The organism is Sphingopyxis sp. CCNWLW2 (assembly GCF_037095755.1).
Taxonomy (GTDB): Bacteria; Pseudomonadota; Alphaproteobacteria; order Sphingomonadales; family Sphingomonadaceae; genus Sphingopyxis.
On record NZ_JBAWKJ010000002.1, the window covers coordinates 626261 to 738089 of the forward strand.

Sequence of the window (111829 nt, forward strand, 5' to 3'; positions counted from 1 at the left end):
CGTGTCGCAAGCGCTGCGGGCAGGATTTTCGTATCGCGTGTGACCAAAAGCATAAAGGCCGCTGGTGACAGCCCCTATCGCTGTGATACCCCACGCAAAAAGGGTCGGAGTACCGCGCTTTCGGGGCGCAACTTGGATAAAGGGAGCTTCCATGGGACCAATTACCACTCGCGCCGCACTGGCCTTGGGCGTTGCCGCACTTTTCTCGGCGACTCCAGCCCAGGCAGAACTGATCAACGCGTCGAATCCGGCAACGATCAAGGCGATCCTCGAGTCGCAGGGCTGGCCCGCGACGCTGGTCAGCAAGGCGGGCGACGATCCCTATCTGGAAAGCAATCGCAACGGCCTGAAATTCCTCGTCCTCTTCATGAACTGCGAAGAGGGCAAGAAGTGCAAGACACTGCAATATTATATGGGGTTCAGCGACGCGAAGGGCGTCTCGCTCGACAAGCTCAACAAGTGGAACAAGGACAAGCGCTTCGCCCGCGCCTATAAGGACGACGAGGGCGATCCGGTGCTCGAAATGGACGTCGACCTTGATTTCGCGGGCATCCCGCGCGAGAATGTCGGCGAGACGTTCAACACCTGGGCGTCGCTGATGGACAGCTTTCGCGAGTATGTTTTCGAGAAGTGATGTTGCGGCCCTCCCCTTCGCGGGGAGGGCGCAAGATTATCAGGCGTTGCGAAGCGCGCCCGCGACGAGCTTTTGCAGCTTCGAATGCACCGCGGCGCTGCCGGCGATGAATTCGCTGCGCTCGATCGCGCGGTCGCCGCCGCGGAAATCGCTGACGAAGCCGCCGGCTTCGCGCACGAGCAACATGCCCGCAGCAACGTCCCAGACCTTGAGGTCGCTTTCCCAGAAACCGTCGTAGCGGCCCGCAGCGACCCACGCGAGGTCGAGGCTGGCGGCGCCGAAGCGGCGGATGCCGGCGACTTCAGGCGCGACGGCGCCGAAAATGCGGCTCCACTGGGCCATATTGCCGTGGCCCATGTACGGGATGCCCGTCGAGATCAGGCATTCGTTGAGGTGGCGGCGCGATGCGACGCGCAGGCGGCGGTCGTGCAGCCACGCGCCGCGCCCGCGTTCGGCCCAATAGCTTTCGTCGGTGACGGGCTGGTAGACGAGCGCCGCGGTGACGTCGCCCCAGCCGCCGCCGGGCTTCGGTTCCTGTACCGCGATCGAGATCGCGAAATGCGGGATCGCGTGGAGGAAGTTCGAGGTGCCGTCGAGCGGATCGATGATGAAGCGCGGCTTGCCGGGCTCACCTTCGATGATTCCGCCTTCTTCGAGCACAAAGCCCCAGCCCGGACGATCGCGGCCGAGTTCGTCATACAGCGTACGCTCGGCCGCCTGATCGGCTTTCGACACGAAGTCGGCGGGGCCCTTCTGCGAGACCTGCAGATGCTCGATCTCGCCGAAGTCGCGGCGCAGCTTCGTGCCGGCCTTGCGCGCGGCGCGTTCCATGACGGTGATGATGCCCGATACGGCCACTATACGGATCCCTTACGTTCTACGACCAAAATGCGGGCCTCGCCCACCGGATGCGCGACATGTTCGTCGCCGACATCGGCTACAAACATGTCGCCGGCGGCGAGGCGCACAACATGCTCCTCGCCCGCCTCTCGATAATGCATGTCGACCGTCCCGGCGATGACGCAAAACAGTTCGGCGCCGTCGTTGACATGCCATTTATAAGGCTGGTCCGTCCAATGCAGACGGACGCTGGCGCCTTCGACCTCGACGAGATCGCGCGCCCCCCACGCGCGGTCGGCCCGAAAGCTCCGCGCGTCGGTGACGATCTTAGCCATCAGTCGGCGCGGCGGACATATTCGCGGTCGTACACATGCACGACGATCTTCGTGCCGCTCGTGATGTGCGGCGGCACCATCACGCGCACGCCATTGTCGAGGATCGCGGGCTTGTACGACGACGAGGCGGTCTGCCCCTTCACCACCGCGTCGGCCTCGACGATCGTCGCTTCGATCGTTTCGGGGAGCTCGACCGAGATCGGGCGCTCTTCCCAAAGCTCGAGCACGACGTCCATGCCGTCCTGCAGGAATTCATGCGCCTCGCCGACAACATCCTTCGAAATGTTGATCTGCTCGAAGCTGTCCTTGTCCATGAACACCAGGTCGTCGCCCTCGGCGTAAAGGAACTGGAAATCCTTGGTGTCGAGGCGGACCTTTTCGACCGTGTCGGCGCTGCGGAAACGGTTGTTGAGCTTGCGGCCGTCGATCAGGTTCTTGGCTTCGACCTGCATATAGGCGCCGCCCTTGCCCGGCTGGGTGTGCTGGATCTTGGTGACCTTCCAGATCCCCTTTTCAAATTCGATAATATTGCCGGGACGGATTTCAACGCCGGTGATTTTCATCGCGCACACTCACAGTTCAAGGATGGAAAGAGCAAAGCGGCGCCCGCCGGGCACAGCTATCAGGTGCGCGCCTTTAGCCGCGCCAGCGCCGAAGGGCAAGTCGCCGCGTCAGGGCGTCGCGACGACCATCGCGCGCGTGCGCTTGTAGCTGAGCCAGACAAGCCCGACGAACAGTAGCAGGCCAACCCATGGCGCGAAGGGCGCATAGCCCTCGCCGACGACCGCCAGCGGCGCATCGCTGCCGCTGCCCGCAACAATCCCCGCATAGAGCACCCCGAACAGGCTTTCGCCGACGATCATGCCCGTTGCCGTCAGCACCCCCATGCGGTGCGCAAAGCTCGCGTTCGGGCGCTTCGCCGCCCAGCGATCGTAGAGCCAGCCGCCGACCGCACCGATCACGACGGGCAGGATCACCGCCATCGGGAGGTAGATGCCGATACCGATCGCGAGCGGCGGGAGGCGCAGCTTACCCGCGCGGCCGAGCAGCGCATCGACGATGATGAAGCCGACGCCCGCGAGCGCACCATAGCCCAGCATCGTCCAGTTCAGGTTGCCGCCGAGCACCCCCTGCGCCAGCGACGAGATCAGCCCCGCCTGCGGCGCCGCAAGCGCATTCGGCCCTGCCCCCGGTGCGCCGACGAAGCCCAGCGTCTCGTTGAGCACGTTGAGCACCGGCGGGACGACGAGCGAGCCGAAGATCACGCCGATGATCAGCGCGACCTGCTGTTTCCACGGCGTCGCACCGACGAGCTGGCCGGTCTTGAGATCCTGGAGATTGTCGTTCGAGATCGTCGCGATGCCGAAGACGAGCCCGGTGACGATCAATGCATAGGCGACCATCGCATTCACTTCGGCCTCGCCCCCGCCGCGGCCGAGCAGGCCGAGAAGGAGCAGCGACGATGCGATGATCGCAAGGATGCCGATCCCCGACACCGGCGAGTTCGACGCGCCGATCAGGCCCGCCATATAACCGGTAACCGAAGCGATCATCAGTCCGACGATGATGATGAACAGGATCGCGCCCGCGATCAGCGCGAACGACGCGCCCGCGAGCGGCCCACTCGCGAGTTCGGACCAGAGCAGCCAGCCGATCGGCAGCATCAGCGCGAGCGAGCCGCCGAACACCCAGTTGATCGACATATCCTGTTCTTCGATGGCGAGCGCCGTCCCGCCCTGCCGCGCGCGGCTCGCCGCCATCGCCGAACGGATTCCGCCGAGCACAGGCCCCGCGATCTTGACGAGCGTCCAGATCGCGGCGACCGCGATCACGCCCGCGCCGAAAAAGCGCACGTCGGCGCGGAACACGGTGTTTGCCAGGGTCTCGGGATCGCCCGCGCCGCCCTGCGTGAGGATCGGCAGCAGCACCCACCAGCCGGTGACCAGCCCGACGAGTTGCGCCATGCCGACCGACAGGCCGACGAGATGGCCGACGCCGAACAGCGCAAAGGCAAGCCCGCCCGCGACGCCGGTTGCGCCGCTGCCGACCGCAAACCAGCGCGCGACTTCGGCGCCCGCGAGCTTCATCTGGGTGAGCAGCGTGAATCCCGCCGCGACGATGCTATTCCACATCAAGGCCGAAAGTCCGGCGCGATTCTCCTCGGCGCCCTCGGCACTCGCAGCGCCAACCTGCAGAACTTCGGCGGCGGCGCGACCTTCGGGATAGGGAAGATCCGAATCGACGACCAGCGCGCGGCGCAACGGCACCGAAAACAGCACGCCCAATATGCCGCCGAACATCGTGATCGCGGTGGTTTCGAGCAGCGGGAAGCCCTGCCAATATCCGACCATGACGAGCCCCGGCAGCACGAAGATGATCGCAGCCAGCGTTCCCGCGGCGCTTGCGATCGTCTGGACGATATTATTCTCAAGAATCGTCGATCCGGCCATATAGCGCAGCAGCGCCATCGAGATCACCGCCGCGGGGATCGACGTCGCGAAGGTCAGCCCGACTTTCAGCCCCAGATACACGTTCGCCGCCGTGAACGCCAAAGTCAGCAGGCCGCCGAGCAGGATCGCGCGGATCGTGAGTTCGCGCCCGCGCGAGGTCGGCGTGGTTATTTCGGTCATCAATAATCTCCCCGTCCGCTGTCTTGCGGGGCACCGCGCCCAGCGCAAGCAAAAAGCCACGAATCGAGGTCAGTTGGACCGAAACGCCAAAAGCGACGGACCGATATTCTTTTGACGCATCGATCCAATATGAAGCGCCCCGCCCCTGCCATATCGGCGGCCATGATGAGTATCGATCTTTCGGGCCTTACCCCGCCGCCCCCACGCGGCAACGCAGCAACTTCGTCGCGCGGGGCTCCCTGCGCCGGCCTTTTTGGCTGGCGCAAGGACGCGGCGGCGCCGCCTGCGTCCAAGGACAGCCCGAAGACTCCGGGGCGCGATTACCCGGCGGGCTGATTTTCGAGGAGCGCACCGAACGCCCGCACCGCCGCTCCCGGGCCTTCGGGATACGCCCAGACACCACCCGATACCGCAAGGAAATCGGCGCCGGCGTCGATCAGCACCGGCGCATTGTCGACCGTGATCCCACCGATCGCGACGCAGGGCAATTCGAACATGCCCTGCCACCATTCGAGAATCTCGGGGTCGGCGTGATGCTCGACCATCTTGGTGGTCGTCGGGAAAAATGCGCCGAAAGCGACATAATCGGCTCCCGCCTCGCCCGCTTCCATCGCCAGATGGCGGCTCGCATGACAGGTGACACCGATCTGCGCCTGCGGACCGAGTAGCTGGCGCGCCTCGCGCGGGTCGCCGTCATCCTGCCCCAGATGCACGCCATCGGCATCCAGCCGCTTCGCGAGCGCTACATCGTCGTTGACGATAAACGCCACGTCGTGCGCGGCGCAGATCGCCTGCAACGGTTCGGCGAGCCGCGCCGCCTCGTGCTGGTCGATGTCCTTGACGCGAAACTGGAACGCTGCGACGGGTCCGGCGCCCAACGCTTCGGTTAACCGATCGGGAAAATCGCCGCCGACATCTAGCGGCGAAATGAGGTAAAGTTGGCAGGTTGGTGCTTTCATGGCGCGTTCATAGCGGCGAGGTAACAGACGGGCAAATGCAGAACTTACACCGCCTCGCGATCCTCGCTCTCCCCGCCGCGCTCGCCCTTTCCGCCTGCGCCACGACGCGCGGCGCGCCGCTGCCCGATGGGAGCGACGTCGCGCTTGGTCAGAAGGCCTATGTCGACGGCCCGATCGTCCAGCCGATCGAGGTGCTGGAGGACAGCCGCTGCCCGATGAACGCACTCTGCGTCTGGGCGGGCCGCGTGCGGGTGAAGATGGTCTGGATCCGCGGCAATGGTGAGAAACAGCCGTTCGAGGCGACACTGGGCGAACCGACCCATATTGCCGACGGTCAGTTCACGCTCGAATCGGTCCGCCCCGAAAAGCGCACCGACAGGGCGATCAGACCGGGCGACTATCGCTTCTCGCTCCGCTTCGCGGGCGGCCTCTAAAGCACTCGCGCCAGCACGAACCCGTCCCATTTTTTCGCGCCGACGGTCTGGATCGCGGTCGCATCGAGGCGGGGGTCGGCGGCGAGCATGTCAAACAGCGCGCGGGTGCCGATGATCCGCTCGTCGTCGCTGTCCGACTCCAGCACCCCGCCTTCGCGGACGACATTGTCGACGATGATCGTGGTGCCCGGGCGCCCGAGCCGGATCGCTTCGGCGACATAGAGCGCGTTGCTCTGCTTGTCGGCATCGATGAAGACAAAATCGAACGGCCCTTCGCCGGTCATCGCCGCAAGGCTCTCCGCCGCCGGGCCGACGCGGATATCGACCTTGTCCGACACCCCGGCGCGTTCCAGATTCTGACGAGCGACCTTCGCGTGATCGCCTTCGAGTTCCAGCGTCACCAGCTCGCCGCCATTAGGCAGCGCGCGGGCAAGCCAGATCGTCGAATAACCGCCGAGCGTTCCGACTTCGAGGATGCGTTTCGCACCCGCCATCTGCGCCAGCAGAAAGAGCATCTTGCCCTGCGCCGCCGACACGTCGATCAGCGGCAGACCTTGCTCGGCATTGTTCGCAAGTGCCGCAGCCAGCGGTTCGTCGCCGCCGAGAAGTTTCTCCGCGATATAGCTGTCGACGGCCTTCCATTGCGCTTCGGTCATGCATCTTCTCCCGGATCGATCTCGCGCAGCGGATTGCCGCCATCGATGAACAACCGCCCGCCAGGTTTCAGCGCCGCGCGCAGCCGGGCAAGCGCCTTGACGCCTGCCGCGGGGTGGCGCCCATCGAGTGCGCCGACGCGAACGGCAAAGGCCATGTCGAAACGCCGCTCGCCCGGCGGTAGCTCGAAATCCTCAATGGAAATGGCACGATAGGCCAGTCGGCCGCCCGCCATCTCGGTTGCCGAAAGCGATACGGCTTGTGCGATCGCTGTCGGCGACCGGTCGATTGCGAGGATATGGCCGTCGCCGATCCGGGCGGCGACGGCGCGGGCCGCGGCACCGGGGCCGCAGCCGATCTCGATCACGCGAAGCCCCGGCGCAAGCGGCAAGGCATCGACGATTTCCCGCAGCCGGGGCGAAAGCGCCGCGGCCACCGCTGATCAGGCCACGGAGGCCGCGTGAATTTCCTTGATCGCGCCGCCGAGTGACGCGTTGAATTCCTCGTCGCTCATCTGATGGCGCAAATCCTCGAGCAGCGCGCGGCTGAAGCTCGCGATGATGCCAGGATTTTTCGCCAGCTCGACGCACGCTTCGGGGCGGGCGAAGCCGCCCGACAGCGCGACGACGCGCAGCACCTTCGGATGATCAACGAGCGGCTGGAACAGGCCGGCCTCGGTCGGCAGCGACAGCTTGAGCATCACCGGCGCGCCGGTCCAGGCGTCGAGTGCCGCGAGCGTTTCCTTTAGCAGCAGGCGATCGGCAGCGTCGCGTTCGGCGCTCTTGATGTTCACTTCAGGCTCGATGATCGGGACGAGGCCGTGCGCCGCGATGCGCGCGGCTTCGGCGAACTGCTGCTCGACAATCGCCTTGATGCCGACCGGATTGGCGAGATTGACGACGCTGCGCATCTTGGTGCCGAATACGCCCTTCGCGACCGCACGCTCGCAAAGCGCATCGAGACCCGGGTTGGCCTTCATCAGCTGGACACCGTCGGCTTCGTCTTCGAGCCCCTTGTCGACCTTCAGGAACGGCACCACGCCGCGCTCCCAGAGCAGCGCCGGAACCGGCTTGCCGCCCGCTTCGCCGTCCATCGTGCGCTCGAACAGGATCGCGCCGATCACCTTCTCGCCGTTGAAGCAGGGCGCGGTGACGATGCGGCTGCGCATGTCGTGGATCAGGCCGAACATTTCCTCGTCGTTCGAGAAGGCGTCGGCTTCGATGCCATAGCCCTTCAATGCCTTGGGCGTCGAACCGCCGCTCTGGTCGAGTGCGGCGATGAAGCCCTGCCCCGATTTGATCTGGTCGAGCATGGCGGCATTGGCGGTGGTCATAGGATCTCCGGTTGTTTGCATACGTATGTGGCGCTGCGCATAGCTGCCCCTTGGGCGCGATGCAATGCGACGGGGAAGTCTATGCCTTCAGCGCGTCGACGCCCGGCAACGGCTTGCCTTCCATCCATTCGAGGAAGGCGCCGCCGGCGGTCGAAACGAAGGTGAAGTCGCCGGCCACGCCGGCATGGTTGAGCGCGGCGACGGTATCGCCGCCGCCCGCGACCGAAATCAGCGAGCCTTCGCGGGTCAGCGCGGCAGCGGTCTTCGCGAGCGCGACGGTCGCGGTGTCGAACGGCGGCGTCTCGAACGCGCCGAGCGGGCCGTTCCACACGAGCGTGCGGCAGTTTTTGAGCACGTCCGCCAACGCCTCGACCGCAGCCGGGCCGACGTCGAGGATCATCTCGTCGGCGGCAACCTCGTGGACGTTGACCGTGCGCGTCGGCGGATTCGGGGCGAACTCCTTCGACACCACGACGTCATAGGGCAGATGGATCGTGCAGCCCGCAGCATCGGCCGCGTCGAAGATCGCATTGGCGGTATCGACGAGGTCATGCTCGCACAGTGACTTGCCGACATCGACCCCGCGTGCGGCAAGGAAGGTATTCGCCATGCCGCCGCCGATGATCAGATGATCGACCTTGCTGACGAGGTTGCGCAGCACGTCGATCTTCGACGACACCTTGGCGCCGCCGACGACCGCGGCGACCGGATGCTCGGGGTTGCCGAGTGCGGCGTCGAGCGCCTTGAGTTCGGCTTCCATCGCGCGCCCCGCATAGGCGGGCAGCCGCCGCGCGATACCTTCGGTCGAGCCATGCGCGCGGTGTGCGGCCGAAAAGGCGTCGTTGACGTAAATATCGCCAATCTCGGCCAGCGCGTCGGCAAAGGCCGGATCGTTCTTTTCCTCGCCGGGGTAAAAGCGCGTGTTTTCGAGCACCGCGACGTCGCCCGCGGCGAGCACCGCGATGCCCGCCTTCGCGCCCTCGCCCACGGCTTCGGGGATGAACATCACCGAATGGCCGAGGACATCTTCGACACCGCCCATAACGAGCGACAGCGACTGGGTCGGGTTCTTCGCGCCCTTCGGCCGCCCGAAGTGCGCGAGAAGCAGGACGATCGCGCCCTTGTCCGACAGTTCGCGGATCGTCGGCATTGCCGCCTGGATTCGGGTCGCGTCGCTGACCGCGCCTTCGAACAGCGGGACGTTCAGGTCGACGCGCACGAGCACGCGCTTGCCGGTGACGTCACCGATATCGTCGAGGGTCTTGAAAGCGGTCATCGACGTTTCCTTTTGGATCAGAGGAACTTGGCGACCACACCTGCGGTGTCGATCATGCGGTTCGAGAAGCCCCATTCATTGTCGTACCAGCTGAGCACGCGCACCAGCTTGCCGTCGATCACCGCGGTTTCGAGGCTGTCGATCGTCGAGCTGTGCGCATCGTGGTTGAAATCGATCGAAACCAGCGGCTCCTCGGTAAAGCCGAGCACGCCCTTCAGCGGGCCTTCGGCCGCAGCCTTGAGCACCGCGTTGACCTCTTCCTTGGTGGTTTCACGCAGCGGCGTGAAGGTCAGGTCGACGACCGAGACATTCGGGGTCGGAACGCGGATCGACGAACCGTCGAGCTTGCCCTTGAGTTCGGGCAGGACCAGGCCGACGGCAACCGCGGCGCCGGTCGAGGTCGGGATCATCGACATCGCGGCGGCGCGGGCGCGGCGCGGGTCGTCGTGGATCTGGTCGAGGATCTTCTGGTCATTGGTATAGGCGTGGATCGTGGTCATCAGACCGCGCTCGATCCCGATCGCCTCGTGCAGTACCTTGGCAAAGGGCGCGAGGCAGTTGGTGGTGCAGGACGCGTTCGAGATGATCAGGTGATCGGCGGTGATCTTGTCGTCGTTGACGCCGTAAACGACGGTCAGGTCGACTTCCTTGGCGGGGGCCGAGATCAATACGCGCTTGGCACCGGCGTCGAGATGCTTCTGGCCGCCGGCCTTGTTGGTGAAGAAGCCGGTGCATTCCATCACGATGTCGATGCCGTTTGCGGCATGCGGCAGCGCCGCGGGGTCGCGCTCGGCGGTGACCTGGATACGCTTGCCGTTGACGATCAGATCGCTGCCGTCGATTTCGACGCTGCCGTTGAAGGCGCCATGGACCGAGTCATGACGAAGCAGGCGGGCATTGGCCTTGGCATCGCCCAAGTCATTGATCGACACGAGTTCGAGATCGTGGTCGGTCCGCTCCAGAATCGCGCGAGCTACATTGCGGCCGATGCGTCCGAAACCGTTGATTGCGACTTTCACTGCCATGTCGAAATAACCTTTCTGCGTGTGGGAGAACCGGCTTTCTTAGTTGCCGAGCCGTGCCAGGATCTGGGGGGTAATAGCATCGGCGGTAAGGCCGAAATGCTTGAATAGGTCTTCAATCGGTGCCGAGGCGCCGAAGCTGTCGATGCCGAAGCGCAGGCCGTGACGGCCGGTATAGCGTTCCCAGCCGAAGGTCGTGCCCGCCTCGATCGACACGATCAGCGCGTCGTCAGGCAGGGTATCGGCCTGATAGGCGGCACTCTGCTCGTCGAAGAGTTCGGTCGAGACCATCGAGACGACGTCGGCGCCGTGGCCGGCGGCCTCGAGCTTATCGGCGACTTCGATTGCCAGCGATACTTCGGAGCCGGTTGCGACGAGCACGACCTTGCGCGCCGCAGCAGCATCGCGAAGGCGGTAACCGCCTTTGAGACAAAGATTTTCGCTGACGTCATGACGCAGCGGCGGGAGGTTCTGGCGGGTCAGCGCGAGCAGCGACGGCCGGCTTTCCTGTGCCAGCGCCAGCGCCCAGCATTCGGCGGTTTCGACCGCGTCGGCGGGGCGGAGGACGAGCAGGTTCGGCATCGCGCGAAGCGACTGGAGATGCTCGATCGGCTGGTGTGTCGGGCCGTCTTCGCCAAGCCCGATGCTGTCGTGCGTCATCACATAGACGACGCGCTGCTGCTGGAGCGCCGACAGGCGGATCGCGGCGCGGCAATAGTCGGCGAACACGAGGAAGGTGCCGCCATAAGGAACGACGCCGCCGTGCAGCGCCATGCCGTTCATCGCCGCCGCCATGCCGAATTCGCGGATGCCATAATAGATATAACGACCCGAATAATCGTCCTTTGTCAGCGGCTTGGTCGACGATGTTTTGGTGTTGTTCGAACCGGTCAGGTCGGCGCTGCCGCCGACGAGCGATGCGATATCGGCGGTCAGCGCGCCGAGCGTGTTCTCCGACGCCTTGCGCGTCGCGACCTTCGGCGGTTCGGCAACGAGGCCGTCGAGATAGGCTTTGAACGCGTCGCCCAGAACGATCTTGCCGCTCAGACGATCTTCAAATTCCTTTTTCTTTTCGTTGCTTGCAACGCGATCATTCCATGTAGCATGAAGCGTCTTGCCCTTCTCGCCAAACGCCGCCCACGCCGAAGCGATATCGGCGGGAATGACGAACGGTTCGGCGGTCCAGCCGAGTTCCTTGCGCGCCGCGGCGATCTCGTCGGCGCCGAGCGGGGCGCCGTGCGTTGCCGAGGTGCCCTGCTTGTTGGGGGCGCCGAAACCGATGATCGTGCGGCACGCGATCAGCGACGGGCGCGGATCGGCGAGCGCGGCGTCGATCGCGCGGCGGATGTCGGCGGGATCGTGGCCGTCGCAGCTTTCGACATGCCAGCCGGTCGCCGCATAGCGCGCCGGAATGTCCTCGCTGGTCGACAGGTCGGTCGACCCGTCGATAGTGATCTTGTTATCGTCCCACAGCACCGTCAGGCGGCCGAGGCCGAGATGGCCGGCAAGCCCGATCGCTTCGTGGTTGATGCCTTCCATCAGGCAGCCGTCGCCCGCGATCACCCAGGTGCGGTGGTCGACGAGGTCATCGCCATAGAGTGCGTTCAGATGCCGCTCGGCGATCGCCATGCCGACCGAGGTCGCGAGTCCCTGCCCGAGCGGCCCGGTGGTCGTTTCAACGCCGGCAAGCTCGAAATTCTCGGGATGCCCCGCGCAAGGGCTGTGGAGCTGACGGAAATTGCGGATGTCGCCGATGGTCGGGCGCGCATAGCCGGCGAGATGCAGCGTCGCATAGGCAAGCATCGAGCCGTGCCCGGCCGACAGAACGAATCGGTCGCGGTCGGCCCATTTGGGGTCGGCCGGATCGAACTTCAGATAGTCCGAATAAAGGACGGTGGCGACGTCGGCCATGCCCATCGGCATCCCCGGATGACCGCTGTTTGCGGCCTGTACGGCATCCATCGCAAGCGCGCGGATTGCGTTGGCGAGCTGACGTTCGGACAGTGTCATTGGTCCCCCGGAAAATGGCTGGGCTGGCACCGGACGCTACGTCCGGTTTGATGCGGACAGCCCTTTGCGGCGGCGGGGGCAGGAGTCAACCGCCCGTGACGGAAAATCGGCGCATTTTCGACCGACAGGGCAATTGCACGGCCTCCCCGGCACTGCTAACCCTTCGTCATGGAACTCGATCTCGACGAATCCAGCCTGGCCATCGGCCGTATCGAACGCGCATTGAGCCGGATCGAAAAGGCGCTCGCCGACCGAGCGAACCGGCCCGAATCGGCCGCTGCCGCACCGTCCGCCGACCAATCGGCGCTGAAGGCCGAGGTCGCCGCCGTCATCGGCGAGCTCGACCGGCTGATCGCGGAGGCCGACCGTGGCTGACGTCAAACTCACGATCGCGGGACGCCCCTACGACCTCCATTGCGAGGACGGGCAGGAATCGCAGCTTCTTCAGCTTGCCGCCGTCGTCGACGAAAAAGCGCGCGCGATGCCGGGTGGGACGGAGGTTCGCCAGCTCCTTTTCGCGGCGCTGATGCTGGCCGACGATGCACAGGATGCGAAGGGCAAGATCGAAAAGTCCGAACCGCAGTCCGATTCGCTTCGTGCCGCGGTGGCGCTCGCCGAAAGCCGCGAAGCGGCTGCGCGTGAGGAACTTCGCGCGGCGGTTGCGCGCGAGCAGGCGGCGTTCAAGGAGCTGGAAGCAGCGCGGCAGACTGTCCCGGCCGCGCCGGCGCCGACCAACCCGTCGAACAACCGGGCATTGCTCCAAATCGCCGACCGGATCGAAGCGCTGGCCGCGAAAGTCGAGCAACTCCCCTAAGCGCGCGCGCCGCGCGCTCAAGCCAAACCCCTTGAGCAAGCGGGCCCGCGCTCCTACATAGGGGGCGGCGGGCACTGCCCGGCACGAGCTTTTGCGAAAATCCCTGAGGCGATACATCATCCTAGGGGGCTGTCCCTGCCCGGACCCTGGTCCGACGTACATGGTCCCCACCTGACGTTACTGGCGTCAGAGGACTTTCCAGCAAACGACCTCGGCGGTCCCGCCAACCACCCAGCAAGTCCCAGAGGAGGCGATGACCGACTTGTCCGCCAATCTGGTCCAGCAAAAACAGAAACTGCGCGAAAAGCTGCGTTTTCGCCGCAAGCATTTCGCGGCGAATCTCGACGGGATGGCGCAGCTCGCGGCGTTTCGCGCGCTGCCCGCGCCGCTGTCCGATCTTCTCGCCGATCACGCCGTCGTTGGCGCCTATGCCGCGTCGGGCGACGAGCCCGATATCATGCCGATATTCGCCAGCGTGGCGGAAGCGGGCGCGCTCGCCCTGCCCCACCATGCCGGGCGGATCGCCGAAATGACCTTTCGCCTTTGGCAACCCAATGAGCCGCTGATGAAGGGGCCTTGGGGCACGCGCCAGCCTGCGGACGACGCTTCTTTGGCCACACCCGACCTCATCTTCTGTCCGCTCGTCGGGTTTGATCGCCAGGGCGGCCGGATCGGCCAGGGTGGCGGGCATTATGACCGCTATTTCGCCGCGCATCCCGATGCCTTGCGGATCGGAATCGGCTGGTCTGTGCAGGAAATCGACGCCACCCCGCGCGAATCGACCGACATCGCGCTCGACGCGATCCTGACCGAACAAGAATTCATCCTTTGTGGAGACCGTTTGTGAGCCAAATACCACCCGGGCCCCAGCCGAGCTGGCGCAAGCCCGCGGGCATGTTCCTGATCCTCGCACTGATCGCGGGGTGGACGGGGATCGTCGTCAGCCTGTCGCCTTGGGTCGGTACATGGCCGGTGCTGGTGCAGGCAGTCTTCTACCTCACCGCAGGGATCGTCTGGATCCTGCCGCTGAAGCCGCTGCTGCGCTGGATGGAATTGGGGAAATGGCGCGACTGAAACGTCGCGCCATTTTTCCCTATTTCCTATGATGGAATGGTCCCAAGACGCGGTGGCCATTCCGTCCGAAAATGGAAGGAATGGCGCGAGTGACGGGGCTCGAACCCGCGACCTCCGGCGTGACAGGCCGGCACTCTAACCAACTGAGCTACACCCGCGTGTGCTTGGGAGCCGCGCCAATATGGCCCTCGCCCCGACCTGTCAACCGTCGCTTTCGTCATGCGTGCGATTTAATCGATCGCGCACATCGTCGGTCGTCGTCAAAGTGCCATGTTCGAACAGGAAACCCGCCAAATCGGGGGTCCCCGTCGATGCGAGCACCGTCTGCAGGATCAGCAGCAACGGCACCGCCAGCAACGCACCCGGCGTGCCCCACACCCATCCCCAGAAGCTGAGCGACACGAGAATCAGCAGCGGGTTGATCGTCAGCCGCTTGCCGAGCACCAGCGGGGTGATCAGATTCGCCTCGACCAGATGAACGCCGATGAAGATCAGCGCGGGCAATAGCGCGAGCCCGACGGCGTCGAAGGTCATCAACCCGCCAAGCCCGAGCAGCACCGCGGCGACGATCGGCCCCAGATAAGGCACGAAATTGCAGATGCTGACGATCCCGCCCCACATGAAGGGCGACGGCATCCCCAGCGCCCAGAGTAGCAGGGAAACGGTTAGCCCCAGAATCGCGTTGATCATCGTGATCGTCGCCAGATAGTCGGCGGTGGCATCGACGACATTCTGGATCACCCGCGCCGTCTGCATCGCGCCATCGAAGCTGCCGCGCCTGCGAATCGTGCCTTTGCGCAGCCGCGTCCAGCCCGACAGGAAGAAGAAGATCACGAGCACCGCGAAAAAGAGCTGGATCGCGGCCGAGGGCGCCGACGAAATGAAATAGTCGACGACCGACGTCGGCGCCGTCGCGGCCACCGCCTGCGCCGTCGCTTCGGTCCCGCTGGCGACCGACATCAGCGTGCGATCGACGAAGCGTTGCAGCGTCGAATAGAAATCGATCAGCGGTGCCAGATTGCTCTGAATGCGCGGGATCGATTCAGGAATGCGCGCAAACCAGCCGGTGGCGGGTACGACGATGATCGCGAGCGCCGCGTTGATAATCGCCAGAAAGACAGCAAGCGCGAAGAAAGCCGCGAGCGCCGACGGCAGGCCGCGCCGTTCGAGCCATTCGAGCAGCGGGACGAGCGCGATCGCGATGACGATCGCGGCGGTCAGCGGCAGGAAGAATTCGGCGCCCGCCTGCAATGCGAAAGGCAGCCCGAGACAAAAGCTGGCGCCAAAAAGGAGCGCGAGCGCGGCGAGCAGCCGGTCGCGGCGGAAATCGTCGATCTCGATCTGGTGCAGCGGATTGATGCGCGGCGGACGCCCATCCTTGCTGCCCCGGTCCTCCGCCACCCCTGCTCTCCTCATTATTTGCCTCATCTTACGCGCGCTTGGCGTGTCGCGCCAGTCGCCCCATTTTGCGACGAACCAGCCCCCTTCCCTGTCCCCATTTGGAGCAAAATGCGTCTTTCTACCTGCTTTTTAACCAGAAATTACCCTTTATCGGCGACTGAAGGCTCCAAGGACCAACCTATTCGGAGTCAAAGTGATGATGATAGCGCCTGTGGGGGGCGCGAAGCATCGGCTTCTTCCCTCTTGTTCACTCATTGCCTTGCTGGCAGCGCTCGCGTTGCCGGTGCAGGCCGAGGCCGCCGGCACACGCGCCGGCTCCACCATCAGCAATACCGCGAGCGCGAGCTTCGATACGGGGGGCGGCACGACGACGGTCGATTCGAACCGCGTCGACCTGCTCGTCGACGAACTGCTCGACGTCACGGTCGATTCGAGCAATCCCGCCGACGTTCCGACGACGCCGGGCGCGACGGGGCAACTGCTGACCTTTTCGGTCACCAACAATGGCAACGGCCTCGAAGCGTTCGGACTGACGACGATCGCGAACGCCGGCGGCGACAATTACGACCCTGCCGTCACGCAAATCTATCTCGATAACGGCGACGGCCTTTTCGACGCCAGCACCGACACACTCTATACGCCGGGCGCGAATGATCCGTCGCTGGGTCCCGACCAGAGCATCACCGTCTTCGTCCTCGCGACGACGCCGGGCACCGTGGTCGACGGCAATCGCGGCATCGTCAGCCTGGTTGCCGCGGCGAAGACGGGCACCGGCGACCCCGGGGACAGCTTTGCCGGCCAGGGCGAAGGCGGCGGCAACGCCGTGGTCGGCTCGACCGGCGCCGACGGGCAGGATGCGGGCGCATTCATCGTGTCGGCCGCGACCGTCACATTGGTCAAATCGGCAGTCGTGACCAATTCGCTCGGCACGACCGACCCGGTCCCGGGCGCGACGATCACCTATACGATCGTCGCCACGGTCGCGGGCAGCGGTTCGGTCAGCGGGCTTGCGATCACCGACAATATACCCGCGGACACCAGCTATGTGACCGGCTCGATCACCCTCGGCGGCAGCGGGCTGTCCGACGCGGCCGACGCCGATGCGGGCGATTATAACGGCACGCGGATCAACGTCGCACTCGGCACCGTCGCCGGCGGCCAGACCCGCACCGTCACCTTCCGTACCACGATCGATTGATGGAGATGCGTATGCGCACCGTCCTTTTCCTTTTGTTTGCCGCGCTGATGCCCGGCCAAGCGCTCGCCGCGAATCAGGTCGCGCTCGACAATGCCGTGTTCGTCGAACGCGTATCGACCGACGCGCAGGGCAAGCAGAGGATCCTGCTCGAAGAATCGAAGGTCGTCGTTCCCGGCGACCGGTTGGTCTTCGTGCTCAACTATCGCAACGCCGGCGCGCAGCCCGCCGACAAGTTCGTGATCACCAATCCGATGCCATCGGCGGTCCGCTTTGCGGACGCCGGCGACACGCGGCCGTTCGTCTCGGTCGATGGCGGCAAGCAGTGGGGACTGCTTTCCGACCTCAGCATAACGATGTCCGACGGCGCGCGCCGTGCGGCACAGCCGGCCGACGTCACCCACGTCCGCTGGGCCTTCCAGAAGCCGATTCCGGTCGGTGGGACGGGCAAGCTCATGTTTCGGGGGATTGTCAAATAAACAAATAAAACAAACCGCTTAATGGTTGCCAGCGGTGGGGAAACGGCAACCAACATAAAGCCCAGGAGCTCAGCTATGACCAGCAAGCTGACTTATATGGGTGCCATCGGTCTGGCGGCGCTTTCGAGCGCCGCCGCCACGCCGGCGTTTGCCGCCGGAACGACCGCGGGCACCACGATCACCAATACCGCCACCGTCGATTTTCAGGTCGGAGGCGTCAGCCAAACTCAGCAAAGCGCGTCGAACAATTTCACCGTCGACCGCAAGATCAACCTGCTCGTCGAAGAAGTCGGCACGGCCACGACCAATGTCGTGCCCGGACAGACGAATGCCGTCACGACGTTCCAGCTGACCAACAGCTCGAACGAAATACTCGACTTCGCACTCGTCGCGTCGCAGATCGTCGGCGGGACCGCCGCGCATGGTGGAACCGACACGTTCAACGCCAATAACGTCCGGATTTACCGCGACAATACGTCGACGGGTACGATCGGCAGCTGGGATGTCGGCGATGCGCTCGTCACCGCCTATATCGACGAGATCGTCACCGACACGGCGATTCGCCTGTTCGTCGTCTCCGACATTCCGGCGGGGCTCACGAACAATGCGGTCGCCGGGGTGACGTTGCGAGCGACCGCGCGCGAGGGCGGGCTTGCCGGCACCCAGGGTGCGGCGATCACCGAAACTACCGGCGCAAACACCGCGGGCAAGGATACGGTCTTTGCCGACATCGCCGGGGTCACGGGCGACGCGGCGCGCGACGCATCGCATAGCGACAACGACGACTATACCGTGGTCACTGCGACGCTGGGGGTCACCAAGACCAGCCGCGTCATTTCGGATCCGTTCAACAACACGACGAATCCGAAGCTGATCCCGGGTGCGGTCGTCGAATATTGCATCGCGGTCGCCAACACCGGCAGCGCCGACGCGACGTCGGTCCTCATCAACGATCCGGTCCCCGGCCAGTTGACGTTCAGCGCAGGCACGATCCTGCTGAACGGCACGGTCACCGCGGGAACCTGCAACGCCGATGGCGCTGCGGGCGGCAGCTATGCCGCACCGAACGTTTCGGGGACCATCGCGACCGTTGCCGCGGGCGCCACGCGCACGCTCGTCTTCCGCGCGACGGTCAACTGATCGGGTAACGGACGGGACAGCGGAGGCACTGGCGAAAGCCGGGCTCCGCTGCCCCCTTCGGGGCTTATGGCACTCGGAACAAAATATTTCGGCCTTGTGACCGCCTTGGTCGCGGCAGCGCTGCTGCCCGCGATCCCGGCGGCGCGCGCGCAGGTCATTTCCAACACCGCTTCGGCGCAGTGGACGCACGACGGGCAGCCTGGACAGGCGCTGTCGAACCGCGTCGATGTGACGGTCACGCCGCGTCCGGCGCCACCGCCGGCGATTGCGACATATCGCCTGACGAGCGGCAGCGGCACCAAATCGGTGCAGTTGGCCCCGACCCAGTGCAGCCGTGCGGGCGCGCGCAACGCGGCGGCGCGCGGCGCCAGCAGCACCATCCCGCTTGGCGGCGTCTATGAAGGCATATCGACCGCACCCGCCGCGCTGCAAAGCACCGACAATTTCCGCGCCGGCGAAGTGCTGGTCGTCGGTGTCACACTCGCGTCGGCCAATGCCGATCCGCAGCAGCGCGACACCCTGCCCGTTGCCCTCGATCTCGAGAATGGCGATCGCGAGCAGATCGTCCTGACCGAGACCGCCAACAACAGCGGCGAATTCGTCGGTTTCATCAACACGGTCGGCGTTCCGCCCGCGGTGGTTCAGGGCGATTGCCGCCTGTCGGTTAACCCCGGCGCGCCGTTGGCGCTCCGCGTTACCGATCAGGCGAATGCCAGTCTCGTCGCACTGGCGACGATCAACTTCCTCGTCGATCCCTTCGGCATCGTGTTCGACAGCGGCGACGGCGCCCCCGTCGCGGGAAGCCGTCTGACGCTCGTCGACGCCGTGACCGGCCAGCCCGCGCAAGTGTTCGGCGACGATGGCGTCTCGGCCTATCCGTCGAGCGTGGTCACCGGCCAGAGCGTCACCGACGCGGGCGGCACGACGTATAATTTCCCGCCGGGCGACTATCGCTTTCCCTTTGTCGCGCCGGGCACCTACCGTCTGATCGTCGCGCCGCCCGTGCCCTACACCGCGCCGTCGCGGTCGAGCCCCGCCGACCTCGCCGGTCTGCGGCGTCCCGACGACGGCCAGCCGTTCACGATCACAGGTGCGAGCTATGGCAATGTGTTCACGCTGAATAGTCCGGCGCCGGTGCGCGTCGACATTCCGGTCGACCAGCCCGGACTGCCGCTGATCCTGCGTAAGACGACCTCGACGCAGGTCGCGGTGCCCGGCGACGTGATCCAGTATCGCATCGAGGTCGCGAACCGCGACGCGCGCCGCAGCACCGGCGCGGTGACCGTGCGCGACATGCTGCCCGCGGGAATGCGCCTGCGCGCCGATACCGTTCGCGCCGATGGTGTCCGCGTCACAGCCAACGTCGCGGCGAACGGCCGCGAGTTCGCGGTTACGCTGCCCGGCATTGCGGCATCGCGCTCGACGCTGCTCACCTATCTGGCCGAAGTCATCGTGTCGGCGCAGCCGGGCAATGCGCTCAACCGCGCCACCGCAACCGACAACCGCGGATCGACGAGCAACATCGCCGAAGCGACGATATCGATCAAACGCGACCAGCTCGGCGACCGGATGACGATCATCGGCCGCATCACCGACGGCGGCTGCCGTGTCGATCCGGGCAAGGCGGGCGGGATCATGGGTGTGCGCGTGATGCTTCAGGACGGCAGCTATACCGTCACCGACGCGGACGGCCGCTATCATTTCGAAGGCGTGCGCCCCGGCCTGCATGTCGTCCAGATCGATCCGTCGACGCTCCCGCTCGACCGCGAGGCGATCGACTGCGCGCGCTCGACGCAGAGCGCGGGCAGCCCGATCTCGCGCTTCGTCGAAGGCCGCGGCGGCGCCCTGAAGCGCGCCGACTTCCGCGCCGTCGCCAGCACGCCGCGCGCCGCGCCGAACCATGTCGCCATCGAAGCGCCCAAGGTGCTGAGCGATCCCGAAGCCGCCGGCGCGGGCCGCGACTGGCTCGCGGGTCAGGCACCAGGCATCGGCTGGCTTTTCCCCGACGCAGACCACAATCCGCGCGCCAAGGCGATCCGCGCGGCGATCAAGCACGCCCCGGGGCAAACGGTGTCGCTCCACATCAACGGCAAGCCTGCCGACGCGCTGACGTTCGAGGGCGTGAGCAAGTCGGCCGACGGCAGCATCGCGATCAGCCTGTGGCGCGGGCTCGAAATCCGCGAAGGCGAAAACCGCCTCGTCGCCGAGGTGAGGGATGCGAACGGGGTCACGATCGAAACGCTCGAACGCGGCGTCCATTATTCGATCACCCCGATGCGCGCGTCGCTGATCCGCGAAAAGTCGGTGCTGGTCGCCGACGGTGTAACGCGCCCGGTGATCGCGGTGCGCCTGATCGACCGCAACGGCAAGCCGATCCGCGCCGGCCTGACGGGCGATTTCAGCGTCCCCGCGCCCTATTATCCCGCGGTCGAAGCCGATGCGCAGCAGGCGCGCCAGCTCGCCGGCCTTGAGCGCGCACAACCGGTGTGGAAGATCGATGGCGACGACGGCATCGCCACTATCGAACTCGAACCGACGACTGCATCGGGAACGCTCGCGATGGATTTCACCTTCCGCGACGACAAGGTGACACGCAAGCAGACGATCGAAACCTGGCTCGATCCGGGCGATCGCCCGTGGACCGTCGTCGGCTTTGCCGCGGGTACGCTCGGTTACAACACGCTCGATGACCGGATGGAGCCGATGGCAGAGACGCTCGACGATCTCAACGCCGATGCTCGTCTCGCGCTGTACGCAAAAGGCCGCGTCCGCGGAAAGTGGCTGATGACGCTGGCGTATGACAGCGACAAGGACAAGGATGACGCCCGGTTCGGCGGCGTGATCGATCCGCGCGCCTATTACACCATCTACGCCGACCGCAACGAGACGCGCTACGACGCCGCCTCGGTGCGCAAGCTCTACCTGCGCCTCGAGCGCCCGCAATTCTACGCGATGTTCGGCGATATCGAGACGGGGATTTCGGAACCCGAACTCGCCCGCTACCAGCGCGCGCTGAACGGCGGCAAAGCCGAATATCGGGGCCGCAACGTCGCCGCGACCGCCTTCGTCGCCGACACGCCGTACCGTTTCCGCCGCGACGAGATTCAGGGCAATGGCCTGACGGGCCCGTACCAGCTCGGCGCCAAGGATATCCTGCCAAACAGCGAGCGGATTGTCATCGAAACGCGCGACCGGCTGCACAGCGAACGCATTGTCGAGACGATCAGCCTGACGCGCCATGTCGATTATGACATCGACTATCTGTCGGGCACGCTTCGCTTTCGCGAACCCGTGCTTAGCCGTTCGTCGGACCTCGACCCGCAATTCATCGTCGCCGAATATGAAGTCGATGGCGTCGGCCAGCGCGTGCTCAACGCCGGCGGCCGCGTCAGCTATCAGTCGAATGACGAGAAGCTGCGCGTCGGTGCGACCTTCATCCACGACGAAGATGGCAACGCCAAGACCAACCTCGGCGGTGTGGACGCGCGTTATCGCCCGACGATCGAAACAGAAGTCCGCGCCGAACTCGCGGTCAGCGATGCCAAGGCAACCAATGGCAGCGCCGCCGCCAATGGCACCGCGAAGGCGTGGCTGATCGAGGCCGAGCATCACAGCAGCAACGCCGATTTCCTCGCTTACGTCCGTGAGCGCGAGACCGGTTTCGGCACCGGTCAGCTCAACAGCAGCGAGAACGGCACGCGCAAATTCGGCTTCGACGCGCGCGTAAAAGTCAGCCAAACGTTGTCGGTCACCGGCAGCGCATGGCAGGAGGATTATCTCGAAACGAGCGCGCGTCGTCGCGCCGCCCGAGCGCTCGTCGAATATGACAATGGCACCAGCGTCGCGCGCGCCGGATTGACGCACGCCGACGACCGTTTGACCGACGGCACGCGCAATCGGTCGAACATCGTCCAGCTCGGCGCGACGCAGCGATTGATGGGCAAACGCCTCGAACTCGACGCACAGACCGAATTTGCCCTCGGCGGCAAAGACGCGAGCATCGATTTCCCGACGAGGCATCGCGTGGGCGCGCGCTACGCGATCAATCGCGACGTCAACCTCGTCGGCAGCTACGAGATCGCCGACGGGGACACGATCAAGGCGCGCACCGCGCGGGTCGGTTTCGACCTGACGCCTTGGTCCGGCGGGCGCCTGCTCGCGACCGCGAACAGCCAAGAAATTGGCGAATATGGTCCGCGCAGCTTTGCCGCTTATGGCCTGTCGCAGTCGCTGAAGCTTGGCGAGCGCTGGTCGGTCGACCTGTCGGTTGACGGCAACCGCACGATCAGCGGCATCCGCGCCAAGGACGTGCTCAATGTCGACCATCCCGTCGCATCGGGCGGGTTCCTTGGCGGCAATGGCACACTCACCGAGGATTTTCTCGCGATCAGCACCGGCGCGACCTATCGCGCCGATCGCTGGACGCTGACCGGCCGCGCCGAATATCGCGATGGCGAGATCGCCAATCGTTACGGCCTGACGCTCGGCGGGCTCCGCCAGCTCGGCGAAGGCCGCGCGCTGGGTGCGCTCTTTACCTACGCCAAGGCGAGCGGCAGCGGTCCGACCCCGACGACCGAAGTGATCCAGTTCGAAATGAGCTGGGCGCATCGCCCCGCCGATTCGCGGATTGCGTGGCTCAACAAGAGCGAATTCCGTTCGGATAAGGTCCGCGACGCGGTCGCGGGTCAGGCCGGGCCGATTGGCGGCACCCTGACGATCGATGGCGACGCGACGAGCCGCCGCCTGCTCAACAGCCTGTCGGTCAACTGGACCCCGCTCGGCGATCGCGGCGACCGGCGCGACAATGACCGCATGTGGTACGAGCGCGCCGAAATCGGTTTCTTCTGGGGCACGCGCTATAATTTCGACCGCTTCGGCGTCGATGATGTGAAGGGCTGGTCGAACCTGATCGGTGCCGACTTCCGCTTCAACCTTGGCGAAGATGTCGGTGTGGGTGCGTCGGGAACCGTACGCGTCGGGACCGATGCCGATACCGTCAGCTGGGCGGGCGGCCCGACGGTGACGCTGGCGCCGATGAAAAATGCGAACATCACCTTCGGCTATAATTTCACGGGCTTCCACGACCGCGATTTCGAAGACACGCGTTTCTCGCGCTCGGGCGCCTATGTGACCTTCAAGCTGAAGTTCGACCAGACGAGTTTCGCGGGGCTGGGGCTATAGACCGACCGCGGGAGGAACGAAGCAATCCGGGGCGATGTCCACCGCCCCGGATTGTTTCGTTGTCATCGCTTCGCGATCAGTCTGCGAACAGCAGGACGGGCGTCTCGATCAACTTCTTGAGCGCCTGCACATAGCTTGCGGCATCCCAGCCATCGACGACACGGTGGTCGCAGCTGATCGACAGGTTCATCAGCTTCGCGCGGCGGATTTCGTCGCCGTCGAAGACCGGGCGTTCGACGATCTTGTTCGGGCCGATGATCGCGACTTCGGGCCGGTTGATCACCGGGGTCGTCGCGATGCCGCCGAGCGGGCCCAAGGAGGTGACGGTCAGCGTGCCGCCGGTCAGTTCCTCGACCTTTGCCTTGCCGGTGCGTGCGGCTTCGGCAAGGCGGGTGATCTCGCTCGCGAGCTGCCAGACATTTTTGTCCTGCGCATCGCGGATGACGGGAACCATCAGCCCGGCGTCGGTCTGCGTCGCCATGCCGAGATGCACCGCGCCGTAACGCGTCACCACGCCGCCTTCGTCATCGTAGCGCGCGTTGATCATGGGGAACTGCGGGATCGTGCGGCAGATCGCGACGATCAGGAAGGGCAGCATCGTCAGCTTCGGACGGCCGCCGCGGTTGGCGTTGAGGTCGGCGCGCATCTCTTCGAGCGCGGTGACGTCCATTTCCTCGACATAGGTGAAATGCGGGATCGCGCGCTTCGACGCCGCCATATTCTCGGCGATCTTGCGGCGCATGCCGATGACCTTGATCGGTTCATCGGTGCGGGCGCGGCTGGCGCCGGGGGCATGATAGCCCTGCCCGCCGCTGTAGCGGAGGAAGGCGTCGAGATCGGCGTGACGAATGCGGTCGCCTTCGGCCTGAACCTGGCCAAGATCGACGCCGAGGTCCTTGGCGCGGGCGCGAACGGCGGGCGACGCCAGCACGGCGCGGCTGTGGTCTGCGGTCACGACCGGCGCGGGTGCCGGGACCGGGGCCGGGGCCGGAGCTGCGACGGGCGCAGGCGCAGAAACCTCGGCGACCGAAACCTCTTCGGCCCCCGGCGTCTCGGCTTCGATCTGCTTCTCGACCGGCGTGTCCGCAGGCGGCGCCTCGACATCGCCATCGTCGTCGGTTTCGATCACCGCGAGCGTCGAGCCGATCGGGATCAGGTCGCCGACCTCGCCCGCCAGTTCGACGACGATCCCCGAAACGGGCGATTCCATTTCGACGGTCGCCTTGTCGGTCATCATATCGGCGAGCTGCGCGTCTTCCTCGACGCGCTCGCCGATCTTGACGTGCCAGGCGACGATTTCGGCCTCGGCGATGCCTTCGCCGATGTCGGGCAGACGGAATGAATAACGGGCCATGGCGTCAGTCCTTCAAAATCTTGGTCAGCGCGGTCGCGATGCGCACCGGGCCGGGGAAATAGGCCCATTCGAGGCTATGCGGATAAGGCGTGTCGAAGCCGGTGACGCGTTCGACCGGCGCCTCGAGGTGATAGAAGCAGCGTTCCTGCACCAACGCGGCAAGTTCGGCGCCGAAGCCCGAGGTGCGCGTCGCTTCGTGGATGATCAGGCAGCGGCCGGTTTTCTTCACCGAGGTTTCGATCGCGTCGATATCGAGCGGCAGCAAGGTGCGCAGGTCGATGATTTCGGCGTCGATGCCCATTTCCTCGACGATCGTCTTGGTCACATGGACCATCGTGCCATAGACGAGGATGGTAAGCGCCTCGCCAGCGCGCACCGTCGCGGCCTTGCCGAGTTCGATACGATAATAATCTTCGGGCACCGCGCTCGCGTCATGCTTCGACCAGGGTTCGACCGGACGGTCGTAATAGCCGCTGAACGGGCCGTTGTAGATACGCTTGGGTTCGAGGAAAACGACGGGGTCGTTGTCCTCGATCGCCGCGATCAGCAGGCCCTTGGCGTCATAGGGGTTCGACGGGATCACCGTCTTCACACCGCAGATGTGCGTCATGATGCTTTCGGGCGACTGGCTGTGGGTCTGGCCGCCGAAGATGCCTCCCCCAAAAGGAGTACGCACCGTCATCGGACAGATGAAGTCGGCCGCCGAACGATAACGCAAGCGCGCCGCTTCGCTGACGAGCTGGTCGAGCCCCGGGTAGATATAGTCGGCGAACTGGATTTCGGGGACCGGGCGCAGCCCATAAGCGCCCATGCCGACCGCGACGCCGATGATGCCGCATTCGTTGATCGGCGTGTCGAACACGCGGGTCTTGCCATGTTTCTTCTGCAGGCCCGCGGTCGCGCGGAACACGCCGCCGAAGAAGCCGACGTCCTCGCCCATCACGACCATGTTCGGGTCGCGTTCGAGCATGACGTCCATGGCGCTGTTGATCGCCTCGATCATGTTCATGGTCTTGGTGGCGGTTTGGGTCTCGGCGCTCATCATTCGGGCTTCCAGTTGGGGCCGAACTTGGCCTCTTGCTCGGCGAGCATCTGTGCGCATTGTTCCTTGAGGTGCCAGGGCAGCTCCTCGAACACATCGTCGAACATCGTCTCGAACGGCTGGTGCATGCCGTGGCCGAGGATGCCGAGCTTTTCCGACTGTTTCTGGGTCGTCTTGACCAGGTCGTCGAGTTCCCTCGCCTGCGCCTCGTGGCGTTCGGCATCCCATTCGCCGAGCGCCTCGAGATGCTGGCGCAGCCGCGCGATCGGATCGCCGAGCGGCCAGGCGGTCGCCTCGTCGGCGGCGCGATAGGCGCTCGGATCGTCCGAGGTGCTGTGGCCTTCGCTCCGATAGGTGAAATGCTCGATCAAAGTCGGGCCGTTGTTCGTCCGCGCACGATCCGCGGCCCACTGCGTCGCGGCATAAACCGCGAGCGGATCATTGCCGTCGATGCGCAGCCCCGCGATGCCATAACCCACCGCGCGTGCCGCGAAGGTCGTGCGCTCGCCGCCGGCGAAGCCCGAGAAGCTGGAGATCGCCCACTGATTGTTCACGACGTTGAAGATGACCGGGGCGTTATAAACGGTCGCAAAGGTCAACGCCGAGTGGAAATCGCCCTCGGCCGACGAGCCCTCGCCGCACCAGACGGTCGCGATGCGGCTGTCGCCTTTCGACGCCGAGGCCATCGCCCAGCCCACCGCCTGCGGATATTGCGTCGCGAGGTTGCCCGACACGCTGAAGAAACCATGCTCGGGCGCCGAGTACATGATCGGCAGCTGGCGTCCCATCAGGTGATCGCCGCGGTTCGAGTAGATCTGGTTCATCATCTGGATCAGCGGATAGTCGCGCGCGATCAGAATGCCCTGCTGGCGATAGCTGGGGAAACACATGTCGCCGCGATCGATCGCCATCGTCGAGGCGACCGAGGTCGCTTCTTCGCCGGTACACTTCATATAGAAGCTGGTCTTGCCCTGCCGCTGCGCACGGAACATGCGGTCGTCGAAAGCGCGGGTGAGCATCATGTAGCGCAGCATCGTGCGCAGCCGCTCGGGCGACAGCTTCGGATCCCACTGCCCCTTCGCCTGCCCGTCGAAATCGAGGACGCGGACGAGGCCATAGCTCAGCTCGCGCATCGCATCGGGCTTGGTCGCTTCGCTCGGGCGCGGGGTCGCTTCGACCGCGGGAACTTCGATATCGCCAAAGTCCGGGGTATCGCCGGGGCGATAGCGCGGTTCGGGGATATGAAGCGACAGCGGCGGCAAATTGCTCGCCGGGCGCTGAGGCGTCTCAGGCATATCTTCTTCCCTTTGAAGGCGCGAATCGGCGCCTAGTTATATTTCAACGTGGCGACATATTATTACGGTCGCCATACGAATGCAACGGCGGCCATCAGACCGCGACGGGCGCGGAAATATGCGCTTGCGGCGCATAATCCTCGACCGCGAAATCCTCGAACCGATAGTCGAAAATGCTCGAAGGCTGCCGAAGGATGCGGAGCTTGGGCGCGCCATCCGGAACGCGCGACAGCTGTTGTTCGACCAGCTCGGCGTGGTTCAGGTAGAGATGCACGTCGCCGCCGGTCCAGACGAGTTCGTGGGCGTGAAGCCCCGCTTGCTCGGCAACCATCCGCGTGAGGAGCGCCGCTTCGAAGACATTGAAGGCTTTTCCGGTCAGTAGGTATTTAGCCCGAATCGCTATTCTAGGTTTATGAGGCTGGGGGAGGCGCTGTGCCCTCACCATAGCTCGGCGCCTCCCCCAGCCCTTCACATCGTTAGCGAAAGCATGCCAACGGACCCAGCGCCCCGCGCTGGGCCCGGTCAACTCTAGGGAGCCACCGCAGTTCGTTTTCGTCGCCACAACCATGATCAATTGATACGGCCCGGGAATATTCAAGTCTACGGCTGAGACTAGCTCGGATAGGCTCCGAAGGCGAAGGCAAACAAATACGATCAAAATGCATAGGGGACGGTGTCAGCTCGCCGAGGCCATCGCGCTTTTATCAACCTATGCGGCTCTTGAGGACCAGCAAGGCATGAGCGGCATTTGCTAGTTGGGCGCTTTGACGGACTTGCAGTCCTTGAGAGTGACCTCCACTAAAAGTTCACTTGGCTGAATGACGTCACCGCCAAATTGCTCGACTATGCGAGGGTCATTGACCATGATGATGACGTGCCACCTCGCTCGAGTACGAGGGTTGCCCCAATCGATGACAATCTGCTCGGCGCATGGATCGGCGACGATCATTTGACCGAACTGCCCAATCACGCGAGCCGCGGCCATATGGAAAGCGATCTGTCAAGATATGCTTTTGCTGCGGCGTTTGCCGAAATTTTCGGCCAGTCGCCAAAGGCGGATCAATTCCCTGCGGGCCTCGCGCCCAACCACAAGAATTGGGACAGCGGCAAATTCGCTGATCGCTTTCGGGTACAGGGCTGGGGATCGCCATCCACGACCGTCACGAGCCATATCTCCAAGGACGGTCATTATTTTATCCACCCTGATCCCAGGCAATGCCGCAGCCTCACGGTAAGGGAAGCTGCGAGATTGCAGACCTTTCCCGACAATTACTTCTTCGAGGGGAACCGGACGCAGCAATATGTGCAGGTCGGCAATGCCGTTCCCCCGTTGCTGGCCAACCAGATTGCGGAGGTGATCGCCGAAATGCTTGGCGCGATCTGATTGCCTCGACATACCGCCAAGTCATCCATTATCTGTCGGTCAGGCACGACATTTTTCATGAGATCGACAGTTCCTGATCCAGCGGCGCAGTTCGGCACGACTGACGCAGCAAGGCCCTCCCCCTGCAGCGATCAGGATGAGGGGTCCGACGTCAGCAGACGCACTGCCGGGTATGAGCGGCATCTCCGTGGAATGACCAAAGGAGAAATCGGACACGCAGCGGAAAGCGCGTTTCGCTTGACGGCTCCCGTCAGGACCTGATTTCCGGAATCCTGTTCTCCGATGGAGGGAAGTCGGCATTCTGCACGGCTTTCCAGGTGTCGCCACGCTTGGCGACTTCGGAAAACTGCCGCCCCGGAGCGATCCGGTCAAATGTGGCATTCACTACCTTGGCCCATTCCCAGAGCAGCTTGCTGAAGCTTTCGGAAATGCCCTGCTGTTGCCATACCAGTTCGAAATCGATCTGATCCGGCATTTTCTGGGCAAGAATGGCAACCGTATAGGTTGCAATATTGACCCAGCCCTGACGAAAGGTTTCTTTCGCATCCCTCTTCTTGATCATGCCTTCGATGGTCCGAAAGATGATGACCTTCGCAATGAGCGCCCGATACCATTCCGGCGTAAGCGGATTCGGCACCAGATCGGGCGCCTCGTCCAGAGCTGCCATGAATGCGGCGAAATTCTTTTCACCCGCCAGCGCGACTTGAGACGGCTTGCCACGCCACGCCTCGTGAAACTTGGCGACGTCATTCTTTGAAAGCTTGTGCTTCGTGGGCACGATCTTCTGGAATTCGCGTCGTTTGGCATCGGTGCGCTCGCGAAGCAGCCTGACCTGATAAGCACCGGCAGCACGTTCGTAGAACCACCGGCTGGCTCCGTCAGCGCACCAGATTTCCTCTGACAATTTCTCGAGCTGGACATGGAAAGGCCGGTTTGCCGAGAGATCGGACGTCTTCACGGCATTCTGGCTGTTCGCAAACTTCGAAATGCTTGAAATCAGACGCTCGCGAGCATCGTCATCGTCGCCTTTCAGGATGATGACCTTAGCGGGCACCATCACGTGACTCAGATCGATCTCCTTCCGATCACGCGATGCAAAGAAGATGGATGACGTGGTCTGCCCACCGTTGACGATCTGCAGGCCCTTGATCAGCGAGAACCCCAGACCGCCATCCTCGCACCGGCTGAGTTCGGCACTGTCGCACACGATGACGAGGCCGTTGTTGAAGGCCATGAAATGCTCGGGCTCTTTCAACAGCGTTTCCGCAATCCCGGAATTCACTCTGCTGCGGTAACCTAGGAAAGTCCGCACATTGGCTTCGAGCAATCGGGAGTTGTACCGCAGGTAAAGTTCGCGGATCACTTCACCGGGAATGGCCGTGAGCGCATATTCATAATCAGCATCGGGATCCGGCACATGTATACAGGGGAGAGGTCGCCCCAATGTCTGTTCAAAGCTGATGGAGACTTCGTCACGAGGCTTGCCGGTCGTGTGCCGGTAGAGCCGCTCGATGTCCATTGCCTCGATCGAGACGATCTTCCCCTGAACCTCCCTGGGAGCAAACCGCTTGGATTTAGTCTGGCCATCGGTAACGACGAAAACGCGCAATTGCTCGAGGCTCGACCAGCGCTCCTTGATAAACAGGACGAAGTCGTAGATTTCGCCGCTCGCCTCCATCCGGGATGCAAGGCGGCCACTCGCCGATTCAAAAAGGAACTTGATGCCTTCCTTTGCCGTGGAGGCTGCCTCGGAGTCGCGGAGATTCTCTATTTCATCGGTTCCGAAGTAGCGGGTGACGAACAGGTCGAGGCATGTCTCGTCAACCGATAACGCATAACCGGTGATCCTGAGACGCGCGTTTCCGATGGAGCCAGTCCAGTGGCAGATCGTCGGTGAATCGCAAATGTTGGCATTTGCGACCTGTTCCATTGCAAGCTCTGCGTAGACCAGTTCCTCCGAGGGAAAGTTGCCCTCATCACTCAATATTCGCTCGGCCACGATTCCCTGAATTTCCGAACGGATTCCCCGGTGAAATTCCTCGATGCTCATTCGTTGATTCCCAGTTCCGAAAATGCGCCGTCCATTCCCATGTCGGGTTGTGAAATCGCACTCAAATCAAGCGTGTAGGTCGCGGCAGTAATTTGTGCAGGCAGATATGCACGGCGCAGGATCGGAAATTCGTCATCAATCCTGAAAATTCTGAATTCATCAACAGACAGAGGCCGCTCGTAGTGAGAGGCATGCTCGTCATAATAGCCGGCCATGATGAGGAGTGCGTCGAATCCTCGCCTGCGACCGCGCTCGTCAGCGAGATCGCGAAGCTGTCCGACCAAGTCATTGAGACTCGAACCGCCAAGATCCTCCTTCAGGCGCAGGGCACCCAGAAACATGGGTTGACGCTCTGAATCGAGCTGCTCAATGCTGTTTATGCGCGCCTTGAAGGCATCGGAGGTGGTGGTGCTTTTCACCTCGAGGGCGCCCGATCCGAGCAGGAAATCCTGCGCTGCGTGCATCGGCCCCTTCCACGCGTCGAAAGCCGATCCGCCGGGCATCGCCTCGATAAGCCTGCGGAGGGCGGCAAGTTCTCCATAGAGTCCAGCCTGGGCTTCCTGCGAGAGCGGCCTGATTCCTCGAGACATGAAGCTCTGCCATTCTCTCACGCGCTCGAGAAACCCGGCTACCAGTGCTTTCGCATCCCTTGATCGGCTTTCTTCGAGAAAGCGCAGCAGGTCGAAGACCATGATGGCGAAGATGTCGAATGCACCTTCGAACCTCCGGATCAGGGCAATGACGTCCTTTCCGGCGAAGGACGAGCTTCCTTCGATCAGCGTCGCCTCGAAGCCCCTGCCATCGGGAAGGCCCGAGACCTTGCCCAGCCATCCCGCCGGAAACGCCACGACCAAGGCTTCCCTGCTGTCCGGGAAATGCCGCCCTGCCTGGACCGTCACGAGATCGATGACGGCCAGATTCACAAGTCGCCATTCCTCGTCGCCCTGCCGCGTGGCAAGCGCGCGCCACGAACCGATCAGGCCTTCCTCAGTCCACCCAGTCATTCAACGCCCCCCACATCACACTGTTGGCCATATAGGCCGCGTTGCTGACGCGCCGCTCGGACGTACTCCCGGGGAAGCTGATCGCAAAGGCAACGATCGGGTCGGCGTCCTGCAATTCAGCAATCTCGCTTGCCTGGGGATCGAGGAGGTAGATCAGCAACAAGCCTCGCTGTGGAACAGCAGGCACCGCCAATCTGGGCCACCCTTCGCCAAGCACTTTGCGGATGGCAGGGCCACGAGGCTCCGCAGGCGGCTCCTTGCCCTCGTTTCGTTCCGTATCCCGCCGCCAGGTCTCCCTGCTGAGTTCGAGAGCGGCTGTCCATTGAGCTTCGGTAAGGTCGATGGCCTGATCGCGGGGAGAGATCAGAGTCTTGATCGAATAGCGGTCATCGTGATCAACGGTCTTGCGGCGGGTCGGGCTACCCGACCCTGTCGGTTGAGCTGGACGCCCGCGCCATCCATATCATTCTGGAGAATCTCGCCAAGCTCAACATTGAGGCGATCGATCGCAGGACCTCGCCGTCCGTAGCCCGCGGCGAAGCGTATCGCCGGTGAAACGGGCTCAGTTTCTATTGCGATGTCCGATGGAGCTTCCACACTTTCGCACGCCATTTCGGTTGGCTAGACAGCTACTTCACCGTGAATTGGCGGGTGCGGATCGTATTCGCTCACTTCGAAATCTTCGATACGATAATCATCAATCGACGCAGGATATCGCGTGAGCCGCATAGTCGGAAACGGTCGAGGGTCGCGCGAGATTTGTTCCCGAACTTGGTCGACGTGATTCGAATAGACGTGGGCATCGCCCACGACCCAAATTAGCTCTCCCGGCGTAAGATTCGCCTGCTGCGCTAGGATCAGTAAGAGAGCGGAAGCGGCGGCGAGGTTGAAGGCGCCCCCTAAGAAGAGGTCACACGACCTTTGGAAAAGTAGGCAATTTACCTCACCCCGAGAGTTCACATGATACTGATAGACCATGTGACACGGCGGCAAAGCCATCCGGTCCAATTCGCCGACGTTCCATGCATGAAATAGCATTCTTCGACTTGAAGGATTACTCTTCAGCGTGTCCACCAGCGTGGAAATTTGATCATGCTCCCTCCCCTGCGCATCAACCCAGCGCCGCCATTGCTTGCCGTACACGGGCCCCAACTCACCCCATCGTTTCGCAAACACTTCGTCTGCGACAATCCGAGATTCAAAATCGCTCTGAGAGATTTGTTCGCCGGTTTCTTGTCGGTAGTGCGCAAGCGGCCAGTCGCTCCATATACGAACGTTTTGGAGCAGAAGTTCACGAATGTTGGTGCCGCCGGTAAGAAACCAGAGCATCTCCTTGATCGCAGTTTTCCAGTATACGCGTTTGGTCGTGATGATTGGCACTTCGCCACGGCTGAGATCGAACCTCAGCAACTCGCCGAAAAGAGATTTCGTGCCAACGCCCGTTCGGTCGACGCGCTCGTCACCTTTTTCGAGAACGCGTCTGAGAAGCTCTAAAAATTGATACTCAGGATGAACCACGTGCTGTCGCGCCCTTCGAAGCTACCGCCATCACCCCCGGCTGGGGCGTCTTTCGAATTAGGACACTAACCGCCGGTGAGCATCGCAACAAGGCACCCCCACAACAAGGCACCCCCACATCATAGCGCTATCTCAGTTCAAATGCGGTCAAACGGCGTGTTTCTCAGTGGATTGACACGCCGCCCCTGGCCTCTATGCCGGAAAAATATGGAAAGCCCAGGCCAAGATCGCACGAGCGCTGGAACAACAGGCACGACAGGCCGCCATCGCTGCGGACATGGAACTGATAGGTCATATGGCACGGCGGCAGCGCCATGCGGTCGAGGTCGGCGACGTTCCAGCCGGTGAAGATGTGCCGCCGCGACCCGGGATTGTTCTTCAGCGAATCGATCAGCGCCGCGATCTGGTTGTGCCCTTGGCTTGCACGGCGGAAGAGCCCCTCGCCTGCCGGCTCATACCGCGGCCAGTTCACCCATTGATGGCCGTAAACTGGCCCGAGATCGCCCCACTTCACGGCGAAGCCCTCATCCGCGATGATTCGCGCCTCGAAATCCTCGGCGCTGATCGCCTCGCCGGTCGCGCGGCGATATTTGTCGAGCGGCCAGTCGGTCCAGATCTTCACACCCTGCGAAACGAGCGAGCGGATATTGGTGTCGCCGGTCAGGAACCACAGCAGTTCACGCAGCCCCGTCTTCCAATAGACACGCTTGGTCGTGAGCAACGGGATCGCATCGTCCTTGAGCGAGAATCGCATCGTCTCGCCGAACAGCGAGCGCGTGCCCACGCCGGTGCGGTCGACGCGCTCGTCGCCTTCGACCCAGATGCGGCGCATCAGGTCCAGATATTGAAGTTCATAATGGATGGAATCAGGCAAGACTCGGCTCCCGGCTTTGTCCCTCGGTGCTAGGCTTCGCGCCGCGAGCGGACAAGGGAGCAACATGGGGCGCAACAGGGCAGGCGGCACAAAGCCTCCGATGCGGGGCAGTCGGCCGTTGGGAATCGCGCTGCCTGAGCGCATGGGGACGGCGATGACCCTGTTCGAACCCCTCGGCAAAGCGCCGGACCCGTCGGCGCTGGCCGGCTTCGTGCCGTGCCCGCTTGAGGATGATGTCGCGCGCCTGTTGCTGCGCCCGATGTTCGATGACGAGCGCGAAACCCTGCTCCTCGCCGCATTCGACGCCTTCGAACGCCTTGTCCGGCTCGAACGCATCGATGGCGATATGACGGGCCGCTGCGTCATCCCGCCGCGCGCTTGGCGCACGCTCGTCGACGGCAGCATTGCGGCGGTCGTCATGGCGCACAACCATCCCTCCGGCACGCCCTGGCCGAGCGATGCCGACATCGGCGCGACGCACGACGCCGCACTTTTCCTGCGGACCATGGGCATCGATCTGGCCGATCATCTGATTTTCGTTGCGGGTGGTCATTTCAGTTTTCGAACTGCCGAAATGCTCTAGTTCGGGCAATCATCTTCAATGTGCCGATTGGCGCTTGAAGTTCACAGATTGCGCGTCTAGAGGACCGCCCTGCCTTCGCGGCGACCCCGGTCGGCGCGCAGATCGGTCGGGGAGTAGCTCAGCCTGGTAGAGCACTGTCTTCGGGAGGCAGGGGCCGGAGGTTCGAATCCTCTCTCCCCGACCAATTTCTTGCATATTGCAGATTCTGCACCGTCTCTTCTTGTAAGTCGGCGCACAACATCCTAACTTAACTCTACGCCGCCATGGTTTTCCCCCTTTCCATCGCGGCGAGTGTCCCGTCATCACTGACGCGGACGCGTCCTCCCTGGACCCTGGCCACCTCGTACTTCGGTACGAGGTGGTTTTTTATTCAGCGGCTTGCGCGAATATTTCGCCGTCGGGCCGGCCATATCCCGCTTCAGCGACAAGGTTCGAAAACCAGCGCGCCAGCCGAGCAATACCGGCCGTGTCGGGCAAATGCTCCGGCGTGAGGTACAGGCTGCGGTCGATTTCGATCTGCACCGCATGGATGGCCTCCGCCGGGCGGCCGTGCGTCCGGATGATATGGCCGCCAGCATAAGGCTTGTTGCGCGCGACAGGCTCGTTCAATCGCTCGGCCGACGCCACGGCGAGGTCGATCAGCCAATCCCCCGCGGTTTCGCCAAAACGATCGCCAACGATGATTCGCGCGCCGTGCCCCGGCTGGCCCGCCGGAATCGACGGCATCGAATGGAGATCGATCAGGATCGCATGGCCATATTCATCACGCGCCGCGGACAAAGCGTCGGCGAGCGCCGCGTGGTACGGTCGGTGGAAGGATTCGAGGCGCCACTCGAGCGCGGCGCCGTCGATCGGCCGCTTCCACAGCGGACCGCAATCGGCGAGCCGCGTCGGCACGACGCCAAGCCCCGCGCGTTCCTTGCGCCCCGGCGCCGAAAATTGCGCCCGGAGCTGCATGGCAACCTCGCCCGGCGCCATCTGCCCTTCGCCGCGGTTGAGGTCCGCGACTGCGCGCGCCCACAGCGCGTGGACGACCGTTGCCCCAGCATCGACGGCGCCGACCGCGATCAGGTCGCACCAGCTATCCTCGAGTCGTTCGAGGTTCGGCCGGTCGACCCGCGCCGCGCTCAATATCTCGGGCGGATAGATGCGCCCGGCGTGCGGCACCGACACGACGACGGGCCCGCTCGCCGCGGGCCGGTTGACAGCGATGGCGGCGGGCGAGATGGTGGGGGACGGCATGAGCCATGGGTGGCAAAAAAAGCGGGACGAATCCAGCACCGCGCGTCAATTTGTTAAATCTCTGACGCTATGCAGGGCGTGACAGAGGGGGCAGCCGACCGGAACCGGCTGCGCCGAAGGACCAGGGAACAGATTTCAACATGATTCGCATTTTGCTGGCCGAAGATGACGACGTGATGCGCGAATATCTCGCCCGCGCGCTGACCAGCGCCGGCTATCACGTCACCGCGGTCGATCGCGGCACCGCCGCCGTCCCCTATATCGATTCGGGAACCTTCGATCTTTTGCTGTCGGACATTGTGATGCCCGAGATGGACGGGATCGAACTCGCCCAGCACACCGCGAAGGCCGCGCCGCAGACGCAGGTGATGTTCATTACCGGCTTTGCCGCGGTTTCGCTGCGTGCGGAGGAAAATGTGCCGCAGGCGAAGCTGCTGTCGAAACCCTTTCACCTCAAGGATCTGGTGCGCGAGGTCGACAATATGTTCGGCCGTAGCGACCGGTCGAGCCAACAATAACGACGCCGCCGCACGCGAAGGGCTTGCCAAGTCGCGCGGAGGCATTTAGGGGGCGCGTCACCCCAAGGGATGGGCGTGTAGCTCAGTGGTAGAGCACTGTGTTGACATCGCAGGGGTCGCAAGTTCAATCCTTGCCACGCCCACCATTAAAAACGCCGCCACCCGATGGGTTGGCGGCGTTTTTGCTTTCAGGCCATGCCGCGCGCGAGATCCCCGCGTGACGCGTCGCCGATCTGACTGCCGCCGTCGCAGTCGAGGATCGTGCCGGTGATATAGCCGGCAGCGGGCGAGCAGAGGAATACCGCCGATTCGGCGACCTCCTCGACCTCGCCCCAGCGCTTCATGGCGATGCGGTCGAAATGCGACTGACGCGTCGCGGCGTCGGGCGCCAAGCGCGCCATGCCCTCGGTCCCCGCGATCGGCCCCGGCGAGATGCCGTTCACCCGAACCTCGGGACCCCATTCGAGCGCGAGAACGCGGATCAGCTGGTTGATCCCTGCCTTCGCCGCACAGGCGTGCGCCTGCAGCGCCGAAGCATTGACCGCCTGCCCCGCGGTGATCGCGATCAGCGACGCGCCCGGGCGGTTGAGCAAATCGTGACATCCGCGAAACACGTTGAAGGTGCCATTGAGGTCGATATCGACGACGGTGCGAAACGCGTTCGCCGACATGCCGAGCACCGGCGCGAGGAAATTGCCGGCCGCGCCCGAAATGACGATATCCATCGGACCGAATTTTTCGACAACCGTCTCCATCACCCCGCGAATCGCGGCATAATCGCGCACGTCGCCCGACAGGCCGATCGCGTCATGGCCGATTTCGCCGGCGGCGCGCTGCGCTTTGTCCGGGTCGCGCCCTGCGACCGCGACCCTGGCGCCGAGTTCGGCGAAACGCTTCGCAATGCCGAGGTTGATGCCGCTGGTGCCGCCGGCGACGAAGGCGATCTTGCCGGCCAGCAGATTGTCCCGGAATGTCGTCATGCTACTCTCCCTTCGCTTGTCTCTATAGGCCGATGGCACCGATGCGGGGTTGACGGATCGAAACCAGTCGCCTTTTGAAACTGGAACAGACAGCAAGGATGATCCGATGGCAAGTGCCGGCCCGACCTCGAACAGCTTCATCTCGCAGCGGCTGAAGCTGCATTATGTCGACTGGGGCAATCGCGGCGCGCCGCCGCTGCTGCTCGTCCACGGCGGGCGCGACCATTGCCGCAACTGGGACTGGGTCGCCGAGAAATTGCGCGATCGCTATCATATCATTGCCCCCGATCTGCGCGGTCATGGCGACAGCGCATGGTCGCCCGACGGCAATTACGCCATGGACACTTTTGTCTATGACCTCGCGCAGCTGATCCACCAGCTCGACCTTGGTCCGCTCTCGATCGTCGCGCATTCGATGGGGGGCAATATCGCATTGCGTTATACCGGCCTTTACCCCGAGAATGTGCGCAAGCTCGTCGCGATCGAGGGACTCGGCCCCTCGCCCAAGGTGATCGCCGAACGCGCGAAGACGGGTTATGCCGAACGCTTCCGCAAATGGATCGACGACAAGCGCCAGGCCGCCGGGCGCACCCCGCGCCGCTACGCGACGCTCGAGGACGCGCTCGCGCGCATGATGGGCGAGAACAGCTATCTGACCGAGGCGCAGGCGCGCCACCTGACGATCCACGGCATCAGCCGCAACGAGGATGGCACCTGGAGCTGGAAGTTCGACAATTACCTCAACGTCTGGCCCGCCTTCGACATGCCGCAGGATGACATCGCCGCGCTGTGGGGCGCGATCACCTGCCCCACTCTTTTGCTCTATGGCGCGAACAGTTGGGCTTCGAATCCCGAAAAGGACGGCCGCCTTCGGCATTTCAACACCGCAAAGGTGATCGAGTTCGAAAATGCCGGCCACTGGCTGCACCACGACCAGTTCGACCGGTTCATGTCCACGCTAGACGAATTCCTCTAAGCAGGTCGCCGGTTGCGCGCCGCGGCGCGCGATGAGAGGCGGCGCGATGGCCTATACGGGGCAGGTTTCGAGACGACAGAAATTCGTGTCAGGCGGCGGCGCGCTGCTTGCCGTCGGCGCCGTCGGATTTGGCTTCGCGAGCGGCCTCGATCTCGATGTCGTCCGCAAGGTCAGCGACGCGATTACCGCAATTGCCCTCCCCGCGCCCACACCACTGCGCGAAGAGGTCGCGCCAGTGAAGGCGCCCACCGAAAAGGCCAGCGGCAAGGCGTCGGCTGCGAACAAGCATGCCAAAGCCGCCGCGGTCGCCGCACCGCCACCCAAGCTGCGCCCCATCGCGCCGCCGATCGCCGCCGCGCCGCGCCCTGGCGCCGGGAATGACGCGTCGGCGGGCGCGACGCCGAATCCCGGCCCCGGATCGGGCGCAGGCGGGCGCGGCGACGGGACGGGCGCCGGCGGCGCGGGCAGCGGAACCGGTGGCGGAACCAAGGCCGTGTGGCGCAGCGGCACGATCCGTGACCGCGACTATCCGCGCGAAGCCAGCCGCGCGAAGACGGGCGGCGAGGTCGAAGTGCGCTTCACCATCGAAGCCAGCGGCCGCGTCAGCGGATGCCGCGTGACACGGCCCAGCGGCGACGCCTCGCTCGACCGGACGACGTGCGAGCTGATTGAGGAGCGTTTCCACTTCAAGCCCGCGACCAATGCCGCCGGCGAACCCGTCGCGAGCCAATATGGCTGGCGGCAGAGCTGGTGGCTCGAACGACGGCGGTAAGCAACTCTCATGCCTTCCAATATCGCGACAAATTGCGACGTAGATGCGACTAATTCGCATTAGAGTTGACTTTGCAATCGACTCTCAATAGCGGCGCCCCGAACCAATCACAAAACAGGGGGTTTACCGTGAAGCCATCGACATCTGCCTCGTTCCTCGCGCTGTCCTGCGTGGGCAGCCTTATCAGCGCTTCGGCATTTGCAGCTGAAACCGGCGAGGCACAGGACGCGCCCGGCGGCCGCGGCGAGATCGTCGTCAACGGGGCGCTTGCCAATGAGGTGGAATCGCCCAAGTCGACCGCTCCGCTCGTCGACACGCCCCAGACCCTCACGGTCGTGTCGCAGGAGCAAATCCGCCAGCAGAACCTGCTGACGCTGCGCGACGCGCTCTCGACTATCCCCGGCATCACCTTTGGCGCCGGCGAAGGCGGCGGCGGTTATGGCGACTCGATCAACCTGCGCGGCTATTCGGCGAACAACGACCTGACCGTGGATGGCGTGCGCGACAGCGCGCAGTACAGCCGCACCGACCCCTTCAACCTGCAGCAGATCGAAGTCTATAATGGCGCGAACTCGGTCTTCAACGGATCGGGCAGCGTCGGCGGCACGATCAACCTCGTCAGCAAGGTCCCGTTCGCGCGCAACGCGACGACGGTGCAGGCGGCGGTCGGCACCGACAATTATTATCGCGCCGCGGTCGACAGCAACTGGCGCGTCAGCGATCTGATCGCTTTCCGCATCAACGCCATGTACCATGAAAATGACGTGCCGGGCCGTGACGTCGAATCCTATCAGCGCTGGGGCGTCGCGCCGTCGATCACGATCGGTGTCGAAAGCGACACCAGCCTGACGCTCGCCTATATCCACCAGGACGACGACAACACGCCGATCTATGGCGTCCCTTTCTTCCTGAGCGGCGTAAACGACGGTCCGCTGGCCGGCGTCGACGACAGCGATTATTTCGGCATCGTCAATCTGGATGAACAGAAGACCAAGGTCGACCGCCTGACCGCGACCTTCCGCCACGCGTTAAGCGACAATATCTCGATCCGCAACCTGACGCGCTGGCAGCGTGTCCACCAATATAGCCAGACGAGCGCGCCGCAGGGTGTCTTCTGCCTCGCGAACGGCCTGCAGCCGATCGGCGGCAGTGCCAATGCGACCGTCGGCAGCGCCTGCCCGGCCGGCCAAAACACGCCCGGCTTTTACTATCCCGCCGGGCCGCGCGGCCTTGTCCGTGACCAGGTCAACGACTTGATCCACAACCAGACCGACCTCACGGTCGTCAACGGCGCCAAGGGCGGCCTGTTCAACACGCTCGTCATCGGCGCGTCCTATAGCCAGGAAGATTATTCGATCGAGAATGCGCAGCTTCTGCGCAACCCCGGCGGCGCACTGCCCAACCCCGCCCAGCCGCCGATCAGCCTGTCGAACCCGAACACGGTGTGGAACGGCCCGGTCAACTATGTCCGTACCGGCAACAGCTATGGCGATACGCGCAACTTCGCCGTCTATGCGTTCGATACACTCGAAATCTCGCCCATGTTCGAGCTGAACGCCGGTCTCCGTTATGAAAGCGTGCGGACGGTCTTCCGTGCCGACACGGTGACGACGCCCGCCACCGGCGCGGTCTATGTCCGCGGCATCGATCAGGTGAGCGACGAGAATCTCTTCTCCTATCGCGTCGGCGCGGTCTTCCACCCTGTCGAGAATATCAGCCTCTACGCCGCCTATGGCAATGCCAAAACGCCGACATCGGCCACCGTCCGTGCGGGCTGCGGCCTGCCGACGGCGCCGGGCGCCGCCGATCCGTGCGCCGTGGCACCCGAAAAGGCGCGCACCTACGAGATCGGGGCCAAGGCCGAGCTGTTCGACAAGAAGCTGCTGCTGACCGCAGCGCTGTTCCGCAACGAGCGCACGAATTTCCGTACCCCGTCGAACGATCCGGCGCAGCCCAACTCGTTGCAGGTGCTTGACGGCCAGTCGCGTGTCGACGGTGTGGCCCTCGGCGTCAGCGGCAATGTGACGCCCGAATGGGCGATCTTTGCCAACTACACTTATCTCGACAGTGAAGTGCGGCAGAGTGTCTCGGATTATTGCCTCGCCAATCCAGATCCGCAGCCGCTGACGGTTCCGGCCCGCCCGGCTTGCGCCAACACGGCCGCGCTTCGCGATCCGCAGGCTGGCGATCAGCTGATCCAGACACCGAAACATTCCGGCAGCCTGTTCACAACCTACGTATTCCCGTTCGGGCTGCAGATCGGTTATGGCCTTACCTATCAGGGCAAATTCGCGACCAACCAGCGCAACGTCGCGCAGCGCACTCAATTCATGGTCGACGACTATCTGATCCACCGCGCTTTCGTGTCGTATGACTTCAAGAATGGACTTGTGGCGCAGCTCAACGTCAGCAACCTGACGAACGAGGATTATTACACGGGCGTCCGCAACAACGTCGGTGCGGGCGTGGTAGCGCCAAATGGCAGCGCGAACCCCGGTGCGGTCACGGGCGGCGCCGTCAGCGGCGGCTGGGCAACCCCCGGCGACGCGCGCTCGGCGGTGTTCAGCCTCTTCTATAACTTCTGATCCCGGTGGGGCGGGTCCGGCGATTGCCGTTCCCGCCCCTTTCAGCCTAGAAGCGGCGCATGATCCGCATCATTCCCGACGTGCTCGACGCCGACGGTGTCGCAAAGCTCCGCTCGATTCTCGACGCCGCCGACTGGATCGACGGCAACGAGACATCGGGTCCGCAGGCCGCGCTCGCCAAACGCAACCAGCAGCTCCCCGAATTTGGAGAGGCTGCCGGAGAAGCGGGGCGCCTCGTGCTCGATGCGCTGGGCCGCAGTCCGCTGTTCATCGCCGCGGCGCTGCCGCTCAAAATCTACCCGCCCTATTTCAATCGCTATGCCGGCGGCGAGAATTTCGGCGATCATATCGACAATGCGATCCGCATCCGCCGCGGCAGCGATTTCCGGATGCGCAGCGACCTGTCGGCAACGCTCTTTCTTGCCGATCCCGACAGCTATGAGGGCGGCGGACTGGTCGTCGAAGGCTTTGCGGAGGCCCCGGGGATCAAATTGCCCGCCGGACACCTGATCCTCTACCCCTCGACCACCGTCCACCGCGTCGAGCCGGTGACCGCAGGCGCGCGCGTCGCGAGCTTTATGTGGATTCAGTCGATGGTGCGCGATCAGGGACAGCGCAACCTGTTGTTCGATCTCGATATGGGGGTTCAGGGTGCCGCGGCGGCACTGGGCCAGAGCGACGCGACGGTCGTCCGCCTGACCGGCGTGTATCACAACCTCTTGCGTCGCTGGGCCGACAGCTAATCCAGCATGTCGCGCCATGCGCGCGACAGATATTCACGGTCGCCCGCAGCGATACACGCCGCGAGGTCCTGCTCATCGGCGAGCGCGATCGCGGCCTCGGTCCCCAAAACCGTCAATGCAGTCGCCCAGCCGTCGGCGCTGATGCAGTCGCGGTGGAGCACCGTCACCGATGACACGCCATTGACGATCGGGCGTCCCGTCGCCGGGTCGAAGCTGTGCGAATAATGCTGGCCGCCCGCGCTGAAGCCGCGGCGATAATTGCCCGAGGTCGCCACCGACAGGTCGTGCAGCGCAATGCGCCAGGGCGGAATGGACGAGGTGGGCGGCATCTCGACGTCCACCCACCAAGGCTGTCCGTCGGCACGAATCCCCTCGCCGCGCAGCTCGCCGCCGACTTCGAGCAGGAAATGTCGCACGCCGATGTCGAGCAGCCATGCGGCGGCGAGGTCGACGCCATAGCCCTTGGCGATGCCCGACAGGTCGAGCGCCGCCGCCTCGCCGCGCCGGATGCGCCGCGTTGCCGGATCGAAATCGATCATGCGGTCTGCGCCGGACCGGACCACCTGCGGCACCCGTCCGGTACGTCCGACGCTGCCGAAACCCCAGGCGTTGGTGAAGCGGCCGAGGCCGGGGTCGAAAGCTCCGCCGCTGGCGCGCGCGATATCGAGCGAAACCTCCACGACATGGGCGAATTCGGCCGGAATTTCGCACCATGTTCCGGGCATCGCGCGGTTGAAGCGCGAGAGGTCGGATTCGAGCTCCCACTGGCTCATCTGTTCGACGACGAGGTCGAGTGCGGCCTGAACGCCGTGCTGCGTCGCGGCGGGCGGCGAGACCGCCTGCAGCGACCAGCCTGTCCCCATCGTTTCGCCGGCGAAGCGTTCGATGGCCGCCCCCGCGTCGCGCCCGGCGAAAGCCGCGGGCGTCAGGGCGCGGGGGATGAGGATGCGGTCGGTCAGGGCGCGAGCACTTCCAGCGTCGTGACATAGCTCGCGCGGCGCTGCGGCGTCGCGGGTTCGGGTGCGCCTTCCTCGCGCTCGGCCTGCGGCGTCGTGACGTTCAGCCAATAGAGGCCAGGTTCGGTCCAGTTGACCGCAACCTTGCCGTCGGCGCCGGTCTTGAGGTCCATCTGACCGAGCTGGTCGCGATAGCGGATGCCGCCTGGGATCACCGTGACGGGCAGGCCCGCGGCGGGCTTGCCGTCGAGCAGGAACTGGAAGGTCGCCGCCTCGCCCGCGATCAGGTCATTGGGGTGCGTCACCGGAACCAGCTCGATGCCCTTGCCCGTTGGTTTGAACAAGGTCGTCGTCGGTTCGCCAACGGTCACGAAAATCTCGTTGCGGTTGTTCGATTCGGCGGTCTTCACATTGGTCGCGCCGGCAGGGATACGCTCGGTGAGGTTCGTCGTGGTGGTGCCGCGCGGCAGGCGCTCGGTCTTGCCGTTCAGGTCATAGCTGCCCATCACGCCGTCCGAGACCGACGCGATGCGCCAGGTGCCTTTCTTGGTCAGATGGACGTCGAAGGTGCTGCGATAGCGGCCGGTCGCCTTATTCTCGATCGCCGCTTCGGTGCCGTCGGGCGCCCACGCCTTCAGCGCGTCGAGGCGCAGCGGCTGATGCTCGAAATAGAAGAGATCGTTCGACACCGCGGCGTCGACGGTGACCCATACGTCATCGCCCGACAGCACGGTCGACGACGGCAGCATCCACTGACGGTGCGCCGAAGCCGGAACGGCGACCATGGCCGCCAGCGCGGCGGTCGCGGCGAAACCCCAAATTCGCTTCTTCATTTCCCTGTCCTTTCAAGCTTTAACGGAAGGCGACCGAGACGGCGCCCAGTTCAGTCGTTCCAGCGGCGCGCCCGCCCGCCCCGGCCTTCGCGGGCCAGGTGAAGGGGATGCGCAGAAGTTCGCGGCCGCCAACCTCGCGCGCCGCCTCGATCACCAGCGTGTACTGGCCGGGCGCGGCGGCACCGAGCTGTGCGCGCGAGAAGGAGACCTTGTGCGCGCCGGGCGCGCGCGTCGCGCCGGTGATGCCGTTCGCGGGGAAGGTCATCGAGCGGCCCGCGGCGCGCCACCACTGGCGCACGTCGCGAAGCCATTTGGTGCCCTCGTTCGCCTTCATGTCATAATCGTACCAGACAGCGACCGTCTTCGCCGACGCACCGGCTTTCTCGACCCAGATCGCGACATAGGGCTTGTGATATTCGGCGACCTTCAGCCGCGGGATGTTGATCGTGACGTCCATCGCGCCCGGATCGGCGGCGAAGGCGGGCGCGCCGAGCACGGCGCCGAGGCCGATCGTGCCGCCGAGGATGCGCGCTGGAGTGGAAAGCTGCATGGACTGGTCTCCCTAGTGAATGAAGATGACGGCGATGGCGGCAGGGATCGCGAGCCCCATGCCGACGAGCGGCCAGGTGCTCTTGCGCTTCGCCGAATGCAACCAGAGCAGAATCAAACCGGTGATCGCAAAGATGAGGCAGGCGAAGGCGAAGATGTCGATGAACAGACTCCACTCGCCGCCCGAATTGCGACCTTTGTGGAGGTCGTTGAGATAGGAGATCCAGCCACGGCTGGTGACCTCGCTCGACGCCGCGCCGGTCGCGAGGTCGATCGCGACCCACGCGTCGCCGCCCGGGCGCGGTGCGGGCAGATAGACTTCATCGGCCGACCATTCGGCCTCGCTCGCTGCCTTTACCGGAAAACTCTGCTCGACCCATTCGGCGACGGCAGGGGGCAGCGGCGCCTTTTCGGTGTCGGGAACCGCCGCCTTCAGGCGCGTCAGCAACGCCGGCGGCATTTGCGCCGATTTCTGAATGACGACCGGCGACCCTTCGATGTCGGCCGCGTGATTAAGCGTGAACCCGGTGATCGCGAACAGCAGCAGGCCGATCAGGCTGACGGCCGAGCTCATCCAGTGCCACATGTGCAGCTGTTTCAGCCAAAAGGCTTTCCGACTTTTCTTCGTCGCCGGTCGCGGGGTTGTGGGTGCATGCATCCGGAAGCTCTACCAAAAGGACGCATGGCCATTATCGAGAACGATTCGCAATTACAATATGATTCCGGATCATCGGCCAGATGAGGTCTTATGCCATCGATTTCCGATCGATGGGCCGGGCCTAATTCTCGCGCCCCGCCATCCAGAGCGTCTGGGTGAGCGGTTCGATGAGGTAGGAGAGCGCGGTCCGTTTGCGCAGCGGGATCATGATGTCGACGGGCAGGCCGGCACGAAGCCCGCCATCCTCGCGAACACGCCGGAGTTTCGCGAGTTCGCTGGGCGGCACGACCAGCTCGATCTTGAAATAGCGCATTCCCGAACGCTCGTCCTCGAAGCTGTCGGCCGAAATTTTGGAAATTTGACCGACAAGGATCGGCAAGTTGCGTTCCTGCAACGCGGTAAAGCGGATCTGCGTCTCCATCCCCGGCGCAAGGTCATCGGCGTCGGTGGGCGATGCCTTGCCATCGATGACGAGGGCGCGGTCTTGCGGAACGATCTCCATTAGTGTGTCGCCCGCCGAAACGACGCCGCCGACGGTGAAGATTTTAAGCCCCACCACCCGGCCGCTTGCGGGAGCACGCACGGTCGACCGGGCCAGCTGTTCGCGCACCGCGATCAGCTTGGGCTGAAGTTCGTCGAGGCGAACCTGCCCCGCCTGCTTCTGTGTCGCCACCTCTTCGAGCATCTGCTTGTCTATGCCGACCATCTGCATCTGCGCCTCGCCGATCGCTTCGGAGGAGCGGGCGATGTCGGCGCGATATGCGCCATAGGAGCCGTCGAGTTCAGCCGCGGATCGTTCCATGCCGCGAACCCGGTTGATCGATACAAAGCCTTTCGGAAGCAGGGCGCGCAGGCCATCCAGCTCTTCGCCGATCAGCTGTTGCTGCACCTTGTTGGAATTCATCTGGTAGCTGTAGCCGTTGATCTGTTCAGAATGCTGGCGCATCCGCTGGCGCAAGACGTTGCGCTGTGTGTGCACGGAATTACGCCGCGCTTCGAACAGCTGGCGCTGGCCGCGCAAGGCTTCGGCCGCCAACTCCCGGTTTTCGGGCGCCAGCGAGGCAAATTCCGCCGGTTCGGCGACGCTTCGCAGACCGCCCAATTCGGCGACCAGACGCGCACGCTGCGCCAGCAAAGCGATGACTTCGCCGGTCAGTCCACGTTCGGCCGCCACCAGCTCCGACGCCGAGATCGTAAGGAGCGGCTCGCCCTTTTTGACCGTTTGCCCCTCGACGACGTGGAGCTCGGTCACAATCCCGCCTTCGCGGTGCTGAACCGCCTGACGACTGCCCGACACCGCGATCACGCCGGGCGCATAGGCACCGGCATCGAGCGGGGTCAGCGACGCCCATCCGAGCATCCCGACAAAGAAGAAGGCCACGATGAGGCCGCCGATGCGTAGTTCGCGATGCGGGCGATCGGCGGAATCATGGCCCGAAGGGTGATCGCCGCCCATCGGCGGTTTCCAGGTCATGTCGGTCATGGCCGCGCTCCTTCATGGATTGGAACGACATTCTGCTTTGCCGCCGAATTCTGCAGCGCCTGGAGGATTTCGTCGCGTGGTCCCACCCCGACGATCGCGCCGTCGGCGAGGATCGCCAGCCGGTCGGCGCTGGCCAGAACGGCCGCACGGTGGGCGACGATCATAATCGCCGCGCCGTGCAACTTTGCCGCACCGATCGCTCGCGACAGTGCTTCTTCGCCGTCGCTGTCGAGCGCCGAGTTGGGCTCGTCGAGCACCAGAATGCGCGGGCTGCCATAGAGCGCGCGTGCCAGCGCGACGCGTTGCGCCTGCCCCGCCGACAGCCGGTGCCCGTTGCCTTCGATATAAGTGTCGTAGCCGCCTGGCAGGTGCAGGATCAGCTCGTGGACGCCCGCCATGCGCGCAGCCTTCACGACCAGTTCGTCAACGACCGCCTGCGAAATGCCGCGCGCGACGGCGAAGCGCGAGACATTTTCGCTGATCGTTCCGGGAAGCAGGCCGCAATCCTGCGGGAGATAGCCGATATGCTGCGCAAGCTGTTCGGCATCCCAATCGGCCATACTGGCACCATCGACCCTGATTTCGCCGAGGTCGGGCGGCAGCGCACCCGCGACGACGCGCGCGAGGGTCGTCTTGCCCGCTCCGGACGGGCCGACAACACCCAGCACCTCGCCGGGAGCGAGTTTCAAAAATATATTCTTGAGCAGGATCGCGCTGCCTTCGGCATTGCGGACGACAACGCCCTGGAGTTCGACCTGCCCCTCTGGATCGGGCAAAGTGGTGCGTTGGGCCGGACCGGCCGCCTGATCGAACAGTCTGCCGAGCGTCTGAATCGCCTGGCGCGACTGGACGATGTTTGGCCAGAGGCCGACGAGCTGCTCGATCGGCTGCAGGGCGCGGCTGAGCAGCACCGAGGCGGCGATGATCGCGCCGACCGAAATCTGCCCGTTGATGGCGAGCCAAGCACCGACGCCCAGCGCGAAGGATTGCATGAACATCCGCACGAATTTGACGAGCGAATTGTAGCGGCTGCCCGAAAACTGGAGATCGGCGACGGCGTTCAGCCCGACGCTGCGCTGCTGGATATGGCGCGAGACCAGCGCGCGCCGCATCCCGAGCGCGCGTACGATCTCGGCCCTGCGCAGCATCGCTTCGTGCGTTTCATAGGCCGCCGCATTGGCGTGATGCGCCTCTTCGGCCTTTGCCTTGCTGCGCCTTTCATTGGCGATCGCCAGCGAGACCAGCACGCCTCCGGCACCGAGCACCAGCACTCCCAAAATCGGGTGGATGAGGAAGGCCACCAAGAGGTAAAGCGGCGTCCACGGGACGTCGAACAAGGCGGTCGCCGCCGGTCCCGCAAGCGATTGACGCAAGAGGTCGAATTCGCGCATCGCCTGATGGGTCGAAGGGTCGCCGGGCCGCGCGCGCGACCGTGCCAGCAGCCGGTCCAATATCTCGCCCGAGAGCAATCGGTCGAGGCGCAGCGACGCGCGGGCCATCAATCGCACCCGGATCGCATCGAGCGCCGACAGCGTGGCGATCGCAACGCCGACGACAACGGTGATGAAGACCAGCGTCAATACGCCATTGGTCGGCACAACCCGGTCATAGACCTGCATCATGTAGATGGTCGGTGCGAGATAGAGGATGTTGATCAGCGCACTGAACGTTGCTGCGAGGATGAAGTGAGTCCGACAGGCGCGGACGGCTTCTGACAATGCCGGTGGAACGGGCATCCAGAACAGACGCATGCAATCCTCCCTGATTTTCGAAAAAGGTGGCGCCGGGAGGGGGGGAGGTCCCGGCGCCGAGCTGGTCAAGCAAACGGATAGTCGCCGTCGACATACATCCGAGCGAAGCGCCCGTTTCCGTCCACCCAGTCGTCGATCAGTGCCCGGATCATCTGGAAGGGGTTGTCCTGCTGATGGGCAGAACCGCCGCCGTGGCCATTTCCGGAACTGCCGGAATTGATCACATCTTGCGGCCGCGTATCGCCGATAACCTGATCGCCACCGCCGCCGGTGTTGAATACCAGCCGATGCTCGGAGGTGAGTCCGGATATATCGACCGTGTCGGCGCCCCGGCCACCGTTGACGGTGATCGTGTTGAAGTTGAGGCTGGTCGGGTTGAAATCGCCGATGACGAGGATCGTGTCGCCACCGTTCCCTCCTGTGCCACCCGGCGGGACGCCTCCGGGCGACGACACATTCAGGGCGTTGACGTTGATCTCCTCGATATTGTCGAGTTCGGCCACAATCTGCGCGTTCCCGGTGCCGTTGCGCGTAACGACGATTTCCGTGTTGGCATTCAGTCCGGTCATGCCCGCGGCTTCAGCTGCGGCCCGGGCATAGATGCGGAAGGTTTCCGCACCAGCCACACCGTTGAGCACGAATGTATCCGTGCCGGCGCCGCCATCGACCAGATCCCTGCCACCGGTGGCTCCGGTCTGCGTTACGGTATCGGTCCCGTCGCCGCCATTGACGATGTCGTTGCCGGCGCCGCCATTGATCGTGTCGTTGCCCGCAAATCCGAACACCGCCTGCGACCCCCCGGCACCACCGGCGCCGTTGAGGTTGTTGTTATTGCCAGCGGTTCCGGTGACAACGTCATAGTCGACGCCATTGAAGCGCAGCGTTTCGACATTGCTCACCGTATCGACGCCCTCGGCGCCGGTGTTGTCGGTGACGACAAGCGAGGTTCCGGTGGTCGTGACGGTATAGTTTCCGACCGCTCCGACGAACACCGCGACGTCGTCGCCGCCATTGCCGTCGATGCTGTCATTCCCCGCGCCGCCAGTCAGCGTGTCATTCGCTGCCCCACCGGTCATCGTGTCGTTACCAAGACCACCGGTAACGGTGTCGTTACCGCCGCCGCCGTTCAGCACATCGTTGCCCTGACCGCCGGAGATGGTGTCGTTGCCGGCATCGCCATTCAGCTGGTCGTTACCGTCGTTGCCCGACATCGTATCATTGCCGCCGCCGCCATCGCCGATATCGTCACCGGCGGTGCCGATCAGATTGTTGTTCGCGCCATTGCCGTCCCAGTTGACCCCGGTCGGTCCGGTCGCGGCGGATATGACCTGTTCGGCCGTACCACCGCCATCGGTGAAGCTCACCGCGACGCGCAGCCGAAGCCCCGCCTGGTCGCCGAACACGAGGCCGGCATTGTCGTCGGGCGTGAAGGTCGCAGCGGTGGCCCCGGCGATATTCGCCCAGGTCACACCATCAGCCGACTGCTGCCACTGGTAACTGAACGCCCCCAGCCCGTTCGGATCGGCGATCGCCGCGGTGTTCACCGTCAGCAACTGGCCTTCGGTCGGCGTCAGGTCGCTGATGACGGGCTGCCCTGTCGCCGGCTGATTCACCGCGATCTCAACATCCGAGAACCGCATGCGTTCGATGTTGCGCAAATTGTCGGTGCCGTCGAGCTGCGTGCCGCGCGCGTGCGCCACGCTGATCGTGCCATTGGCATTATAGGTGATGTCATAATTGGCCCGAAGGTCGGAGAACACGGCGATGTCCGTATCGCCCGCCGTGGTGTCGGTCAGGATTTCGCGGACGATAACCAACTGACCAGGATTGAATGTCCGGTTGAACATCCGCGTCACCAGTTCGCTCATGCTATCGGCGGTCGCGATTTCCGCGCCGGTGCCGCCATCGGGGCCGACATTCTGGCGAACGCTGATCCGCACATTCAGCCATTTGTCGCCATCGATGATGTCGTCGCCGGCGTTGCCCCGGATAAGGTCGCTGCCGTCGCCGCCGAGGATGATGTCGCCGGCATTATACGAGGTGACACCTGCGCCGACCACGGCCTGGAGCCCGGCGATGCGGGCGATGCCCGCGGCGTCGAGGTTGCTTCCCCGATAGCCTTCCGATCCGCTGATCGTCGGATCGGGATCGAAGGGCGCGCGTTCTGCCGCGGTGACGTTGGAACCCGATAGGATATCGTTGAACCGCGACCCCGACAGCCCTTCGACGCTTTCATACGCATCTTGCGTCGCATTTGCCGGCGGCGTCGGATTCTCGTCGAACACGATCCCGCGCGTCAGGTCGGCGTCGGTGCCGGCGTTGTTATTCTTATAAATCGCCCAGTCCCAACCCGACATGCCCGCCATCTTGGCGCGGCCGGGGCTGCCGACCATGATGTCATCGCCGCCTTCGGCGATAAACTCGTCGAAGCCGCCGAGCCCGAAGAACACATCATGGCCCACGACACCATCCTGCGCGAAAATTTCGTCGAAATTGTCGCCGGGCGCGCCGTCGAAGGTGCCATGTTCGATCCAGTCGTCACCCTCGTTACCGAGGATGCGTTCGGCGGTGATGTTGCCAAGGATGAAGTCATTGCCTTCACCGGCGAACACCTCCGTTCCGGCGTCGGTGCCAAGCACGATGAAGTCCTGGCCTCTTCCGCCCATCACCAGATCGAGTCCGGGACCGGTGTTGACTACATCATGCCCGTCCTCGAGCTTGATGTTGTCGTCGCCGCCGATGTCGCGGACCACGTCGTCGCCCGCACCGGCGTTGAAGATGTCATTGCCGGCGCCGCCTTCCATCGTATCGTTACCGCCGTCGCCAAACAGCGTGTCGTCACCCTCGCTTGCAATGAGGATGTCGGCGCCTTCGGTGCCACCGAGAACGACGTGCTCATCGCCGGTATAGCGAAGATAGTTGTTGTCGGGACCCACGGTGCTGGGATTGTTGCGCACCACCAGCGGCGTCAGGATGCCACCACCCGCCGGATCTGTGCTTTCGAGCACACCGTCGCCGTTCAGATCGTTGAACTGTTTGGTGATATCGACCTCGAGGATCAGACCTGGGGTGGAGAAGACGTCCGAAGGCAGATGCGTGGCGTTGGTATGCCGCATGATCATGCTGGCAAAGGAATTGCCTTCCAACTCGCCAAACAGGTGCATGCCATCGAGGCGTTGCAGATAATAGAAGCGGTCAGCATTCTGCAGCTGTTCCATCTGCACTTCGAAGACGAAGTTGAAGGTCGAGCCAAGCATGCCGCCAAAGGGCAGGATCTTTTCGGCGAGGCCGCCGATCCACAGGTCGACATTGTCGAGCCCGGTGGTCGTGACCCCGTTTGGCAGGCTGGTCCATGCCCCTTCGCCATTGAGGAAGTCGAGCGCATCGGGCGCATCGGCCGCCAGAATCACGCGATCGTCCAACGGATCGTCGGGATCACCCAGCACCACCTGATCGGTGCCGAAGATGATCGCCATCGCCGCGGCGCGCTTGCCCTCTACCGTCGTTTCGCCGGTGATCAGCGAATGCGTGCCATAAGCCGCGACGAAGTTGATGATCGACGCCTCATTCTTGAGATTGCCGGCGAAATCGACCCAGCTCTCATAGGGTTTCAGCCGCGCGTCATTGTTCGTCACCTCATAGAATTCGCGGCGCGCGGCGTTCAACGAGGGAACGCCGGTGTCGCGGCCGCGGGCAAGGTTGATCGTCGCGAGATCGAGCGGCAGGCCGAGCAGATTGTTGCGCAGCGCGCTGGTGACGAATTCGTCGATCTCGTTGCCGACCTGACGCGTCATGCCGCGGATGATGTCGCCCGCAGCCAAGCCGTCGGCGATGGCGCCGTTAACCCCGTTGAACGCTATGGGGTTCAGGAAGCCGTCGATCAGGCTGATGTCGTCGGGCGTGAAGGTCGGGCCGAACCGCGAGATATCTTCGGTCAGCATCGAGTGGCCAAAACGATAGACGACGTGCGCGAATTCGGCGACGATGTCCGGATTGATCGTGGTGTCGAACCCGTCGGGCACGATGAAGAAGTCGACCTGCGGCTGGACCTTGCGCGCGAATTCCTCGAACACGAGGTGCTGATACTGCATCTCGGTGCCGAATTTCGCGGCCTGGAACAAGCGTTCGCCGTCCCATACCAGCGCGTCGATCTGTGCCGGCGTGGTCGGCAGCGCCGCGACGTCGTCGGCCAGCCATTCGTTGAGGAATGCGAGATCCCCAGTGGCCAGGACGACCTCCTTGGTGTGCTCGACCAGGCGGTTATGCTCGGCATGGAAGACATGGTGGACCGCGGTCAGGCCGATATTCTCGTTCACCCGGCCATCGCCCGCCATGAAATGCGCGTCGAGCAATTCATCATCATACACCAGCGGGTTGTTGCCCGGGTTCTGCAGGCCGATCGTGATGTCACCGTCTTCGATGCCGTTCGGCACCGCGGTGTGGGCGATGTCGGCGAGGAAAGCGCTGTTGGTGCGAATCGCGGTGGCAAGACCCACCGGCGCCAACGGCGTACCCGAAATCACGACATCATCGGCCGTGTTCGGAATTCCGTCGCCGCCGATACCCGTGATCACCTGCGCATAGCCTGCAGCGTTAGGGATGAAATTGCCGTAGGCGTCGGTCCGCAGCAAGGGCACCTTGCCGACGTCCTGATCGGTGAGCAGGATGCCGAGCATCAGCGCCTGTTCCTTGACCTCGCCCCACGTCGCCATGCCGCCGGGGGAGCCGCCGGCACCCTCGATCAGCTTGCCGGTCGCGACCGGATGGCCCGCCGCATTCACTTCATATTGGCGCAGGAACACCTGATGCGAGGCATGCGAAGCATAGGTCTGGTTCTGATCGACGTAAGATGTCGTCGTGTTGACCGGCCGCACATCGTCGGCGGTTCCCATGATGCCGTCGGTGCCCGCCGAAACCGTGGCGCGGGTCAGCACCATGAAGTTGGTGTGGCTGCCCGGGACATAGAGCGGATCATCGGGCTGGAGCGGAATGAAGACGGTGCCGCTGCCACCCTTATTTACCAGATCAAGACCATGATCGAAGAATTGACCGAACAGGGTGAACCACGAGTTGAACGAGGCCGACAGGCCGACATCGGGCGAAACGTTAGGAAGATGGACATTGTCGCCGTCCATCGCGAGACCATAGGGCACAAGCGCGGCGTCGCGAACGACGCGCGCGGCCTCCAGATCGGCGACGGTCAGGTCGTGCGCGGCGGTCGCGGCGGCCAACGCATCCAGCGCCGCCTGTTCCTCGGCACTCGGCGGCGTAAGGGGGTCGCCATCGTCCAGCTCATTGGCTGCGACCCGTGCGTTCTCCTTGACCACGCGCGCCTGATATTCCGCGTCGGAGGCCGGTTTGAAGGTCTGATAGATCGCCGTAATCGCCGCCAGATCAGTCAGTGGATCAGCACTACCCGCCCGGTCCAGCCCCTCTAGGATCGCGGCGGGATTGCCCAGCGTCTGATCGACGAGCAGGTTGGAGATTGTCCGCAGGCTGCTGTCGAAGACGAGCGAGTCAGGATCGTTCGACGGATTATAATTTGCCTGCGTCGGCATCGCCGGGGCCGGTCCAGGCCCGTCGGGGTCGAATAGCGTGCCGTCGGCCGGCCGGTAAACCGGATCGAGCAACGACGGGAACTGGACGTCCGCCGCACCCCATTTTTCCTGGCCGGGAAGCAGGTGGTTGTTGCTGCCGTCGACCGTACGCAATCCGAAGGAAAGATTATACGCGGGGATAAGTCCGCCCGGGCCGTAAAGCGGCTGACCGGCGGCATGGGCTTCGGCAATCTTGATCTGGGCCAAAATGAAGTCGAGATCGCTGCGGATATACGTAACCATGCTTACCTCCCTGCAGTAAACCCGCGCGCGCCGCACACCAGTCGGCTCGATTTTCGACTCACAGTACGCGGTCGATCTGCGGATTTTGTGGTTGCAAGCTAAGTCTTAACGAGCGCCGTCGTCGAGTTGGACTGGTGACCTATTACATTCCCGCCGTTCTATATTCACGCGCTCTAATACGGTGTCACAATCTATATAGTCCTTTTCATATAGGTGACGATCGCGCAAGGCGCAGTCCAACGGACCCTTGGCAGGCGGGCAAGGCAAAAGAGGGAAGCGAGCTGGTTTGGGGCGACCGCGAAGATGGTCGGCGAATGGCGATGAAACTCCGCTCAGCGCCGGTACGAGATTTGGGAAACCCCGCTGAAATTGCGCTGCAACATCGGCCTTCCGCGCTTCTCTTCGAGAAGGCCAGGCAGATATGTCTCGTCCGCGCTGTCGTTGAACGCCCGCGCCTGCATCACGGCGACCGCGCTGACCCGGTTGTGGACACCGAGCATACGAAATGCCGCGGCGATGTGAACCTTCACGGTTCCCTCGGCGATGCACAGGAGCCGCGCAATTTCCTTGTTCGAGCGTCCGGCGGCGAGGAGGTTGAGAACCTCGAATTGACGCCCGGTCAGCGCCGTCTCGTACGCACCGCCATCGTCGTCGACGATGCTCGCCTTCCGGGCGTTCAGATCGGAAAGGAACGGCGGCACATATATCTGCCCCGCCAGCACCTTTCTTAATGCGTCTGCCATCTCGTGGACCGGAAAATCCTTTGGAATAAAGCCGTGGACGCCCGCGCCGAGCGCGTCGAGCACCATCTCGCGGTCCCGCGACGCGGCCACGACGACGACACGCACCTCTGGATATTTAACGCGCAGATCGCGCAAGCCTTCGCGCTTGTGCATTCCCGGCAAGCCGAGATCTATCGTCACAAGATCGATCGATCGCCGCGACGCCATTCGGGCGATGACGGAGGGAAAGTCCCAAGCTTCGATCAGATTGGATAGGCCGAGATTTCGCGCGAAAAGTGTAGTCAGTCCTTCGCGGCAAAGCGGATGGCTATCCGCGACCAAAATCTCACCTGCTTCATTCGCCACGGATTTGTCCCCCACGGGTACTTGCCTAGGCACGCGCCGACAAACATACGCCCGCTCGACCCCTTCCCGCCGCCGCGACCCGTGCGAGAAGGCACTCTTTTTGTTATGAAACGAATCGGTCCCGTTAAGACTATGCGCCTAAGCTGACGCCAACCTGACGGTTAACTTAGCTGACGATCGGATTGGTCAGCAATTTGGTAGGCGCCTTGAAATAACAAGCCAATTTCTTTTCGGTCAGGATTTGTAATCAGCCTGGCATGGTGGATTTCGGCAATTCGCGCCACGATCGCGAGGCCCAGGCCCGCCCCGCCGGCGTTCGCATGATCGGCGCGAGCGAACCGCTGGCTGAGCGCCGCAAGGTCCGCAGACGACAAGCCAGCCCCCTCATCCCTGACACATATGCGGGCATCCGGCCCGACCGCGATCACGACCGTTCCGCCCTCGGGGGTCACGCGCAGCGCATTTTCCACCAGGTTCGACACCGCCGCCGCGAGCGTTTCCCTGATTCCCGAAACGATGGGCTCGCCCTCGACCGCCAGCGCGACATGCCTGCCCTGCTCGGCCGCCAGCGGTGCAAAGCGGTTGGTCACATCCATCGCAACGTCCGGCAGGGAAACGATATCGTGAGAGACAGGGCGCGCCACATGGGCCTCCACCTGCGCCATCATCATGATCTGACCGACGAGCCGCTTCATCGCGGCAACGTCCTTCTTGAGCCGGAGAGCGTCGGGCGAACCCAGTCGGTCCAGTTCGATCATCAGGATCGCCAGCGGCGTCCGCAGTTCGTGGGCGACATTGGCGGCAAAGGCCTCGCGCTGCTCCGCGACGTCGTCGAGGCGCGCCAGCAGATCGTTCAGTGCGCGCGCGAAGGGCTGTGTTTCGAGGGGAAATTCCTCAAGATTGACACGGAAGCCGCGGTCGGTGCCCACCACCGAATCCGTGTGGGCAGCCGCCGTGCTCAGCGGGGCGAGCGATGTCCGAATGACCCATCGGACCGCGAAAAACATCGGCACCATAAGCAGGAGGAGCGGCAGGACGACATGTTCCGCGATTTCGAGCCATTCGCCGCGCCAGCCATCTGCCGACGACTTTTGCTCGAGCATCACCTCGACATCGAAACTGACGAAAATGATCAACGCAAGACCGCCGAACACGCCGGTCCATGCAAGGCCGCGCGTCAGCCGGCGCGATACGGAATGCGGCGCTTTAATCCCCGTAGTCCCGAAGCAGATAGCCCATTCCGCGGACGGTCACGAGCCGGTCGGGATGATCGGCATCGCTCAGCTTATGGCGAAGCCGGGACACAATGGCCTCGACCGCATTGGGCGTCACGGGTTCGTCGAACCGGTACAGCGCTTCCTCGATGGTCGACCGGCGCACGACGGCTCCAGCCCGGCGGATCAGCAGTTCCAGCAAATCGGCTTCGCGGCGGGTCAGTTCGATGGCGTTGTCGCCGCTCCGCGCCGTCCGCGCCGCCACGTCGAACGCCAGCTTCCCGGCCCTGATGATCGGCAGGCTGCGCGTTCCCGGCCGGCGCAGGAGCGCGCGAAGGCGGGCGGCGAGCTCCTCGATTTCTACAGGTTTGACGAGATAGTCGTCCGCCCCGCCATCAAGCCCGGCGATCCGATCCCCCATCCCGTCGCGCGCGGTCAAGATCAGGACAGGCGGCAGGGGATGACCCGGCCGTTCGCGGCGCAACCACTCGAGCCCATCACCATCCGGCAGCCCCAGGTCCAGAATCACCGCATCATATGTCACGCTGGCAAGAGCGACCTCGGCTTCGTCGATATTCCCGACGCCATCCCCGCTGAATCCATGCTGAGCCAGGCCATGCGAAACGAGCCCCGCCAGACGATCGTTGTCCTCTATGATCAGGACGCGCATGTCGCACCAATTGGCAGCGGAGCCCCCCACGGTCATCGCCAGGCACGAACCCTTAAAACCACCCCGCGCGTTAAGGGAAACTGTCTGCCGGGCGGGCTGAGTATGAACTCATTATTCACGAAATCAAGAAGGCCGGGATTCGCATCCTCAGCGCAGTTGGCAAGAACCCTGCCGATCAAACTGCAATTACCCCCGACCTTCCTCAAGCCGGAATTGTCCGATGACCGGAACTAACCGCGACCAAGTTGGCACGGAGGCCCTTATCCAGTCGGGTTGAAACTAGGGAAATAGTGGCGGAGACGGAGGGATTCGAACCCTCGGTACCGGATTTACCAGTACGACGGTTTAGCAAACCGTTGGTTTCAGCCACTCACCCACGTCTCCGCATGGCCTGTCGCGCTAACGACAGTCTGGCCTAGGCGGGTCGCTATAGCCATGCACTTCGCACCCCGCAACGGCAAAGATTGTGCAATTTTGGTGTCGAAGCAGGCATTTCGTCGCCCGGATGATTCGGCCTGGCGTAAATTCGACTCAAGTCATCGCCGGTTCATTGCTCGAGCGCGAAAGCGAGTCATGATTAACGCAGAATATGGCGCGTGTGCGCCGCTCGATCTTTGGGGGTCCAATATGCGCAAAACGATTACCAGCCTTGCCTTGGCAGCAATGGCATCGCTCGGCCTCGCGCTGACGCCGCTTCCCGCAGCCGCGCAGATGCGCGAAGTCGATCCCAACAGCACCGCAATCGATTCCGATCTCAACAATCCTGCACCGCCGCCGGTATCGAGCGATTCGACGGTCGGCACGTCGTACGATAGCGACCTTGCAACGGGCGACCAGCAGACCAGCGAGACACCGCCCATGGACGGCACCGCGGCCAGCGCCGACGTCTCGGCGACCACGATCGCGGCGACGCCCGGGTCAACCTATAAGAAGGACGATCTGATCGGAGCTGCCGAAGGGGTGTTCGGTAAGGGCGCGCAAGGGCTTGCGGGGCTGATAGAGGACATATTGAAGAAGCAGGGCGAGCCCAACGCCTATATTGTCGGGCGCGAGGCCGGCGGCGCGCTGGTGCTCGGCGTGCGTTACGGCTCAGGGACGCTGCATCACAAGATCGAGGGCGAACTGCCCGCTTATTGGACCGGCCCGTCGATCGGGTTCGACGCCGGCGCCAATGCGGGCAATACCTTTGTCCTCGTCTATAATCTGTTCGACAGCGAGGACCTCTACAAGCGCTTCCCCGCGGGCGAAGGCGCCGCCTATCTGGTCGGCGGCTTCAACGCGAGCTATATGCGCCGCGGCGACGTCGTCCTGATCCCGATCCGCGTCGGGGTCGGCGCGCGGCTTGGCGTGAACGCCGGCTATATGAAGTTCCGCAAGAAACAGAACTGGGTGCCCTTCTAAACCTCGGCATTGCCACGGGGGCGACGGGCCCGCGCTCTCGGGCGCGGGCTTTTTCTTTGCCTCGAACCTAGGCCGCCGTTACCGAACCTTAACCTTATGAGCGCACGATCCACGTTATGAGACGATCGGATTCCCCCGCACCGATCCAGCCCCCTTCGCGCTTGCACATTTTCCCAAGCCCGGCGGCTCTTCCACTCCCCGTGTATCGCGATTTCGTCGCCATGCTATTCAGCATGTGGGTCCCGATATTCGGACTCGGAATCGTTTTTGTCGGGATATGCCTCCTGGTCGGCCGGGAGCTCGACAACCCCTTCCTTCTCGCCCTCGCCGGGCTGGGCGCCGTCACCACCTTTGTTCGCCTGGCCACAATCCGCGCCTGGTTTCGCGCGGGGCCCGTCGGCGATTTCGTTGCCCTAAGGCGCTGGGAACGTCGCTATGCGATCGGCAATTATGCGTCGGCGATCCTTCTCGCGCTGCTCAACGTCATCGCCATATCGTCGCATTATCCGCTGCTGCACCTCATCACGGTCAGCCTGGTCTTCAGCTTTGGCGCGGGCATCGTTTCGCGGACATCGGTTCGGCCGAAAATCTGCGTCACCAGCCTTTTGATCGCGACCATACCCACGATCGTGGCCCTCGCGCTTCACGCTTTCGACGCGCATCCCATTCCGCTGCACGGCGAGCTGTTCCTGATCGAGGCATTCATCGTCGCGATGATCACCGGGCTCAGCCTCCAGACCGTGGTCCATCTCTATCGGTCGGCGGTCGAGCATCACACCGCGCGGCACGACATGGCGAAGTTGGCCCGAACCGACGCGCTCACCGGCCTTTCGAACCGCCTGCTGCTGCGCGAGCAGTTCCAGTTTCACACCGCGACGGCGCTGCGCGCGAAAAACCAGGTCGCGCTCCATTTCCTCGACCTCGACGGTTTCAAGGCGATCAACGACCGCTACGGCCATCCCGCCGGCGATGCGCTGCTCGAACAGGTCGCGCGCCGTCTGGAAGGGATGGTGCGCAGCGAAGACGTCGTGTCGCGCCTCGGCGGCGATGAATTCATCGTGCTGCAGGTCGGAGTAGGCGACGACAGCGAGGCCGAACTGCTCGCCCGCCGGATCATCCGAGAGATAAGCAAGCCCTATCTGGTCGACGATATTTCGATGTCGATATCGGTCAGCGTCGGGATTGCAACGGCGCCCAAGCTGGGGGTCGAGCTGGAACGGCTTCTGGCATGCGCCGATGCCGCGCTCTACCGCGCCAAGGCGGGCGGGAAAGCGCGTGCGCTCTTCTGTGTCGAAGCCGATGCGGCGATGGCCGACATGGCGGCCTGAATACCCTAGGGTCGGAACCCTAATCGCCGTCGAAGGCGATCAATGTTTCGCAGGCCAGCCCCGCCGTTTCGAGCCGCTGCGATCCGCCGAGATCGGGCAGGTCGATCACGAATAGCGCGGCCGCGACCTCGGCCCCGACACTCCGCATCAGCGCGGCGGTGGCGAGGATCGTCCCGCCGGTCGCGAGGAGGTCGTCGACAAGGACGACGCGGTGGCCCGGCAGCACCGCACCTTCGTGCAGCTCTAGGCGATCGACGCCATATTCGAGTTCATAGTCGACGCCGATGGTGACGCCGGGCAGCTTACCTGCCTTGCGCACGGGAACGACGCCGAGGCCCATCGCGGTCGCCATCGCGGCGCCGAACAGAAAGCCGCGCGCCTCGACCGCGACGATGAAGTCGGGACGGTGAACGGCGGCGAGCGCGCTCAGCCGGCGCGCGCTTTCGGCAAAACCGGCGGCATCGCCGATCAGCGTCGTGATATCGCGAAACTGGATGCCCGGCTTGGGAAAGTCCGGGATGGTGCGGACGAGCGACGCGAGGTCGAGGTCCGGTTGGGGCGGGAGGGCGATCATGTTGGCCGCCCTCCGCTATGCCCTCAATGCTTCTTGTCGGCCCAGATGTTCCGGTACGACAGGTACGTCAGCACGGTGAAGATCAGCAGGAAAAAGAAGACTGCATAACCCACCTGGATGCGCTTGATCAGCTTCGGTTCGGCGGTCCACACGAGGAACGCGGTGACGTCCTTCGACATCTGGTCGACCGTCGCCTTGGTGCCGTCGGCATAGGTGACCTGATTGGGCGCCAGCGGCGGGGCCATCGCGAGGTTGAGGTTCGCGAAATAGGGGTTGTAGTGCAGCCCCGTGCCCGGCTTCAGTTCCGCGGGAAGATTCTTCGGCGGATTCTGGAAGCCCGTCAGCAGCGAATAGATATAATCCTTGCCGCCTTCGCGGGCCTTGGTGATCAGCGAGAGATCGGGCGGCAGCGCGTTGTTGTTGGCAGCACGCGCGGCGACTTCATTCGCATAGGGCGACGGGAAATAATCCGACGGCAGGCCATCGCGCGTTGCCGGCTCACCCGTGTCGGGGTTGACCGACGGAACCTGAAAACCCTTGGCGAAGGTCTTGATCTGGCCTTCGGTGTAGCCAAGGTCCGCAATGTCGCGGAAGGCAACGAGGTTCAGGCTGTGACAAGCCGAGCAGACTTCCTTGTACACCTGCATCCCGCGCTGCAGCTGGGCCTTGTCCCAATGCGGCAGGACGATGCCATCGCTGGCCAGCTTCAGATGCCGGGGATGCTTGTGAAACTCGTGCGCGACATTCGGTTCATTGGACCAGGGCGTCGTGAAGATCGCGAGCACCAGCGCGGCAATGAAACCGAGACCGACGAGAAAACCGAGCGGACGAACCATAGCTGTATCAGCTCCTATTAGAGTCCGGCGCTCAGGCCGTTGCCGAAGCCGACGAGGTGTCGGTGGCGTGTTTGGCGAGGACCGCTTCGGTAATCGAATTCGGCATCGGAAGCGGGCGTTCGATCCGCGACACGATCGGCAGAATCACCAGGAAGTGGGCGAAATAGTAGATCGCGCCGATCTGGCTGGCGAACACCCACGGCTGCTCCGCCGGCTGCATGCCGCACCAGCCGAGAAGCAGCACGTCGAGGACCAGGATCCAGAAGAAGACCCGGTACAGCGGGCGATAGTTCGACGACTTGATCGGCGAGCTGTCGAGCCAGGGCAGGAAGAACAGCAGCGCGATCGAAGCGAACATCGCAATGACACCCCACAGCTTCGCGTCGATCCACAGGAAGTTGAAGGTGAAGGCCTTCAGGATCGCGTAGAAAGGCAGGAAGTACCATTCGGGAACGATATGCGCGGGGGTCGAAAGCGAGTTCGCCGGGATATAGTTGTCGGCGTGGCCGAGCGTGTTCGGGCTAAAGAAAGTCAGCGCGACAAAGATCAGCAAGAAGACGCCGACGCCGAAGCCGTCCTTCGCGGTGTAATAGGGGTGGAACGGGACGGTGTCCTGTTCGTCCTTCACCTCGATACCCGTCGGGTTCGACGAGCCCGGGATGTGCAGCGCCCAGATGTGCAGGATGATGACACCCAGGATCACGAACGGCAGCAGATAGTGCAGCGAGAAGAAGCGGTTGAGCGTGGCGTTGTCGGGGACGAAGCCGCCGAGCAGCCATTCGCGCACCGGTTCGCCGACGATCGGTATGGCCGAGAAGAAGCCGGTGATCACCTGCGCGCCCCAGAAGCTCATCTGGCCCCACGGAAGCACATAGCCCATGAAGGCGGTCGCCATCATCAGGAGGAAGATCACGACGCCGAGCAGCCACACCATTTCGCGCGGCGCCTTGTACGAACCGTAATAGAGGCCGCGGAAGATGTGCAAATAGACGACGATGAAGAACATGCTCGCGCCGTTCATATGCGCGTAGCGGATGAACCAGCCGGCGTTCACGTCGCGCATGATATGCTCGACCGAATTGAACGCGACGCTCGCGTTCGCGGCATAGTGCATCGCCAGAACGATACCGGTGATGATCTGGATCATCAGCGCGGCGCCGGCGAGGACGCCGAAGTTCCAGAAATAGTTGAGGTTGCGCGGCACCGGATAGCCGGGACCCGTGGCATTATAGACGAGGCGCGGAATCGGCAGCTTCTCGTCCATCCACTTCATCAGCGGATGCGTCGGTTCGTAGGGTTTGGCCCAGGGAAAGCTCATCTTATCTCGCTCCTCAGCCGATCGTCACGACGGTGTCGCTGTTGAATTCATAGGGCGGCACAACCAGATTCTTGGGTGCCGGGCCCTTACGGATGCGCGCCGCGGTGTCGTAGTGCGAACCGTGGCACGGGCAGAAATAACCGCCGAAATCGCCCTTGTTCTCACCCTCCGCAGCACCGAGCGGCACGCAGCCGAGATGGGTGCAGACGCCCAAGGTGATCAGCCAGTTTTCCTTGCCGGGCTTGGTACGCTGGTCGATCGTTTCGGGATCGCGGAGGTCGCCCATCGGGACAGCCTTGGCTTCGGCGATTTCCTTGGCAACGAGGTTGCGGACGAACACAGGCTGCTTGCGCCAGCTGGTCTTGATCGCCTGGCCGGGCTGGATCGCCGAAATATCGATTTCGGTCGTCGACAGCGCGAGCACGTCGGCCGACGGGTTCATCTGGTTGAGCAGCGGCAGCACCACGGCGACCGCACCGACACCAGCGAAACTCACCGCCGCAATATTGATGAAATCCCGGCGGCGTACGCCATCCTCGATACCGGCGTTGAGTTCAGATTCACTGGCCATTCGACTGCCCTTGCATGGGTGAACTAACAAAGTTCTCGAAGTTATAGCCGCCCTGTTGCACGCGCACGAAAGCGCACAACCCGGCGGCCCCTCCGGGAATTGCGGGCCTGATAGCCGCACTGTCCGGGCTTGCCAACAGGCAATTTCCGCATAACGCACTGTACCAAGCGACGGCCGCCAAGCCTCTCGATTCCCGGCGCCTTCGCCTTTATGGGGGCACCATGGAAATCGCCCTGTTTCAGCCGGACATCGCCGGTAATGTCGGCACCATATTGCGCACCGCCGCCTGCTTCGGCGCGCCCGCGCATATCATCGAGCCGTGCGGATTCCCGTTTGGCGACGCCGCGCTGAAGCGCGCGGGAATGGATTATGCGGTGCGCGCCAATGTGCGCCGGCACGCCGATTGGAATGACTTCACGCACTGGCGCGCCGAGACGGCTCGGAGGCTCGTACTGTTGACCACCGCGGGGGCGACGCCCCTGCCCGCCTTTACGTTCGAGCCCGGCGACCTGCTATTGCTCGGCGCCGAATCCTCGGGCGTGCCGCCTTATGTCCATGATGCGGCCACGGCACGGGTCGCAATTCCGATGCGCGAGGGCTTTCGCTCCTTGAATGTCGCGGTCGCGGCTGGCATCGCGCTCGCCGAAGCGCTCAGGCAAACGAAAGGCTTTCCGGCATGATCTCGCTCGACCCGCAGCAACAGACGGCACGTAACTGGTTCGAATCGCTCCGCGACCGAATCTGTGCCGAATTCGAGAAGATCGAGGCCGAGGCGGGTAGCGACGCCCGCTTTGCCTATACACCGTGGGACCGCGAGGCCGAGGGGCTGGCGCCGGGCGAAGGCGGCGGCGGCGTGCGCGGCGTGATGACCGGCAAAGTGTTCGAAAAGGTCGGCGTCAACGTCTCGACTGTTGCCGGCGAGTTCGCCCCCGACTTTGCCGGGTCGATCCATGGCGCCGGCGAAGACCCGAGCTTCTTCGCGACCGGAATCAGCCTTGTCGCGCATATGGCGAACCCGCACGTTCCCGCGGTGCATATGAACACGCGCTTCCTCGCGACGACGAAGCGCTGGTTCGGCGGCGGCGCCGACCTCAATCCGCCGATCCCCTATCAGGAAGATACCGATGCCTTCCACGCGCGGCTGCGCGCCGCCTGCGCGCCCTTTGGCCCCGACGTTTATGAACGCTATGCGAAATGGGCCGAGGATTATTTCTATATCCCGCATCGCGGCGTCCATCGCGGCGTCGGCGGGATTTTCTACGACCATCTCGAATGCGGCGACGACGCCGAGTTCGACCGCAATTTCCAGCTGACGCAGGCGGTCGGCGAAGCGTTCCTCGACATCTTCCCGCAGATCGTGCGGCGCCGGATGGGCCTGCCCTTCACCGAGGCCGAGCGCGAGGAACAGCTGATCTGGCGCGGGCGCTACGCCGAATTCAACCTCGTCTATGACCGCGGGACGCTGTTCGGGCTCAAGACCGGCGGCAATATCGACGCGATCCTGATGAGCCTGCCGCCGCTCGCCAAATGGAACTGACATAGAAAAGGGCGCCCCGTCGCCGGAGGCGCCCTTTCTATTTTTCGTTGGCGTCGATCAGGCGAAAACATCCCCCGACGCGCGCGGTGCGAGAGCGCGATAAACGCCGACCGGCATCGAGAAGGTAATCATGATGACCGGCAGGTACACGACCGCGGCCATGACGATCATCGTCAGGATCGCGCCCACCGCCGAACCGCCGAGAATCGCGCCCAGAACGCCGCCGAAGATCATGCCCGCGATCATTGCATAGATGAATATGCCGATCGTGAAGAGCAGATAGAAGCCGACGATCGTCCACTGCGACGGCCCCGTCAGCCGCCACGATTCACCGAGGCCCGTCACCGGATTGCGCGTCAGCTGATTGGCCATGACAGGACCGGCAACCAGGAAGCGCCCCTGCACCCACAGTAGGAAAACGATCATCGCGACGTAGAGGATAATTATCAGGAAGATCGCGCCGCCGCCGATCGCGCCCGCTCCGCCCGATTCCAGCATCCCCGGGGAAAAAGCCCCCATGCCGCCAAGCGCCGCGCCGAAAATCAGCGTCAGGACGAACATGACGATGAAGATGACGATATAGGCGGCGATCATCACCACCAACATGCCAAAGGCCAGCGCCGGCCCGGCCTGAAACGCCCAAGCGAAATTCGGCGCCTCTCCGGGGTGCATGCCGCCCCGCCAGATGAGCATCGAAACGCCGTAAAAAATCACCGCCGCGATCAGCGCGAAAAGAGCAATCTTGCCAAAAGCACCCATCACGAGCGACGGGTCGTTGGGCGCCAGCGCCATTGCCGAGAAAGTCGATCCAAGGAGCAAATAACCGAGCAGACCGACGACGAGCAGCGCCCCGCCCATCCAGATCAGCATCTGCATCCAATTCGCCTTGAGAAACGCGAAGGTTTCCGAGAAGGCTGCTCCGATACTCATTTTCGTCATGTCACTTCCCCCTGTTTTTAAACCAGACTCTCACTCCATCCAAGGCGGGCAAAAGCCTGACCGGCTTCGCCCATTTGCGACACATCATTGTTATTGGCGGTGACCCGCATCACTGAAACACGTCGGACGAAGTCCGCAGCGCGAGCTGGCGATAGGCAGCCGCCGAAACGGCAATCGACGCCAGGCTGCCGACGGCGCTGAAGACTGCCTCGACGAAGCCGCCCAGCATCCGCCCGAATCCCGGGTCGCTGCCCGCGATGACCGAGACGACGCCGCCGATGATCAACGCCGCGATCACGATCACCAGCGCAACGAGGAAAAGGAAAAAGAAGATCGCCCAGCCATTGCCTCGCGTCAGGTCCCAGCTCGTCCGGATCGCCTCGAAGGGGTTGTAGAGGCTGCGGTCGGCCACGGCGGGGGTGACGAGCGCGAGGCGCCCGAGCAAATAGAGGCCGGGGACGAGCAACAGGATGAAGCCGAGGCCGATCACGATGCCGCACAATATCTGGATCGCAAGCATCGTCGGAAAGAGCGTGAGTGCGAAGGTCAGCGCCTCGCCGACACTAGTCCCGGTCCGCGACAGCCAGAGCCGCAGGATTCCCGCCGTGCCGATGAGCGCTGAGAGCGCGATAGCCAGCTGTCCCGGGATCATCTGGCGAAAGCTTTCGCGAAACGTCTCCATGACCTGATTGAAATCGGCGCCCGCCGCGGGCTCGATCGGCACCGGGCCGAACCATGCGACCGCAAGCGCCGGCAGGAACAGGAAAACGCCGGCGATCGTGCCGACCAGCGCCGTGTGCGACTTCAGAAGTTGCAGCGTGTCGTCCCACGCGGCGCCCATGTCGAATTTTACCATTGATACCCCGTCATTTTTTCGATTTCCCAGTTGCGGCGAAGGTGACGATCTTCGGCGCTCCTGTCCAGCCCTGTCGGCAAGCGCAACGGAGGGTCTTGCGCGAGGCGCCGCGGCGCGCCAGATAGCCCGCGTAATGCCCCCTCCTTCCCCGCCCGAATGGACCATCAGCCCCGGCCTGACCGATTATGATGCGGCGCTTGCCGACATGGAGACGCGCGCCGCTGCGATCCATGCCGGCGAGGCGGGCGAGCGCATCTGGCTGATCGAGCATCCGCCGCTTTATACCGCGGGGACGAGCGCCGATCCCGCCGAGCTGCTCAATCCGCAATTTCCGGTTTATGATGCCGGGCGCGGCGGCCGCTATACCTATCACGGCCCGGGCCAGCGCGTCGGCTATGTTCAGCTCGATCTGACGAAACGCGGGCGCGACGTGCGCGCCTATGTCTCCGCGCTCGAAGGCTGGGTGATCGACGCGCTCGCATTGCTCGGCGTCGAGGCGCGGCGTGCCGAGGGGCGCATCGGCATCTGGACCGACGACGCCGACGGCCGCGAGGCCAAGATCGGGGCGATCGGGGTGCGCGTGAAGCGCTGGGTGACGATGCACGGCTTTTCGCTCAACGTCGCGCCCGATCTGGCGCATTTCGGCGGCATCGTGCCGTGCGGCATCGCCGAATTTCCGGTGACGAGCCTCGCGGCGCTCGGCCGGGCCGCATCCTTTGCCGACGTCGATGCGGCACTCGTGCAAACGCTGCCTGCCTTTCTCGACAAGCTTTCGCCGAAAGACTAGGAACGCCGCATGACCCGCACTCTTCTCGCATCGCTCTCCCTGCTCGCACTCGCTGCCTGTGGCGGCGGCGACACCGCCGGCAAGTCGACGACCAAGCTCGACGCAGTCGAGGTTCAGCCGGGATCGGTGAGCGATTCGATGATCATCCTCGACGATGCGGTCAGCGACGGCACCGCGGTCGACAACAGCGTTCCCGACGATGGCACCAAGAAGGATGCGGCGAAGACCGACGAAGCGGATACTGCGGATGAGGCTGCGCCCGAAAGCGAAGCCGACGACAATCCCGAAGCGGTCGACATGCCGGTCGCGAAGAAGGCGATCACCGCCGATTCCTCCGCGAAAAAGACCGAATAGCCCTAGCGCAATCCCAGATTTTTGTGCGTCTGCAACGACAGGCGCCAGCGCGGATCGTCCATCACCAGATCGATGCACGCCTGCACATTGGCGGCGGTGTGCGGATCGTCGAGCGGCTGGACGAGCAGATGCTCGAAATCGAGCGTCGCGAGCCGCGCGATATCGCTGCCCGGTTGCGGCCAGACGAGTTTCAGCTCGTCACCGCTCGTTTGCACCAGTTCGCTCCCCGCCTTCGGGCTGACGCAAATCCAGTCAATGCTGCGCGGGACCGGAAAGGTGCCGTTGCTTTCGATCGCGATCGTGAAGCCGCGTTCGTGCAGCGCGTCGATCAGCGGGGCGTCGACCTGCAACATCGGCTCGCCGCCGGTGAGCACGACATAGCGGTCGTCGCGGCCCCGCCCCCAGCTTTCGGCGATGACTTCGGCCAGCGCGTCCGCCGTTTTATATTTTCCGCCCAAGGTCCCGTCGGTGCCGACGAAATCGGTGTCGCAGAACTGGCAGACCGCCTTGGCACGATCCTTCTCGCGCCCCGTCCACAAATTGCAGCCGGAAAAGCGGCAGAAGACGGCACGGCGTCCTGCCTGTGCGCCCTCACCCTGCAGCGTGAGGAAAATCTCTTTGACGGCGTAGGTCATCGGCTCAGGCGTAGCGCGTCGGGTCGGCGAGCCCCGCGTCGGCGAAGCCCTTGGACCGCAAACGGCAACTGTCGCACGACCCGCAATGCAGTCCCTCGGGCGTCGGGTCGTAGCACGACCAGCTCATCCCCGCGTCCATGCCGAGCCGCGCCGCCTCGGCAGCGATATCGGCCTTGGTCATATGCTGGAGCGGCGCGTGGATATGGAAGTCGACGCCCTTGTCGCCGTCGCGCGTCGCGAGCGCAGCAAGCTTTTCGAACCCCTGGATGAATTCGGGGCGGCAGTCGGGATAGCCCGAATAATCGAGCGCATTGACGCCGATGACAATGTCCTGGGCTTGGCGCGCTTCGGCGAGGCCGAGCGTCAGCGACAGGAAGATGAGGTTGCGCGCCGGGACATAGGTGATCGGGACATCGTCGCTAACACCATCCTTCGGCACGTCGATATCGGCGGTCAGCGCCGAGCCGCCGAACCGGCGAAGGTCGAGCGGTAGCACGATATGTTCGGCCGCGCCGACATAGTTCGCGATGCGTGTCGCCGATTCCAATTCGACGCGGTGGCGCTGATTATAATCGATCGTGAGCGCGACGATCCGCGCGCCCGCTTCGCGCGCGAGGCCCGCGCAGACCATCGAGTCCAGGCCGCCCGACAGGAGGACGATCACCGTTTTTCCGGAAACTTTCTGCATCGGCGCCAGATAGGCCCGCGCCGCGGGGCGCGCAAGTGCTGCGCCGCATCAAAGAAAATGGGCCGCGAGGCAATTGCCGCACGGCCCAGTTCGGCATGACAGCCGTTAGGGAGAAGGGCATATGAAGAAGCCCTCCACCTCGTTTAACGCAGCATGGTTAATATTTCGTTCGCTCAGCAGCCGCCGGTGCGGCGCGCCTCGATCGCCTGCGAAAACGGCCTGCCCTCGGCAATGCCCTGCGTGTCGATCTGGACGAGCCGGTTCGTTTCGCTGCGGATGCTCGTGCGGCCATGCCCTGCACCGGGGCAGGTATAATGGACGGTCACCGAATTCGGCGTGTCTTCGATGACATAGCGCGAACAGGTCGAGCGTGGATGCTGGATCTGGATCATCCGCCGCGCGTCGCCGACGCAAATCGTCTGCAACACGGCATCCTTGCCGCGTTCGCGAAGCTGCCAGCTGCCTTTTTCGAGGCGATCGAGCATCGCCAGCGAAGGCGCCTGCGCCGGAACCGTGCTTGCCGCGGCGCAGCCGAGCGCGATGAGAGACATTCGCAATGTGGGAGAGAAGATCGCCATTCCACCTATCCATTGGCCGCCCGCGAGCGAGCGAATATGCGACCCTGTTCCCGTTCAGTTAGCAAGCCAGGGATGCGTTTTCAACCACTTGGCGCTGGACAGCCTCGCCTCGTCGCCGAAATTTGTGGGAATTCCGTCACTATTCCGCGCGATTGTGCGTCGAGATTTCATCGAGCGGGATCGGAAAGAAGCGCGAACAAAAGGCGCAGTCGACAACGATCCGGCCATTTTCATCGGCCATGTCGGCACGCTCGACCTCCGGAAACTGCGCGAGCACTCCGGCGAAATAGCCGGTGCTGCACCGGCAGCCACGCGACACCCCGATGCCCGGCTCGACGCGCACCTCATCCTCGTGGAACAGCCGCCAGGCGAGCGTCTCGAGCGACGTCGCCGGATCGGTGAGTTCCTCGTCCTTCAGCGTCGCCGCGATGGTCTTGGCATGCTCCCATTCGGCATTGTCGTGGCGCACGTGCAACCGGTCGCGGCCGACTTCGCCCTCGGGCAGATGCTGCAAGAGCAATCCGCCGGCGAGGCAGCCCGCCTCGGGATCGTGGCGCGCGGCGAGCTTGATGAGGCTCGGGATCTGCTCGGACTGCTCGAAATAATGCTCGGCCGCCTCGCCGATCGACGCGCCCTCGAGCGGCACGATGCCCTGATAGCGCTCAGCGGTCGTCGCCTGATCGAAGGTGATCGCAAGGAAGCCCTCGCCGAACAGCGCGAACAAGGTCGGGTCAGCCCCGACCTCGGCGAGCCGCTCGGCATCGAATTTGAGGTAGCCACGCAGTTCGCCGCCGCGATAGTCGCAGACGAGCAGCTCAATGGGGCCGCCGCCGGTCTGCGCCTGCAGCGTCATCTGGCCATTCTCGTCCTTCAGCGTCGAACCGAGCAGCACGGTCAGCACCAGCGCCTCCGCGAGCAGCTTTTCGGCCACCGGCGGATAATTATGCGCGCCCATGATCGTCTGGAGCGTCGGCCCGAGCCGCACCAGCCGCCCGCGCACATGACGTTCGGCGATGGTGAACAGCAGGGGCTGGTCGAACCAGGTTTCGATGATTTCACTCACGTCTTCGAACTCACAATTTTCCGAGCGCCCACAGCAGGATCGACTTCTGCGCATGGACGCGATTTTCGGCTTCGTCCCAGACGCGCGACTGCGGGCCGTCGATCACCGCATCGACAACCTCGTCGCCGCGATGCGCGGGAAGGCAATGAAGGAAGATCGCGTCGCCCTTGGCGCCCGTCATCAGCCGTTCGTCGACCTGATAAGGCGCCATTGCCGCGATCTTGTTGTGCGCATGATCCTGCCCCATCGACACCCAGGTGTCGGTGACGACCAGATCGGCGCCCGCAACGGCTTCGCGCGCGTCGCGCACGATGTCGATACGCGAGCCCTTGGCGCGCGCGGCTTCGACAAAGTCCGGATCGGGATCATAGCCCTGCGGAACGCCGGCGCGGACGTGGAAACCGAACAGCCCCGCTGCCTCGATCAGCGAGGAGAGGACATTGTTGCCATCGCCAAGCCATGCGAGTTCGAGCCCCGGCAACGCCTTGCCGCTCTCGACGACCGTCAGCAGATCGGCAACGATCTGGCACGGATGCGACAGGTCGGTCAGGCCGTTGATCACCGGCACGCTCGCATATTCGGCAAGCTCTTCGACTTTCGCATGGTCGTCGGTGCGGATCATAATCGCGTCGGCGTAGCGCGACAGTACGCGCGCGGTGTCGGCGATCGTCTCGCCGCGCCCAAGCTGAGTCACGCCCGCGTCCATGATCATCGGCGTGCCGCCAAGCTGGCGGATCGCGATGTCGAACGAGGCGCGCGTGCGCGTCGAATTCTTCTCGAACACCATCGCGAGCACATGGTCTGCGAGCGGCGCATCGGCGTCGACCTTGCCCTTTGGCCAGCCGGCGCGCGCCGCCTTGCGATCGATCGCATCGGCGAGCATCGCGGCGACCGCGTCCCCGCCCGCGTCGGACAGGTTCAGGAAATGCCGCATCAGCCTTCGGGCGGCGTGTAGCTCGCCGCGCCCGCTGACAATTTTTCGATGAATTCGGCAATGTGGCTGTCGTCGATGTTGAGCGGCGGCAGCACGCGCACAACATTCTCGCCCGCCGCGACCGTCAGCAACCCGTGATTGTCGCGCAGATGCGCGACGAACGCGCGGCTGTCCGAATTGAGCTTGAGCCCGAGCATCAGGCCGACACCGCGGACGCTGTCGAACAGCTGGTCATGGTTGGGGATGAGCTGTTCAAGCGCGCCGCGTAGACGCTCGCCGGTCGCCTTTACCTGGTCGAGGAAGCCGTCTTCGAGCACGACGTCGAGCACCGCCTGGCCCGCGGCGCAAGCGAGCGGGTTGCCGCCATAGGTCGAACCGTGGGTGCCGATCACCATACCGCGCGCGGCTTTCTCGGTCGCGAGACACGCGCCCATCGGGAAGCCGCCGCCGATGCCCTTGGCGCTCGCCATGATGTCGGGCGTGACGCCGAAATGCTCATAGGCATAGAGGTGGCCGGTCCGCGCGACGCCGCACTGGACTTCGTCGAACACGAGCATCAGGTCGCGCTTGTCGCAAATGTCGCGCAGCGCCTGCAGGAAAGGCTGCGACGCGGGGCGGATGCCGCCCTCGCCCTGGATCGGCTCGACGAGGAAGCCCGCGGTGTTGTCGTCGACAAGGTCGAGCGCGGCGTTGATGTCGTCGAACGGCGCATAGGCGAAGCCGGGCAGCAGCGGGTCGAAACCCTTGCGCAGCTTTTCCTGATTGGTCGCCGAGATCGTGCCGAGCGTGCGGCCGTGGAAGGCGTTGTTGAATGTGATCAGCGTATGTTTTTCGGCATTGCCCGCGCTCGAATGATAGGCGCGCGCGGTCTTGATCGAACATTCGACCGCTTCAGCGCCCGAGTTGGTGAGGAAGACCGTGTCGGCAAAGGTGTTCTCGACGAGGCGCGCCGCATAGGCTTCGCCCTGCGGGCTGCCGTAGAGATTCGACACGTGCATCAGCGTCGCGGCCTGATCCTGGATCGCCTTCGTCAGATGCGGGTGGCCATGGCCGAGCAGGTTGACCGCGATGCCGCTCGCGAAGTCGAGATAGCGCTCGCCTCGCTCGCCGATCAGATAGGCGCCCTCGCCGCGAACCGGACGTACACCGCAGCGGGGGTATACGGGCATCAGCGGCGTGATCGTCATGGCAGGCACCTTTCAGTCAAAAAGTAAAAGGCGACCCTCCTTGCGGGCCGCCCTTGGTCGGGCCGCTCCTATACTGCCGCAGTCCGAGGCGCGTCAACACAGCGCCGCGAGCGCGGCTAGAGCGTTTTTGCCGCCTCCATCGTCAGCGCGAGCGAATGTTTGCGCGCATCATGGTCGTACATCGACGACGCGATGATCACTTCGTCGACGCCCGTGCGCTCGACAAAGGCCTTGAGCCCCGCCGCAATATCGCCGGCGGTGCCGACCGCCGAACATTGAAGCACATGGTCGAGGATCGCGCGCGCGTTCGGTGGCAGGCTGTCCTTGTAGCCCGCAAGCGGCGGCTTCATCTTGCCCGGATTGCCCGTGCGCAGCGCGACGAACGCCTGCTGCTGCGACGAGGCGAGCAGTTCGGCTTCCTCGCGCGTATCGGCTGCGAAGGCGTTGAACGCCGCGGCGGCGTAGGGTTCGGCAAGCTGCGCCGACGGCTTGAACTGACGGCGATAGATGTCGAGCGCTTCGTCGAGCGCGTCGGGGGCGAAATGGCTGGCGAACGCGTAAGGAAGCCCGAGCATCGCCGCGAGTTGCGCGCCAAAGGTGCTCGATCCAAGAATCCACAGCGGGATATGCGTACCCGCACCCGGAACCGCGGTGATACCGAGTTGCTCGTCGCCGGCGAGAAAGCCCTGCAATTCCAGCACGTCCTGCGGAAACTGGCGCTCGTCGCTGGCGAGCGTCCGGCGGAGGGCGCGCGCGACGCGCTGATCCGATCCCGGCGCGCGCCCCAGACCCAGGTCGATCCGGCCGGGGAACAGGGCTTCGAGCGTCCCGAACTGCTCGGCGATCACCATCGGGGCATGGTTGGGCAGCATGATACCAGCCGATCCGATGCGAATGCTGTTGGTGGCATGGCCGATATGCGCGAGCACGACCGAGGTCGCGGCGCTCGCGATCCCCGTCATGCCATGATGCTCGGCGACCCAATAGCGTCCGTAGCCGAGCGCCTCGGCGTGGCGGGCGAGATCGGCGGCATTGGCGAGCGATTGGGAGATCGTGCCGGTGTCGGTCACGGGCACGAGGTCGAGGAAAGAGAGTTTCGTCATGAAACCGATATGCGGTCGCGGGGACCGCGGTTCAAGCGCACCGCTTCGCGGGCATGGCGAAGAAAAACTATGCCCGCTCGTCCTTTGGCGAATCCATCAGCACATAGGTGGTGATCGAATGGACCTGCGGAAGCATCCCGAGCACCTCGGTATGGAAATGCTTATATGCCGCCAGATCCTCGGTCTCGATGCGCAGCAGATACTCGATCGCGCCGGTGATATTGTGGCATTCGCGCACCTCGGGGGCATCCGCCATCGCCGCCTCGAAATCGGCCTGCGCCTTCTTGGTGTGCGTCGACAGGCCGACGGTCACATAGGCGAGGAAGGTCAGACCAAGCTTCGCCGGGTCGATTCGCGCACGATAGCCCGCGATCACGCCGCTGCGTTCAAGCTCCTGAACGCGGCGCAGGCACGCCGAGGGCGACAGCCCGACGCGCTCGGCAAGCTCAAGGTTCGAGATTCGCCCGTCGCGCGACAATTCATGCAATATCTTGCGGCCAATGGCATCAATCTTGGTCATAGATTGCGTAATCTACCTCATCGACGCCGATCTTTGCAATCCATAGCATCGCAAAACGCATTATATTGCGCACATGAACCAGACCACCCTGCTCGCGCTCTCCGCCTTCGCGCTCGTCTCGTCGATCACGCCGGGGCCGAACAATATGATGCTGATGGCGTCGGGCGCCAATTTCGGGCTGCGCCGTACCGTGCCGCACGCGCTGGGGGTCGGCATCGGCTTCACGCTGATGATCGTCCTCGTCGGCGTCGGGCTGATGGGATTGTTCGACCTGTTCCCGGTGCTGAACATCGTGCTCAAGGTGGTCAGCGTCGTCTATCTGCTCTGGCTGGCGTGGAAGATCGCCAACGCTGCCGCGCCCGACACCGAAAGCGGGGCGCGCGGCAAGCCGATGACTTTCGTGCAGGCCATGCTGTTCCAGTGGGTGAACCCCAAGGCATGGTCGATGGCGCTGACAGCGATCGCGCTCTACGCCCCCGACCGCAATTTCGGCGCCGTGCTGCTCGTCGCGGTGATCTTCGGCATCATCAACCTGCCCTCGACCAGCCTGTGGGCGGTGATGGGCCAGGTGATGCGCAGCTGGCTGTCGAGCCCGGCGCGGCTCAAGGCGTTCAACTGGACGATGGCGGCGTTGCTCGTCGGATCGCTCGCGCTCCTGATCTGACCCGATTGCAAGGTTGCTAAGCGCAACCTATGCACGGCGCTCCCCTCTTCTGACCGGAGAACAGAGCATGCAGAGTCGTCGCCTCGGCAAGAGCGCAATCCATGTGTCCGACATCTGCATGGGGACGATGACCTTCGGCAGCCAGGCGGACGAGGCGACGGCGTTCCGCGTCCTCGACCGCTGCTTCGACGCGGGGATCAATTTCTACGACACCGCCGAAGGCTATCCGGTGCCGCCCGACGTCAAATGGGTCGGCCGCACCGAGGAGATCGTCGGCCGCTGGATGAAGACCAAGCCGCGCGACGCGATCATCCTGGCGACCAAGGTGTCGGGACCGAGCCATGTGTGGTTCAAGTCGCCGTGCCGCAGCGGCATGACCGCGCTCGACCGCAAGAACATCATGCAGGCGGTCGACGACAGCCTGACGCGGCTCCAGACCGACTATATCGATCTCTATCAGACGCACTGGCCCGACCATGACGCGCCCTATTACGAGATGATGGACGCGCTCGACGAACTCGTTCGCATCGGCAAGGTCCGCATCCTCGGCTGTTCGAACGAGACGAGCTGGGGGCTGATGAAATCGCTCGCGGCGTCGGATCGGCTCGGCGGCGCGCGTTACCACACGATCCAGAATAATTTCAGCCTCAACAACCGCCGCTTCGAGGACGAGCTGGCGCAGGTGTGCCGGCAGGAAGGCGTCAGCCTGATCCCTTACTCCCCGCTCGCGGGCGGGGTTTTGTCGGGCAAATATCAGGGCGGGGCGACCCCCGAGGGCGCGCGCTTCTCGCGCTACCTGAAGATGGAGGGGCGGCAGGCCGCGATGGGGCGCCGCTTCGTCAACGAAAAGAGCCTTGCCGCGACCGAGCGCTATCTGGCAATCGCCGCCGATGCGGGGCTGCATCCGGTGACGATGGCGACCGCCTGGTCGAAGCAGCATGACTTCGTCGCCTCGACGATCGTCGGGGTCAGCGCTTATGATCAGGTCGATCCGATCCTCGATGCGATGGAACTGGTGCTGTCCGACGACCTGATGAAGGCACTGTACAAGGTCAGCAAAGATATCCTCTACCCGATGAGCTGAGCGGACGGCCATTCGAGGATCAGCGCCTCGCCGACGGGCAGCGTGCGCCATGCCCTGGAAAGCCGCTCGAAAGCTTCGAACACGCGCGGCTGCGCCGCGTCGATCCGCGCGCGCTCATCGGGACTGAGCGATGCGCGGGTCCGTTCGGACTCGCCGAGCGCCGCGCGCTGTGCCGCGCTGTCGGGGCGCGACTGGCTCCGCCACCCGATGTCGAACACGAACGCGGCGAGTTCGGACAATTCGCCCTCGCGGCCCTGGCTCTTGATCAGCTTCGCGCCCTTGGCGACCTGCTTGCGCGCCGCGCGCTGGCGCTCCTTTGGCGACAGTGCGCCGCCCGCCTCGACATGGAAGGAGCCGGCGTCGCCACCCGCCGCAATCTGGCCGAACACGCCCGCCTTGAGGCCCAGCGCCGCCTCGACGACGAAATGCACCATATCGTGCGGCAGGTCGGGATCGAAACCCGGGGCCGGGTCCATCACCAGCACCGGCGCACCGGCACGCTCGATCCGCATGCCATAGCGACGCTCGCCCGACCGGATGAAATGGACTTTCATGGGGTCAGCCTATAGGCTCCGTAGCAGTTCCACCAAAAGGATTTGCGATGCCTCCTGCCCGCCGCGCGTTTTTCGCCCTCGCCGCTTTTTCCGCCGTGATCGGCACCGCGCACGCCGCGAACCCGACGATGTTTCGCGATGCGGGCTGCGGCTGCTGCCTCAAATGGCTCGAACAGGTGAAAGCCTCGTTCGGGCAGAAGGCGGTCGTGGTGAATTCGCCCGACATGAATGCGGTGAAGGACAAGCAGGGCGTGCCGCAGGCGCTGCGCAGCTGCCACACCGTGCTCGTCGGCGGCTATGTGATCGAAGGCCATGTGCCCGCGAAGGAAATCAGCCGCCTGCTCCGTGAGAAGCCGAAAGGCGTGAAGGGCCTTGCGGTCGCCGGGATGCCGACGGGATCGCCCGGCATGGAGCATGGCAATCACCGCGAGGCCTATAAGGTGATGACCTTCGGCCCCGGCGGCCAGCGCGTCTATGCGAGCTATGCCGCAAGCGGCGGCGCGCACGCGCACTGATCGGGCGGCGGCTCGATGCTTTTCCGCGCCGCCATTCTCGAACGCATCAGAACCGGCGAGGTCACGCTGGCCTTTCGGCGGTGGCGGCGCCCGACCGTCAAGACGGGCGGGCGGCTGCGCACCGCGATCGGCGAACTGGCGATCGAAAGCGTGTCTCCCTGTGCGGCGGCCGCGATTACCGACGCCGATGCGCGCTCCGCAGGTTTCGGATCGTGTGCCGAGTTGCTGACCGAACTCGACGCGCGGCAGGAAGGCGATATCTATCGCATCGCCCTGCGTTTCGATCGGCCCGATCCGCGCATCGCGCTTCGCGAGGCCGGCGATCTTTCGGCGGACGAGGCGGCGTCGCTCGCGCAGCGGCTCGATCGCCTCGACCGGCGTTCGGGTCCATGGACGCGGCCCGTCCTGCACCATATCGCCGCCCACGAAGGACAGGCGGCGGCCGACATCGCAAAATCGCTCGGCGTCGAGAAGATGTGGCTCAAGCAGAATATCCGCAAGCTCAAGGAGCTTGGCCTGACGGAAAGTCTCGAGACCGGGTATCGGCTGTCGCCGCGCGGCAAGGCGCTGATCGAGGCCCTGCCACGTTAGCGGCTTCAGGCGAGCTCGGCCTTGAATAGCGCCAGCATCCGCGCCCACGCTTTTTCCGCCGCGGCTTCATTATAGGCGCGGCCATCGGGCGGGCACCAGCCATGCATCGCGCCTTCGTAAACCTCGACCTCGTGCCACTGCTTGCGGGGTTCGAGAACGGCCTTCAGCAAGACCTTCTCGTTCGGGGTTTCCTTGTCGTCGTTATCAGCGATCGCGAACAAATAGCCGGCGTTGGTTTTCGGAATCAGCAGGTGCGGGCTGTCGGGTTTATCGGTGCCGACGCCGCCGCCATGGAAGCTCCCCGCCGCGCCGACGCGATCGGGCTTCAGCGCGGCGGTGTAGATCGTCATCGCACCGCCCATGCAATAGCCCGTGGTGCCGATCTTGCGCTTGGTGTCGACCTCCTTCTGCGCGTCAAGGAAAGCGAGATGCGCCTTGGCGTCAGTCTCGACGATCGGGCGCGTCAGCAGCTTCAGGTAACCGAACAATTTTTCGCGGATCGCCGGATCGTTGAAATCGCTCGTCGCGGTCACGACGGGCGACTTCTGCCAGCGGTAGAAGGGATTGACGCAGAGCACCGCATAGCCCTCACCCGCCAGCCGGTCGGCCATCTGGCGAAAGGCCGGCCGAAGCCCGCGAATGTCGGGCCAGATCAGCACGCCGGGATGCTTACCGCTCGCGGGTGCGACGAAATAGGCGTCACAAGTGCCATCGGCGGTCTTGATGTCGACATCGCGGCCCTTCACCGGCTTGCCCGCGATCGCGCGCGCGGGCAGCGCCGCGACCAGCGCACCGGCGCCCGCAAGCGCGGCAAAACTACGCCGCCCGACGGGCAATCCCGCGCGGTCGAGATCGGCTTCGGTGTTTTCGGTGCACATATCTCTCTCCTCGAAGGGTGTTTTGGAAAGTCGCGGAAAACTGCGCAACTTCACTCGCGATTGCATATTTCGTCCCGTGATCGGGATCGAACCGGGCGCGAAGCTAATCCAGCTGCCCAAAGTAGGACAGCGATTTTTGAGCGGGTCAATCGCCCTATCTTTTGTCATTCCCGCGAAAGGCGCGGAGAGGCACGCGACTCTCCAAGCCACCCAGCGAACCGCCGCTACTGGGTTCCCGCTTTCGCGGGAATGACGAAAGGAGAGATAGCGGTAGCAACGTCGTCGAACGTCAGCGCCACATGATGCACGCCAACCTCTTGCAGCATCGCGCCATGTCCCGCGCGGTCGACGATATGCCCTGCGCCGCAAAAGCCGATCACGGTCATCCCCGCCGCGATCGCTGCCTGCGCCCCGGTCGGCGAATCCTCGATCGCAAGGCAGGTTGCCGGATCGACGCCCAGCCCTTTTGCGGCGGCGAGATAGATGTCGGGATGCGGCTTGCCGCGGTCCCAGCCGTCGGCGCTGTAGACATGTTCGCCGAAATGGTGGCCGAGGCCGAACAGGCCGAGCGCCCAGCCGATATATTCGGCGCGGCTCGACGAAGCGATCGCGCGCGGGAGCGGTCCGAGCGTGTCGAGGAAGGCGGCGACGCCGGGGACGGCATCGAAGCCCTCCATATAACGCGCCCGCGCGCGTTCGCGATGCGTCTCGCGGAAATCGGCGGGCAGCGGCCGCCCGTAGCGCGCGACGATCCGGCGCTCGGTTTCCTGCCAGTTATGGCCATAATAGTCGCGCAGGCACTCGTCATAGGTCGCGGGCATGCCGGCGGCGGTCAGGCTTTCGGCGAGCGACAGGTTGGCGCGCACCTCGCTGTCGGCGACGACGCCGTCGAAATCGAAGATGATCGCGGCGGGAGGGGTCGGTCTGATATTCTTCATATTTCCCGCCTAGAGCATCGGGGATCAGGAGACACCCCAATGAAATTCATTTCGCTCAAGTCGCGCGGCGGCAATTACCTTGTCGTCGCCGAAAATGTCGCCTGGCTTCGCGACTATGAAAATGGCCAGACGCAAGTCGGCATGGTCGGCGGCGCGCCGTTGTTGATCGTCGGCAAGATCGACGAAATCGCAGCGTCAATTCTGGAGCAGGCGAATGCGGCGGAGTGATGGGCGGGCGCCCTACTCCACGGTAACCGATTTCGCCAGATTGCGCGGCTGATCGACGTCGGTCCCCTTGGCGACCGCAACATGATACGCCAGCAATTGCACCGGCACCGCGTAGACGAGCGGCGCGATCAGCGGGTGGACCTTGGGCATCTCGATCGTCGCCATGCAGCCGTCGCCGGCTTCGGCGAGACCTTCGGCGTCCGAAATCAGCACGACCTTGCCGCCGCGCGCCATGACTTCCTGCATGTTGCTGACGGTCTTTTCGAACAGCGGCCCGCTCGGCGCGAGGACGATCACGGGGACCGCCTCGTCGATCAGCGCGATCGGGCCGTGCTTCATCTCGCCCGACGCATAGCCTTCGGCATGAATGTACGAGATTTCCTTGAGCTTGAGCGCGCCTTCCAATGCGAGCGGATAGTCGGGGCCGCGGCCGAGGTAGAGCACGTCGCGTGCGGGGGCGACGAGATGCGCCATCTTCGAGATTTCCTCGTCGTGGGCGAGTGCAGCGTTGAGCGCGGCGGGTGCCTCGATCAGATGCCTGACGATCTCGCGCTCTTCATCGGCGCTGAGCTTGCCCTTCTTGAGCGCGAGGTGCGCGGCGAGCGCGGCGAGCACCGCAAGCTGGCAGGTGAAGGCCTTGGTCGAGGCGACGCCGATTTCGGGGCCCGCGTGGGTCGGGAGCAGCAGATCGGCCTCGCGCGCCATGCTGCTGGTCGGCACGTTGACGACGACCGCGATCGTCTGGCCGTTCGCCTTGCAATGGCGGAGCGCCGCGAGCGTGTCGGCGGTCTCGCCCGACTGCGAAATGAAGAGCGCGAGCCCGCCGGGCTGGAGCACCGGGTCGCGGTAGCGGAACTCCGACGCGACATCGATGTCGACGGGGACGCGCGCGAAGGTTTCGAACCAATATTTGGCGACCATGCCGGCGTAGAAGCTGGTGCCGCACGCGACGATGGTGATGCGTTCGACCTTCGACAGGTCGAAATCCATCTGCGGCAGCGCGACGGTCTGTTCGAGCGGGCGGATGTAGGAGGAGAGCGTCTGCGCGACGACGGTCGGCTGCTCGAAAATCTCCTTCTGCATGAAGTGGCGGTAATTGCCCTTCTCGATCGTCGCGGCGGTGACGCCCGAGGTGGTGATTTCGCGCGTTACCGGGTTGTTTTCGGCGTCGAAGATCTGCGCGCCTTCGCGGGTGATGACGACCCAGTCGCCTTCGTCGAGATAGGCGATCTTCTGCGTCAGCGGCGCGAGCGCGAGCGCGTCCGAGCCGAGATAGGTTTCGCCCTCGCCATAACCGACGACGAGCGGCGAGCCGAGGCGCGCACCGATGAGCAGGTCGGGATGCTGGCGGAAGGCGATCGCAAGCGCGAAGGCGCCGCGGAGCTGCGGGAGCACCGCCTTCACCGCGTCCTGCGGCGACAGGCCGGCTTCGACCTGTTCGCTGACGAGATGCGCGACGACTTCGGTGTCGGTCTCGCTTTCGAACTTGCGACCGCGCGCCTGCAAGGCTTCGCGCAGCGGCTTGAAATTCTCGATGATCCCGTTGTGGACGAGCGCGACTTCGCCCGTCGCGTGCGGGTGGGCGTTGCTCGTCGTCGGCGCACCGTGCGTCGCCCAGCGCGTGTGCGCGATGCCGACGGTGCCCGGCGCCGGATTGCCCGCGAGTTCCTTGACGAGATTGCCGAGCTTGCCCTCGGCGCGGCGGCGGATCAGCTGACCGCCCTCGACCGTGCACACGCCCGCCGAGTCATAACCGCGATATTCCATGCGCTTCAGCCCGTCGACGAGGCGGTCCGCGACCTGGGCCGTGCCGATGATTCCGATAATTCCGCACATGAATGAGGCTTTCTTTTACAGCGTGTAGGGAACGCGAATACCCGGCATCGCCGCCGGAAACACCTTGATATTGCGCGTGACGAGGATGCGCCCGCTGATCTGCGCGGTCGCCAGTACGAAAGCGTCGGCCAAGGTCAAGCCCTTGCGCTCCGCGCGCAGTGCCGCGGCGCGGCGCGCGACCGCATCGCCGACCTCCTCGACCTGGAAACAGCCGAGAAACGCCTCGACTACTTTCACCGACGCGGGATCGGCGGCCGACATGACTTCGGTCCAGCTGATCCGGCTGATGCTTTTGCGCCCCGCGCGGCGGATTTCGGCGCGCGCCGCCTCGACGCCGTTCAGCGCGTCGATGAGGATATCGCTGTCGAACTGCGCGTCGATCATTCGCGCTTGCCCCGCAGGCGTCGCTGATATTTTAGCCCGTCGCCGATGTCGGTGCGGCCGCGCCAGATGCCAAACGCATTGTCGATCGCGTCGCCCGACACGTCGGCGCGATAGGCCGTCACGGCGCGGCGGACGAGTTCGGCGCGCGACACGCCCTGCTCGGCCGCAAGCGCGTCGAGCCACTGGATATCGTCATCGGGGATGTCGGCGAGGAAACGCATGTCGCACTGATATCATACCATGATATCAAATCAAGCCGGCAGTATCTTTCGATAGACGACAAATCCCGATTTTTCAGCGATGCGATCATAGAGCATCATCGCGGTGTCGTTCGTTTCATGCGTCAGCCAATAGACGCGCGGCAGCGAAGCTTCTTTTGCGGCGTCATAGACGGCCTCGATCAGTGCGCGGCCAACGCCCTTTCCGCGCGATTCGGCGGTGGTGAACAGGTCCTGCAGGTAAAGCGACGGCAGCAACGACGTCGTGCTCCGGTGCAGGAGATAATGGGTGAGGCCGAGAAGCGCGCCGTCCTGTTCGGCGACGAGCGCGAACATTGGTTCATACGGATCGAAGAAGCGCTCCCACGTCGCAGCCGTGATCTCCGGCGCGAGCGCCGTATCGCCGCTGCGGCCGTAGAATGCGTTGTAGCCGTCCCACAAAGGCAGCCAGCGATCGTAATCGGCGCGCACCGCCGGACGGACGATCAGGCCGCTCATGCCCGGCCGAAATTCCGGTCGACGAAGATCATCGCGAACTGCACCGGATCGGGCGCCTCGCCATTGCCCGCGGCGAAGCGCGCCTTACCGTCGGTCCAGATTTTCAGGATCTGTGCCTTCAGTTCGGGGCCGAACTTCATCTGCTGCTCGACGATCTGTTCCCAGCTGCCCGTCACGCCGAAGCTCTGTTCGAGCTGCGGCACCATCGCCTTGCAATAAGTCTCGGTCGCCGCGTCGAGATGGCCGATCGCCTTCAGCACCCAGGCGTCGACAAAGCGCAGGAAGGGCTTGTCGGTATAGCGATCACTCATCTTGTCTTCTCCATCGTCCATTCGTCGCGCAGCAAGCCGTAGATCAGCGAATCGCGCACGCCGATATGCGTTTCCCACTCGCCGCGCAGCCGGCCTTCGCGCTGAAAACCAAGCCGTTCGAGCAGCCCGATCGAACCGGGATTTTCGGGGTCGGTGTCGGCAAAGATCCGGCGCAGGCCCATCTCGCCGAAACCATGGTCGATCACCCGCGCCACCGCCTCGCGCGCGATGCCGCCGCCCCAGCGGTCGCGGCGCAGGATATAACCGATCTCTTTCACGTCGGGCTTGCCGTCGATCAGGATCACCCAGCCGAGCGCCGAATCGTCGCCCGCGGTGATCGCCCAGCACAGATAGCCCTGCCCTTCGGCGGCATTGCCTTTGACATAGTCCGCGGTCTCGGCGGGCGATGCGTGCGGCCCACTCGACCACCAGATCATCACCTCCGGATCGGACAGCACCGGGAACAGCGCGGCGGCGTCGTCCTCGCGCAGCTGGCGCAGCACGAGGCGCGCGGTCGTCAGCGTCGGGGCGGGCATCGGGCTACTTCTTTTCCGCCGCTTTTTTCTTGCGCATCGCATCGTGGAAGCGGTCGGCCCAGCCGGGCTTGACCAGTTGCTCGGCGCGAACGAGGCGAAGTTCGCCGTCGGCGACGTCGAGCGTCACCGCGCTGCCCGCGGCGACGATCGCGTCGCGGCCGATCCTGACCGGCGCGATCAGTGCGCTGTTCGATCCGATGAAGGCATTTTCGCCGATCTCGGTCTTATATTTGAAATAGCCATCATAGTTGCACGTGATCGTACCTGCGCCGATGTTCGCGCCGGCGCCCACGGTGACGTCACCGAGATAAGTGAGGTGGTTCGCCTTCGCGCCCTTGCCGAGCACGGCTTTCTTCGTTTCGACGAAATTGCCGATCTTCGCCTTTTCGCCAAGGATCGTGCCGGGGCGCAGCCGCGCGAACGGACCAACCTCGCAGCCCGCGCCGACGATCGCGCCTTCGATATGGCAGTTCGCGCGGATCTTCACATTGTCCGCAATCTTCGCGCCGGGGCCGAAGAAGACGTTGGGTTCGATCATCACGTCGCGGCCAAGCTCGGTATCCCAGGCGAACCAGACGGTGTGGGGGGCGATCAGGCTGGCGCCGTCAGCCATCGCCTGCACACGCCGCCGCGCCTGCCATTCGCCTTCCATCGCGGCAAGCTCGCCGCGGCTATTGATGCCCGCGACGTCATAGGGATCGGTGACGACGACCGCGCAATGGCGCCCGTCGGCGTTCGCGATATTGACGATGTCGACGAGATAATATTCCTTAGCAGCATTGTCGTCGGTGACGCGCGACAGCAGCGCGAAAAGGTCCGCCGACTTTGCCGCCATCAGCCCCGAATTGCACAGGCGCACCGCGCGCTCCACGTCGGTTGCGTCCTTGTGCTCGACCATCTTGGTGACATAGTCGCCTTCGGTGATGACGCGGCCATATTGCTGCGCATCGGCGGGCTCGAAGGCAAGCACGACGACGGCGGGCGCGTCGGGGGCGCCCAGCCGGTCGATCATCGCCTGCATCGTCGCTGCTGGGACGAAGGGCACGTCGCCATAGAGGATCAGCACATCGCCATCGAAACCCGCCAGCGCCGCCTCGCCCTGCTGCACCGCATGACCGGTGCCGAGTTGCGGATCCTGCACCGCCAGATCGGCGCTTCCCGCCAGCGCGGCTTCGAGCTGGTCGGCCTTGTCGCCGACGATCACGACCTTTTTCGCCGGGCTCAGTTCATCGACGCTCGCCATCAGGTGCAGCAGCATCGGCCGGCCGGCGATCGGGTGCAGCACCTTGTGCAGGTCGGACTTCATACGGGTGCCCTTGCCCGCGGCAAGGACGATAGCGGCGATCTTGTTGCTCATGCGCGTTGCCATGCCAGCAAATCATTGCGGTTTCCAGAGCATCGCGGCATGCGCGGCGGATGAACGGATTTCCTTTTGCGATCGTCGGCTTCGACCTCGACGGCACGCTCCTCGATACGCTCGGCGACCTAGCGGCGGCGGTCAATCATACGTTGGGACTGATGGACCGCGCCCCGCTGGCCGAGGCGGCGGTGCGGCCGATGATCGGGCGCGGCGCGAAGCATATGCTCGAGGAAGGGCTGCGCGCGTCGGGCGGCGTCCCCGATGGCGCGATCGAACGGCTTTATCCCGAACTGCTCGATTTCTACGAAGCGCATATCGCGGTCCACAGCCGCCTATTCCCCGGTGTGATCGAGGCGCTCGACCGGCTCGACGCGCTGGGCGTGCGCACCGCGGTCGTCACCAACAAGAACGAGCATCTGGCACGCGTCCTTCTCGGCGAACTCGACCTTGCGGACCGCATGGCGACCATCATCGGCGGCGACACGCTGGGTGTCCGCAAGCCATCACCCGAACCGATCCATGCCATGACCCAGCGATGCGGCGGCGGGCGCGCGGCCTTCGTCGGCGACAGCATCTATGATGTGATGGCCGCGAAGAATGCGGGCGTGCCGAGCGTCGCGGTCAGCTTCGGCTTTCTCGACCGGCCCGCCAGCGAGCTCGGCGCCGACCATGTGATCGATCATTTCGACGAACTGGTGCCGCTGCTCGAAACGCTTTAGCGTTTCCGCCACTTCGTCCAGAGATGCTTCGCGAGCATCGCGGGCGGCATGCGCAGCCAGTGCGAGCGGATGTAGAATGCCTGTTCGAGCGCCGGTTCGGTGACGCGCCCCCAATCGTCGCGCGCGAAGAGGCGGCGGCGGAACCACGCATCGCTCGGCTCCTGCCGATCCCACCCTTTCGGCAGCGCCGCGCCATAAAGATCGCGCGACAGCCGCGCGGCGCGGTGCACCGCAGCCCCCAACCCGTGCAGCGCCGCCCGCCCGTCGAGCTGCCCCCAGAACCCCGGATCGGCGGCGGCGAAATCGAGCGTCATCGTGTGAAAATCCCACAGATTGCGTAAGCCTCCCTGCAGATCGCCGTCGGCGAGCATATGCGCGGCGCAATGGCACGCCATGTCGGCCGGGTTCAGCACCGTGAAGCCCGCGCCGCTCGTCACCGCATCGCTCACCAGCGCCAGCGCGTCGGGCGTAATCCGATGGGTGCGCGGCAGGATCGTGTGGTGGACGTCGATCATCCGGTCGCGCGCCTTGTGGATCATCGGCGGCAGCTCGTGCATATGCTGGCGGTAATAGGCGTCGTCATAGGGGTCGGACTTCACCCACTCCCACCCCGCCTTGAGCAGCAGGTTTTCGGCGCGGCGGATGTCGGGCGCGAGAACCAATATGTCGAGGTCGCCGATCTGCCGCCCCGCGGCGCACGCCATGCCCGCGGCGGCATAGGCTGCACCTTTCAGCAGCACGAATTCGATCCCCGCGGGCGCGAGCGCGCGCCGCGCCATCTCGGCCTCCCACAAGGCTTGCGCCTGCGTGACTTTCGCGGTGGCGCGCTGATCGGCGAGGAGCGCGGCGACCGCCGACGGCAGACCGGCATCGGCGAGGCGGTGCGCGAGCGTCGCGAGCATCGCCTCGCTGCGCGCGACCCCGATCACACCGTCCCAGTCGCGCGAGGTCAGCGCGGCGGGGGCGCGGCGACCGGCGAGCAGGTCGACGAAGCTTCGCACCGCGCTCACTTGGCAGCCTCGGCCCAGAGCTGCTCGACCAGCGCGATACCGGCGGCGCTGTCGGGATAGGAAATGGCGAAGGCGGGGGTTCGAACGAGCCGCGTCAGCGCCGCAAAACCCGCCTCGCCAAGCGCGACATAGTTGGTCGACGCCTCAGTCAACCGGACAAAGGCCTCGCCCTCGCCCATCGGCTCGACCGATACCTCGCCGCCGAAGCGTGGGAAGAGCAGCAGCGCCGGGCGCGCGGGTTCGTGCATATCCGCGATCGCGTCGGCACGCGGGATCAGGTGACGGATATCGCCCTTCGGCGTTGCGGCGAGCAACGGGCCGAGCCGCGACGGGTCGACGCGGGCCGCGACCTCGGCGATCGCTTCATTCTTCAGGCTGACCGCGCGCGGGAAAGCGAAGGCGTCACCGCCGGCGGGATCGATCAGCGTGAACTCGTCGCCCATCAGCCGCCAATCACCCTCGCCAAGCAGCGCGGCGAGCGTCGATTTGCCCGACCCCGACTCGCCCGACATGATCAGCGCGCGGCCGTCCTTCGCGACCGCGCTCGCGTGCAGCAGCATATGCCGTCGCCAGCCGAGCGCGACCTGCAAATTCATCCCCATTTCGGCGGCGAGCAGCCCCATGGAGAGCGGCAGCGGCAGCGCGTCGGGAACCACGAAATCGCCGCCGATGTGGACGGACGGCCGCAGCCATCGCCGCCACGGTCGCGCCGCGAACAGACGAACGGTTGCATCGGCGGGGCGCGTATCGTCCTGCGGATATCCAGCGTATAGATGTTCGAGCGCCGCGATCGGCTCGGCCCAGTCGCTTCCGATCCGGAACTGCACCGGGCCGACGGCAATGCGTGTGCTGTACTTCACGCGCGCTCCACCAACCCCATCGCCGCGAGTTCGCTCAGCCGTTCGGCCAGGATAGGCTGCACATCCTCTGCCGCGTCGAGATCGAAGGCGGCCGCAAGGCGCGTGGCGAGACCGGCGGCAGTACAGGCATCGGCGCCCATCGCGCCCAATATCTCGGGCATCGGCGATACGACGAGATGCGTCTGCATCGACCGTCGGTCGAAAATCGCGGTCAGTTCGCCCAGCGGCTCGACGCGCAATGCATCGGCCGGTGCGGCGCGATAGGTGCGATCAGCCATAATCTTCGGCGGCGGCAGTCAGTTTCGCAAGAATGGCCATCAGCGTCGCGCGTTCGCTGGCGCTGATGTTCGATTCGAGCTGCGCCTCGCTGGCCAGCGCCGCTGGGACGATCGCGTCATAGAGCGAGCGCCCTGTTTCGGTGAGTTCGAGATGGTGCGAACGCCCGTCGGCCTCATGCGCCTGGCGCGCGATCAGCTGGCGATCGGCAAGCGCCTTGGCGGCGCGGTTCACCGTCACCTTGTCCATGCGCGTCGCCTCGACCAGCTCGCGCTGCGTCTTCGGCTGCCCCTCACCGAGCACGGCCATCAACCGCCATTCGGGGATCTTCAGCCCAAAGCGATTCTCATATTCGGCGGCGATCCGGCTCGACAGGGCGTTGGAGGCGATGGACAGGCGGTAGGGCAGGAAATTATCGAGATTCAGCTTCTTCGCGGCCATGAATTGGTCACCCCCACACGCTCAAAAAAATCCCGGCGCGCCCATCCTATCGCCTGTTTCGGGCCTGTGAAGGGCGGAATGACGCGAAAGTCAGAAAGACAGGCGCGCGCCGATCCACAAGGTCCTCGGGGTCGCGCGCTCGACGATGCCCGACGACGAGATCGCAGCGGGCACCAATTCGTCGAAGAGATTCTCGCCGCGCGCCTCGATGCTGATCGCGTCCGAAAAGCGCCACGACAACCCGGCGTCGAGCGTCAGCGCGTCGTCGAGCGCGAGCAGCCCGACGTCATCCTCATTCTGCTTACCGACATAACGAAGCGTCGCAAAACCGCCGAACGGGCCGCTCGCGTTGCTGCGCAGCGACACGCTGCCGCCATGCTTAGCGATCTGCGCCGGGCGTCGGCCGTCGAGCCCAAGCGCCGCGCCCGATGCATCGACCTTGGCATCGGTGAAGGCATAGGTCGCGCGTAGCGTCGCCGGGCCGATCCACTGCTCGGCGCTGACCTCGACGCCCTTGCTGTCGATCGCGTCGAGATTCTGCCGCTGGTTGAGGTTCGGCGCGAGGGTCACATTGGCGATCGCGTTCGTCAGATGGTTCACGAACAGCGTCGCCGACAGCCTCGTGTCGCCATTGTCCCAATCAACGCCGACCTCGCCGCCCCACAGGCGTTCGGGTTTCAGCGCGGCATTCGCGATCGTCACTTCGGCGCCGACGCGGAACGGGCGATAGAGTTCGTTGAGCGTCGGCAGGCGCCAGCCGCGATAGCCCGCGGCGCGCAGAGAGAATGCATCCGACGTCCAGCGCACGCCTGCGCGGCCGCTGCCTTCCCATCCCTGCCGCGTGGCGAAGCGCAAGTCGGTGATGACGGGGCCGGCGATGTTGCGTTCGAGCCGATAGCCCTCGCCCAGCCACCAGCGATCGACGCGGCCGCTGAGCGTCCAGAGCAAGTCATATTCGGAATCGCCCAACGTCCATTCGGCGAAGGCGCCCACGGTGTCGCTGCTGCCGCCCGCGATCCGGTGGCGGCCGGGCACACCGGTTGTGAAGAAGAAATCCTCCTCGGTACGCCCTGTCGTGCGGCGCCAATCGATGCCGGCGCGAACGGGATTTTCGCCATTTATGAGCGGGCGCAGTTCGAACCGTGCCCCCAAGCCGGTAGCCGGAACGCGCTGGAAGAGCGCGGGCGCGACGCTGCCTCGCCCCGCAGCGACGCTAGCGAACCCGCTCTCGAAATCGCGCAATTGCGCGTAGGCGAGCGCGAGCCATTGCGTTTCGCCGTAGCTGTCGTGAACGATGCGCACGCTCGCATCGACGCCATCGACCTTACTGCCGGAAAAATCGGTCCCGCGGTCGCGCCGGTCGGCGAAGGCCCGCACGCTGGCCTCGATTCGGCTGCCCCGGCCGGCATCGAAGCGCAGGCGAAGACCAAGACCGCCTTGTTCATAAGGCGCCGCGCGATCGACCGCGCCGCGCTGCCCCGTGGAGACCGGAACGAAGCCATCGCCGCGGCTGTAGCGACCATCGATAGCAACCCGCCCGCCGTCTCCCAACGCGGTGCCGGCCGAGGCGGACGCGTCCCAGCTGTTGCGACTTCCATAAGCGAGGCTTGCCGAACCGCCGTTGGTCATATCCGAATGCAGCGCGATCGTTCCGGCGAGCGTCCCCGCGCCATCGACGCCGCTGCCCCCGCCGCGGGTAATAAAAATGCCGCCAAGGTTGATCGCGTCATACGCTGTCCACGCGACCCATCCACCGAAAGGGTCGGCCTGCGGGACCCCGTCGAGGGTCACCAGCGCACGGCTCGACGCATTGCCGCCAAGACCGCGCAGCGTGATTCCCTGGCTCGTGGGATGCGCCGAACGCCCGTCGGAGCGGCGAAACTGGACGAGGCCCGCCTCGTCACGCAGGCGGTTTTCGACGCGCGTGCCAAGGCCGGGATCGACATCGGTCAGGAACTGGCTGCCTTGGACAGCGTCGCCGTCCGAACGGCGGAGTACGCCGCTGCCGTTCACGACGATCACGGCCTTCGGCAGCGGCACGAAATGAACGCAGCAAAACGGGTCTTCGGCCTCCTCTTCCGCTTCGGCCTGCGCCATCGCCGCCGCCGGCAGCGCCAGCGCGGCCACTCCCGTCAAAAGGCGGATCACGCGGGCTTCACAGCGTCGGGGTGGGCGCGCTGGAACGCCTCGTGCGCCATGCACGCGGCATCGATTTCGACGAGCCGCGGAAACGCGTCGAGCGGCACCTCGAAGCGACGCGCGTTATAGATTTGCGGGACGAGGCAGCAGTCGGCGATCCCGGGCGTATCGCCGCCGAGATAGCGACCGTCACCCGCCATCGCTTCGAGCGCCTCGAACCCCTGCGTGATCCACGTCGCGATCCAGCGTTCCTTGGTCTGCTCGTTGAGGCCGAGGTCGCGTTTCAGATATTTGAGGACGCGCAAATTGTTGAGCGGGTGGATGTCGCTCGCGATAACCTGCGCGCGCGCCAGCGCGACCGCACGCGGCATCGCTTCTTCGGGGATCAGCCGCGGCTCGGGAAAGGCGCGGTCGAGCCAGTCGATGATTGCCATGCTCTGGATGATCGGCTCGCCGTCGACGACGAGCATCGGGACGAAGCCCTGCGCATTCTGTTCGAGATAGGCGTCGCTGCGCTGCTCGCCCGCGATCAGGCTGACCTCGACGCGCTCATAATCGAGGCCTTTCAGGTTCAGCGCGATGCGGACGCGAAAGCTGGCCGAGGAGCGGAAATAGTCGTGGAGAACAAGCTGGGTCATGGCGTCGTCTAATGCGATGCTTTGGGCATCTCCGCAATCCATTGCCGCAGCAGCGCGGCGCCTTCCCTGTGCACCGTCGACCGCCCGACCTCGGGCATGGCGATGCCGGGGTCGGTGCTTTCGAGGCGATAGATCAGGAAGCTGTGGTCGGGATCGCCGGGCGCAATCGCGAAATCCATGCCGCCGCTGCCGCGCCCGGCCGCGGTCGGGCGCTTGCCGATCCCGTAGTTGACGCCCGCCGGGTCGTCGGTCCAGCGCAGGAAAAGCCCGCTGTTCGACGCGCTGCCCGCCGGGTTGTGGCAATGCGCGCAATTGACGTCGAGATAGGCGCGGGCGCGCGTCGCGACGCTGCCGCTCTTGGGGTCGTCCCACTGCGGCATCGTCGGTTTGAGCGCGGCGGGGTTCTCGAAATAGACGCTGCGCAGCTTGTCCGAGGCTGCCGGGTCGAGGATGAAATTGCGCGCTTTGGGCCCGATCGGCACGATCTCGCCGCCGAGGCTGTGGCATTCCTTGCACTGGTTCTTGTTCGGCACGGCATAACGGATGCTGTGCGTCTCCCCGTCGGGGCTCTTGAAGGTCACCGGCACGCGGCGGCCGCCCAAGGCCAGCGTCGCATCCTTGCCGTCGGCGTCCCAGATATAGGGCAGCGCGGTCCAGCCCGATGCGCGGAGGATCAGCAGCCGCGTCTCGACCGGACGGCCGTCGTTGACGTCGCTCCAGCCGAAGCTTTTGACGAGCACGGTGCCGACCGGAAACTCGATGACGCCGTCGGCCGCGACCGTCGCTTTCTTGCCCGCGGGGATCGAGATGAAACGATGCTTGTCGGCATAATCGCTGAACAACGGCGCGCGCAGCGTGTAGCCGATGCCGGTCGAGGGTGTTTGCGGATCATTGCCGCGGAACAGCCCGAATGCCGACAGTTTCGGAGGCATCGCATCGCTTTCGACCACCGCCTGCTCGACCCCGGGCGGCGACAATGCCGCCCCGCCGCTCGCACATAGCAGCGCCGCTCCAACCGCGGCGAAAACGCGTCTCACTGGACCTTCGCCTCCATCGCATCGGGCAGCTTGATCACGGGCAGCGCCGCGGGCCGCGTGCCTTTCGACAGGTCGGCGGGCGACGGCTTCGCCTCGCTCTGCGGCGTCTTCACGTCGGGCAGGTTCAGCGACAGCACGCCGACCTTGTCGAGCACGATCGCATCGCCCGCACCGTCCCACAGCACCGGCGGGATGCTGCCGCCCATCGCGGCCGCGATCATGTCGCCGCCTGCGAATTTCGGCGCATAGCCCGCCTTGCCGTGCTGGTTGCCGCGCACGACGATCGCACGGGGCAGCGGCTGATATTTCGGGTCCTTATGCTCATAGCGATAGCCGACAATCATCACGTTCGCGGTGCCATTGTTGTCGAACACATTGTCGAAAATCTCAACGTTGCGGTTCGCCATCACGAGGACACCGGTGCCCGTCGGCACGCTCGCGACGATATTGCCCTTGGGCGCGAAGTTCGGCGTGCTGTTGTCGTTCACGATATTTTCGAAGACCCGGACATTGTGCCCGCCCTGCATCGGCAGGCTCGGCAGGTCGAACACCAGGATGCCGCCGGTGTTCTTCGTCGCGACATTGTCGTGGACGTCGGCATCATAGCTGTTCTCGATCTCGATCCCCGCGACATTCTCGGTCGCGATCGAATCGCGGACGACAATATTCTTCGACTGGCCGACATAGATGCCGGCGTCCGACGCGCCGCGTACGTAAACGCTGTCGATCAGCACGTCGCTGCTTTCGACCGGGTAGATGCCGTAGGCGCCGTTGGTTTCCTTGGGCCCCGCGGTCCATTCGACGCGCAGCTTGTGATAGACGACGCGGTCGGCGCCTTTCGACTTGATGCCGTCGCCCTTGGTGTTGAGCACCGCGAATTGGGTCAGGAACACATCGTCGGAGGTGACGAGAAGCCCCTCGCCTGCGCCCTGCTGCCCCGCGAAATCGAGGATCGACCCGCCCTCGCCCGCCCCCGCACCGCGCAGCGTCACACCCGCGACGTCGAGCGACAGGCCGTCGGTGAGCTCCCACACGCCCGCGCCGAGCTGCACCGTGTCGCCCGGCTGCGCGAGGATCAGCGCTTCTTGCAGCTTTTCGTTCGCGTCGGGCGTTGTTGCACTGACGCTGATCACTTTCGCCGCCGCCGGACTGGCGGCAAAGGCCGCCACGATGCAGAGCGTCGCCGCGTGGCGCAGGCCATGGAATCGCATATGTCTCTCCCCTTATTTTCGGGGAGCATGGTGCAAGACTTGACGGATGCCAAGCGATGTTGCTGACATATGTGTAGCTAACCCGGGGAGAGGTCGCTTTGATTCACAGATTAGGTTTGGCGCTTGTCGCCTTGATTGCCGTGCCGTCGATGGCGGCGGCGCCCGCGCCGATTGCCGGGCGCTGGAAAACCGACGATGGCAAGGCGGTCGTTGTCATGGCCGCGTGTGGCAACAAGATGTGCGGGCGTGTCGAGCGCCTGCTGATCAAACAGCCCACGGGTGGCCAGCTCGACGAGCGCAATCCCGACAAGGCGAAGCGCGGCCGCAAGGTCACCGGACTACAGATTTACTGGGATCTCGTGCCGCATGGCGACGGCTGGAAGGGCGAAGGCTATAGCCCCGAGGATGGCCGCTATTACAAGGCGCACCTGCGCGTGAACGGCGGCAAGATGACGATGAAGGGCTGCGTCAGCCTGTTCTGTCGCACGGTGACATGGACGAAGATGAGCTAGGCTAGCTCCCCTCCCGCTTGCGGGAGGGAGAAGGGTCAACCTTCGCCCAAAATCCAGTTGACGCCCTCGGCGACGTGTATCCGCGTGGTGTCATAGATCGGCAGCAGATTGGCGTCGGTGTCGACGAGCATCACCAGTTCGGTACAGGCGAGCACGATCGCCTGGATATCCTGCTTCGCGATATCGGTGATGAAGGTTTTCATCGTGCGGCGCGAACTTTCGTTTGCCTTGCCGAGCATCAGCTCTTCGTAAATGATGCGGTCGATCTCGTCGACGCGGCTCGAGTCATAGGGCGCAAGCGTCAGGCCGTGGCGCACCAGCCGCTGGCGGAACCAGGGTTCGGTCGTCACATTGCGCGTGCCAATCACTGCCGCCGACTTGATCCCGTCGGCCTTCATCTTCTGGCCGGTTTCGTCGACGATGTGGAGGATCGGGATCGAGATCGCCGCGGCGACATCCTCGGCCACCTTGTGCATCGAATTGGCGGCGATCATCAGCGCGGTCGCGCCTGCGGCCTCAAGCCGCTGCGCCGAGGCGATCAGCACCTCTTTCGCATGCGTCCACCCTTCGGGGGTCGTGATGCGCGAGAGCTCGCAATAGTTGAGGCTCTCCATCAGAATCGGCGCCGAACAGGCGGTGCCGAGGCGCTTTTGCACGCCCTTGTTGAGATGGCGGTAATAAAGCTCGGTCGACGCCCAGCTCATCCCCCCGATCAGGCCGATTTTGCGCATATTGCCCCTTTAAAAACACGTCGCCCCTGCGAGGACAGGGGCCGCTGGCAGCTTTGCGCCACCTTGATAGCGGCCTCTGCTTCGCAGGGGCGACGATTCTTGTCTAGTGCCCGCTGCCGCTGAGCGCCTTGACGATGTCGTCGGCCATCTTCTTGGCATCGCCGAGCAGCATCATCGTCTGGTCCATGTAGAAGACGTCGTTGTCGACGCCGGCATAGCCGACCCCGCCCATCGAGCGCTTCACGAACAGCACCGTCTTCGCCTTTTCGACGTCGAGCACGGGCATGCCATAGATCGGCGAAGTCTTGTCGGTCTTTGCCGCCGGGTTGGTGACGTCGTTCGCGCCGATGACGAAAGCGACGTCGCACTGCGCGAACTCGCCGTTGATGTCCTCGAGCTCGAACACCTCGTCATAAGGCACATTCGCCTCGGCGAGCAGCACGTTCATATGGCCGGGCATACGTCCCGCGACCGGGTGGATCGCATATTTGACGTTGACGCCTTCCTTCTTCAGCTGGTCGCCCATTTCGCGCAGCGCATGCTGCGCCTGCGCGACCGCCATGCCGTAACCGGGGACGATGATGACATTCTCGGCCTGGCTCATCAGGAAGGCGGCGTCTTCGGCGCTCCCGGGTTTCCACGGGCGCTGTTCCTTCGAACCGCCCGCGCCCGCTGCCGCATCGTCGCCGCCGAAGCCGCCTGCGATCACGCTGATGAAGCTGCGGTTCATCGCGCGGCACATGATGTACGACAGGATCGCACCCGACGAGCCGACGAGCGCGCCGGTGATGATCATCGCTGTGTTACCGAGCGTGAAGCCCATCGCCGCCGCGGCCCAGCCCGAATAGCTGTTCAGCATCGACACGACGACCGGCATGTCGGCGCCGCCGATCGGGATGATCAGCAGGAAGCCGATCAGGAAGCTGAGGCCGGTGACGGTCCAGAAAACCCACGGCGACTGGTCGAAGGTGAAATAGGCGACGAGGCCGATGATCGCGGCGAGTGTGCCGAGGTTGATGACATGCCGCCCGGGCAGCATGATCGGCGCGCCCGACATATTGCCGTTGAGTTTCAGGAAGGCGATGACCGATCCCGAGAAGGTGATCGCGCCGATCGCGATGCCTAGGCCCATTTCGATGCGGCTGACGGTGAAGATCTCGCCCGCCGCATCGGCAATGCCGAACGCTTGCGGATTGAGATACGCCGCCGCCGCCACCGCGACCGCGGCAAGGCCGACGAGGCTGTGGAACGCCGCGACGAGCTGCGGCATCGCGGTCATCGCGATCTTGCGCGCCATCACGACGCCGATCACGGCACCGATGCCGATCGCGACGAGGATTTCGACCAGCCCGACCGTGTCGAGAAGGCCGTCGGCGGTGGCCGGCGCATGCGTGAGCAGCGTGGTCACGACGGCGATCAGCATGCCCGCCATGCCGAAGCGGTTGCCCGCCTGCGCCGTCGCCGGGCTCGACAGCCCGCGCAGCGCGAGAATGAACAGGATGCCCGAAACGAGATAGGCGACCGCCGCCCAGGGATTCACGGCGCCGTGGCCGCCGGCTGCGGCGGAAAGGATCTGCTGGACGTCCATCTCAGCGCTCCTTTTTCTTGTACATTGCAAGCATGCGCGCGGTGACCGCGAAACCGCCGAAGATATTGACGCTCGCCATCACGACTGCGGCGAGGCCGAGCCAATTGGAGGAAGCCGACCCCGCGGCGGCGCTGGCGATCAGCGCGCCGACGATGATCACCGACGAAATGGCGTTGGTGACACTCATCAACGGCGTGTGCAGCGCCGGGGTCACCGACCAGACAACAAAATAGCCGACAAAGCAGGCCAGTACGAAAATTGAAAAAATCGCGATAAAATCCACGGGCTCGCTCCCCTGCTGATTCCGTTTCGCGCACCTCTTGCCGCGCGCCGCCGAATCTGTCGACTCCAAAGCTCCCAAAAAGAAGCGTCCGCATTCCTCAGCGTGAGAAATGCGGGCGCTTTGCGACATAAAATATCGCTTTGCCTGGCAAGCCGGCGATGTTTTTTACATTTTCGGGACGAGCACCGCGTCGATGACATGGACGACACCGTTCGCCTGGCCGACATCGGCCTGCGTCACCGTCGCCTTGTTGCCGCTGGCGCTGGTCAACAATATGGCATCGCCGCTCTTGGTTGCGGTCAAATCCTGCCCGTCGGCGGTCTTGAGCACGGCCTTGCCGCCGCCTTCGGCGATCTTCGCGCTAAGGTCCGCCGCGGTCAGCTTGCCCGGAACGACATGATATTTGAGCACGCCCGCGAGCACATCCTTCTGCGCCGGGCGCATCCAGCCGTCGCGCGTCACCGGCGGCACCTGTACAAAGGCGGCGTCGTTCGGCGCAAAGACCGTGAACGGCCCCACATCCGACAGCGTCTGCACAAGACCAGCCTGCGTCACCGCCGCGGCCAGCGACTTATGGTCGGGCGAGGCCGCAAGATTCGCGGCGATCGAACTGCTCGCGATCATCGCCGACGGGCTGGCAGCGGGCGTCGCGGGCACCGCCGTTTCGCCGCCCGCGACGGTCGTCGTCTCGGTCGGCGTTTCCTTCTTGTCGCCGCAGCCCGCCAGCGCGAGCGCGGCCGCTGCGGCCGTCAAGATCAGATGGGTTTTCATATCCTTATCCTTTCAAAAACCGGACGCAGCGGCGCGAATCATCAGCCGAGGCTGGGCATCAACACGCCGTTGATGACGTGAATATTACCGTTCGACTGTTCGATGTCGGGCTGCGTGATGAAGCCGCTGCTGCCCTGCGTGCCGTCGACCTTGATGTTGCCCTGCACCTCGGTGAAGGTCAGCGTTTCGCCCTCGACGGTCGCGAGCGTCGCCTTGCCGCCGCCGGCCTTGATCTTCGCATAGAGGTCCTCGGCGGTCACGCGGCCCGGAACGACGTGATAGGTTAGCACCTTCGCGAGCGATTCGGTGTTGTTGGGGTTCATCAGCCAGTCGGTCATCGGCTGCGGGACTGCGGCGAAAGCCTGGTCGGTCGGCGCGAAGATCGTGAACGGCTGGCCAGCGAGCTTGTCCGACACGCCCGCCGCGGTCAGCGCGGTGGCCAGCGTCTTGTGGTCGGGCTTGGCGGCGATTTCGAGCGCGATGCCGGTGGGCTGCGCGGGTGCGGCAGGAGCCGCGGCTTCAGCCGGAGCGGCGGCGTCGGCCGCGACTTCAGCGGCTTCGGCCGGCGCGGGGGTTTCCTGTGCGTAAACGGGCGACAGGGTGGCAAGCACAAGGAGGGGAGTGGCGAAAAACTTCGCAGACGACATCAATCATTCTCCAATTGGTTGAAAGTCAGGGTTAAGGAAACCCTGAACGCATAGTAACCAAAGGAAGTTTCATGAAAAGGCCGAAATCGGCCATTTTTTTCATTTTTGGCTCGCGTTTCGCCCCTTGGGAGGCTCGCCCCGCCTCAGCGGCCGATCACCAGCCGTGCCGCGCTGAAAAGGCCCATCTTCCGTCTCCGCCGGATTGCTGCCGCCGGCCACTATGGCTTGGGCTCGAACACCGGATATTCGAACGTATCGACCGGCTTCTCGATCCGGATCGCCAGCTGATCGGGACCATGCTGGCGTACCGCAAAAACGCCGCCGCGATAGTTGAAGCTCTGCCAGTTCGCCGTGGGCTCGATCTTCACGCCGTCGGTGAAGCAGGTCGGCCCGAAATCCTTCACGGGCGCGCCGAGACAGATCACGAATTTCGAGCCGACATAGGCACCAAAGAACGACCGATAATCGTCCATCTCTCCATAGGCGCGGACCGGAACGGACTCGTATCGAACCGGCGGCATCGGGCGGAAGTCCTTCTTCTCCTCGGTCTGGACGTGGAAATCCGCATAGGGATAGTCCTTGTTCAGATAATAGGATTCGAAGGCGCCGTCTTTGTCGAAGTCTGCAAGACACAGCTTTTTGTAGACGGTCCAGAGCGTGTCCTGCGGCGCATCGCGCTCGCAGCCGTAGATTTCCTTGCCTTGCGCCAGGATGATGACGTCGCCGCTGCGGATCGCGTTGCCGAATTCGGCGTCGGGCACTTGGACATCGCCGAGCACGCGCACCGACCTGCTGGGGGTACGTCGTCCGAAAAACCACGCGTCGCGCTTGGCGATCAGCCGCTCCTCGCTCGCCGCCGCTTCGGGAACGAAGATGGTGCTGAACTGATAGCGGAACTGGTCTGCATTGGCCTTCGCAAACGCCGGCGTGGCGCCCGCCGAAACGAGCGCCGCGACCAGTCCCGCGATCAGCGCGCACCTCAACCCAGCAGCCGCTCGTTCACGACCTTGCCGCCCTGCGTCAGGCGCACGGCGTTGCCGATTTCCTCGTCGAGCACGGGCTTGCCCGCTTCCTTGTCCCAGAAGGCCGAGAGGAAGTTGAACAGGTTGCGGCTGAACAGCGCGCTGGTGTCCGCGGGCATCAAGGCCGCGATATTCTTCGCGCCGATGACGGTGACGCCGTGGATGCGCTTCGCTTCGCCCGAAACCGAACCTTCGACATTGCCGCCGCTTTCGGCCGCCATGTCGACAATCACGCTGCCGCTGCGCATCGTTGCAAGCTGCGCATCCGAGATCAGCCGCGGCGCCGGGCGCCCCGGGATCAGCGCGGTGGTGATCACGATGTCCTGCTTGGCGATGTGCGACGACACGAGCTCGGCCTGCGCCGCCTTATACTCGTCGGACATTTCGGTGGCATAACCGCCCGCGCCCTCGCCCTCGATCCCCGCCACCGTCTCGACGAAGATCGGCTTGGCGCCGAGCGATAGGATCTGTTCCTTGGTCGCGGCGCGCACGTCGGTCGCGCTGACCTGTGCGCCGAGGCGGCGCGCCGTCGCGATCGCCTGAAGCCCGGCGACGCCGACGCCCATCACGAACGCCTTCGCGGCGCTGACGGTGCCCGCAGCAGTCATCATCATCGGGAAAGCGCGGCCATAGGCGTTCGCCGCGATCAGCACCGCCTTGTAGCCCGCGAGATTCGCCTGGCTCGACAAGATGTCCATCGACTGCGCGCGCGTGATGCGCGGCATGAATTCCATCGCCAGCGCTTCGAGTCCGAACTTCGCATAGTCGTCGATGCGCGCGCGTTCGCCGAACGGGTTGAGGCCGGCGACGAGCCAGGCGCCGTCGGCGAAGCCAGCAAGGCCCTTGGGATCGGGACCCTGGATCGCGAGAATGATATTCGCGCCCTTCAGCACATCGGCGCGGCTGCCGACCTTCGCGCCCGCGGCGCTATAATCGGCATCGGCGATCGAGGCTTGTTCACCCGCCCCCGATTCAATGGCAACTTCAGCGCCCAGACCAATGAATTTTTTCACGGTTTCCGGGGTGGCAGCGACGCGGGTCTCGCCTTCGGCGAGCTCCTTCAGGACAGCGATGCGCATGCGCGAAGCCCGGTCAGGACGCGATGAGAAGGACGACGCCGACGGTCACCACCGCGGTAATGATCGAGCCGATCTTGAACAGGCTGATGAAACCCGCATAGGTTTCTTCGGCTGCCTTCATTTCCTGCTGTGCCATCGCTTTTCCCCTATAATGGCCGTTTTCTGTGCGCGAACGCACAGCGCCGCATCCCAGAATCGGTTATCGCGCCGGTCTTAGCCACGCGTCTCGCGATGCTCAAGTGCGGGTTTGGCTGCTAGACTCTGATGCGGGAAAAGACGAATGCCCTTAATCGCCCTTTTACCCCTATCGGATAGATATGCAGCCCTCAGCAGAACAAACCCATAGCAATGTCGGTTCAGGGGGCAGATTCGGAACGATGACGAACACGCGCGACACGCGAATGGTGATGATCGTCGACAGCGAGCCTGCCCAGCAGCGCTTCCTGGCGGCCCTTGTTTCGCGTGGCGGCTGGCGCAGCGTCATCGCCGCCGACACCGACACCGCCCTGGCCAAGCTCGGCACGCAGGAAGGCATGGCGCTCGACGCGGTGCTCGTCGACCAGGGCGCACCGGGCATGGACATTTCCGAATTCGTCGGCGAGCTCCGCCGCTGGCGCCCCGCGCTGCCGCTCGTCGTGATCACGATGCGCAACGGGGTCGAGGTCGCGGTTGGCGCGATGCGCGCCGGGGCGAGCGACTTCGTCCAGAAACCGATCGCGCCCGACCGGCTGCTCGAAGCGCTCGACCGCGTCGTGTCGACCAGTGGCCCGCAGGGCGAACTGCGTCCGCTCACCGAGAAACTCCGCGCGCCATTGGCGTTCGAGGAAATCATCGGATCGAGCCCCAATTTCCGCAGCGCGCTGGCGATCGCCGCCAAGGCCGCGCGCGCCCGCGTGCCGGTGATGATCAACGGCAAGCCCGGCACCGGCAAGGAAGTCTTTGCGCGCGCGATCCACAGCGCGAGCCCGCGCGCGCGCGGCCAGCTCGTCATGGTCGATTGCTCGGCGGTGTCGCCGGGCCTGATCGGATCGGGGCTGTTCGGCCACGAACGCGGCGCTTTCGCGGGCGCGTTCGACCGCCAGGTCGGCCGTCTCGTTCAGGCCGACGGTGGCAGCATCATCATCGACCATGTCGAGTGCATCCCGCTCGAAACGCAGGCGAAGCTCGTCGAATTCCTGAACAGCGGCGAAGTGCAGATGATCGGCGGTTCGATCCGCCAGAGCGTCGATGTGCGCATCATCGCGACGAGCACGAGCCCGCTCGACAAGCTGATCGAGGCCGGCCACTTCCGCGAAGACCTGTTCTACGCGCTGTCGAGCGCGCAATTCACCCTGCCCTCGCTCTCCGAACGCCGCGGCGACGTCGGCCCGCTCGCGCGCCACCTGCTCGCGCGCATCGGCGGTCTGCCGGGCATGGGACCGATCGGGGTCACCGACGACGCGCTGCGCCTGCTCGCCGCCTACGCCTGGCCGGGCAACGTCCGCCAACTGCAGGACGTGCTGTTCCGCGCGGCGGTGAACAGCACGACCGATGTCCTCACCAGTGCCGATTTCCGCGCGATCGAGGCGACGCTCGGCGGCGGCAGCCCGAGCGGCGAAGGCGAGATCGCGATCAACGGCGAGGCGATCGGCGTCACGCTGTACCTGCCCGACGGCAACCTGCGCCCGCTCGAGGAAATCGAGGCCGACGTCATCCGCCTCGCGATCGGCCATTATCGCGGCCGCATGAGCGAAGTCGCCCGCCGCCTCGGCATCGGACGCTCGACACTCTACCGCAAATTGAGCGACCTCGGGATCGACACCGCCGCCTGATCAGGCGGTCAGCGCCGCATCGCGCAGCCCGCGCCAGACGCGGAGCGCCTGCCGGTTTTCGGCGATGTCGTGGACGCGGAGCAATTGGGCGCCCTGCGTCGCCGCCTGATAATGTAGCGCCACCGTGCCGCCGAGCCGCTGGTCGGCGGGCGCCTCGTTGTCGAGCGCTCCGATCATCCGCTTGCGGCTCGCGCCGAACAGGATCGGGCACCCCAATGTGTGAAACAGCGCGAGCCCGTTGATGAGCGCCAGATTGTCGCCGACGCCCTTGCCGAAGCCGAGCCCCGGATCGACGATGATCTTCGCCGGGTCGACCCCGGCGGCGACGCACGCCGCGACGCGCTCGGCGAGCATGTCGTAGACGTCGAACAGGACATGCGCATAATTGCCGCCTTCGTGCGGATCGCTCTTTGCCGAGGGCGCGTGCATCAGCACGACCGGGCAACCCGCGTGCACGACGACTTCCATCGCGCGGTCGTCGTAGCGCAGCGCCGAAATATCGTTGACGATCCGCGCGCCGGCGGCGAGCGCGGCCTCCATCACCGCAGCCTTGCGCGTATCGATCGACACCGCGACGCCGCCCCGCGCGAGCGCCGACACTACGCCTTCGATGCGCTTGATCTCGTCGCCTTCCCAGACCAGCGGCGCGCCGGGACGCGTCGATTCGCCGCCGACATCGATGATCGCCGCCCCCGCAGCGCCCATCGCGAAGCCGGCCTCGGCCGCGGCAACGGCATCGACATGCTTGCCGCCGTCCGAAAAACTGTCGGGAGTGACGTTCAAAATGCCCATGAGCTGCGGCTCGTTCAGCCGGATTTTCCGCTCGCCAAGTTGGAGCACGCCGCGCGTCCGCACGACACCGGCGCGCTGCGCATTTGCCGCCTGCGCCAATGCGTCGGGCATCGCCGCAATCCAGCCATCCCATTCGGGAACCGGAACGATCGCCGATTTGACGGTCAGACCGTCGCGCAGGCTGATATGCCACGCCGCGAACCAGACCATAGAGTCGGCGATCCGCAGGCAATCGTCATCAAGCTCGTGCGGGCGGTCGACGAAGCAGGTCGGGCGGCAATAGAGTTGCGCATCCGCCGACGCGGCGCCGAGGTCGGGCTTGGTCAGCGGCTGAAACATCAGGCTTCGTTCGCCAGCAGCCAGTCCTGCCGCACCGCGTCGATCACGCGGAGTTCCTTGCCATTGTCGACATGCCAGAAGGTCCAGCCGTTGCAGCTCGGCGCACCCTGCAGCCCCGCGCCGACCTTGTGGATCGAGCCTGCGGGCTGGCCTTCGCAATCGAGGCTGCCATCGACGCGCACTTTCGCCTTCCAGCGGCGCTTGGTATCGGTCAGCACCGTTCCCGGCGCGATCATGCCGCATTCGACCAAAGTGCCGAACGCGACGCGCGTCGCGGCCTTCGGCGCCATCATCGTCTTCACCGCGCTTTCGTCGAGCGGCAGCGCCAGCTCGATACGTTCCAACGCGGCCTCGATATAATCATCCTCGCGCTCGATGCCGATGAAATGGCGGCCGAGGCGTTTCGCGACCGCGCCCGTCGTGCCGGTGCCAAAGAAGGGATCGAGGATCACGTCGCCGGGGTTCGAGCAGGCGAGCAGGATGCGATAGAGCAAGGCTTCGGGCTTTTGCGTCGGGTGGACTTTCGTTCCGCCCTTCTTCAGCCGCTCCTGCCCGCCGCAGATCGGGATCAGCCAGTCCGAACGCATCTGAAGTTCGTCGTTCAGCGTCTTCATCGCGCGATAATTGAAGGTGTAGCGCGACTTTTCGCCCATCGACGCCCAGATCAAAGTCTCATGCGCGTTGGTGAAGCGTGTGCCCTTGAAATTGGGCATCGGGTTCGCCTTGCGCCACACGATGTCGTTGAGGATCCAATAGCCATTGTCCTGCAGCGCGGTGCCGACGCGGAAGATATTGTGATAGCTGCCGATCACCCAGATGCTGCCGTTCGGCTTCAGGATGCGCTTCGCTTCCTTGAGCCACGCCTGGGTGAAGCGATCATAGGTCGCGAGGCTGTCGAACTTGTCCCAGTCGTCGTCGACCGCGTCGACCTGGCTGCCGTCAGGGCGCAGCAGGTCGCCGCCGAGCTGGAGATTATACGGTGGGTCGGCGAAGATCATGTCGACCGACGCGGCGGGCAGCGAGCGCATCATTTCGACGCAATCGCCCTGCAAGATGCTGTCGAGCGGCAGGTCCGCGGGGTCGACTTTCGGCGTCCGCTTCTTCGTCGCCGGCGCCTTGACCCGTTCCATCACACCCATGCTTCACCCCGTTCCTTGCTCGTAAGAAGGCCCTGATGAGTCCAGCGGAGTCCGCCGTCAAGCGCAGGAGTCTAAGGATTCCGCCTCTCTAACTGGTTAACGCGATGAGAACGAAACGAGTCTGGCACACCATATGGAGTCGGCCGCGACTCGGAGACTCAACCACTGGTGGTGTGGCGACGAAGACTCACCCCCGAAAAAAATTTTGCGTTGCGGGGTCAAAGCCCCGGATCGACCCCGGTGAGGTCGATCGAATGCTGCCACAGCTCGCGCGCGAGCTTCGGATCGCGCGCGTCGCGTGTGGCGCGCGCCGGCCCCGAGCGGCCCGACACCTCGCCGAGCCCCTGCGGCCCCAGATAGTCGCCGCCCTGAACCCGCGCGCCCGTCGCCGCCTGCAACGTCGGCCACGCGCCCTGCGCCGCACTGTTGAAAAAGGGGCCGGCAAGCGGGGTCATCGTGCGCAGCGGCAGCGGCAGGTGGCGCGTGAGTTCGGTGAGCGCGACCCCCGGATGGCAGCCGATCGCCTGCGTCGCGCGCCCCGCGGCGCTCAACCGCCGGTCGAGCTCGAACATATGGAGCAGGTTCGCAAGCTTGCTCATCTGATAGCGCGCCCAATTGTGATAGCTGCGCGACGCCGACAGGTCGCTGTAATCCATCGCGCCGTTCCGGTGCGCGATGCTGCCCGTGATGACGACCCGGTCGTCGACATGGGGGTGGATGAGGCCGGTCAGCGCGAAGGTGCCGAGGTGGTTGACCCCGAATTGCAGCTCATACCCCTGCCTGGTCAGCGTCCGGGGCGGGATCATCACCCCCGCATTGTTGATGAGGACGTCGATCCGCGGTCCCGCGAGCACCGCCTTCGCCGCATCGCGGACCTGGTCGAGGTCGGCGAGATCGAGCGGCTGGAACGACAGTTCGGCCTTTGGCACGTCGACCCAGATGCGGTTCATCGCCACCTCGGCCTTGTCCTCATCGCGGCAGGCAAGGATCACATGCGCGCCGCGCGCCGCGAGGATTTTGGTGGTTTCGAACCCGATTCCGGCATTGGCACCGGTAACAAGAAAGGTGCGGCCGGTCTGAACCGACACATCGTCGGCCGAAAATCCTCTGCTCATCGCCTGTTCCCCTCTTAGGCTTTTAGGCTTCGGGCGGTCAGACCAGCTGCATTTGTGCGACCGGGGCAAAACTGGTCCGATGGTGCGGCGTCGGGCCATGCTGGCGCAGCGCCGCGAGATGCTGCGCCGTACCATAGCCCATGTTGGTTTCCCAGCCAAAGCCGGGGAAGTCGCGTGCCGCCGCGACCATGAAGCGGTCGCGATGCTCCTTCGCGATGATGCTCGCGGCCGAAATGCACGGATGGAGCGCGTCGCCGCCGATGATCGCGGTCGCGGTATAGCGCCAGCGCGGCAGGCGGTTGCCGTCGACGAGGACCTCGGCGGGCTCGAACCCCAGCGCCTCGACCGCGCGCGTCATCGCGAGAAAGGTCGCCTGAAGGATGTTGATGCGGTCGATTTCCGCGACGCTCGCCTCGCCGACGCCCCAGCGACAGCGCGCCTTGATCTGCGCTTCGAGTTCGGCGCGGCGTTTGGCGGTGAGCTTCTTGCTGTCGTCGAGCCCGGGGATGCCGCCTTCGCAGAGCAGCACCGCCGCCGCGACGACGGGCCCGGCGAGCGGCCCGCGCCCGGCCTCGTCGACGCCGACGATCATATGCGCCACGGTGGGTAACGCCGATATTCGGCCGCCTGATAGAGACACAGCCGATTGCCGGCGGGATCGGCCAGCCGCGCCTCGCGCCACCCCCATTCCTCGTCCTTCGGCATTTGCTCGAACCGCACCCCGCGCCGCGCGAGGTAAGCTACCCACGCATCGAGCGCGCCGCTTTCGAGATAGGCGATCGCCCCGCCCGCCGCGCCGTCTCCAACATGGATCGACAGCGTCACGCCATTGGCGGCTTCGAAGCGCGCATAACCATTGTCGGGGCTATCGACGATCTGCTTCAGACCCAGCTGTTTGTAGAAAGCGACCGACACCACATAGTCGTTCGCGGGCAGCGTGACCTGATTCAGCGCCGGGCCGGTGAACAGCCCGTCGTTGCGCACATATTGCTGCCCCATCGGGCCATGCCCTTGCCCCAGCCCCGGCGCATCGTGCAGCGAAAGCCGCACGAAATCGCGCGCGCGCGCGATCGCCGGTTCGAGCGGCATGCCCTGCGCCAGCCCGGTCGCGATCGCGCTCGCTAGCGTGCAGCCGGTGCCGTGGCTGTGCGGGGTGTCGATACGCGGAGCTTCCCAGCGCGCGACCTCGCCCTCGCCGGTTTCGAGCAGCCGATCGATCACCGTCGCGCCCTCGGCATGGCCGCCCTTCACGAGCAGCGAACAGCCGTGCGCGAGCACCGCTTCCTCGCCACCCAAGGCTTCCAGCTCGGGCAGATTCGGCGTTGCGACCATCGCGCGATCAAGCAGCGCGCGAAACGCGTCAATCGTCGCCGTGTCGGCGAGCACCGATCCGCTCGTCGCGATCATCACCGGATCGAACACGAGCGCCGCCTGCGCGAGATCGGGCCGCGACAAGAGCTCCGCGACCGCCGCGGCGGTTTCGGCGCTGCCGATCATCCCGATCTTGACCGCATCGACGCCGATGTCCGACGCGACACTGTCGATCTGCGCGAGCACCATATCGGTCGGGACCGGATGGACGCCCTGCACGCCCAGCGTATTTTGCGCGGTGATCGCGGTGATCGCGGTCATCGCGTGGCCGCCGAGCATCGTGACCGCTTTGATGTCGGCCTGGATGCCCGCACCACCGCCGCTATCCGAGCCGGCGATAATCAGGACGCGCGCGGTCACCCCTTATGCTTTCGCTCCGTCGAAGCGGGGAATTTCGCCAGCGCCGCGCCCTCGCGCAGCGGCCGGTCGAGCAGGTCGCCGCCGCAATTGGGGCAAATCTCGTCGAGCTTGTCGGCGCAGTTGGCGCAGAAGGTGCATTCGAACGAGCAGATGAAGGCGCCGTGAAGGTTGGCGGGCAGATCGCGTCCGCATTTTTCGCAATCGGGTCGCATTTCAAGCATGGTAAGTCTCTTTCGGTTCTAGAAAATCAAATGGTTATGCTGTCGCCGCGCGCACGGCGTCGCAGATCATGTCGACGACCTGCTCGACCTGCCCGGCATCGTCGCCCTCGGCCATCACGCGGATCAGCGGTTCGGTGCCCGACGGGCGGATGACGAGGCGGCCGCGGCCGTTGAGCGTCGCTTCGCCCTCGGCGATCGCCGCGATGACCTGCTTGTCTTCGAGCGGCTTGCCGCCGGCGAAGCGGACATTCTTCAAAAGCTGTGGCACGGGGTCGAACTGGTGCAGCAATTCGCTCGCGGGCTTGCCCGACGCGATGAGTTCGGCGAGCACCTGCAACGCGGCGAGCGTGCCGTCGCCGGTCGTCGCATGATCGGACAGGATCATATGCCCCGACTGCTCGCCGCCGACGTTGAATCCGCCTTCGCGCATCCGTTCGAGGACATGGCGGTCGCCGACCTTGGTGCGCTCGAGCCGCAGCCCTTCGGCTTCGAGGAAACGTTCGAGGCCAAGGTTCGACATCACCGTCGCGACGACGCCGCCGCCTTTCAGCCGTCCCTGCCGCGCCCAGCTCGCGCCGATCAGTCCCATGATCTGGTCGCCATCGACGATCCGGCCTGTTTCATCGACGACGATCAACCGGTCGGCGTCGCCGTCGAGCGCGATGCCGATGTCGGCGCCGCTCGCGACCACGGTTTCCTGCAACAGCGCGGGGGCGGTCGATCCGCATTTGTCGTTGATGTTGGTGCCGTTCGGATCGACGCCGATCGCCACCACGTCGGCGCCAAGTTCCCAGAACACCGTCGGCGCGCTGTTATACGCCGCGCCATTGGCGCAATCGAGCACGATGCGCAGCCCGTCGAGGCGGACCGATTCGGGCAGGCTCTGTTTCACCGCATGGATATAGCGCCCGCGCGCGTCGTCGATGCGCTTGGCGCGCCCGATGTGGCTCGGTTCGGCGAGCTTCGGCTCTTCCCCGAGCAAATGCTCGATCTGCGCCTCGTCCTCGTCGGACAGCTTGTATCCGTCAGGACCGAACAGCTTGATCCCATTATCCCGATACGGGTTGTGGCTCGCCGAAATCATCACGCCCAGATCGGCGCGCATCGAGCGCGTGAGCATTGCGATCGCCGGGGTCGGCATCGGGCCGACCTGCACCACGTCCATGCCGACGCTGGTGAAGCCTGCGACGAGCGCATTTTCGAGCATATAGCCCGACAAGCGCGTGTCCTTGCCGATCACGACACGGTGCTTGTGGTCGCCGCGCAGGAAGTGTGCGCCCGCCGCCATACCGACGCGCATCGCGACTTCCGCGGTCATCGGGACCTGGTTGGTCAGGCCGCGAATCCCGTCGGTTCCGAAAAACTTGCGCATATTCCCTCAGCTACCTAACCATCGCCCGGCAAATGCCTGCCCCGGCTTCCCACGGGATGGCCCCCGCGGAGCATTTCCCGGCCCAAAAACCGGTTCCCGTTTCTTTCGGGAGGTGCTCTAAGTCACCCTCTTTTGCTTGGCAAGCAGGCCAGAAAAAACGCCGGGAGAATCCGTCTTGAAATCCGCTTGGTTCATCCTTTCGGCGCTCGTCGCCGGCATGCTTTTGGGAATCGGCGTCGAGCTGGTGTCGCCCGATGCCGGAACCGCCTCGCTTCCCTTTGTCGAACCGATTGGGCTGCTCTGGCTCAACGCATTGAAGATGACGATCGTCCCGCTCGTCGTCGCGCTGCTCATCACCGGCATCACCGCGACCGCCGACGCCGCACGCGCGGGCAAGCTCGCCTTCCGCGCGGTGATGATCTTCCTTGGCGCGATCACGCTTTCGGGCCTGATGACGTTGCTGCTGGCGCCGCTCCTTCTCCGGCTCTTCCCGCTGTCGCCCGGCGCCGCCGAAGCACTGCGCCACGGGCTTGGCGGCACGACGCAGACAGGACCGTCGCCGACCTTTGGCGATTTCCTGCTCTCGCTGATCCCGACCAACCCGATTGCCGCGGCGGCCGAGACCGCGATCCTGCCGCTGATCGTCTTCACCACGATTTTCGCTTTCGCGATCACGAAGCTCGAGCCCGTGCAGCGCGCGACGCTGTCAGGGCTGTTCAAGGCGCTCGGCGACGCGATGCTGATCGTCATCGGCTGGGTCCTCGCGCTCGCGCCGATCGGCGTTTTCGCGCTGGGCTATGCGCTCGCGGTCAAGGCCGGGGTCGCGGCGTTCGGCGGCCTCATTCATTATGTGCTGATCCTCTCGGCGATCGGCGTCAGCTGCCTTCTCCTCGGCCTGCTCCTCGCGTGGCTCGTCGTCGGCATTCCGTTGCCGCGCTTCATCCGCGCCATGGTCCCGACGCTCGCGGTCGCGATCAGCACGCAAAGCTCGCTCGCCAGCCTGCCCGCGATGCTGAAATCGTCGGAGGAGCTTGGCGTCGATCCCAAAAAGGCCGACGTCGTGTTGCCGCTCGCGGTCGCCCTGTTCCGTTTCACCAGCCCGGCGATGAACCTTGCGGTCGTCGTCTATGTCGCGTGGCTGTTCGGGGTCGAGCTGACCCCATGGGAGATGGCGGTCGGCCTTGCGGTCGCGATCGCCGCCGCGCTCTCCTCGGTCAGCCTACCCGGATCGATCAGCTTCGTGACCTCGATCGCGCCGATCGCAGTGTCGATGGGTGTCCCCGTCGCACCGCTCGGGCTGCTCGTCGCGGTCGAGACTTTTCCCGATATCTTCCGAACCCTAGGTAATGTCATCGGTGATGTCGCCGCGACCAAATATGCCGCCGACGGCGTCGAGAAGGAAGCAGCAGGAGAAGCCTCATGAAATATCGCAAGCTCGGCCACGGCCTCGAAGTGTCCGCGATCGGCATCGGCTGCATGCCGATGATCAAGGGCGGCAATATCCTTTATGGCGAGGCCGCCGACCTCGATGAATCGACGCGCACGATCCACCGCGCGATCGACCTTGGCGTCACCTTTTTCGACACCGCGCAGATCTATGGCCCCTTCAGCAACGAGGAGCTGCTCGGCGACGCGATCAAGGGCAAGCGCAACGGCCTCGTCATCGCGACGAAGTTCGGCTTCAAATTCGAGGGCAAGGCGATCACCGGGGTCGACGGTTCGCCCGCCAACGCGCGCGCCGCGTGCGAAGGCTCGCTCCAGCGGCTCGGTATCGACACGATCGACCTCTTCTACCAGCACCGCGTCGACCCGTCGGTCCCGATCGAGGAGACTGTCGGCGGGATGATGGAGCTGGTGAAGGAGGGCAAGGTCCGCCACATCGCGCTGTCCGAAGCCGGCCCCGACACGATCCGCCGCGCCGCAAAGGCCGCGCCGATCACCGCTTTGCAAAGCGAATATTCGATCTGGGAGCGCGACATCGAGGACGAGATCCTCGGCGTCTGCCGCGACAATGGCATCGGCTTCGTCCCTTACTCGCCGCTCGGCCGCGGTTTCCTCGCGGGCGCGGTGCGCAGCCGCGACGAGCTTCCCGAAACCGACTGGCGCCGCAACGACCCGCGCTATTCGGACGAGAATCTGCCCGCCAACCTCGCGATCGTCGATGCGATCGGCGCGGTCGCTGACAAGCATGGCGTGTCGAAGGCGCAGGTCGCGCTCGGCTGGCTGCTCGCGCAGGGCGACGATATTGTCCCGATCCCCGGCACCAAGCGCCGCGCGACGATGGAAGACAGCGTCGCGGCGGCCGAGGTCACGCTGACCGCCGACGACCTCGCCGCAATCGACGCGGCGGCGCCAAAGGGCGGCACGAGCGGCCCGCGTTATGGCGAGGTAGGGATGCGGATGGTGCGGTTGTAGGCTGCCCGCCGGGCGTCTGCTAACGACCGGAAGCGGACGCTAACGGAGCAATATTATTGGTCTCGGTACCGGGCTTCTTCTGCCTCCGACAATGGCTTTTGAGGGCTGCTTTCAATCGAGCAAAATCCGAGATGCGCGCCCGGCAGGTTTCTATTGTCCCTTCGGCGTGTGATCACGGCACCATACACCAACGGCCCAGACGCATTGCCCGACAACTCGGGCGTGTCGGTAAGCTGTATCATAACCCATGCCTTACCGTCTCGAAATTGCATGAGAGAATCGTAACTTGAGCGAGAGCGCGCATCCCAACGATAAGTTTCGAGGCGAGACGGCTTATCACCAGTACTGGCGCCAAGTAGCGGATTTTCGATAAGCCCGCTGTCATCTTGTATGACTTTTAGAGATACGGGTGTGCTCACGAAACCCCGCCAAGCCGGCATGGTCCAAAGCTCCCCTTTTGTTCCTCGGACACCGCGTCCCCCGGTTTGCTCGAGTTTGAGCTGGCCGACCTTGCCGCCACTGTCGCTGAGCTTGCAATTTACTTTGTATGCCGGAAGCGTCTGACGCTCTGCGCTGTCCGTCAAAGCCTCAATTGACATCATTGGCGGCGTTGGCGGTTTCAATTGGGTAGCAGCCTGCGCCATGAGCAAAAAACCGACGATCATACCGCGGCCCCCTCAAATCTGATGTCTAGCAACTTCTCCGCGTAGCTAGCAAAGTCAGGCACTTGCGCAATGTCCGCTCCCCGCCCCA

Annotated in this window: 112 protein-coding genes, 4 tRNA genes and 2 pseudogenes; 35 read left to right on the forward strand and 83 right to left on the reverse strand. The window is 64.3% G+C overall.

The window, feature by feature from the left end; genetic code table 11:
- The first annotated feature begins 151 nt into the window (after nt 1-151).
- The gene (locus tag V8J55_RS14120; protein WP_336446254.1) at nt 152-634 is read left to right on the forward strand and encodes a YbjN domain-containing protein; all 483 of its coding nucleotides are present in this window, start codon (nt 152-154) and stop codon (nt 632-634) included.
- A gap of 39 nt (nt 635-673) precedes the next feature.
- Here the strand turns inward: V8J55_RS14120 and V8J55_RS14125 are convergent, their stop codons facing one another.
- The 5 genes from V8J55_RS14125 to thiE form a co-directional block, all read right to left on the reverse strand.
- Entirely contained in the window at nt 674-1495 is an 822-nt protein-coding gene (locus V8J55_RS14125; RefSeq protein ID WP_037510802.1) for an inositol monophosphatase family protein, read from the reverse strand.
- Nucleotides 1492-1809: a cupin gene (locus V8J55_RS14130; protein ID WP_037510800.1), complete on the reverse strand. Its 318-nt coding sequence runs from the start codon at nt 1807-1809 to the stop codon at nt 1492-1494. The genes V8J55_RS14125 and V8J55_RS14130 overlap by 4 nt, the downstream gene beginning before the upstream one ends.
- Nucleotides 1809-2372: an elongation factor P gene (gene efp / locus V8J55_RS14135; protein ID WP_077029554.1), complete on the reverse strand. Its 564-nt coding sequence runs from the start codon at nt 2370-2372 to the stop codon at nt 1809-1811. Before efp ends, V8J55_RS14130 begins: the two co-directional genes overlap by 1 nt.
- Nucleotides 2373-2480: 108 nt before the next feature.
- Nucleotides 2481-4439, reverse strand: a complete 1959-nt coding sequence (locus tag V8J55_RS14140; RefSeq protein ID WP_336446255.1) for an OPT family oligopeptide transporter — start codon at nt 4437-4439, stop codon at nt 2481-2483.
- A gap of 320 nt (nt 4440-4759) precedes the next feature.
- Nucleotides 4760-5398, reverse strand: coding sequence for a thiamine phosphate synthase (thiE, locus tag V8J55_RS14145; RefSeq protein ID WP_336446256.1), 639 nt, complete (start codon nt 5396-5398; stop codon nt 4760-4762).
- 35 nt (nt 5399-5433) lie between these two features.
- On the opposite strand from thiE, the gene V8J55_RS14150 reads away from it, so the two are divergent.
- Entirely contained in the window at nt 5434-5832 is a 399-nt protein-coding gene (locus tag V8J55_RS14150) for a hypothetical protein (RefSeq protein WP_336446257.1), read from the forward strand.
- Here V8J55_RS14150 and V8J55_RS14155 read toward each other — a convergent pair.
- The 6 genes from V8J55_RS14155 to tkt all read right to left on the reverse strand — a co-directional run bounded on the left by V8J55_RS14155 (nt 5829) and on the right by tkt (nt 12127).
- Nucleotides 5829-6488 (reverse strand): O-methyltransferase, encoded by a 660-nt coding sequence (locus tag V8J55_RS14155; RefSeq protein ID WP_336446258.1) that lies wholly within the window; start codon nt 6486-6488, stop codon nt 5829-5831. The genes V8J55_RS14150 and V8J55_RS14155 overlap by 4 nt on opposite strands.
- Nucleotides 6485-6922 (reverse strand): SAM-dependent methyltransferase, encoded by a 438-nt coding sequence (locus V8J55_RS14160; RefSeq protein ID WP_336446259.1) that lies wholly within the window; start codon nt 6920-6922, stop codon nt 6485-6487. Before V8J55_RS14160 ends, V8J55_RS14155 begins: the two co-directional genes overlap by 4 nt.
- A 6-nt stretch (nt 6923-6928) precedes the next feature.
- Nucleotides 6929-7798, reverse strand: a complete 870-nt coding sequence (locus tag V8J55_RS14165; protein ID WP_443030832.1) for a fructose bisphosphate aldolase — start codon at nt 7796-7798, stop codon at nt 6929-6931.
- Nucleotides 7799-7898: 100 nt separating this feature from the next.
- Entirely contained in the window at nt 7899-9095 is a 1197-nt protein-coding gene (locus V8J55_RS14170; protein ID WP_336446261.1) for a phosphoglycerate kinase, read from the reverse strand.
- Between the two features lie 17 nt (nt 9096-9112).
- Complete coding sequence (gap, locus tag V8J55_RS14175) at nt 9113-10120, reverse strand: type I glyceraldehyde-3-phosphate dehydrogenase (RefSeq protein ID WP_137887969.1); 1008 nt, start codon at nt 10118-10120, stop codon at nt 9113-9115.
- A gap of 39 nt (nt 10121-10159) precedes the next feature.
- A complete protein-coding gene (gene tkt, locus V8J55_RS14180) occupies nt 10160-12127 on the reverse strand; it encodes a transketolase (protein ID WP_336446262.1) in 1968 nt (655 codons plus the stop codon).
- Between the two features lie 168 nt (nt 12128-12295).
- Here tkt and V8J55_RS14185 point away from each other — a divergent pair, with 168 nt between their 5' ends.
- The 4 genes from V8J55_RS14185 to V8J55_RS14200 all read left to right on the forward strand — a co-directional run bounded on the left by V8J55_RS14185 (nt 12296) and on the right by V8J55_RS14200 (nt 14015).
- Complete coding sequence (locus tag V8J55_RS14185) at nt 12296-12502, forward strand: hypothetical protein (RefSeq protein WP_336446263.1); 207 nt, start codon at nt 12296-12298, stop codon at nt 12500-12502.
- Nucleotides 12495-12941 carry a cell division protein ZapA gene (locus tag V8J55_RS14190; protein WP_336446264.1) on the forward strand — a complete coding sequence of 149 codons (447 nt, stop codon included), beginning with the start codon at nt 12495-12497 and terminating at the stop codon, nt 12939-12941. The genes V8J55_RS14185 and V8J55_RS14190 overlap by 8 nt, the downstream gene beginning before the upstream one ends.
- Before the next feature lie 253 nt (nt 12942-13194).
- The gene (locus V8J55_RS14195) at nt 13195-13788 is read left to right on the forward strand and encodes a 5-formyltetrahydrofolate cyclo-ligase (RefSeq protein WP_336446265.1); all 594 of its coding nucleotides are present in this window, start codon (nt 13195-13197) and stop codon (nt 13786-13788) included.
- A complete protein-coding gene (locus tag V8J55_RS14200; RefSeq protein ID WP_336446266.1) occupies nt 13785-14015 on the forward strand; it encodes a DUF2842 domain-containing protein in 231 nt (76 codons plus the stop codon). The genes V8J55_RS14195 and V8J55_RS14200 overlap by 4 nt, the downstream gene beginning before the upstream one ends.
- 81 nt (nt 14016-14096) lie before the next feature.
- Here the strand turns inward: V8J55_RS14200 and V8J55_RS14205 are convergent.
- Nucleotides 14097-14173, reverse strand: a tRNA-Asp gene (locus tag V8J55_RS14205).
- 43 nt (nt 14174-14216) lie between these two features.
- The gene (locus V8J55_RS14210) at nt 14217-15431 is read right to left on the reverse strand and encodes an AI-2E family transporter (RefSeq protein WP_443030826.1); all 1215 of its coding nucleotides are present in this window, start codon (nt 15429-15431) and stop codon (nt 14217-14219) included.
- Nucleotides 15432-15612: 181 nt separating this feature from the next.
- Between V8J55_RS14210 and V8J55_RS14215 the strand changes: the two genes are divergently transcribed.
- The 4 genes from V8J55_RS14215 (at nt 15613) to V8J55_RS14230 (ending at nt 23411) form a co-directional block, all read left to right on the forward strand.
- Nucleotides 15613-16614, forward strand: coding sequence for a hypothetical protein (locus tag V8J55_RS14215; RefSeq protein ID WP_336446267.1), 1002 nt, complete (start codon nt 15613-15615; stop codon nt 16612-16614).
- Between the two features lie 11 nt (nt 16615-16625).
- Nucleotides 16626-17090 (forward strand): hypothetical protein, encoded by a 465-nt coding sequence (locus tag V8J55_RS14220; RefSeq protein WP_336446268.1) that lies wholly within the window; start codon nt 16626-16628, stop codon nt 17088-17090.
- 75 nt (nt 17091-17165) lie between these two features.
- Complete coding sequence (locus V8J55_RS14225) at nt 17166-18230, forward strand: hypothetical protein (RefSeq protein WP_336446269.1); 1065 nt, start codon at nt 17166-17168, stop codon at nt 18228-18230.
- A gap of 66 nt (nt 18231-18296) precedes the next feature.
- The gene (locus tag V8J55_RS14230) at nt 18297-23411 is read left to right on the forward strand and encodes a hypothetical protein (RefSeq protein ID WP_336446270.1); all 5115 of its coding nucleotides are present in this window, start codon (nt 18297-18299) and stop codon (nt 23409-23411) included.
- A 76-nt stretch (nt 23412-23487) separates the two neighbouring features.
- Here the strand turns inward: V8J55_RS14230 and V8J55_RS14235 are convergent, their stop codons facing one another.
- The 4 genes and pseudogenes from V8J55_RS14235 to V8J55_RS21690 all read right to left on the reverse strand — a co-directional run.
- Nucleotides 23488-24765 (reverse strand): dihydrolipoamide acetyltransferase family protein, encoded by a 1278-nt coding sequence (locus V8J55_RS14235; protein WP_336446271.1) that lies wholly within the window; start codon nt 24763-24765, stop codon nt 23488-23490.
- 4 nt (nt 24766-24769) lie between these two features.
- Nucleotides 24770-25774 (reverse strand): alpha-ketoacid dehydrogenase subunit beta, encoded by a 1005-nt coding sequence (locus tag V8J55_RS14240; RefSeq protein WP_058538219.1) that lies wholly within the window; start codon nt 25772-25774, stop codon nt 24770-24772.
- 32 nt (nt 25775-25806) lie between these two features.
- The gene (locus V8J55_RS14245) at nt 25807-27102 is read right to left on the reverse strand and encodes a 3-methyl-2-oxobutanoate dehydrogenase (2-methylpropanoyl-transferring) subunit alpha (protein ID WP_336446272.1); all 1296 of its coding nucleotides are present in this window, start codon (nt 27100-27102) and stop codon (nt 25807-25809) included.
- 94 nt (nt 27103-27196) lie between these two features.
- A pseudogene (locus V8J55_RS21690) lies at nt 27197-27484 on the reverse strand (thymidylate synthase); the annotation flags it as partial.
- Nucleotides 27485-27937: 453 nt separating this feature from the next.
- Here V8J55_RS21690 and V8J55_RS14255 point away from each other — a divergent pair.
- The gene (locus V8J55_RS14255; protein ID WP_336446273.1) at nt 27938-28486 is read left to right on the forward strand and encodes a DNA cytosine methyltransferase; all 549 of its coding nucleotides are present in this window, start codon (nt 27938-27940) and stop codon (nt 28484-28486) included.
- 250 nt (nt 28487-28736) lie between these two features.
- On the opposite strand, the gene V8J55_RS14260 is transcribed toward V8J55_RS14255, so the two are convergent.
- The 5 genes and pseudogenes from V8J55_RS14260 to thyA form a co-directional block, all read right to left on the reverse strand.
- Entirely contained in the window at nt 28737-30536 is a 1800-nt protein-coding gene (locus V8J55_RS14260; protein ID WP_336446274.1) for an AIPR family protein, read from the reverse strand.
- Entirely contained in the window at nt 30533-31540 is a 1008-nt protein-coding gene (locus V8J55_RS14265) for a PD-(D/E)XK motif protein (protein WP_336446275.1), read from the reverse strand. Before V8J55_RS14265 ends, V8J55_RS14260 begins: the two co-directional genes overlap by 4 nt.
- On the reverse strand, nt 31524-31700 hold the full coding sequence (locus V8J55_RS14270; protein WP_336446276.1) for a hypothetical protein: 177 nt from the start codon (nt 31698-31700) through the stop codon (nt 31524-31526). Before V8J55_RS14270 ends, V8J55_RS14265 begins: the two co-directional genes overlap by 17 nt.
- A 461-nt stretch (nt 31701-32161) precedes the next feature.
- The gene (locus tag V8J55_RS14275; RefSeq protein ID WP_336446277.1) at nt 32162-33058 is read right to left on the reverse strand and encodes a thymidylate synthase; all 897 of its coding nucleotides are present in this window, start codon (nt 33056-33058) and stop codon (nt 32162-32164) included.
- A 205-nt stretch (nt 33059-33263) separates the two neighbouring features.
- Nucleotides 33264-33932: pseudogene (gene thyA, locus V8J55_RS14280) on the reverse strand (thymidylate synthase); the annotation flags it as partial.
- Between the two features lie 154 nt (nt 33933-34086).
- On the opposite strand from thyA, the gene V8J55_RS14285 reads away from it, so the two are divergent.
- Together V8J55_RS14285 and V8J55_RS14290 are read left to right on the forward strand one after the other, a co-directional pair.
- Nucleotides 34087-34515: a JAB domain-containing protein gene (locus tag V8J55_RS14285; RefSeq protein ID WP_336446278.1), complete on the forward strand. Its 429-nt coding sequence runs from the start codon at nt 34087-34089 to the stop codon at nt 34513-34515.
- Nucleotides 34516-34622: 107 nt separating this feature from the next.
- Nucleotides 34623-34699 (forward strand) — tRNA-Pro (locus V8J55_RS14290).
- A gap of 182 nt (nt 34700-34881) precedes the next feature.
- On the opposite strand, the gene V8J55_RS14295 is transcribed toward V8J55_RS14290, so the two are convergent.
- Nucleotides 34882-35757 (reverse strand): N-formylglutamate amidohydrolase, encoded by an 876-nt coding sequence (locus V8J55_RS14295; RefSeq protein ID WP_336446279.1) that lies wholly within the window; start codon nt 35755-35757, stop codon nt 34882-34884.
- A gap of 140 nt (nt 35758-35897) precedes the next feature.
- On the opposite strand from V8J55_RS14295, the gene cpdR reads away from it, so the two are divergent.
- On the forward strand, nt 35898-36275 hold the full coding sequence (gene cpdR / locus V8J55_RS14300) for a cell cycle two-component system response regulator CpdR (protein WP_037510756.1): 378 nt from the start codon (nt 35898-35900) through the stop codon (nt 36273-36275).
- 71 nt (nt 36276-36346) lie between these two features.
- Nucleotides 36347-36421 (forward strand) — tRNA-Val (locus tag V8J55_RS14305).
- A 42-nt stretch (nt 36422-36463) separates the two neighbouring features.
- On the opposite strand, the gene V8J55_RS14310 is transcribed toward V8J55_RS14305, so the two are convergent.
- Nucleotides 36464-37255 (reverse strand): SDR family oxidoreductase, encoded by a 792-nt coding sequence (locus V8J55_RS14310; protein ID WP_336446280.1) that lies wholly within the window; start codon nt 37253-37255, stop codon nt 36464-36466.
- Between the two features lie 106 nt (nt 37256-37361).
- Here V8J55_RS14310 and V8J55_RS14315 point away from each other — a divergent pair, with 106 nt between their 5' ends.
- The 4 genes from V8J55_RS14315 to V8J55_RS14330 all read left to right on the forward strand — a co-directional run bounded on the left by V8J55_RS14315 (nt 37362) and on the right by V8J55_RS14330 (nt 42331).
- A complete protein-coding gene (locus V8J55_RS14315; RefSeq protein ID WP_336446281.1) occupies nt 37362-38231 on the forward strand; it encodes an alpha/beta fold hydrolase in 870 nt (289 codons plus the stop codon).
- A gap of 46 nt (nt 38232-38277) precedes the next feature.
- The gene (locus V8J55_RS14320; RefSeq protein WP_336446282.1) at nt 38278-39003 is read left to right on the forward strand and encodes an energy transducer TonB; all 726 of its coding nucleotides are present in this window, start codon (nt 38278-38280) and stop codon (nt 39001-39003) included.
- A 128-nt stretch (nt 39004-39131) separates the two neighbouring features.
- A complete protein-coding gene (locus V8J55_RS14325) occupies nt 39132-41588 on the forward strand; it encodes a TonB-dependent receptor (RefSeq protein ID WP_336446283.1) in 2457 nt (818 codons plus the stop codon).
- Nucleotides 41589-41647: 59 nt separating this feature from the next.
- Entirely contained in the window at nt 41648-42331 is a 684-nt protein-coding gene (locus V8J55_RS14330; protein WP_336446284.1) for a Fe2+-dependent dioxygenase, read from the forward strand.
- On the opposite strand, the gene V8J55_RS14335 is transcribed toward V8J55_RS14330, so the two are convergent.
- From V8J55_RS14335 to V8J55_RS14385, 11 genes are all read right to left on the reverse strand, one after another.
- Nucleotides 42328-43194 (reverse strand): FAD:protein FMN transferase, encoded by an 867-nt coding sequence (locus V8J55_RS14335; protein ID WP_336446285.1) that lies wholly within the window; start codon nt 43192-43194, stop codon nt 42328-42330. The two genes, V8J55_RS14330 and V8J55_RS14335, sit on opposite strands and share 4 nt — an antisense overlap.
- Before the next feature lie 92 nt (nt 43195-43286).
- Nucleotides 43287-44120: a DUF4198 domain-containing protein gene (locus V8J55_RS14340; protein WP_336446286.1), complete on the reverse strand. Its 834-nt coding sequence runs from the start codon at nt 44118-44120 to the stop codon at nt 43287-43289.
- A 19-nt stretch (nt 44121-44139) separates the two neighbouring features.
- Nucleotides 44140-44670 carry a DUF2271 domain-containing protein gene (locus V8J55_RS14345; RefSeq protein ID WP_336446287.1) on the reverse strand — a complete coding sequence of 177 codons (531 nt, stop codon included), beginning with the start codon at nt 44668-44670 and terminating at the stop codon, nt 44140-44142.
- Between the two features lie 12 nt (nt 44671-44682).
- Nucleotides 44683-45327 carry a PepSY-associated TM helix domain-containing protein gene (locus V8J55_RS14350; RefSeq protein ID WP_336446288.1) on the reverse strand — a complete coding sequence of 215 codons (645 nt, stop codon included), beginning with the start codon at nt 45325-45327 and terminating at the stop codon, nt 44683-44685.
- Between the two features lie 121 nt (nt 45328-45448).
- Nucleotides 45449-46810, reverse strand: a complete 1362-nt coding sequence (locus tag V8J55_RS14355) for an HlyD family type I secretion periplasmic adaptor subunit (protein WP_336446289.1) — start codon at nt 46808-46810, stop codon at nt 45449-45451.
- On the reverse strand, nt 46807-48561 hold the full coding sequence (locus tag V8J55_RS14360) for a type I secretion system permease/ATPase (RefSeq protein WP_336446290.1): 1755 nt from the start codon (nt 48559-48561) through the stop codon (nt 46807-46809). Before V8J55_RS14360 ends, V8J55_RS14355 begins: the two co-directional genes overlap by 4 nt.
- Nucleotides 48562-48626: 65 nt before the next feature.
- The gene (locus tag V8J55_RS14365) at nt 48627-54401 is read right to left on the reverse strand and encodes a peroxidase family protein (RefSeq protein ID WP_336446291.1); all 5775 of its coding nucleotides are present in this window, start codon (nt 54399-54401) and stop codon (nt 48627-48629) included.
- Nucleotides 54402-54733: 332 nt separating this feature from the next.
- Nucleotides 54734-55522, reverse strand: coding sequence for a response regulator transcription factor (locus V8J55_RS14370; protein WP_336446292.1), 789 nt, complete (start codon nt 55520-55522; stop codon nt 54734-54736).
- Between the two features lie 128 nt (nt 55523-55650).
- A complete protein-coding gene (locus V8J55_RS14375; protein ID WP_336446293.1) occupies nt 55651-56643 on the reverse strand; it encodes a sensor histidine kinase in 993 nt (330 codons plus the stop codon).
- A gap of 52 nt (nt 56644-56695) precedes the next feature.
- Complete coding sequence (locus V8J55_RS14380; protein ID WP_336446294.1) at nt 56696-57373, reverse strand: response regulator transcription factor; 678 nt, start codon at nt 57371-57373, stop codon at nt 56696-56698.
- Between the two features lie 291 nt (nt 57374-57664).
- Nucleotides 57665-57757, reverse strand: a tRNA-Ser gene (locus tag V8J55_RS14385).
- Nucleotides 57758-58000: 243 nt separating this feature from the next.
- Between V8J55_RS14385 and V8J55_RS14390 the strand changes: the two genes are divergently transcribed.
- Nucleotides 58001-58774, forward strand: a complete 774-nt coding sequence (locus V8J55_RS14390) for a DUF1134 domain-containing protein (RefSeq protein WP_336446295.1) — start codon at nt 58001-58003, stop codon at nt 58772-58774.
- A gap of 233 nt (nt 58775-59007) precedes the next feature.
- Nucleotides 59008-60102 carry a GGDEF domain-containing protein gene (locus V8J55_RS14395; RefSeq protein WP_336446296.1) on the forward strand — a complete coding sequence of 365 codons (1095 nt, stop codon included), beginning with the start codon at nt 59008-59010 and terminating at the stop codon, nt 60100-60102.
- Between the two features lie 19 nt (nt 60103-60121).
- On the opposite strand, the gene V8J55_RS14400 is transcribed toward V8J55_RS14395, so the two are convergent.
- The 4 genes from V8J55_RS14400 to petA are packed head-to-tail and all read right to left on the reverse strand — an operon-like array spanning nt 60122 to nt 63401.
- A complete protein-coding gene (locus V8J55_RS14400; RefSeq protein ID WP_336446297.1) occupies nt 60122-60676 on the reverse strand; it encodes an adenine phosphoribosyltransferase in 555 nt (184 codons plus the stop codon).
- A 23-nt stretch (nt 60677-60699) separates the two neighbouring features.
- Nucleotides 60700-61512, reverse strand: coding sequence for a cytochrome c1 (locus V8J55_RS14405; RefSeq protein WP_336446298.1), 813 nt, complete (start codon nt 61510-61512; stop codon nt 60700-60702).
- A 31-nt stretch (nt 61513-61543) separates the two neighbouring features.
- Entirely contained in the window at nt 61544-62830 is a 1287-nt protein-coding gene (locus tag V8J55_RS14410) for a cytochrome b (RefSeq protein WP_336446299.1), read from the reverse strand.
- A 13-nt stretch (nt 62831-62843) separates the two neighbouring features.
- Complete coding sequence (gene petA, locus V8J55_RS14415; protein ID WP_336446300.1) at nt 62844-63401, reverse strand: ubiquinol-cytochrome c reductase iron-sulfur subunit; 558 nt, start codon at nt 63399-63401, stop codon at nt 62844-62846.
- Between the two features lie 221 nt (nt 63402-63622).
- On the opposite strand from petA, the gene V8J55_RS14420 reads away from it, so the two are divergent.
- Together V8J55_RS14420 and hemF are read left to right on the forward strand one after the other, a co-directional pair.
- Nucleotides 63623-64081, forward strand: a complete 459-nt coding sequence (locus tag V8J55_RS14420; RefSeq protein WP_336446301.1) for a tRNA (cytidine(34)-2'-O)-methyltransferase — start codon at nt 63623-63625, stop codon at nt 64079-64081.
- Nucleotides 64078-64938 (forward strand): oxygen-dependent coproporphyrinogen oxidase, encoded by an 861-nt coding sequence (gene hemF, locus V8J55_RS14425; protein ID WP_056374349.1) that lies wholly within the window; start codon nt 64078-64080, stop codon nt 64936-64938. The genes V8J55_RS14420 and hemF overlap by 4 nt, the downstream gene beginning before the upstream one ends.
- Nucleotides 64939-64995: 57 nt before the next feature.
- Here hemF and V8J55_RS14430 read toward each other — a convergent pair whose 3' ends face one another.
- Entirely contained in the window at nt 64996-65877 is an 882-nt protein-coding gene (locus V8J55_RS14430; protein ID WP_336446302.1) for a hypothetical protein, read from the reverse strand.
- Between the two features lie 109 nt (nt 65878-65986).
- A complete protein-coding gene (locus tag V8J55_RS14435; RefSeq protein ID WP_336446303.1) occupies nt 65987-66733 on the reverse strand; it encodes a hypothetical protein in 747 nt (248 codons plus the stop codon).
- A 133-nt stretch (nt 66734-66866) separates the two neighbouring features.
- Between V8J55_RS14435 and lipB the strand changes: the two genes are divergently transcribed.
- Both lipB and V8J55_RS14445 read left to right on the forward strand, forming a co-directional pair.
- Complete coding sequence (lipB, locus tag V8J55_RS14440) at nt 66867-67520, forward strand: lipoyl(octanoyl) transferase LipB (protein WP_336446304.1); 654 nt, start codon at nt 66867-66869, stop codon at nt 67518-67520.
- Nucleotides 67521-67529: 9 nt separating this feature from the next.
- Complete coding sequence (locus tag V8J55_RS14445) at nt 67530-67874, forward strand: hypothetical protein (protein WP_336446305.1); 345 nt, start codon at nt 67530-67532, stop codon at nt 67872-67874.
- A gap of 2 nt (nt 67875-67876) precedes the next feature.
- On the opposite strand, the gene queE is transcribed toward V8J55_RS14445, so the two are convergent.
- The 8 genes from queE to V8J55_RS14485 form a co-directional block, all read right to left on the reverse strand.
- Entirely contained in the window at nt 67877-68509 is a 633-nt protein-coding gene (gene queE, locus V8J55_RS14450) for a 7-carboxy-7-deazaguanine synthase (RefSeq protein WP_336446306.1), read from the reverse strand.
- Between the two features lie 4 nt (nt 68510-68513).
- Nucleotides 68514-69197 (reverse strand): 7-cyano-7-deazaguanine synthase QueC, encoded by a 684-nt coding sequence (gene queC / locus V8J55_RS14455; RefSeq protein ID WP_336446307.1) that lies wholly within the window; start codon nt 69195-69197, stop codon nt 68514-68516.
- Nucleotides 69198-69370: 173 nt separating this feature from the next.
- A complete protein-coding gene (locus V8J55_RS14460) occupies nt 69371-69775 on the reverse strand; it encodes a hypothetical protein (protein ID WP_336446308.1) in 405 nt (134 codons plus the stop codon).
- A gap of 139 nt (nt 69776-69914) precedes the next feature.
- Nucleotides 69915-70838 (reverse strand): Hsp33 family molecular chaperone HslO, encoded by a 924-nt coding sequence (gene hslO, locus V8J55_RS14465; protein WP_336446309.1) that lies wholly within the window; start codon nt 70836-70838, stop codon nt 69915-69917.
- A 10-nt stretch (nt 70839-70848) separates the two neighbouring features.
- Nucleotides 70849-71775 carry an ornithine carbamoyltransferase gene (gene argF / locus V8J55_RS14470; protein ID WP_336446884.1) on the reverse strand — a complete coding sequence of 309 codons (927 nt, stop codon included), beginning with the start codon at nt 71773-71775 and terminating at the stop codon, nt 70849-70851.
- Nucleotides 71772-72959 carry an aspartate aminotransferase family protein gene (locus V8J55_RS14475; RefSeq protein WP_336446310.1) on the reverse strand — a complete coding sequence of 396 codons (1188 nt, stop codon included), beginning with the start codon at nt 72957-72959 and terminating at the stop codon, nt 71772-71774. The genes argF and V8J55_RS14475 overlap by 4 nt, the downstream gene beginning before the upstream one ends.
- A gap of 116 nt (nt 72960-73075) precedes the next feature.
- Nucleotides 73076-74062 (reverse strand): LLM class flavin-dependent oxidoreductase, encoded by a 987-nt coding sequence (locus V8J55_RS14480; RefSeq protein WP_336446311.1) that lies wholly within the window; start codon nt 74060-74062, stop codon nt 73076-73078.
- Nucleotides 74063-74129: 67 nt separating this feature from the next.
- A complete protein-coding gene (locus tag V8J55_RS14485) occupies nt 74130-74582 on the reverse strand; it encodes an Lrp/AsnC family transcriptional regulator (RefSeq protein ID WP_336446312.1) in 453 nt (150 codons plus the stop codon).
- Between the two features lie 73 nt (nt 74583-74655).
- Here V8J55_RS14485 and V8J55_RS14490 point away from each other — a divergent pair, with 73 nt between their 5' ends.
- Nucleotides 74656-75246, forward strand: a complete 591-nt coding sequence (locus V8J55_RS14490; RefSeq protein ID WP_336446313.1) for a LysE family translocator — start codon at nt 74656-74658, stop codon at nt 75244-75246.
- A 67-nt stretch (nt 75247-75313) separates the two neighbouring features.
- Nucleotides 75314-76330 carry an aldo/keto reductase gene (locus V8J55_RS14495; RefSeq protein ID WP_336446314.1) on the forward strand — a complete coding sequence of 339 codons (1017 nt, stop codon included), beginning with the start codon at nt 75314-75316 and terminating at the stop codon, nt 76328-76330.
- Here the strand turns inward: V8J55_RS14495 and V8J55_RS14500 are convergent.
- Entirely contained in the window at nt 76315-76884 is a 570-nt protein-coding gene (locus tag V8J55_RS14500) for a hypothetical protein (RefSeq protein ID WP_336446315.1), read from the reverse strand. The genes V8J55_RS14495 and V8J55_RS14500 overlap by 16 nt on opposite strands.
- A 47-nt stretch (nt 76885-76931) precedes the next feature.
- Between V8J55_RS14500 and V8J55_RS14505 the strand changes: the two genes are divergently transcribed.
- Both V8J55_RS14505 and V8J55_RS14510 read left to right on the forward strand, forming a co-directional pair.
- Nucleotides 76932-77399, forward strand: a complete 468-nt coding sequence (locus tag V8J55_RS14505; RefSeq protein WP_336446316.1) for a DUF411 domain-containing protein — start codon at nt 76932-76934, stop codon at nt 77397-77399.
- Nucleotides 77400-77414: 15 nt separating this feature from the next.
- Nucleotides 77415-77990, forward strand: a complete 576-nt coding sequence (locus tag V8J55_RS14510) for a winged helix DNA-binding protein (RefSeq protein WP_336446317.1) — start codon at nt 77415-77417, stop codon at nt 77988-77990.
- A gap of 5 nt (nt 77991-77995) precedes the next feature.
- Here V8J55_RS14510 and V8J55_RS14515 read toward each other — a convergent pair whose 3' ends face one another.
- Both V8J55_RS14515 and V8J55_RS14520 read right to left on the reverse strand, forming a co-directional pair.
- Entirely contained in the window at nt 77996-78868 is an 873-nt protein-coding gene (locus V8J55_RS14515) for a dienelactone hydrolase family protein (protein ID WP_336446318.1), read from the reverse strand.
- 224 nt (nt 78869-79092) lie between these two features.
- Nucleotides 79093-79806, reverse strand: a complete 714-nt coding sequence (locus tag V8J55_RS14520; RefSeq protein ID WP_336446319.1) for an HAD family hydrolase — start codon at nt 79804-79806, stop codon at nt 79093-79095.
- 39 nt (nt 79807-79845) lie between these two features.
- Here V8J55_RS14520 and V8J55_RS14525 point away from each other — a divergent pair, with 39 nt between their 5' ends.
- Nucleotides 79846-80034 (forward strand): hypothetical protein, encoded by a 189-nt coding sequence (locus V8J55_RS14525; RefSeq protein WP_037510676.1) that lies wholly within the window; start codon nt 79846-79848, stop codon nt 80032-80034.
- A gap of 12 nt (nt 80035-80046) precedes the next feature.
- On the opposite strand, the gene glmS is transcribed toward V8J55_RS14525, so the two are convergent.
- Genes glmS through glmU form a run of 7 tightly spaced genes read right to left on the reverse strand, consistent with a single transcriptional unit; the run spans nt 80047 to nt 85174 of the window.
- Nucleotides 80047-81870, reverse strand: a complete 1824-nt coding sequence (gene glmS, locus V8J55_RS14530; protein ID WP_336446320.1) for a glutamine--fructose-6-phosphate transaminase (isomerizing) — start codon at nt 81868-81870, stop codon at nt 80047-80049.
- 15 nt (nt 81871-81885) lie between these two features.
- Complete coding sequence (locus tag V8J55_RS14535) at nt 81886-82254, reverse strand: PIN domain-containing protein (RefSeq protein ID WP_336446321.1); 369 nt, start codon at nt 82252-82254, stop codon at nt 81886-81888.
- The gene (locus V8J55_RS14540; RefSeq protein WP_336446322.1) at nt 82251-82475 is read right to left on the reverse strand and encodes a CopG family transcriptional regulator; all 225 of its coding nucleotides are present in this window, start codon (nt 82473-82475) and stop codon (nt 82251-82253) included. Before V8J55_RS14540 ends, V8J55_RS14535 begins: the two co-directional genes overlap by 4 nt.
- 30 nt (nt 82476-82505) lie before the next feature.
- Complete coding sequence (locus V8J55_RS14545) at nt 82506-82970, reverse strand: GNAT family N-acetyltransferase (protein ID WP_336446323.1); 465 nt, start codon at nt 82968-82970, stop codon at nt 82506-82508.
- A complete protein-coding gene (locus tag V8J55_RS14550; RefSeq protein ID WP_310253272.1) occupies nt 82967-83281 on the reverse strand; it encodes a hypothetical protein in 315 nt (104 codons plus the stop codon). The genes V8J55_RS14545 and V8J55_RS14550 overlap by 4 nt, the downstream gene beginning before the upstream one ends.
- Nucleotides 83278-83817 (reverse strand): GNAT family N-acetyltransferase, encoded by a 540-nt coding sequence (locus V8J55_RS14555; protein WP_336446324.1) that lies wholly within the window; start codon nt 83815-83817, stop codon nt 83278-83280. Before V8J55_RS14555 ends, V8J55_RS14550 begins: the two co-directional genes overlap by 4 nt.
- A gap of 4 nt (nt 83818-83821) precedes the next feature.
- Nucleotides 83822-85174, reverse strand: a complete 1353-nt coding sequence (glmU, locus tag V8J55_RS14560) for a bifunctional UDP-N-acetylglucosamine diphosphorylase/glucosamine-1-phosphate N-acetyltransferase GlmU (RefSeq protein WP_336446325.1) — start codon at nt 85172-85174, stop codon at nt 83822-83824.
- Nucleotides 85175-85233: 59 nt separating this feature from the next.
- Between glmU and V8J55_RS14565 the strand changes: the two genes are divergently transcribed.
- The gene (locus V8J55_RS14565) at nt 85234-85896 is read left to right on the forward strand and encodes an HAD-IA family hydrolase (protein WP_336446326.1); all 663 of its coding nucleotides are present in this window, start codon (nt 85234-85236) and stop codon (nt 85894-85896) included.
- Here V8J55_RS14565 and V8J55_RS14570 read toward each other — a convergent pair.
- From V8J55_RS14570 to V8J55_RS14605, 8 genes are all read right to left on the reverse strand, one after another.
- On the reverse strand, nt 85893-86906 hold the full coding sequence (locus tag V8J55_RS14570; RefSeq protein WP_336446327.1) for a nucleotidyltransferase domain-containing protein: 1014 nt from the start codon (nt 86904-86906) through the stop codon (nt 85893-85895). The genes V8J55_RS14565 and V8J55_RS14570 overlap by 4 nt on opposite strands.
- Nucleotides 86903-87766 carry an HprK-related kinase A gene (locus tag V8J55_RS14575; protein WP_336446328.1) on the reverse strand — a complete coding sequence of 288 codons (864 nt, stop codon included), beginning with the start codon at nt 87764-87766 and terminating at the stop codon, nt 86903-86905. The genes V8J55_RS14570 and V8J55_RS14575 overlap by 4 nt, the downstream gene beginning before the upstream one ends.
- Nucleotides 87763-88044: an HPr-rel-A system PqqD family peptide chaperone gene (locus tag V8J55_RS14580; protein WP_336446329.1), complete on the reverse strand. Its 282-nt coding sequence runs from the start codon at nt 88042-88044 to the stop codon at nt 87763-87765. The genes V8J55_RS14575 and V8J55_RS14580 overlap by 4 nt, the downstream gene beginning before the upstream one ends.
- Nucleotides 88037-88483, reverse strand: a complete 447-nt coding sequence (locus V8J55_RS14585) for a MarR family winged helix-turn-helix transcriptional regulator (RefSeq protein ID WP_137887835.1) — start codon at nt 88481-88483, stop codon at nt 88037-88039. Before V8J55_RS14585 ends, V8J55_RS14580 begins: the two co-directional genes overlap by 8 nt.
- A gap of 90 nt (nt 88484-88573) precedes the next feature.
- Nucleotides 88574-90631 carry a TonB-dependent receptor gene (locus V8J55_RS14590; protein ID WP_336446330.1) on the reverse strand — a complete coding sequence of 686 codons (2058 nt, stop codon included), beginning with the start codon at nt 90629-90631 and terminating at the stop codon, nt 88574-88576.
- Entirely contained in the window at nt 90628-91260 is a 633-nt protein-coding gene (gene maiA, locus V8J55_RS14595) for a maleylacetoacetate isomerase (protein WP_336446331.1), read from the reverse strand. The genes V8J55_RS14590 and maiA overlap by 4 nt, the downstream gene beginning before the upstream one ends.
- A gap of 8 nt (nt 91261-91268) precedes the next feature.
- Nucleotides 91269-92297 carry an SO2930 family diheme c-type cytochrome gene (locus V8J55_RS14600; protein ID WP_336446332.1) on the reverse strand — a complete coding sequence of 343 codons (1029 nt, stop codon included), beginning with the start codon at nt 92295-92297 and terminating at the stop codon, nt 91269-91271.
- Nucleotides 92294-93508: a parallel beta-helix domain-containing protein gene (locus tag V8J55_RS14605; protein WP_336446333.1), complete on the reverse strand. Its 1215-nt coding sequence runs from the start codon at nt 93506-93508 to the stop codon at nt 92294-92296. The genes V8J55_RS14600 and V8J55_RS14605 overlap by 4 nt, the downstream gene beginning before the upstream one ends.
- Before the next feature lie 98 nt (nt 93509-93606).
- On the opposite strand from V8J55_RS14605, the gene V8J55_RS14610 reads away from it, so the two are divergent.
- A complete protein-coding gene (locus tag V8J55_RS14610) occupies nt 93607-94020 on the forward strand; it encodes a DUF2147 domain-containing protein (RefSeq protein ID WP_336446334.1) in 414 nt (137 codons plus the stop codon).
- A gap of 35 nt (nt 94021-94055) precedes the next feature.
- Here V8J55_RS14610 and V8J55_RS14615 read toward each other — a convergent pair whose 3' ends face one another.
- The 8 genes from V8J55_RS14615 to V8J55_RS14650 form a co-directional block, all read right to left on the reverse strand.
- Nucleotides 94056-94751, reverse strand: coding sequence for an aspartate/glutamate racemase family protein (locus V8J55_RS14615; protein ID WP_336446335.1), 696 nt, complete (start codon nt 94749-94751; stop codon nt 94056-94058).
- A 103-nt stretch (nt 94752-94854) separates the two neighbouring features.
- A complete protein-coding gene (locus tag V8J55_RS14620; RefSeq protein ID WP_336446336.1) occupies nt 94855-96339 on the reverse strand; it encodes an NAD(P)(+) transhydrogenase (Re/Si-specific) subunit beta in 1485 nt (494 codons plus the stop codon).
- A gap of 1 nt (nt 96340) precedes the next feature.
- Nucleotides 96341-96622, reverse strand: coding sequence for a proton-translocating transhydrogenase family protein (locus tag V8J55_RS14625; RefSeq protein ID WP_336446885.1), 282 nt, complete (start codon nt 96620-96622; stop codon nt 96341-96343).
- 165 nt (nt 96623-96787) lie between these two features.
- On the reverse strand, nt 96788-97393 hold the full coding sequence (locus tag V8J55_RS14630; RefSeq protein ID WP_336446337.1) for a fasciclin domain-containing protein: 606 nt from the start codon (nt 97391-97393) through the stop codon (nt 96788-96790).
- A 41-nt stretch (nt 97394-97434) separates the two neighbouring features.
- Nucleotides 97435-98040, reverse strand: a complete 606-nt coding sequence (locus tag V8J55_RS14635) for a fasciclin domain-containing protein (RefSeq protein ID WP_336446338.1) — start codon at nt 98038-98040, stop codon at nt 97435-97437.
- 218 nt (nt 98041-98258) lie between these two features.
- Nucleotides 98259-99023, reverse strand: coding sequence for a hypothetical protein (locus tag V8J55_RS14640; protein WP_336446339.1), 765 nt, complete (start codon nt 99021-99023; stop codon nt 98259-98261).
- Nucleotides 99020-100141, reverse strand: a complete 1122-nt coding sequence (locus V8J55_RS14645) for an NAD(P) transhydrogenase subunit alpha (protein WP_336446340.1) — start codon at nt 100139-100141, stop codon at nt 99020-99022. The genes V8J55_RS14640 and V8J55_RS14645 overlap by 4 nt, the downstream gene beginning before the upstream one ends.
- Before the next feature lie 13 nt (nt 100142-100154).
- Nucleotides 100155-100277 (reverse strand): aa3-type cytochrome c oxidase subunit IV, encoded by a 123-nt coding sequence (locus V8J55_RS14650; RefSeq protein WP_037510616.1) that lies wholly within the window; start codon nt 100275-100277, stop codon nt 100155-100157.
- A gap of 241 nt (nt 100278-100518) precedes the next feature.
- Between V8J55_RS14650 and V8J55_RS14655 the strand changes: the two genes are divergently transcribed.
- Nucleotides 100519-101952, forward strand: coding sequence for a sigma-54-dependent transcriptional regulator (locus V8J55_RS14655; protein WP_058538049.1), 1434 nt, complete (start codon nt 100519-100521; stop codon nt 101950-101952).
- On the opposite strand, the gene folP is transcribed toward V8J55_RS14655, so the two are convergent.
- The 7 genes from folP to glmM form a co-directional block, all read right to left on the reverse strand.
- On the reverse strand, nt 101953-103083 hold the full coding sequence (gene folP, locus V8J55_RS14660; RefSeq protein WP_336446341.1) for a dihydropteroate synthase: 1131 nt from the start codon (nt 103081-103083) through the stop codon (nt 101953-101955).
- The gene (locus V8J55_RS14665; RefSeq protein ID WP_336446342.1) at nt 103083-104222 is read right to left on the reverse strand and encodes a site-specific DNA-methyltransferase; all 1140 of its coding nucleotides are present in this window, start codon (nt 104220-104222) and stop codon (nt 103083-103085) included. The genes folP and V8J55_RS14665 overlap by 1 nt, the downstream gene beginning before the upstream one ends.
- A 218-nt stretch (nt 104223-104440) precedes the next feature.
- Nucleotides 104441-105337, reverse strand: coding sequence for an oxidoreductase (locus tag V8J55_RS14670; RefSeq protein ID WP_336446343.1), 897 nt, complete (start codon nt 105335-105337; stop codon nt 104441-104443).
- Nucleotides 105338-105374: 37 nt separating this feature from the next.
- On the reverse strand, nt 105375-105929 hold the full coding sequence (locus V8J55_RS14675) for a ribonuclease HII (protein WP_336446886.1): 555 nt from the start codon (nt 105927-105929) through the stop codon (nt 105375-105377).
- On the reverse strand, nt 105926-107068 hold the full coding sequence (thiD, locus tag V8J55_RS14680; RefSeq protein WP_336446344.1) for a bifunctional hydroxymethylpyrimidine kinase/phosphomethylpyrimidine kinase: 1143 nt from the start codon (nt 107066-107068) through the stop codon (nt 105926-105928). The genes V8J55_RS14675 and thiD overlap by 4 nt, the downstream gene beginning before the upstream one ends.
- Nucleotides 107065-107289, reverse strand: a complete 225-nt coding sequence (locus V8J55_RS14685; protein WP_037510600.1) for a DUF1272 domain-containing protein — start codon at nt 107287-107289, stop codon at nt 107065-107067. The genes thiD and V8J55_RS14685 overlap by 4 nt, the downstream gene beginning before the upstream one ends.
- Before the next feature lie 34 nt (nt 107290-107323).
- On the reverse strand, nt 107324-108661 hold the full coding sequence (gene glmM, locus V8J55_RS14690) for a phosphoglucosamine mutase (RefSeq protein WP_336446345.1): 1338 nt from the start codon (nt 108659-108661) through the stop codon (nt 107324-107326).
- Nucleotides 108662-108836: 175 nt separating this feature from the next.
- Between glmM and V8J55_RS14695 the strand changes: the two genes are divergently transcribed.
- Both V8J55_RS14695 and V8J55_RS14700 read left to right on the forward strand, forming a co-directional pair.
- Nucleotides 108837-110084, forward strand: coding sequence for a dicarboxylate/amino acid:cation symporter (locus V8J55_RS14695; RefSeq protein ID WP_336446346.1), 1248 nt, complete (start codon nt 108837-108839; stop codon nt 110082-110084).
- Nucleotides 110081-111076, forward strand: a complete 996-nt coding sequence (locus tag V8J55_RS14700) for an aldo/keto reductase (RefSeq protein WP_336446347.1) — start codon at nt 110081-110083, stop codon at nt 111074-111076. Before V8J55_RS14695 ends, V8J55_RS14700 begins: the two co-directional genes overlap by 4 nt.
- 53 nt (nt 111077-111129) lie before the next feature.
- Here V8J55_RS14700 and V8J55_RS14705 read toward each other — a convergent pair whose 3' ends face one another.
- Nucleotides 111130-111741 carry a hypothetical protein gene (locus V8J55_RS14705; protein WP_336446348.1) on the reverse strand — a complete coding sequence of 204 codons (612 nt, stop codon included), beginning with the start codon at nt 111739-111741 and terminating at the stop codon, nt 111130-111132.
- Nucleotides 111742-111829 lie beyond the last annotated feature (88 nt).

What these genes read in the sequence shown, in the direction of transcription:
- V8J55_RS14120 (WP_336446254.1), top strand. Translation starts at nt 152, where the DNA reads ATGGGACCAATTACCACTCGCGCCGCACTGGCCTTGGGCGTTGCCGCA.
- V8J55_RS14130 (WP_037510800.1), bottom strand. Translation starts at nt 1,809, where the DNA reads ATGGCTAAGATCGTCACCGACGCGCGGAGCTTTCGGGCCGACCGCGCG.
- efp (WP_077029554.1), bottom strand. Translation starts at nt 2,372, where the DNA reads ATGAAAATCACCGGCGTTGAAATCCGTCCCGGCAATATTATCGAATTT.
- V8J55_RS14140 (WP_336446255.1), bottom strand. Translation starts at nt 4,439, where the DNA reads ATGACCGAAATAACCACGCCGACCTCGCGCGGGCGCGAACTCACGATC.
- thiE (WP_336446256.1), bottom strand. Translation starts at nt 5,398, where the DNA reads ATGAAAGCACCAACCTGCCAACTTTACCTCATTTCGCCGCTAGATGTC.
- V8J55_RS14150 (WP_336446257.1), top strand. Translation starts at nt 5,434, where the DNA reads ATGCAGAACTTACACCGCCTCGCGATCCTCGCTCTCCCCGCCGCGCTC.
- V8J55_RS14155 (WP_336446258.1), bottom strand. Translation starts at nt 6,488, where the DNA reads ATGACCGAAGCGCAATGGAAGGCCGTCGACAGCTATATCGCGGAGAAA.
- V8J55_RS14165 (WP_443030832.1), bottom strand. Translation starts at nt 7,798, where the DNA reads ATGCTCGACCAGATCAAATCGGGGCAGGGCTTCATCGCCGCACTCGAC.
- V8J55_RS14170 (WP_336446261.1), bottom strand. Translation starts at nt 9,095, where the DNA reads ATGACCGCTTTCAAGACCCTCGACGATATCGGTGACGTCACCGGCAAG.
- gap (WP_137887969.1), bottom strand. Translation starts at nt 10,120, where the DNA reads ATGGCAGTGAAAGTCGCAATCAACGGTTTCGGACGCATCGGCCGCAAT.
- tkt (WP_336446262.1), bottom strand. Translation starts at nt 12,127, where the DNA reads ATGACACTGTCCGAACGTCAGCTCGCCAACGCAATCCGCGCGCTTGCG.
- V8J55_RS14185 (WP_336446263.1), top strand. Translation starts at nt 12,296, where the DNA reads ATGGAACTCGATCTCGACGAATCCAGCCTGGCCATCGGCCGTATCGAA.
- V8J55_RS14195 (WP_336446265.1), top strand. Translation starts at nt 13,195, where the DNA reads ATGACCGACTTGTCCGCCAATCTGGTCCAGCAAAAACAGAAACTGCGC.
- V8J55_RS14210 (WP_443030826.1), bottom strand. Translation starts at nt 15,431, where the DNA reads ATGAGGAGAGCAGGGGTGGCGGAGGACCGGGGCAGCAAGGATGGGCGT.
- V8J55_RS14215 (WP_336446267.1), top strand. Translation starts at nt 15,613, where the DNA reads ATGATGATAGCGCCTGTGGGGGGCGCGAAGCATCGGCTTCTTCCCTCT.
- V8J55_RS14220 (WP_336446268.1), top strand. Translation starts at nt 16,626, where the DNA reads ATGCGCACCGTCCTTTTCCTTTTGTTTGCCGCGCTGATGCCCGGCCAA.
- V8J55_RS14225 (WP_336446269.1), top strand. Translation starts at nt 17,166, where the DNA reads ATGACCAGCAAGCTGACTTATATGGGTGCCATCGGTCTGGCGGCGCTT.
- V8J55_RS14230 (WP_336446270.1), top strand. Translation starts at nt 18,297, where the DNA reads ATGGCACTCGGAACAAAATATTTCGGCCTTGTGACCGCCTTGGTCGCG.
- V8J55_RS14235 (WP_336446271.1), bottom strand. Translation starts at nt 24,765, where the DNA reads ATGGCCCGTTATTCATTCCGTCTGCCCGACATCGGCGAAGGCATCGCC.
- V8J55_RS14240 (WP_058538219.1), bottom strand. Translation starts at nt 25,774, where the DNA reads ATGAACATGATCGAGGCGATCAACAGCGCCATGGACGTCATGCTCGAA.
- V8J55_RS14245 (WP_336446272.1), bottom strand. Translation starts at nt 27,102, where the DNA reads ATGCCTGAGACGCCTCAGCGCCCGGCGAGCAATTTGCCGCCGCTGTCG.
- V8J55_RS14260 (WP_336446274.1), bottom strand. Translation starts at nt 30,536, where the DNA reads ATGAGCATCGAGGAATTTCACCGGGGAATCCGTTCGGAAATTCAGGGA.
- V8J55_RS14265 (WP_336446275.1), bottom strand. Translation starts at nt 31,540, where the DNA reads ATGACTGGGTGGACTGAGGAAGGCCTGATCGGTTCGTGGCGCGCGCTT.
- V8J55_RS14285 (WP_336446278.1), top strand. Translation starts at nt 34,087, where the DNA reads ATGACCCTGTTCGAACCCCTCGGCAAAGCGCCGGACCCGTCGGCGCTG.
- V8J55_RS14295 (WP_336446279.1), bottom strand. Translation starts at nt 35,757, where the DNA reads ATGCCGTCCCCCACCATCTCGCCCGCCGCCATCGCTGTCAACCGGCCC.
- cpdR (WP_037510756.1), top strand. Translation starts at nt 35,898, where the DNA reads ATGATTCGCATTTTGCTGGCCGAAGATGACGACGTGATGCGCGAATAT.
- V8J55_RS14310 (WP_336446280.1), bottom strand. Translation starts at nt 37,255, where the DNA reads ATGACGACATTCCGGGACAATCTGCTGGCCGGCAAGATCGCCTTCGTC.
- V8J55_RS14315 (WP_336446281.1), top strand. Translation starts at nt 37,362, where the DNA reads ATGGCAAGTGCCGGCCCGACCTCGAACAGCTTCATCTCGCAGCGGCTG.
- V8J55_RS14320 (WP_336446282.1), top strand. Translation starts at nt 38,278, where the DNA reads ATGGCCTATACGGGGCAGGTTTCGAGACGACAGAAATTCGTGTCAGGC.
- V8J55_RS14330 (WP_336446284.1), top strand. Translation starts at nt 41,648, where the DNA reads ATGATCCGCATCATTCCCGACGTGCTCGACGCCGACGGTGTCGCAAAG.
- V8J55_RS14335 (WP_336446285.1), bottom strand. Translation starts at nt 43,194, where the DNA reads ATGGGGACAGGCTGGTCGCTGCAGGCGGTCTCGCCGCCCGCCGCGACG.
- V8J55_RS14340 (WP_336446286.1), bottom strand. Translation starts at nt 44,120, where the DNA reads ATGAAGAAGCGAATTTGGGGTTTCGCCGCGACCGCCGCGCTGGCGGCC.
- V8J55_RS14345 (WP_336446287.1), bottom strand. Translation starts at nt 44,670, where the DNA reads ATGCAGCTTTCCACTCCAGCGCGCATCCTCGGCGGCACGATCGGCCTC.
- V8J55_RS14350 (WP_336446288.1), bottom strand. Translation starts at nt 45,327, where the DNA reads ATGCATGCACCCACAACCCCGCGACCGGCGACGAAGAAAAGTCGGAAA.
- V8J55_RS14355 (WP_336446289.1), bottom strand. Translation starts at nt 46,810, where the DNA reads ATGACCGACATGACCTGGAAACCGCCGATGGGCGGCGATCACCCTTCG.
- V8J55_RS14360 (WP_336446290.1), bottom strand. Translation starts at nt 48,561, where the DNA reads ATGCGTCTGTTCTGGATGCCCGTTCCACCGGCATTGTCAGAAGCCGTC.
- V8J55_RS14365 (WP_336446291.1), bottom strand. Translation starts at nt 54,401, where the DNA reads ATGGTTACGTATATCCGCAGCGATCTCGACTTCATTTTGGCCCAGATC.
- V8J55_RS14380 (WP_336446294.1), bottom strand. Translation starts at nt 57,373, where the DNA reads ATGCGCGTCCTGATCATAGAGGACAACGATCGTCTGGCGGGGCTCGTT.
- V8J55_RS14390 (WP_336446295.1), top strand. Translation starts at nt 58,001, where the DNA reads ATGCGCAAAACGATTACCAGCCTTGCCTTGGCAGCAATGGCATCGCTC.
- V8J55_RS14395 (WP_336446296.1), top strand. Translation starts at nt 59,008, where the DNA reads ATGTGGGTCCCGATATTCGGACTCGGAATCGTTTTTGTCGGGATATGC.
- V8J55_RS14400 (WP_336446297.1), bottom strand. Translation starts at nt 60,676, where the DNA reads ATGATCGCCCTCCCGCCCCAACCGGACCTCGACCTCGCGTCGCTCGTC.
- V8J55_RS14405 (WP_336446298.1), bottom strand. Translation starts at nt 61,512, where the DNA reads ATGGTTCGTCCGCTCGGTTTTCTCGTCGGTCTCGGTTTCATTGCCGCG.
- V8J55_RS14410 (WP_336446299.1), bottom strand. Translation starts at nt 62,830, where the DNA reads ATGAGCTTTCCCTGGGCCAAACCCTACGAACCGACGCATCCGCTGATG.
- petA (WP_336446300.1), bottom strand. Translation starts at nt 63,401, where the DNA reads ATGGCCAGTGAATCTGAACTCAACGCCGGTATCGAGGATGGCGTACGC.
- V8J55_RS14420 (WP_336446301.1), top strand. Translation starts at nt 63,623, where the DNA reads ATGGAAATCGCCCTGTTTCAGCCGGACATCGCCGGTAATGTCGGCACC.
- hemF (WP_056374349.1), top strand. Translation starts at nt 64,078, where the DNA reads ATGATCTCGCTCGACCCGCAGCAACAGACGGCACGTAACTGGTTCGAA.
- V8J55_RS14430 (WP_336446302.1), bottom strand. Translation starts at nt 65,877, where the DNA reads ATGACGAAAATGAGTATCGGAGCAGCCTTCTCGGAAACCTTCGCGTTT.
- V8J55_RS14435 (WP_336446303.1), bottom strand. Translation starts at nt 66,733, where the DNA reads ATGGTAAAATTCGACATGGGCGCCGCGTGGGACGACACGCTGCAACTT.
- lipB (WP_336446304.1), top strand. Translation starts at nt 66,867, where the DNA reads ATGCCCCCTCCTTCCCCGCCCGAATGGACCATCAGCCCCGGCCTGACC.
- V8J55_RS14445 (WP_336446305.1), top strand. Translation starts at nt 67,530, where the DNA reads ATGACCCGCACTCTTCTCGCATCGCTCTCCCTGCTCGCACTCGCTGCC.
- queE (WP_336446306.1), bottom strand. Translation starts at nt 68,509, where the DNA reads ATGACCTACGCCGTCAAAGAGATTTTCCTCACGCTGCAGGGTGAGGGC.
- queC (WP_336446307.1), bottom strand. Translation starts at nt 69,197, where the DNA reads ATGCAGAAAGTTTCCGGAAAAACGGTGATCGTCCTCCTGTCGGGCGGC.
- V8J55_RS14460 (WP_336446308.1), bottom strand. Translation starts at nt 69,775, where the DNA reads ATGGCGATCTTCTCTCCCACATTGCGAATGTCTCTCATCGCGCTCGGC.
- V8J55_RS14475 (WP_336446310.1), bottom strand. Translation starts at nt 72,959, where the DNA reads ATGACGATCACGCCGCTGATGCCCGTATACCCCCGCTGCGGTGTACGT.
- V8J55_RS14480 (WP_336446311.1), bottom strand. Translation starts at nt 74,062, where the DNA reads ATGACGAAACTCTCTTTCCTCGACCTCGTGCCCGTGACCGACACCGGC.
- V8J55_RS14485 (WP_336446312.1), bottom strand. Translation starts at nt 74,582, where the DNA reads ATGACCAAGATTGATGCCATTGGCCGCAAGATATTGCATGAATTGTCG.
- V8J55_RS14490 (WP_336446313.1), top strand. Translation starts at nt 74,656, where the DNA reads ATGAACCAGACCACCCTGCTCGCGCTCTCCGCCTTCGCGCTCGTCTCG.
- V8J55_RS14495 (WP_336446314.1), top strand. Translation starts at nt 75,314, where the DNA reads ATGCAGAGTCGTCGCCTCGGCAAGAGCGCAATCCATGTGTCCGACATC.
- V8J55_RS14500 (WP_336446315.1), bottom strand. Translation starts at nt 76,884, where the DNA reads ATGAAAGTCCATTTCATCCGGTCGGGCGAGCGTCGCTATGGCATGCGG.
- V8J55_RS14505 (WP_336446316.1), top strand. Translation starts at nt 76,932, where the DNA reads ATGCCTCCTGCCCGCCGCGCGTTTTTCGCCCTCGCCGCTTTTTCCGCC.
- V8J55_RS14510 (WP_336446317.1), top strand. Translation starts at nt 77,415, where the DNA reads ATGCTTTTCCGCGCCGCCATTCTCGAACGCATCAGAACCGGCGAGGTC.
- V8J55_RS14515 (WP_336446318.1), bottom strand. Translation starts at nt 78,868, where the DNA reads ATGTGCACCGAAAACACCGAAGCCGATCTCGACCGCGCGGGATTGCCC.
- V8J55_RS14520 (WP_336446319.1), bottom strand. Translation starts at nt 79,806, where the DNA reads ATGAAGAATATCAGACCGACCCCTCCCGCCGCGATCATCTTCGATTTC.
- V8J55_RS14525 (WP_037510676.1), top strand. Translation starts at nt 79,846, where the DNA reads ATGAAATTCATTTCGCTCAAGTCGCGCGGCGGCAATTACCTTGTCGTC.
- glmS (WP_336446320.1), bottom strand. Translation starts at nt 81,870, where the DNA reads ATGTGCGGAATTATCGGAATCATCGGCACGGCCCAGGTCGCGGACCGC.
- V8J55_RS14535 (WP_336446321.1), bottom strand. Translation starts at nt 82,254, where the DNA reads ATGATCGACGCGCAGTTCGACAGCGATATCCTCATCGACGCGCTGAAC.
- V8J55_RS14540 (WP_336446322.1), bottom strand. Translation starts at nt 82,475, where the DNA reads ATGCGTTTCCTCGCCGACATCCCCGATGACGATATCCAGTGGCTCGAC.
- V8J55_RS14545 (WP_336446323.1), bottom strand. Translation starts at nt 82,970, where the DNA reads ATGAGCGGCCTGATCGTCCGTCCGGCGGTGCGCGCCGATTACGATCGC.
- V8J55_RS14550 (WP_310253272.1), bottom strand. Translation starts at nt 83,281, where the DNA reads ATGAGTGATCGCTATACCGACAAGCCCTTCCTGCGCTTTGTCGACGCC.
- V8J55_RS14555 (WP_336446324.1), bottom strand. Translation starts at nt 83,817, where the DNA reads ATGCCCGCCCCGACGCTGACGACCGCGCGCCTCGTGCTGCGCCAGCTG.
- glmU (WP_336446325.1), bottom strand. Translation starts at nt 85,174, where the DNA reads ATGAGCAACAAGATCGCCGCTATCGTCCTTGCCGCGGGCAAGGGCACC.
- V8J55_RS14565 (WP_336446326.1), top strand. Translation starts at nt 85,234, where the DNA reads ATGAACGGATTTCCTTTTGCGATCGTCGGCTTCGACCTCGACGGCACG.
- V8J55_RS14580 (WP_336446329.1), bottom strand. Translation starts at nt 88,044, where the DNA reads ATGGCTGATCGCACCTATCGCGCCGCACCGGCCGATGCATTGCGCGTC.
- V8J55_RS14585 (WP_137887835.1), bottom strand. Translation starts at nt 88,483, where the DNA reads ATGGCCGCGAAGAAGCTGAATCTCGATAATTTCCTGCCCTACCGCCTG.
- maiA (WP_336446331.1), bottom strand. Translation starts at nt 91,260, where the DNA reads ATGACCCAGCTTGTTCTCCACGACTATTTCCGCTCCTCGGCCAGCTTT.
- V8J55_RS14605 (WP_336446333.1), bottom strand. Translation starts at nt 93,508, where the DNA reads ATGCGATTCCATGGCCTGCGCCACGCGGCGACGCTCTGCATCGTGGCG.
- V8J55_RS14615 (WP_336446335.1), bottom strand. Translation starts at nt 94,751, where the DNA reads ATGCGCAAAATCGGCCTGATCGGGGGGATGAGCTGGGCGTCGACCGAG.
- V8J55_RS14620 (WP_336446336.1), bottom strand. Translation starts at nt 96,339, where the DNA reads ATGGACGTCCAGCAGATCCTTTCCGCCGCAGCCGGCGGCCACGGCGCC.
- V8J55_RS14630 (WP_336446337.1), bottom strand. Translation starts at nt 97,393, where the DNA reads ATGAAAACCCATCTGATCTTGACGGCCGCAGCGGCCGCGCTCGCGCTG.
- V8J55_RS14635 (WP_336446338.1), bottom strand. Translation starts at nt 98,040, where the DNA reads ATGTCGTCTGCGAAGTTTTTCGCCACTCCCCTCCTTGTGCTTGCCACC.
- V8J55_RS14645 (WP_336446340.1), bottom strand. Translation starts at nt 100,141, where the DNA reads ATGCGCATCGCTGTCCTGAAGGAGCTCGCCGAAGGCGAGACCCGCGTC.
- V8J55_RS14650 (WP_037510616.1), bottom strand. Translation starts at nt 100,277, where the DNA reads ATGGCACAGCAGGAAATGAAGGCAGCCGAAGAAACCTATGCGGGTTTC.
- V8J55_RS14655 (WP_058538049.1), top strand. Translation starts at nt 100,519, where the DNA reads ATGACGAACACGCGCGACACGCGAATGGTGATGATCGTCGACAGCGAG.
- folP (WP_336446341.1), bottom strand. Translation starts at nt 103,083, where the DNA reads ATGTTTCAGCCGCTGACCAAGCCCGACCTCGGCGCCGCGTCGGCGGAT.
- V8J55_RS14665 (WP_336446342.1), bottom strand. Translation starts at nt 104,222, where the DNA reads ATGGGTGTGATGGAACGGGTCAAGGCGCCGGCGACGAAGAAGCGGACG.
- V8J55_RS14670 (WP_336446343.1), bottom strand. Translation starts at nt 105,337, where the DNA reads ATGAGCAGAGGATTTTCGGCCGACGATGTGTCGGTTCAGACCGGCCGC.
- V8J55_RS14675 (WP_336446886.1), bottom strand. Translation starts at nt 105,929, where the DNA reads ATGATCGTCGGCGTCGACGAGGCCGGGCGCGGGCCGCTCGCCGGGCCC.
- V8J55_RS14685 (WP_037510600.1), bottom strand. Translation starts at nt 107,289, where the DNA reads ATGCTTGAAATGCGACCCGATTGCGAAAAATGCGGACGCGATCTGCCC.
- glmM (WP_336446345.1), bottom strand. Translation starts at nt 108,661, where the DNA reads ATGCGCAAGTTTTTCGGAACCGACGGGATTCGCGGCCTGACCAACCAG.
- V8J55_RS14700 (WP_336446347.1), top strand. Translation starts at nt 110,081, where the DNA reads ATGAAATATCGCAAGCTCGGCCACGGCCTCGAAGTGTCCGCGATCGGC.
- V8J55_RS14705 (WP_336446348.1), bottom strand. Translation starts at nt 111,741, where the DNA reads ATGATCGTCGGTTTTTTGCTCATGGCGCAGGCTGCTACCCAATTGAAA.